The 115343-nt window shown below is 67.9% G+C and carries 107 protein-coding genes (2 of these 107 cut by a window edge); 74 read left to right on the top strand and 33 right to left on the bottom strand.

Annotated elements, in window-relative coordinates; all coding sequences use genetic code 11:
* The 8 genes from OD997_RS16290 to glmM form a co-directional block, all read left to right on the top strand.
* Positions 1-198, top strand: the final stretch of a protein-coding gene (locus OD997_RS16290) for an APC family permease (protein ID WP_434332618.1). Its footprint begins 1344 nt before the window's first position; the window shows 198 of its 1542 coding nt (coding positions 1345-1542); its start codon lies beyond the left edge, outside the window; the stop codon is at positions 196-198.
* A gap of 41 nt (positions 199-239) precedes the next feature.
* Complete coding sequence (truA, locus tag OD997_RS16285) at positions 240-1088, top strand: tRNA pseudouridine(38-40) synthase TruA (RefSeq protein ID WP_434332617.1); 849 nt, start codon at positions 240-242, stop codon at positions 1086-1088.
* Positions 1085-2377 carry a hypothetical protein gene (locus tag OD997_RS16280; RefSeq protein ID WP_434332616.1) on the top strand — a complete coding sequence of 431 codons (1293 nt, stop codon included), beginning with the start codon at positions 1085-1087 and terminating at the stop codon, positions 2375-2377. The genes truA and OD997_RS16280 overlap by 4 nt, the downstream gene beginning before the upstream one ends.
* 165 nt (positions 2378-2542) lie before the next feature.
* Positions 2543-3436 carry a hypothetical protein gene (locus tag OD997_RS16275; protein ID WP_434332615.1) on the top strand — a complete coding sequence of 298 codons (894 nt, stop codon included), beginning with the start codon at positions 2543-2545 and terminating at the stop codon, positions 3434-3436.
* Between the two features lie 75 nt (positions 3437-3511).
* Entirely contained in the window at positions 3512-4180 is a 669-nt protein-coding gene (locus tag OD997_RS16270) for an endonuclease/exonuclease/phosphatase family protein (RefSeq protein WP_434332614.1), read from the top strand.
* A 176-nt stretch (positions 4181-4356) separates the two neighbouring features.
* Positions 4357-4803 (top strand): 50S ribosomal protein L13, encoded by a 447-nt coding sequence (gene rplM / locus OD997_RS16265; protein WP_045253410.1) that lies wholly within the window; start codon positions 4357-4359, stop codon positions 4801-4803.
* A gap of 27 nt (positions 4804-4830) precedes the next feature.
* On the top strand, positions 4831-5316 hold the full coding sequence (gene rpsI / locus OD997_RS16260) for a 30S ribosomal protein S9 (protein WP_042539158.1): 486 nt from the start codon (positions 4831-4833) through the stop codon (positions 5314-5316).
* Between the two features lie 14 nt (positions 5317-5330).
* On the top strand, positions 5331-6689 hold the full coding sequence (gene glmM, locus OD997_RS16255; RefSeq protein ID WP_434332613.1) for a phosphoglucosamine mutase: 1359 nt from the start codon (positions 5331-5333) through the stop codon (positions 6687-6689).
* 51 nt (positions 6690-6740) lie between these two features.
* Here glmM and OD997_RS16250 read toward each other — a convergent pair whose 3' ends face one another.
* Complete coding sequence (locus OD997_RS16250; RefSeq protein ID WP_434332612.1) at positions 6741-7685, bottom strand: Ppx/GppA phosphatase family protein; 945 nt, start codon at positions 7683-7685, stop codon at positions 6741-6743.
* A 36-nt stretch (positions 7686-7721) separates the two neighbouring features.
* On the opposite strand from OD997_RS16250, the gene coaA reads away from it, so the two are divergent.
* The 11 genes from coaA to OD997_RS16195 all read left to right on the top strand — a co-directional run bounded on the left by coaA (position 7722) and on the right by OD997_RS16195 (position 17563).
* Positions 7722-8666 (top strand): type I pantothenate kinase, encoded by a 945-nt coding sequence (gene coaA, locus OD997_RS16245; RefSeq protein ID WP_434332611.1) that lies wholly within the window; start codon positions 7722-7724, stop codon positions 8664-8666.
* Between the two features lie 57 nt (positions 8667-8723).
* Positions 8724-10571: a glutamine--fructose-6-phosphate transaminase (isomerizing) gene (gene glmS, locus OD997_RS16240; protein ID WP_434332610.1), complete on the top strand. Its 1848-nt coding sequence runs from the start codon at positions 8724-8726 to the stop codon at positions 10569-10571.
* 73 nt (positions 10572-10644) lie between these two features.
* Complete coding sequence (locus OD997_RS16235; protein WP_434332609.1) at positions 10645-11004, top strand: holo-ACP synthase; 360 nt, start codon at positions 10645-10647, stop codon at positions 11002-11004.
* Complete coding sequence (gene alr, locus OD997_RS16230) at positions 11001-12107, top strand: alanine racemase (protein ID WP_434332608.1); 1107 nt, start codon at positions 11001-11003, stop codon at positions 12105-12107. The genes OD997_RS16235 and alr overlap by 4 nt, the downstream gene beginning before the upstream one ends.
* A complete protein-coding gene (gene tsaE / locus OD997_RS16225; protein WP_434332607.1) occupies positions 12104-12601 on the top strand; it encodes a tRNA (adenosine(37)-N6)-threonylcarbamoyltransferase complex ATPase subunit type 1 TsaE in 498 nt (165 codons plus the stop codon). Before alr ends, tsaE begins: the two co-directional genes overlap by 4 nt.
* 20 nt (positions 12602-12621) lie before the next feature.
* Entirely contained in the window at positions 12622-13245 is a 624-nt protein-coding gene (gene tsaB / locus OD997_RS16220; RefSeq protein WP_434332606.1) for a tRNA (adenosine(37)-N6)-threonylcarbamoyltransferase complex dimerization subunit type 1 TsaB, read from the top strand.
* Positions 13242-13748 (top strand): ribosomal protein S18-alanine N-acetyltransferase, encoded by a 507-nt coding sequence (gene rimI / locus OD997_RS16215; RefSeq protein WP_434332605.1) that lies wholly within the window; start codon positions 13242-13244, stop codon positions 13746-13748. Before tsaB ends, rimI begins: the two co-directional genes overlap by 4 nt.
* Positions 13745-14815 carry a tRNA (adenosine(37)-N6)-threonylcarbamoyltransferase complex transferase subunit TsaD gene (gene tsaD / locus OD997_RS16210; RefSeq protein WP_434332604.1) on the top strand — a complete coding sequence of 357 codons (1071 nt, stop codon included), beginning with the start codon at positions 13745-13747 and terminating at the stop codon, positions 14813-14815. Before rimI ends, tsaD begins: the two co-directional genes overlap by 4 nt.
* Positions 14815-15327, top strand: a complete 513-nt coding sequence (locus tag OD997_RS16205) for a hypothetical protein (protein WP_434332603.1) — start codon at positions 14815-14817, stop codon at positions 15325-15327. Before tsaD ends, OD997_RS16205 begins: the two co-directional genes overlap by 1 nt.
* Positions 15328-15330: 3 nt before the next feature.
* Complete coding sequence (locus tag OD997_RS16200) at positions 15331-16395, top strand: hypothetical protein (RefSeq protein ID WP_434332602.1); 1065 nt, start codon at positions 15331-15333, stop codon at positions 16393-16395.
* Positions 16370-17563: a hypothetical protein gene (locus OD997_RS16195; RefSeq protein ID WP_434332601.1), complete on the top strand. Its 1194-nt coding sequence runs from the start codon at positions 16370-16372 to the stop codon at positions 17561-17563. Before OD997_RS16200 ends, OD997_RS16195 begins: the two co-directional genes overlap by 26 nt.
* 4 nt (positions 17564-17567) lie before the next feature.
* Here the strand turns inward: OD997_RS16195 and OD997_RS16190 are convergent, their stop codons facing one another.
* Positions 17568-18776 (bottom strand): THUMP-like domain-containing protein, encoded by a 1209-nt coding sequence (locus OD997_RS16190; protein WP_434332600.1) that lies wholly within the window; start codon positions 18774-18776, stop codon positions 17568-17570.
* Between the two features lie 143 nt (positions 18777-18919).
* On the opposite strand from OD997_RS16190, the gene groES reads away from it, so the two are divergent.
* From groES to OD997_RS16175, 3 genes are all read left to right on the top strand, one after another.
* Positions 18920-19216 carry a co-chaperone GroES gene (gene groES / locus OD997_RS16185; protein ID WP_017203655.1) on the top strand — a complete coding sequence of 99 codons (297 nt, stop codon included), beginning with the start codon at positions 18920-18922 and terminating at the stop codon, positions 19214-19216.
* 149 nt (positions 19217-19365) lie between these two features.
* Complete coding sequence (gene rarD, locus OD997_RS16180) at positions 19366-20298, top strand: EamA family transporter RarD (protein ID WP_434332946.1); 933 nt, start codon at positions 19366-19368, stop codon at positions 20296-20298.
* A gap of 144 nt (positions 20299-20442) precedes the next feature.
* Positions 20443-21711: an ABC transporter substrate-binding protein gene (locus tag OD997_RS16175; protein ID WP_434332599.1), complete on the top strand. Its 1269-nt coding sequence runs from the start codon at positions 20443-20445 to the stop codon at positions 21709-21711.
* A gap of 135 nt (positions 21712-21846) precedes the next feature.
* Here the strand turns inward: OD997_RS16175 and OD997_RS16170 are convergent, their stop codons facing one another.
* The 4 genes from OD997_RS16170 to OD997_RS16155 are packed head-to-tail and all read right to left on the bottom strand — an operon-like array spanning position 21847 to position 25928.
* Positions 21847-22602, bottom strand: coding sequence for an ABC transporter ATP-binding protein (locus tag OD997_RS16170; protein ID WP_434332598.1), 756 nt, complete (start codon positions 22600-22602; stop codon positions 21847-21849).
* Positions 22599-23552 carry an ABC transporter ATP-binding protein gene (locus OD997_RS16165; RefSeq protein ID WP_434332945.1) on the bottom strand — a complete coding sequence of 318 codons (954 nt, stop codon included), beginning with the start codon at positions 23550-23552 and terminating at the stop codon, positions 22599-22601. The genes OD997_RS16170 and OD997_RS16165 overlap by 4 nt, the downstream gene beginning before the upstream one ends.
* A 46-nt stretch (positions 23553-23598) precedes the next feature.
* Positions 23599-24576 carry a branched-chain amino acid ABC transporter permease gene (locus OD997_RS16160; RefSeq protein ID WP_434332597.1) on the bottom strand — a complete coding sequence of 326 codons (978 nt, stop codon included), beginning with the start codon at positions 24574-24576 and terminating at the stop codon, positions 23599-23601.
* Between the two features lie 2 nt (positions 24577-24578).
* Positions 24579-25928: an ABC transporter permease subunit gene (locus OD997_RS16155; RefSeq protein WP_434332596.1), complete on the bottom strand. Its 1350-nt coding sequence runs from the start codon at positions 25926-25928 to the stop codon at positions 24579-24581.
* Between the two features lie 267 nt (positions 25929-26195).
* Between OD997_RS16155 and guaB the strand changes: the two genes are divergently transcribed.
* Positions 26196-27698 carry an IMP dehydrogenase gene (gene guaB / locus OD997_RS16150; RefSeq protein WP_056508342.1) on the top strand — a complete coding sequence of 501 codons (1503 nt, stop codon included), beginning with the start codon at positions 26196-26198 and terminating at the stop codon, positions 27696-27698.
* Between the two features lie 55 nt (positions 27699-27753).
* Here the strand turns inward: guaB and OD997_RS16145 are convergent, their stop codons facing one another.
* On the bottom strand, positions 27754-28170 hold the full coding sequence (locus tag OD997_RS16145; protein ID WP_434332595.1) for a DUF4190 domain-containing protein: 417 nt from the start codon (positions 28168-28170) through the stop codon (positions 27754-27756).
* A 131-nt stretch (positions 28171-28301) separates the two neighbouring features.
* On the opposite strand from OD997_RS16145, the gene OD997_RS16140 reads away from it, so the two are divergent.
* From OD997_RS16140 to OD997_RS16100, 9 genes are all read left to right on the top strand, one after another.
* On the top strand, positions 28302-28616 hold the full coding sequence (locus OD997_RS16140) for a DUF2277 domain-containing protein (RefSeq protein WP_056508347.1): 315 nt from the start codon (positions 28302-28304) through the stop codon (positions 28614-28616).
* Between the two features lie 164 nt (positions 28617-28780).
* On the top strand, positions 28781-29824 hold the full coding sequence (locus tag OD997_RS16135) for a response regulator (RefSeq protein ID WP_056508349.1): 1044 nt from the start codon (positions 28781-28783) through the stop codon (positions 29822-29824).
* A complete protein-coding gene (locus tag OD997_RS16130) occupies positions 29824-30813 on the top strand; it encodes an ATP-grasp domain-containing protein (protein ID WP_434332594.1) in 990 nt (329 codons plus the stop codon). The genes OD997_RS16135 and OD997_RS16130 overlap by 1 nt, the downstream gene beginning before the upstream one ends.
* A complete protein-coding gene (locus tag OD997_RS16125) occupies positions 30810-31526 on the top strand; it encodes a PHP domain-containing protein (RefSeq protein WP_434332593.1) in 717 nt (238 codons plus the stop codon). Before OD997_RS16130 ends, OD997_RS16125 begins: the two co-directional genes overlap by 4 nt.
* The gene (locus tag OD997_RS16120) at positions 31526-33013 is read left to right on the top strand and encodes a glycosyltransferase family 2 protein (RefSeq protein ID WP_434332592.1); all 1488 of its coding nucleotides are present in this window, start codon (positions 31526-31528) and stop codon (positions 33011-33013) included. The genes OD997_RS16125 and OD997_RS16120 overlap by 1 nt, the downstream gene beginning before the upstream one ends.
* The gene (locus OD997_RS16115) at positions 33010-33153 is read left to right on the top strand and encodes a hypothetical protein (protein ID WP_434332591.1); all 144 of its coding nucleotides are present in this window, start codon (positions 33010-33012) and stop codon (positions 33151-33153) included. Before OD997_RS16120 ends, OD997_RS16115 begins: the two co-directional genes overlap by 4 nt.
* Positions 33150-33497, top strand: coding sequence for a response regulator transcription factor (locus OD997_RS16110; RefSeq protein WP_434332590.1), 348 nt, complete (start codon positions 33150-33152; stop codon positions 33495-33497). The genes OD997_RS16115 and OD997_RS16110 overlap by 4 nt, the downstream gene beginning before the upstream one ends.
* A complete protein-coding gene (locus tag OD997_RS16105) occupies positions 33494-35269 on the top strand; it encodes a sensor histidine kinase (RefSeq protein ID WP_434332589.1) in 1776 nt (591 codons plus the stop codon). Before OD997_RS16110 ends, OD997_RS16105 begins: the two co-directional genes overlap by 4 nt.
* A gap of 74 nt (positions 35270-35343) precedes the next feature.
* Positions 35344-37032 carry an ABC-F family ATP-binding cassette domain-containing protein gene (locus OD997_RS16100; protein ID WP_434332588.1) on the top strand — a complete coding sequence of 563 codons (1689 nt, stop codon included), beginning with the start codon at positions 35344-35346 and terminating at the stop codon, positions 37030-37032.
* Between the two features lie 10 nt (positions 37033-37042).
* Here OD997_RS16100 and OD997_RS16095 read toward each other — a convergent pair whose 3' ends face one another.
* On the bottom strand, positions 37043-38125 hold the full coding sequence (locus OD997_RS16095) for an FAD-dependent oxidoreductase (RefSeq protein ID WP_434332587.1): 1083 nt from the start codon (positions 38123-38125) through the stop codon (positions 37043-37045).
* 76 nt (positions 38126-38201) lie between these two features.
* Here OD997_RS16095 and OD997_RS16090 point away from each other — a divergent pair, with 76 nt between their 5' ends.
* The 3 genes from OD997_RS16090 (at position 38202) to OD997_RS16080 (ending at position 44995) form a co-directional block, all read left to right on the top strand.
* The gene (locus OD997_RS16090; RefSeq protein WP_056309199.1) at positions 38202-39317 is read left to right on the top strand and encodes a GuaB3 family IMP dehydrogenase-related protein; all 1116 of its coding nucleotides are present in this window, start codon (positions 38202-38204) and stop codon (positions 39315-39317) included.
* A 58-nt stretch (positions 39318-39375) separates the two neighbouring features.
* Complete coding sequence (locus OD997_RS16085; RefSeq protein ID WP_434332944.1) at positions 39376-40128, top strand: SURF1 family protein; 753 nt, start codon at positions 39376-39378, stop codon at positions 40126-40128.
* Positions 40129-40363: 235 nt separating this feature from the next.
* The gene (locus tag OD997_RS16080) at positions 40364-44995 is read left to right on the top strand and encodes an ExeM/NucH family extracellular endonuclease (protein WP_434332586.1); all 4632 of its coding nucleotides are present in this window, start codon (positions 40364-40366) and stop codon (positions 44993-44995) included.
* Between the two features lie 91 nt (positions 44996-45086).
* On the opposite strand, the gene OD997_RS16075 is transcribed toward OD997_RS16080, so the two are convergent.
* Complete coding sequence (locus tag OD997_RS16075) at positions 45087-45890, bottom strand: DeoR/GlpR family DNA-binding transcription regulator (protein ID WP_434332585.1); 804 nt, start codon at positions 45888-45890, stop codon at positions 45087-45089.
* Positions 45891-46140: 250 nt separating this feature from the next.
* Between OD997_RS16075 and OD997_RS16070 the strand changes: the two genes are divergently transcribed.
* From OD997_RS16070 to OD997_RS16020, 11 genes are all read left to right on the top strand, one after another.
* Positions 46141-47436, top strand: a complete 1296-nt coding sequence (locus OD997_RS16070) for an ABC transporter substrate-binding protein (RefSeq protein WP_434332584.1) — start codon at positions 46141-46143, stop codon at positions 47434-47436.
* An 82-nt stretch (positions 47437-47518) separates the two neighbouring features.
* Positions 47519-48442, top strand: coding sequence for a carbohydrate ABC transporter permease (locus tag OD997_RS16065; protein ID WP_434332583.1), 924 nt, complete (start codon positions 47519-47521; stop codon positions 48440-48442).
* A 2-nt stretch (positions 48443-48444) separates the two neighbouring features.
* Positions 48445-49290, top strand: coding sequence for a carbohydrate ABC transporter permease (locus tag OD997_RS16060; protein WP_434332582.1), 846 nt, complete (start codon positions 48445-48447; stop codon positions 49288-49290).
* Between the two features lie 45 nt (positions 49291-49335).
* The gene (locus OD997_RS16055; protein ID WP_210097225.1) at positions 49336-50199 is read left to right on the top strand and encodes a ketose-bisphosphate aldolase; all 864 of its coding nucleotides are present in this window, start codon (positions 49336-49338) and stop codon (positions 50197-50199) included.
* A 31-nt stretch (positions 50200-50230) separates the two neighbouring features.
* A complete protein-coding gene (locus OD997_RS16050) occupies positions 50231-51427 on the top strand; it encodes an ADP-dependent glucokinase/phosphofructokinase (protein WP_434332581.1) in 1197 nt (398 codons plus the stop codon).
* Entirely contained in the window at positions 51424-52404 is a 981-nt protein-coding gene (locus tag OD997_RS16045; protein WP_434332580.1) for a class I mannose-6-phosphate isomerase, read from the top strand. The genes OD997_RS16050 and OD997_RS16045 overlap by 4 nt, the downstream gene beginning before the upstream one ends.
* 41 nt (positions 52405-52445) lie before the next feature.
* Entirely contained in the window at positions 52446-52916 is a 471-nt protein-coding gene (locus OD997_RS16040; protein WP_434332579.1) for a DUF3817 domain-containing protein, read from the top strand.
* On the top strand, positions 52913-54499 hold the full coding sequence (guaA, locus tag OD997_RS16035; protein WP_434332578.1) for a glutamine-hydrolyzing GMP synthase: 1587 nt from the start codon (positions 52913-52915) through the stop codon (positions 54497-54499). Before OD997_RS16040 ends, guaA begins: the two co-directional genes overlap by 4 nt.
* 86 nt (positions 54500-54585) lie before the next feature.
* Complete coding sequence (locus tag OD997_RS16030) at positions 54586-55524, top strand: L-lactate dehydrogenase (RefSeq protein WP_434332577.1); 939 nt, start codon at positions 54586-54588, stop codon at positions 55522-55524.
* A gap of 116 nt (positions 55525-55640) precedes the next feature.
* A complete protein-coding gene (locus OD997_RS16025) occupies positions 55641-56069 on the top strand; it encodes a YciI family protein (protein WP_056309173.1) in 429 nt (142 codons plus the stop codon).
* A 1-nt stretch (position 56070) separates the two neighbouring features.
* Complete coding sequence (locus OD997_RS16020; protein ID WP_434332576.1) at positions 56071-57357, top strand: RNA polymerase sigma factor; 1287 nt, start codon at positions 56071-56073, stop codon at positions 57355-57357.
* Between the two features lie 102 nt (positions 57358-57459).
* Here the strand turns inward: OD997_RS16020 and OD997_RS16015 are convergent, their stop codons facing one another.
* Together OD997_RS16015 and OD997_RS16010 are read right to left on the bottom strand one after the other, a co-directional pair.
* Complete coding sequence (locus tag OD997_RS16015) at positions 57460-57732, bottom strand: GlsB/YeaQ/YmgE family stress response membrane protein (RefSeq protein WP_056309169.1); 273 nt, start codon at positions 57730-57732, stop codon at positions 57460-57462.
* 157 nt (positions 57733-57889) lie between these two features.
* Positions 57890-58819: a Bax inhibitor-1/YccA family protein gene (locus tag OD997_RS16010; RefSeq protein ID WP_434332575.1), complete on the bottom strand. Its 930-nt coding sequence runs from the start codon at positions 58817-58819 to the stop codon at positions 57890-57892.
* Positions 58820-58906: 87 nt separating this feature from the next.
* On the opposite strand from OD997_RS16010, the gene OD997_RS16005 reads away from it, so the two are divergent.
* Positions 58907-59893, top strand: a complete 987-nt coding sequence (locus OD997_RS16005) for a glycerophosphodiester phosphodiesterase family protein (RefSeq protein ID WP_434332574.1) — start codon at positions 58907-58909, stop codon at positions 59891-59893.
* Between the two features lie 7 nt (positions 59894-59900).
* Here OD997_RS16005 and OD997_RS16000 read toward each other — a convergent pair whose 3' ends face one another.
* Both OD997_RS16000 and OD997_RS15995 read right to left on the bottom strand, forming a co-directional pair.
* The gene (locus OD997_RS16000) at positions 59901-60362 is read right to left on the bottom strand and encodes a hemerythrin domain-containing protein (RefSeq protein WP_434332573.1); all 462 of its coding nucleotides are present in this window, start codon (positions 60360-60362) and stop codon (positions 59901-59903) included.
* A 32-nt stretch (positions 60363-60394) separates the two neighbouring features.
* Positions 60395-60790: a YccF domain-containing protein gene (locus OD997_RS15995; RefSeq protein ID WP_434332572.1), complete on the bottom strand. Its 396-nt coding sequence runs from the start codon at positions 60788-60790 to the stop codon at positions 60395-60397.
* Between the two features lie 156 nt (positions 60791-60946).
* On the opposite strand from OD997_RS15995, the gene OD997_RS15990 reads away from it, so the two are divergent.
* Entirely contained in the window at positions 60947-64024 is a 3078-nt protein-coding gene (locus OD997_RS15990; protein WP_434332571.1) for a lamin tail domain-containing protein, read from the top strand.
* A 136-nt stretch (positions 64025-64160) separates the two neighbouring features.
* Here the strand turns inward: OD997_RS15990 and OD997_RS15985 are convergent, their stop codons facing one another.
* Genes OD997_RS15985 through OD997_RS15965 form a run of 5 tightly spaced genes read right to left on the bottom strand, consistent with a single transcriptional unit; the run spans position 64161 to position 67042 of the window.
* Positions 64161-64451, bottom strand: coding sequence for a WXG100 family type VII secretion target (locus OD997_RS15985; RefSeq protein WP_056309157.1), 291 nt, complete (start codon positions 64449-64451; stop codon positions 64161-64163).
* A gap of 1 nt (position 64452) precedes the next feature.
* The gene (locus tag OD997_RS15980; protein ID WP_434332570.1) at positions 64453-64854 is read right to left on the bottom strand and encodes a YbaB/EbfC family nucleoid-associated protein; all 402 of its coding nucleotides are present in this window, start codon (positions 64852-64854) and stop codon (positions 64453-64455) included.
* 11 nt (positions 64855-64865) lie between these two features.
* Positions 64866-65432, bottom strand: coding sequence for a hypothetical protein (locus OD997_RS15975; RefSeq protein WP_434332569.1), 567 nt, complete (start codon positions 65430-65432; stop codon positions 64866-64868).
* Complete coding sequence (locus OD997_RS15970) at positions 65422-66732, bottom strand: hypothetical protein (protein ID WP_434332568.1); 1311 nt, start codon at positions 66730-66732, stop codon at positions 65422-65424. The genes OD997_RS15975 and OD997_RS15970 overlap by 11 nt, the downstream gene beginning before the upstream one ends.
* A 1-nt stretch (position 66733) precedes the next feature.
* Positions 66734-67042 carry a hypothetical protein gene (locus OD997_RS15965; RefSeq protein WP_434332567.1) on the bottom strand — a complete coding sequence of 103 codons (309 nt, stop codon included), beginning with the start codon at positions 67040-67042 and terminating at the stop codon, positions 66734-66736.
* Positions 67043-67200: 158 nt separating this feature from the next.
* Here OD997_RS15965 and OD997_RS15960 point away from each other — a divergent pair, with 158 nt between their 5' ends.
* The 3 genes from OD997_RS15960 to ligD are packed head-to-tail and all read left to right on the top strand — an operon-like array spanning position 67201 to position 71923.
* Complete coding sequence (locus OD997_RS15960) at positions 67201-69666, top strand: ATP-dependent helicase (protein WP_434332566.1); 2466 nt, start codon at positions 67201-67203, stop codon at positions 69664-69666.
* A 27-nt stretch (positions 69667-69693) separates the two neighbouring features.
* Positions 69694-70830, top strand: a complete 1137-nt coding sequence (locus OD997_RS15955) for an SseB family protein (RefSeq protein WP_434332565.1) — start codon at positions 69694-69696, stop codon at positions 70828-70830.
* Between the two features lie 40 nt (positions 70831-70870).
* Positions 70871-71923, top strand: coding sequence for a non-homologous end-joining DNA ligase (ligD, locus tag OD997_RS15950; protein ID WP_434332564.1), 1053 nt, complete (start codon positions 70871-70873; stop codon positions 71921-71923).
* A 3-nt stretch (positions 71924-71926) separates the two neighbouring features.
* Here the strand turns inward: ligD and OD997_RS15945 are convergent, their stop codons facing one another.
* Positions 71927-72970, bottom strand: coding sequence for an ATP-dependent DNA ligase (locus OD997_RS15945; protein ID WP_434332563.1), 1044 nt, complete (start codon positions 72968-72970; stop codon positions 71927-71929).
* 57 nt (positions 72971-73027) lie between these two features.
* Positions 73028-74479, bottom strand: a complete 1452-nt coding sequence (locus tag OD997_RS15940; protein ID WP_434332562.1) for a phytoene desaturase family protein — start codon at positions 74477-74479, stop codon at positions 73028-73030.
* Positions 74480-74520: 41 nt separating this feature from the next.
* Here OD997_RS15940 and OD997_RS15935 point away from each other — a divergent pair, with 41 nt between their 5' ends.
* Positions 74521-75006, top strand: a complete 486-nt coding sequence (locus OD997_RS15935; protein ID WP_434332561.1) for a hypothetical protein — start codon at positions 74521-74523, stop codon at positions 75004-75006.
* Here the strand turns inward: OD997_RS15935 and OD997_RS15930 are convergent, their stop codons facing one another.
* Complete coding sequence (locus OD997_RS15930) at positions 75007-75951, bottom strand: SDR family oxidoreductase (protein WP_434332560.1); 945 nt, start codon at positions 75949-75951, stop codon at positions 75007-75009.
* A gap of 125 nt (positions 75952-76076) precedes the next feature.
* Between OD997_RS15930 and OD997_RS15925 the strand changes: the two genes are divergently transcribed.
* Complete coding sequence (locus OD997_RS15925) at positions 76077-76964, top strand: helix-turn-helix transcriptional regulator (RefSeq protein WP_434332559.1); 888 nt, start codon at positions 76077-76079, stop codon at positions 76962-76964.
* A gap of 21 nt (positions 76965-76985) precedes the next feature.
* Here the strand turns inward: OD997_RS15925 and OD997_RS15920 are convergent, their stop codons facing one another.
* Entirely contained in the window at positions 76986-78221 is a 1236-nt protein-coding gene (locus OD997_RS15920) for an acyl-CoA dehydrogenase family protein (RefSeq protein WP_434332558.1), read from the bottom strand.
* 129 nt (positions 78222-78350) lie between these two features.
* On the bottom strand, positions 78351-79013 hold the full coding sequence (locus tag OD997_RS15915) for a TetR/AcrR family transcriptional regulator (RefSeq protein WP_056508423.1): 663 nt from the start codon (positions 79011-79013) through the stop codon (positions 78351-78353).
* 81 nt (positions 79014-79094) lie between these two features.
* On the opposite strand from OD997_RS15915, the gene OD997_RS15910 reads away from it, so the two are divergent.
* The 12 genes from OD997_RS15910 to OD997_RS15855 all read left to right on the top strand — a co-directional run bounded on the left by OD997_RS15910 (position 79095) and on the right by OD997_RS15855 (position 89215).
* Complete coding sequence (locus tag OD997_RS15910; RefSeq protein WP_434332557.1) at positions 79095-80333, top strand: S8 family peptidase; 1239 nt, start codon at positions 79095-79097, stop codon at positions 80331-80333.
* 103 nt (positions 80334-80436) lie between these two features.
* A complete protein-coding gene (locus tag OD997_RS15905) occupies positions 80437-81585 on the top strand; it encodes a S8 family peptidase (RefSeq protein WP_434332556.1) in 1149 nt (382 codons plus the stop codon).
* A gap of 63 nt (positions 81586-81648) precedes the next feature.
* Complete coding sequence (locus tag OD997_RS15900; RefSeq protein ID WP_434332555.1) at positions 81649-82056, top strand: hypothetical protein; 408 nt, start codon at positions 81649-81651, stop codon at positions 82054-82056.
* A gap of 125 nt (positions 82057-82181) precedes the next feature.
* Positions 82182-83261 (top strand): S8 family peptidase, encoded by a 1080-nt coding sequence (locus tag OD997_RS15895; protein WP_434332554.1) that lies wholly within the window; start codon positions 82182-82184, stop codon positions 83259-83261.
* A 55-nt stretch (positions 83262-83316) separates the two neighbouring features.
* The gene (locus OD997_RS15890) at positions 83317-84591 is read left to right on the top strand and encodes a hypothetical protein (protein WP_434332553.1); all 1275 of its coding nucleotides are present in this window, start codon (positions 83317-83319) and stop codon (positions 84589-84591) included.
* A gap of 139 nt (positions 84592-84730) precedes the next feature.
* The gene (sucC, locus tag OD997_RS15885; RefSeq protein ID WP_434332552.1) at positions 84731-85897 is read left to right on the top strand and encodes an ADP-forming succinate--CoA ligase subunit beta; all 1167 of its coding nucleotides are present in this window, start codon (positions 84731-84733) and stop codon (positions 85895-85897) included.
* An 18-nt stretch (positions 85898-85915) separates the two neighbouring features.
* Entirely contained in the window at positions 85916-86818 is a 903-nt protein-coding gene (gene sucD / locus OD997_RS15880; protein ID WP_056309120.1) for a succinate--CoA ligase subunit alpha, read from the top strand.
* Positions 86819-86925: 107 nt separating this feature from the next.
* On the top strand, positions 86926-87222 hold the full coding sequence (locus OD997_RS15875; protein WP_434332551.1) for a WXG100 family type VII secretion target: 297 nt from the start codon (positions 86926-86928) through the stop codon (positions 87220-87222).
* Positions 87223-87236: 14 nt separating this feature from the next.
* Positions 87237-87791 (top strand): hypothetical protein, encoded by a 555-nt coding sequence (locus OD997_RS15870; RefSeq protein WP_434332550.1) that lies wholly within the window; start codon positions 87237-87239, stop codon positions 87789-87791.
* Positions 87784-88095, top strand: a complete 312-nt coding sequence (locus OD997_RS15865) for a hypothetical protein (RefSeq protein WP_434332549.1) — start codon at positions 87784-87786, stop codon at positions 88093-88095. The genes OD997_RS15870 and OD997_RS15865 overlap by 8 nt, the downstream gene beginning before the upstream one ends.
* The gene (locus OD997_RS15860) at positions 88095-88844 is read left to right on the top strand and encodes a hypothetical protein (RefSeq protein ID WP_434332548.1); all 750 of its coding nucleotides are present in this window, start codon (positions 88095-88097) and stop codon (positions 88842-88844) included. The genes OD997_RS15865 and OD997_RS15860 overlap by 1 nt, the downstream gene beginning before the upstream one ends.
* Complete coding sequence (locus OD997_RS15855; protein WP_434332547.1) at positions 88838-89215, top strand: DUF2510 domain-containing protein; 378 nt, start codon at positions 88838-88840, stop codon at positions 89213-89215. The genes OD997_RS15860 and OD997_RS15855 overlap by 7 nt, the downstream gene beginning before the upstream one ends.
* Positions 89216-89235: 20 nt before the next feature.
* On the opposite strand, the gene OD997_RS15850 is transcribed toward OD997_RS15855, so the two are convergent.
* Entirely contained in the window at positions 89236-90153 is a 918-nt protein-coding gene (locus OD997_RS15850; RefSeq protein WP_434332546.1) for a homocysteine S-methyltransferase family protein, read from the bottom strand.
* Positions 90154-90275: 122 nt separating this feature from the next.
* Entirely contained in the window at positions 90276-91694 is a 1419-nt protein-coding gene (locus OD997_RS15845; protein ID WP_434332545.1) for an NCS2 family permease, read from the bottom strand.
* A 91-nt stretch (positions 91695-91785) separates the two neighbouring features.
* Here OD997_RS15845 and OD997_RS15840 point away from each other — a divergent pair, with 91 nt between their 5' ends.
* The 8 genes from OD997_RS15840 to OD997_RS15805 all read left to right on the top strand — a co-directional run bounded on the left by OD997_RS15840 (position 91786) and on the right by OD997_RS15805 (position 102606).
* A complete protein-coding gene (locus tag OD997_RS15840; protein ID WP_434332544.1) occupies positions 91786-93180 on the top strand; it encodes a cell division protein PerM in 1395 nt (464 codons plus the stop codon).
* 43 nt (positions 93181-93223) lie between these two features.
* Positions 93224-93811 (top strand): phosphoribosylglycinamide formyltransferase, encoded by a 588-nt coding sequence (purN, locus tag OD997_RS15835; RefSeq protein WP_434332543.1) that lies wholly within the window; start codon positions 93224-93226, stop codon positions 93809-93811.
* 40 nt (positions 93812-93851) lie between these two features.
* Entirely contained in the window at positions 93852-95459 is a 1608-nt protein-coding gene (gene purH / locus OD997_RS15830) for a bifunctional phosphoribosylaminoimidazolecarboxamide formyltransferase/IMP cyclohydrolase (protein WP_434332542.1), read from the top strand.
* A 166-nt stretch (positions 95460-95625) separates the two neighbouring features.
* Entirely contained in the window at positions 95626-97137 is a 1512-nt protein-coding gene (locus OD997_RS15825; RefSeq protein WP_434332541.1) for a DNA-3-methyladenine glycosylase 2 family protein, read from the top strand.
* Positions 97134-97631 carry a methylated-DNA--[protein]-cysteine S-methyltransferase gene (locus tag OD997_RS15820; protein WP_434332540.1) on the top strand — a complete coding sequence of 166 codons (498 nt, stop codon included), beginning with the start codon at positions 97134-97136 and terminating at the stop codon, positions 97629-97631. The genes OD997_RS15825 and OD997_RS15820 overlap by 4 nt, the downstream gene beginning before the upstream one ends.
* 269 nt (positions 97632-97900) lie before the next feature.
* Positions 97901-99841, top strand: a complete 1941-nt coding sequence (locus OD997_RS15815; protein WP_434332539.1) for an ABC transporter ATP-binding protein — start codon at positions 97901-97903, stop codon at positions 99839-99841.
* On the top strand, positions 99838-101652 hold the full coding sequence (locus OD997_RS15810; protein ID WP_434332538.1) for an ABC transporter ATP-binding protein: 1815 nt from the start codon (positions 99838-99840) through the stop codon (positions 101650-101652). The genes OD997_RS15815 and OD997_RS15810 overlap by 4 nt, the downstream gene beginning before the upstream one ends.
* A 150-nt stretch (positions 101653-101802) precedes the next feature.
* The gene (locus OD997_RS15805) at positions 101803-102606 is read left to right on the top strand and encodes a hypothetical protein (RefSeq protein WP_434332537.1); all 804 of its coding nucleotides are present in this window, start codon (positions 101803-101805) and stop codon (positions 102604-102606) included.
* 49 nt (positions 102607-102655) lie between these two features.
* Here the strand turns inward: OD997_RS15805 and OD997_RS15800 are convergent, their stop codons facing one another.
* The 7 genes from OD997_RS15800 to OD997_RS15770 form a co-directional block, all read right to left on the bottom strand.
* The gene (locus OD997_RS15800; RefSeq protein WP_434332536.1) at positions 102656-104089 is read right to left on the bottom strand and encodes a GH1 family beta-glucosidase; all 1434 of its coding nucleotides are present in this window, start codon (positions 104087-104089) and stop codon (positions 102656-102658) included.
* On the bottom strand, positions 104086-106320 hold the full coding sequence (gene yicI, locus OD997_RS15795) for an alpha-xylosidase (RefSeq protein ID WP_434332535.1): 2235 nt from the start codon (positions 106318-106320) through the stop codon (positions 104086-104088). Before yicI ends, OD997_RS15800 begins: the two co-directional genes overlap by 4 nt.
* Positions 106320-107207, bottom strand: coding sequence for a carbohydrate ABC transporter permease (locus OD997_RS15790; RefSeq protein ID WP_434332534.1), 888 nt, complete (start codon positions 107205-107207; stop codon positions 106320-106322). Before OD997_RS15790 ends, yicI begins: the two co-directional genes overlap by 1 nt.
* Positions 107207-108172 carry a carbohydrate ABC transporter permease gene (locus OD997_RS15785; RefSeq protein ID WP_434332533.1) on the bottom strand — a complete coding sequence of 322 codons (966 nt, stop codon included), beginning with the start codon at positions 108170-108172 and terminating at the stop codon, positions 107207-107209. The genes OD997_RS15790 and OD997_RS15785 overlap by 1 nt, the downstream gene beginning before the upstream one ends.
* 58 nt (positions 108173-108230) lie before the next feature.
* Positions 108231-109538, bottom strand: a complete 1308-nt coding sequence (locus tag OD997_RS15780) for an ABC transporter substrate-binding protein (RefSeq protein WP_434332532.1) — start codon at positions 109536-109538, stop codon at positions 108231-108233.
* 124 nt (positions 109539-109662) lie between these two features.
* Positions 109663-110676, bottom strand: coding sequence for a LacI family DNA-binding transcriptional regulator (locus OD997_RS15775; RefSeq protein WP_434332531.1), 1014 nt, complete (start codon positions 110674-110676; stop codon positions 109663-109665).
* 209 nt (positions 110677-110885) lie between these two features.
* Positions 110886-111344 carry a GNAT family N-acetyltransferase gene (locus OD997_RS15770; RefSeq protein WP_056309050.1) on the bottom strand — a complete coding sequence of 153 codons (459 nt, stop codon included), beginning with the start codon at positions 111342-111344 and terminating at the stop codon, positions 110886-110888.
* 181 nt (positions 111345-111525) lie between these two features.
* Here OD997_RS15770 and OD997_RS15765 point away from each other — a divergent pair, with 181 nt between their 5' ends.
* Positions 111526-113745 carry an NADP-dependent isocitrate dehydrogenase gene (locus OD997_RS15765; RefSeq protein WP_434332943.1) on the top strand — a complete coding sequence of 740 codons (2220 nt, stop codon included), beginning with the start codon at positions 111526-111528 and terminating at the stop codon, positions 113743-113745.
* 102 nt (positions 113746-113847) lie between these two features.
* Here OD997_RS15765 and OD997_RS15760 read toward each other — a convergent pair whose 3' ends face one another.
* A protein-coding gene (locus OD997_RS15760; RefSeq protein WP_434332942.1) for a L,D-transpeptidase family protein crosses the window boundary here: on the bottom strand, positions 113848-115343 show its 3' portion. The gene runs 28 nt beyond the window's last position; the window shows 1496 of its 1524 coding nt (coding positions 29-1524); the start codon falls outside the window, past its right edge; its stop codon occupies positions 113848-113850.

Raw genomic sequence — 115343 nt, 5'->3', positions numbered from 1 at the left:
ACCGTGCTCTTCGGCATCGGCGGCACGTTCGTGATCGGCATCGGCTCGCTCGCCTTCGGGCTGGTGCTCATGTTCCTCTGGTACCTCTTCCCGCGATCCAAGAGGTTCTTCCGCGGCGAGAGCCTGAACCGCGACACCCAGGTCATGGTGCCGGACGAGCCGGGCGACACGATCCGCTCGATCGACGGCGGCATCTGATCGCTTGCAGGCGGCGCGCGGGTACGCCCTAGGCTTTATCCGTGCGCATCCGGCTCGACATCGCCTACGACGGCACCCACTTCCGCGGGTGGGCCAAGCAGCCGACCCTGCGCACGGTGCAGGGGACTCTCGAAGCGGCGCTTGCTCGCATCGTCGGCTCCGACGTGCAGTTCGTCGTCGCCGGGCGCACCGATGCGGGCGTGCACGCGCAGGGGCAGGTCGCGCACGTCGATCTCACCGATGAGCAGTGGGCCCGCATCCAATCACGTCAGGGACGCACTCCGCAGGATCCGGCGGCGTCGATCGCCCGCCGCATGCGCGGGGTCCTGGGTGCCTACCCCGATGCGACCGTGACGCGCAGCTCGATCGCGCCGGAGGGGTTCGACGCCCGCTTCTCCGCCGTCTGGCGCCGTTACCGCTACCGACTCGCAGACGAGGCCTCGGGGTTCGACCCGCTCCGTCGGCATGACACCACCTCGCATCGGGGCGTGCTCGACGGCGACGCGATGGATGCCGCGGCGCGAACGCTGATCGGACTCCACGACTTCGCCGCCTACTGCAAGCCGCGCGAGGAGGCCACGACCATCCGGACCCTGTTGGATTACCGGTGGACCCGAGATGCCGAGGGCGTGCTCGTCGCCGAGGTCAAGGCCGACGCCTTCTGCCACAGCATGGTGCGGGCGCTCGTCGGCGCGTGCGCCGCGGTCGGCGAAGGTCGCCTCGACGTCGCCGACCTGGTCGTGCTGCGCGACGAGCTCACGAGGACCAGCGAGTTCAAGGTGCTTGCGGCCAGAGGGCTGACGCTCACCGAGGTCGGGTACCCCGCCGACGATCTGCTCTCGGCCAGGGCCGAGCAGACGCGCGCCCGCCGCGACAGCACGAGCGCGTGAAGAGGCACGGCGCGGAGTTCGTCGAGGTCTCCTCGCGCGCGTGGTCGTTCTGGCGGGCTGTAGTCGACACCTGCATCGGGCTGATCGCCGGCACGCTCTACACATTCGTCGGCATCATCGTGGTGGGCATCGTGGGGGAGGAGGCGCTGTCGTCGCTGTATTGGCAGATCGACCTCGATCCGCTGTTCAGGGCGAGCATGGGAGTGTTCCTTCTGGTGGCCGCCGTCCTGGCGATCGTCGTGCCCCTGGCCGTCGTCGCGGAACGCTTCGCCGCCCTGCGCGCCGTCGAGGCGGCAGCGCGTGAGAACCCGGATGCCGTGCCGCAGCGTTCCCTGCGTCTCGCGCTGCAGGCACCGCCCGCGGGCCTTCTGCAGACCACCGGAACGGTGCTGTTCTGGTGCCTGGCGGGGCTCGGCGGCATCTTCGCGCTGGGGGTGTTCTTCACCGAGGATCTCCGCGAGGACTGGGAGAGCTGGGTCGCTCTCCTCGTCATCGTCGTGCTCGCCACCGGCGCCGCAGCGGTGCGGAGGCTCGGTAGACGCCTCCTCGAGCGCGACGTGGCGCGGATGGACGAGCAGTGGGGCCAGTGGAAACGGCTCGTCCCCGCCGCGGAGAAGGGTGATGCGGACCGCAGGGATGCGGCGATGCGCGCCGTCGCGCCCCGCTGGCTGTCGGCCCCGAGCGCGCGGACGATCGTTCGGATCGGGAACGTCCTGCTGACCGCGACGCTCGTCTCGCTCGGGGCCTTCATGCTCTCGGTCTTCATGAGGCAGCAGTGCCGCACCTGCGACCCGGTCTACTGGAACGAGCCGATCGAGAACGGCATCGACGTGCTGAGCCTGACCAGTGGTGCGGCGATCGCGGTGTGCGCCGCCCTCGGCATCCTCGCGTGGGTCGGAGGGGTCATCCTGCAGTTCGCTCGGGAGCGCGCGCTGTCAGCGTGGGTCGCGGATGGAGCGCCTCGCCGTGTCGATGTGAGTCTGGTCGCGCCCCTGCTCTCGGGCAACCGGTCGATGGTCCGCCTGCAGCTCGGGCTGTCGGCCGTCGGTGCGGGGGCGCTGGTCGTGGGCACGGGTGCCGTGTGGGCGGACTGGACCACCATGGACGCGCGTGCGGTCCTGCTCGTCGCTGTCGTCCTGATCGCCGTCGGCTTCATCATCGGCTGGGCGGATGCGCGACGCAGTCGCAGGGAGCGCCAGCTGGCGCGCGACGCCCTGTTCCCCGGCGACGTCGGGCGCGGCGGTGACGAGACGCGCAAGATCGCGCGGGAGCGCCGACGGCGCCGATGACCGATTCGTGGCCGCCTTCCCCCGAAGGCGGCCACGATGCGGGAGCGCCGCGGCGGGCCCCAGTCCGTTCGCGGCGGTGACGACTCGTGCAGCCCGAGGGGTGTGGCGCTGCTGAACCGTATGCTGATATTACGGACGGCGAATTCACACTGCGGCGGGGGAACTGTGACGGAGCGGATCGACGATCAGGGCGGCGCATTCGCTGCTGCGCTCCGTGCGGCCATCTCCGAGCGGGGCATGACCCTCGCGCGTCTGCGCAGTCAGCTGATCGACGACGGCAACCCGGTCTCGATGGCGACGCTGAGCTACTGGCGCTCCGGCGATCGTCAGCCCGAGGGAGCGCAGTCGCTGAGCGTGGTCGACGGCATCGAGGACCGCCTCGGTCTGGATCGCGGTCACCTGGGCGCTCTGCTGCGCGCGCCGACTCGCCTAGGGACCGTCGCGCCACCACGGCTGCCGTTCGACGAGGAGCGGGAACGGCGCGAGACCGAGGAGACGCTGCACGCACTGCGCGCCGCGCCACAGGATGCGCTCCGCGACCTCTCCACCCACGTCACCGTGTTCGTGGGGGCCTCGGGGGCCGTCGAGACAGTGATCACGCGCTGTCTCGTCCAGTCGACGAAGGGGAGGATCTCCGAGGTGCCTCTGATCGACGTCGCCCCGATCGAGACCGATGTGATGTCGGTGATCTCGGACGTCGTCGGCGGACGCGTGGACCGCGAGTACCTGCACCCCGGCCGCCTGCTCTCGGGTGTGGTGATCGCGCTCGACGAGCCGATCGCGGCGGGGGCGACCACCCTGTTCGAGTTCACCGAGACATTCCCCGCCGGGTACCCGCCGAGGCAGTCCGCGTGGCACGCCACCTCGAGACCGGCTCGAGAGAGTCTCGTCTGGGTGCACTTCCACCCCGATGCGCCGCCGAGCTGGTGCGAGGAGTACATCGAGACGGATGAGAAGTACTCGTCATCGATGCGGCCGGTGCGCAACGGTGCCGTTCATCTCGTGCGGCACGGGTTCGGGCCGGGCGTGCTCGGGATCCGCTGGGGCTATGACGGGTGACGCGCAGCGGACATTCATGCGAAGGATCGGGTATTGCCACCGGAATCCAAGCCTGACGGACTACCGTGAGGTGCGATGAAGGTCATCTCGTACAACCTGCAGAAGCACCGCGCCGCCGGAGAACTCGCCGCGCTGGCTTCGGAGCACGACCCCGATATCCTCTGCCTCCAGGAGTGCGATGTCGCTGATCTGCCCGAGACCGTCGGCGACCTCGCGCTCGCGGATGCGACGCAGGGGAACCGACTCGGCCTCGCGATGTTCTACCGTGCGAGCGAGTTCCACCTCCAGGGCATCCGGACGATCGAGCTGAAGAAATCACTGCACGATCGGATCGCGAAGCCCGCGCACGAGCGTGTGCTCGGCGCGAGGCTCCGGGACATCGACGCGGGACGCGACTTCATCGCGGCATCGTTCCACGCGGCGCCGCTCACCGCGCTGAACTCGCTCAGACGCCATCAGATCCGCGCCGCTCTCACGGAGCTCGCGACCCTCGGCGAGGGGCTGCCGCAGCTGATGGTCGGCGATTACAACTATCCGGTGTTCAAGGAGAACCTCGGCAAGACGGTGCGCGAGCACGGCTACGCGCTCACGATGAGCGACGACCACACCTACACGCGCTACCGGGTCTTCCGCGGTCACTACGACTTCGCGACGTCGGTCGGCTTCGAGATCCAACGCGTCACGACGCTTCCCCAGGGGTTGAGTGACCACCGCCCGATCCTGGTGACCACGCGGTTCGACTGACGGCGGCCGCTCGGATTGGGAATCCTGCTCCGAATGACGTAAGCTGTCACTTTGGTACTCGACTGCCGAGTGCCGCGAACGTGAGCCCTCCACTGGCGTGTTCCTCCCTGTAGGGAAGAACCACCCCGGAGTGGGATTCACGAACTTCTCCGTTCGAACAAGAAAGCAGCACTATCGTGACGCGCACTTACACTCCGAAGGCCGGCGAGGTCCAGCGTGACTGGGTCGTCATCGACGCCACTGACGTCGTTCTCGGCCGCCTGGCTTCGCACGCCGCTACGCTCCTGCGTGGCAAGCACAAGCCCACCTTCGCCAACCACATCGACTCGGGTGACTTCGTCATCATCGTGAACGCAGACAAGGTCGCGCTCACCGGTCAGAAGCTCCAGAAGAAGCTGGCTTACCGCCACTCGGGTTACCCGGGCGGCCTCAAGTCGGTCACCTACGCCGAGCTCATGGAGAAGAACCCGGTCCGCGCTGTCGAGAAGGCCATCCGTGGCATGCTCCCCAAGAACAGCATCGGCCGTCAGCAGCTGTCGAAGCTCAAGGTCTACGTCGGTGGAGAGCACCCGCACGCCGCTCAGCAGCCGAAGACGTACACCCTCGACCAGGTCGCCCAGTAAGCGCCGTAAAGACTTAAGGACATACTCGTGGCTGACATCCAGGACACCACCGAAAACCCCCAGAACTTCTCGACGTCGACTCCCGAGACCGACGCAGTCGAGGCGGCTCCCCGCCCCGTGCTGAGCGTCCCGGGTGCCGCTGTCGGCCGTCGCAAGCAGGCCATCGCCCGCGTGCGTCTCGTCCCCGGCTCGGGAACGATCACGGTCAACGGCCGCACGCTCGAGGACTACTTCCCGAACAAGCTGCACCAGCAGCTGATCAACGACCCGTTCACGATCCTCAACCTCGCCGGTGGCTACGACGTCATCGCGCGCATCTCCGGTGGTGGCCCCTCGGGCCAGGCCGGCGCACTGCGCCTCGGCATCGCTCGCTCCCTCAACGGGATCGACGAGGAGAACAACCGTCCGACCCTGAAGAAGGCCGGCTTCCTCTCGCGCGACGCTCGCGTCAAGGAGCGCAAGAAGGCCGGACTCAAGAAGGCCCGTAAGGCGCCTCAGTACTCGAAGCGTTAAGGTCCACCGCTCCGATGCCGATCTTTGGCACGGACGGCGTGCGCGGGCTTGCCAATGGCATCCTCACCGCCGACCTCGCGCTCACCCTGGCCCAGGCGACTGCTGTCGTCCTGGGCCAGGGCCGTACTGCGGAGGCTCGCAAAGCCGAAGGCAAGCGACTCACCGCAGTGGTGGCCCGCGACCCTCGGGTCTCCGGTCACTTCCTGACTGCCGCGGTCTCGGCAGGGCTCGCGTCCTCGGGTGTCGACGTGCTCGAGGCCGGAGTCATCCCGACGCCGGCCCTCGCCTTCCTCGTCGCCGACCGTGACGCCGACTTCGGTGTGATGATCTCGGCGTCGCACAACGCCGCGCCCGACAACGGCATCAAGATCTTCGCCCGTGGCGGCGTGAAGCTCCCTGACGTGGTCGAGCAGCGCATCGAAGACGCGATGGCAGGAGAGAAGCTCCGCCCGACCGGCGCCGGCGTGGGCCGGATCGATCGGTTCTCCGACGCGGAGGACCGCTACGTCGTGCACCTCCTCGGCTCGCTGCCGAACCGTCTCAACGGCATCAAGGTCGTCCTCGACTGCGCGCACGGCGCAGCATCCGGCGTGTCTCCTGAGACCTTCCGCGATGCGGGTGCCGAAGTGACCGTCATCGGCGCAGACCCCGACGGCTGGAACATCAACGACGGCGTCGGCTCCACGCACCTCGACAACCTCGCCGAGGCTGTCGTGCGCCTCGGAGCCGACATCGGCATCGCCCACGACGGCGACGCCGATCGCTGCCTGGCCGTCGATGCGCAGGGACACGTCATCGACGGCGATCAGATCATGGCGATCCTCGCCGTGTCGATGAAGGACCGCGGTCACCTCACCGACGACACCCTCGTCGCCACCGTGATGAGCAACCTCGGCCTGCACGTCGCGATGCGCGAGCAGGGCATCACCGTTCGCCAGACCTCGGTCGGCGACCGCTACGTCCTCGAGGACATGAACGCGGGCGGCTACGCCCTCGGCGGTGAGCAGTCGGGTCACGTGATCATGAGCGAGTTCGCCACGACCGGCGACGGGCTGTTGACGGGGCTCCACCTGGTCGCCGAGATGGCGCGTCAGAACAAGACCATCGCCGAGCTCGCGAGCGTGATGACGGTCTACCCGCAGGTCCTCATCAATGTCCGTGACGTCGACAAGGACGCCGTCGACTCCGACGAGGTCGTGCAGGCGGCGGTCCGCGAGGTCGTGGCGGAGCTCGGCGAGACCGGTCGGGTGCTGCTGCGCAAGTCCGGCACCGAGCCGCTCGTCCGCGTCATGGTCGAGGCGGCGGATGCCGATTCGGCTCAGGCGTATGCCGATCGTCTGGTCGACGTCGTGCGGGAGCGCCTCTCGCTCTGAAGCACCACTCTCTCTGAACAGTCGAGCGCGTCACGTGGCACCGTTGATCGGTCAGCCGCGTGGCGCGTTCCAGTTCAGCTGCTCGATGTAACGCAGCAGCACGCCCTCTCGGAGTGCCCAGGGCGAGACCTCGAGTTCGTCGACGTCCAGCGCGGTCATCGCAGTGTGCAGCGAGACCGCCGCGGCGACGATCTGGAACGTGCGGTCTGCGGTGATACCGGGAAGCTCCTGCCGCGCCGATGCGGGGAGGCGAGCGAGGCGAGGGATCCACGATCCCAGAGAGGCGCGCGGCAGCACCATGCGCTGGATGCCCGACCAGCCGGGAACCGGGTAGCCGGCGAGTCTCGCCAGCGAGCGGATCGCCTTCGAGGAGCCCACGACATGATCCGGGCGGGGGAGCGCCGTGAACCGGGGGAGGACCTCGGCGAGCGTCGCGGTCGCGTGCTCGCGGAGGCGTTCGACATCGTCCTCGCCAGGAGGGTCGTGCGGGAGGAACTGCACGGTCATGCGCCCCGCACCCAGAGGCACGGATGCCGCGGCATCCGGCATCTCGTCGCCTCCGGCCGCGACCTCGAGAGAACCGCCGCCGATGTCGAGGAGCAGCAGCTGGCCGGCAGACCAGCCGAACCAGCGGCGGACCGCGAGGAACGTCAGCTCCGCCTCGGTCTCGCCGTCGAGAACCTGCAGCGGCTGCCCGAGGGCCGCCTCGATCCGGGCGATCACCTCGGCCCCGTTGCGGGCGTCGCGCACCGCACTCGTGGCGGTGGCGAGCAGCTCGTCCACCCGCTCGGCTTCGGCGACCTGCCGTGCCTGCACGACAGCGGACTCGAGCGCGGCCACGCCCTCTTCGGAGATGGCCCCCTCGTCGGTGAGGTATCTCATCAGACGCAGAACCGTGCGGTCGCTGGTCTTCGCCAGAGGCCTGCCGCCGGGGCGGACGTCGGCGGCGAGCATATGGACGGTGTTGGAACCGATGTCGAGGACTCCGAGGCGCACGGATAGAGACTACTCGCGCGCCGTTACGATGTATGCGTGACCACCGCCGACCCCACGCTGCCGCTGTCTCCGTATCGAGAGATCGGACGTGACGAATGGGCGCGATTGGCAGCGGGACTCGACCAGCCGCTCACCGAGACCGAAGTCGTGGAGCTCCGCGGCATCGGCGACCGGCTCGACCTCGCCGAGGTCCGGGAGGTCTACCTGCCGTTGAGCCGCTTGCTGAGCCTCTATGCGACGGCGACGAAGCGTCTGGGCGCCGCGACGAGCTCCTTCCTGCAGGAAGACGACTCGACCACGCCGTTCGTGGTCGGCGTCGCCGGCTCCGTCGCGGTCGGCAAGTCGACGATCGCCCGTCTCCTGCGCGAACTGATGAGCCGGTGGCCTGGCACGCCGCGGGTCGAACTCGTGACCACCGACGGCTTTCTCTACCCGAATGCCGAGCTCGAGCGTCGGGGCTTGATGGAGCGCAAGGGCTTCCCCGAGTCATACGACCGCCGGGCGCTGCTCGAATTCCTCACCGAGGTGAAGAGCGGGGCGGCCGAGGTGCGGGCCCCCTTCTACTCGCACATGCGTTACGACATCGTGCGCGACGCGCATGTCGTCGTCCGCCGACCGGATGTCGTGATCGTCGAGGGCTTGAACGTGCTGCAGCCGCCGCCCGCCCCCAACGATGTCGCCGTCAGCGACCTCTTCGACTTCTCGATCTTCGTGGACGCCGATACCTCCCACATCGAGAAGTGGTACGTCGATCGCTTCCTCGCGCTGCGGCAGGGAGCGTTCTCGAACCCCTCGTCGTACTTCAACGTCTTCGCGCACCTCACCGACGACGAGGCCATCACCACAGCGCTCGGGTACTGGAACGAGATCAACATGCCGAACCTGGTCGAGAACGTCATGCCGACCAAGCACCGAGCCCGACTGGTGCTCAACAAGGGTGTCGATCACAGCGTCGAGAGCGTGCTGCTCCGCAAGCTCTGATCGGTCAGAGGGTTTCGTTGGGAACCTTCGCAAAAAGCCCGGCTTACTCTTGACCACATGTGTGGAATCGTCGGATACGTGGGCCCGCGGCCCAGCCAGGACATCCTGCTCGCCGGCCTCGCCCGCCTCGAGTACCGCGGCTATGACTCCGCTGGTGTCGCCGTCATCGACGGCGATGGAGCGCTCGGCATGCGCAAGAAGGCGGGAAAGCTCGCCGTGCTGCGTGATTCGCTCGCCGACTCGTCGCTTCCGGACGGCAACACCGGCATCGGGCACACGCGGTGGGCCACCCACGGCGGCCCCACCGACGAGAACGCGCACCCGCACCTCGCGGATGACGATCGCCTCGCTCTGATCCACAACGGCATCATCGAGAACTTCGCCGCGCTGCGTGACGAGCTGCTCGCCGACGGGGTCAGCTTCCGCAGCGAGACCGACACCGAGGTCGCCGCAGCGCTCCTCGGTCGGGAGTACCGCAACAACGGCGGTGACCTGCAGCTGGCGTTCCGCGGCGTGGTCAACCGCCTCGAGGGTGCGTTCACCCTTCTCGCGATGCACCAGGACCACCCGGGGCTCGTCGTCGGCGCCCGCCGCAACTCGCCTCTGGTCATCGGCCTCGGTGAGGGAGAGAACTTCCTCGGCTCCGACGTCGCCGCCTTCATCGAGCACACCCGCAAGGCGCTCGCGATCGGCCAGGACCAGATCGTCTCGATCACCCCGGATGCCGTCACCGTCACCGACTTCGCCGGCACCCCGGTCGAGGCCGAGCCGTTCGACGTCTCGTGGGACGCCGCCGCCGCCGAGAAGGGCGGATGGTCGAGCTTCATGGCCAAGGAGGTCTCCGAGCAGCCCGAGGCCGTCGCCAACACGATCCGCGGCCGCATCCAGGGCGACAAGGTCGTCATCCCCGAGCTCGAGGGGCTCGACGAGCTGTTCCTCGGCATCAACCGCATCATCATCACCGCGTGCGGCACCGCAGCGTACTCCGCGCTCGTCGGCAAGTACGCGATCGAGCAGTGGGCCCGCATTCCGGTCGATGTCGAGCTCGCACATGAGTTCCGCTACCGCGACCCGGTGATCGGCGAAGACACCCTCGTGGTCTCTATCAGCCAGTCCGGCGAGACCATGGACACCCTGATGGCCGTCAAGTACGCGAGCGAGCGCGGTGCGCGCACGCTCTCGATCTGCAACACCCAGGGTGCCACGATTCCGCGCGAGTCGGATGCCGTGGTCTACACGCACGCCGGTCCCGAGGTCGCGGTCGCCTCGACCAAGGCATTCTCGGCGCAGATCACCGCTCTGCTTCTGCTCGGCCTGCACATGGGCCGCGTACGCGGAGCCGTCGAGGATGCCTCCGTCGACGTCGCCGAGCTCACGGCCCTTCCCGAGAAGATCGCGAAGGTGCTCTCGAGCGAGCAGGAGCACGTCACCCAGCTCGCCGGCTGGATGGCAGACACCCGCTCTGTGCTCTTCCTCGGTCGCCACGTGGGCTTCCCGATCGCGCTCGAAGGCGCGCTCAAGCTCAAGGAGATCTCGTACATCCATGCCGAGGGCTTCGCCGCGGGCGAGCTCAAGCACGGTCCGATCGCGCTGATCGAGCCGGGACAGCCCGTCTTCGTCCTCGTGCCCTCGCCGCGTCACTCGGCAGTGGTGCACTCGAAGGTCGTCTCCAACATCCAGGAGATCCGCGCGCGCGGTGCTCGCGTGATCGTGGTGGCCGAAGAGGGCGACGCGGCGGTTCTGCCGTTCGCCGACGAGGTCATCCGCATCCCGCTCGCGGGGGCGATGTTCGAGCCGCTTCTCGCTGTGGTGCCGCTGCAGATCTTCGCCATGGCGCTCGCCACGGCGAAGGGACTCGACGTCGACCAGCCCCGCAACCTCGCGAAGTCCGTCACCGTCGAGTAGTCCTCGTCGACTCCGGCTCGGTCAGCAGACCGGGCCGACGGCCGACAGGGGATGCCGCGACTAGGCTGAACTGGTGATCATCGGGACCGGCATCGACCTCGTGGACATCCCGCGGTTCGAGCGCACACTCGAGCGCACGCCACGTCTTCTGGAGCGACTCTTCGCACCGGGGGAGCGGGCGCTGCGGCTTCCGTCCCTCGCTGCGCGGTACGCCGCGAAAGAGGCCCTGATCAAGACCCTCGGTGGCTCTGACGGGGTCCACTGGATCGAGATCGAGATCGCCTCCGAGGCCTCAGGACGCCCGCAGTTCGTGTTGACGGGAACCACGGCCGAGGTGGTCGCCGAGCGCGGCATCACCCGACTGCATCTGACCCTCACTCATGACGCGGGGCTCGCCGCCGCATTCGTCGTCGCCGAAGGAGAGCCGCTGTGACCGTTCCGTTCCGCGAAGCGCGCATCGACCTGGACGCCATCACCGACAACGTCCGCCACTTCCGTCGGCTCACCGGCGTACAGGTCATCGCCGTCGTCAAGGCGAACGCCTACGGCCACGGTGCGGCCGCCGCGGCCGTCGCGGCGCTCGCCGGCGGTGCGACGCGTCTCGGCGTCGCCGAGATCCCTGAGGCGCTCGAGCTGCGACGACAGGGCATCACCGCCCCGATCGTGGCGTGGTTGCACGCGCCGGGCGAGCGGTTCGAGCAGGCCGCCGAGCAGGACATCGAGGTCGGCATCTCGTCGTTCGACCAGCTCGAGGCCGCGGGGGCTGTGGCATCCGTCGACCGTCCGGTAGGCGTGCATCTCAAGTTCGAGACGGGGCTGTCGCGCAACGGCATCGCGCCCGCCGACTGGCGTCGGGTGCTCGCGGAGGCGGCTCGTCTCGAGCGCATCGGACGACTTCGCATCATCGGGCTGTTCAGCCATCTGTCGAACACCTCCGCGCAGGACGACCGTGACGCCCTGGCGAAGTTCGAGGAGGGCGTCGCGGTCGCGGCATCCTTCGGCATCCGTCCGGAGATCCGCCACATCGCGGCGACGGCTGCCGCGATCGACCTGCCGGAGATGCGTCTGGATGCGGTGCGCATCGGCGTCGGCATCTACGGACTCTCTCCGTTCGAGGACCGTTCGTCCGCGGAGCTCGGCCTCCGCCCCGCCATGACACTGCGTGGTGCGATCGCCGCTGTGCGCAGGGTGCCGGCCGGTGCGGGCGTCTCGTACGGCTACGACCACCGGGCGCCCCATGACACCACCCTCGTGCTCGTTCCCCTGGGCTATGCCGATGGAGTGCCGCGACACGCATCCGGTCGGCTGCCCGTCTCGATCGGCGGGCGCCGGTACGTCAATGTCGGCCGCATCGCGATGGATCAGTTCGTGGTCGACGTCGGAGACGCACCCGTGTCGATCGGCGACGAGGTCGTGCTGTTCGGCGACCCGACCCTCGGCGTCCCCTCGGCGGCCGAGTGGGCCAACGTCGCCTCGACCATCAACTACGAGATCGTGACCCGGATCGGCGCTCGCGTCGCACGGCGGTCGGCATGAGCGTCGATCCCTCCTTCATCGGGCGCCGTGAGATCGAGACCTCTGAGGCGATGGAGCACCTCGGTCTCCGCATCGGCGAGCAGCTCGAAGCGGGAGACCTGCTGATCCTCACCGGCCCCCTCGGCGCCGGCAAGACGACATTCACGCGAGGGCTCGCCGAGGGTCTCGGCGTGCGCGGTCCGGTGCAGAGCCCGACCTTCGTGATCGCGCGAACGCACCCCTCGCTCGTCGGACGTGCACCTCTCGTGCACGTGGACGCATACCGTCTCGGCTCCGGGGCGGAGCTCGACGACCTCGATCTCGACCTCGCGCGCTCGGTCGTCGTGATCGAATGGGGGCGCGGGCTGGCCGAGGACCTCGCCGACACCTGGTGGGACATCGAGCTCGAGCGCCCCGTCGGCGGCGACGACGATCTGGACCCGTCCGAGCTCGATGCGGACGCCCCGCGGCACGTGACGATCACGCGCGGCGGACGCTCAGCGATCACCGGCTGATCGCCGACTACCCTGGAGAGGTGATCCTCGCCGTCGACACCTCCCTGGGCACCGCCGTCGCCCTCATCGACGACGACGGCACCCGTCGCTCCGACGCCTCCGCTGCAGATCCGCTCGGGCACGCCGAGGTCATCGGAGATCTGCTGGTCCGAGCGATCAGCGAGACCGGGAGCGGTGAGATCGGCCAGGTGGTCGCAGGCATGGGGCCCGGTCCCTTCACCGGACTGCGCATCGGCATCGCGGCCGCGCGAGCCTTCGCACTGGGGCGGGGCATTCCCGTCATCCCTGTGCCGAGCCATCTCGCCGCAGCACTCACCGCGATCGAACGGGATGCCGTCACGGGGCCGTTCGCCATCGTGACCGACGCGCGTCGTCGTGAGGTGGCCATCACGGTGTTCGACGGGACGGATGCCGACGGCATCCCGCTCACGACCGTCGACACGCGGCTGGTGCCGAGCGCGGAGGCGGAAGAGCACCTCGGCGGCGTCCGTCGCATCGATGTCGACACCCTCTCGGCCGTGGACCTCGCCCGTGTGGGCGCCAGGGCCGTGGCCGCTGGGCGCACCCTCGCCGGTGACGAGCCGCTCTATCTGCGACACCCTGACGTGACCGTGCCCGGCGCCCCGAAGAAGGTGGGCCGGTGACTCTGCGCGAAGCGACCCCGGACGACCTCGACGCCATCATGGCGATAGAGCACCGTTCCTTCCCGACCGATGCGTGGAGCTCGCAGGCCATGGCGCTGGAGCTCGCGAGTCCGCATGGGCGCTACCTGGTCGACGAGCTCGACGGTGCGATCATCGGCTACGGCGGAGTCCGCGCCCTCGAGGGCTCTCGGGATGCCGACATCCAGACCATCGCCTTCGACGCCGAGCACCGAGGCGCGGGTCGAGGCCGTGCGCTGCTGCGCGCGTTGCTCGACGCTGCGGGGCAGAGAGGGGCCCGTGAGGTGTTCCTCGAAGTCCGCGCGGACAATCCGGGCGCCGAAGGGCTGTACCTGTCCGAGGGGTTCGAGGAGATCGGCCGCCGTCCGCGGTACTACCAGCCCGATGACGTCGACGCGATCGTGATGCGCCTCGCTCTGCAGCATCCGCGCTCCGCACATCACGACGAGCCGATCACGGATGCCGCGAAGGAGGCCACCGCATGACCGAGCCGCTGGTGCTGGGGATCGAGACGAGCTGTGACGAGACCGGCATCGGGATCGTCCGCGGGCGCACCCTGCTGTCGAACACGATCGCCTCGAGCATGGACGAGCATGCCCGTTACGGAGGGGTCGTGCCCGAGGTCGCGGCGCGCGCCCACCTCGAGGCGCTGCAGCCGTCGATCGATGCGGCTCTCGCCGAGGCAGGCGTGCGACTCGACGACCTCGATGCGGTGGCCGTGACGAGCGGCCCCGGCCTCGCCGGCGCGCTCATGGTCGGAGTGGGGGCGGCCAAGGGCCTCGCCGTCGCGCTCGACAAGCCCCTGTACGCGGTGAACCATCTCGTGGGCCACATCGCGGCCGACATCCTCACCCCGGACTCCGAGCCGCTGGAGTATCCGACGATCGCGCTGCTCGTCTCGGGCGGGCACACGTCGTTGCTCCACGTGCGCGATCTGACGACCGACGTCGAGATGCTCGGCGAGACCATGGACGACGCGGCGGGCGAGGCGTTCGACAAGGTCGCCCGCCTGCTGTCGCTGCCGTATCCGGGAGGGCCCGAGATCGATCGGGCTGCGCTCGACGGCGATCCGAAGGCCATCCGATTCCCGCGCGGTCTCTCCCGGGCGTCGGACCTCGCGAAGCACCGTTACGACTTCTCGTTCTCGGGGCTCAAGACGGCCGTCGCGCGCTGGGTGGAGCGATGCGAGGCAGACGGTGTGCCCGTGCCGATCGCCGACGTGGCTGCGAGCTTTCGCGAGGCCGTGGTGGATGTGCTGGTCACCAAGGCGCTCGCCGCCTGCGCCGACCTCGGCGTCCCTCGTCTGCTGCTCGGTGGTGGTGTCATCGCCAACCGTCGACTGCGCGAGGTCGCTCTCACCCGCGCAGAGGCGGTCGGAGTCACGGTCCGCATCCCGCCGCTGTCTCTGTGCACCGACAACGGGGCGATGATCGCCGCTCTCGCGGCCGAGCTGATCGCGTCGGGTCGTCGCCCGTCGACTTTCGCGTTCGGCGCGGACTCGACCCTTCCCGTCACCGAGATCCAGGTCGATGAGCGCGTCGCGGTGATGTGATGAGCGACCTTCCCCGCACCCCCGGCCCACACGGAGCAGAACCTGCACCCGTGTCGGATGCCGCCCTCCCTCGCCCCAGGATCGAGGGGCCCAGCGGAGAGGTCGAGCACCCGGCCGGATCGGCGCGGATCCCGGGCGCGCGGCGTGACGGCTACACCAAGCTGCCCACGGGACCGGTCGGTATCGAGCCGGTGGTGGTGAGCGGACCGGTGGCCGACGACGTGGGTTCCGAATCCGAGTGGGAGCCCTCGACCGCGGATGCAGCCGTCGATGACACCAGGCTCGCGCCGTGGGCGCTGATGGCGGCGATCGTCGCTCTGGCAGCGTCGTTCTTCGTGGGCTGGGGCGTCCCGATCGCGGTCGTCGCGGTGATCGCGGCGATCATGTCTCTGCGGAGACCGGTCGAGAGCCGCGCCATCGCGCGATGGGCTCTCGTCCTCGGCCTGTGTGCGACCGTGTACAGCCTCGGATGGCTCGTGTGGGCAGGCATGCAGTTCGAGAGGCTCGGCTAGCGGATGCTCGACGCCGAGGACGCCGTCGAGCTGCGTGCCCTGCAGGCACGCGCCTACGGTCGTGCCGGTGCGCTGAGTGAAGCCGAAGTGACGCGCCTGCGCGAGCTGGAGGCGGCGCGAACATCGGAGACGGGGCCGCAGGCGCCCGCGCACGCGGTCACCGCGACGGCATCCCCGGCCGCGGCGCGCATCGTCGAGGTCGACACCGCGGTGCAGTCGGGTCAGGATGCCCGGCCGATCGTAGACACGCAGGGCGAGTCCCTCGCCGGGACCCTGCGACGGCATTGGCGTCTCGCGCTCGCCATCACCGTCGGCTTCGCCGTCATCGGAATCGCGCTCGGATGGCTGCTGTTCGCCGATCGAGGTGCTGCCGCCGTCCAGCTGACGGCCGAGCAGCAGCAGTGGCAGAGCGCGATCGTCGCGTCGGGCGATTTCGACTCGGGCTCGCTCCGCGCGATGGCGGAGGAGGAGGGCGTCGTGATCTCCTTCGCGACCAAGAACGACGGGGCTGATGTGTGCCTCGTGCTCGCCAGCGCCGATGCGACGGCTCCCGCCTGCGCGACCCGTGAGCAGGCGACGATCCAGGGTGTGAACGCCACGCTCACCAAGGCCGTGGATGCCTCTCAGAGCTACGACATCCAGGCGCAGATGTTCCTCACGCCGGACGGTCGACCGGCGGTCATCGCCCGCAGCTACATCACGTCACCTCAGTCGACCTCGATGTTCGCCAGCCAGGCCGAGGCGGAGGCGGCGGCGACCCTCGCCGAGAAGACCGGTCTCGATAGCCGCAGCATCACGGTGGTCGGTTATGACGACGACGTACCGATCTGGACCGGGGTCGACATGTCGACGCAGCGGTACTGCCTCGTCTACGACGGATCGATGCCGGATCCTCCGATGGTGTGCGACGACAGTCTGATGCTCGCCGATGCCGACCGCACGCTGGCGCTCGATGTCGCGGGCACCGATGACGGCGACATCACCCGCTACGAGTACCGATTCGGCTACGGTCAGCAGTACCTCACCGTGACGAAGGGTCCGGGTGCCGACGATGCTGCAGGAGAGTGACGCCGCGGAGCTCCGCGCCCTGCAGCTGAAGGCCTACGGTCGCGATGGCGGTCTGACGGATGCGGATGCCGCGCGGCTGCACGAACTCGAGGCGACCAGGGCGCCCGAGCCGGCCGCCGCAGCGGCGTCGGATGCGACCGCACCGGAGATGACCGTCGTGGAATCGACCGACAGGCCCGTCTCCGAGGAGGTCGCCGACGCGGAGTCGGCGGACACGAGCGCACCCCCCGGCGAAGCGGAGCCTCACACGACGCCGGCGCTGCGCCCCGCCCTTCGGCAGCACTGGAAGGCGATCGCCGCCGCCTCAGCGCTGCTCCTCGTAGTCGGTCTCGCGGCCGGGTGGGCTCTGTTCGGTCGGGCGGGGGGAGTCGAGCTCACCGCGGAGCAACAGGAGCGTCGTGCAGAACTCCAGGCTGACGGTGGGTACGACGCCGGAAGCCTGCGGGCGATCGGACAGGAGGAGGACGTCCTGGTCTGGCACGCGACCAAGGAGGACGGCGAGATGGTCTGCCTCATCCTCGACACCCCGCAGGACTCCGCGACGCAGTGCCAGCGGAGCGAGGACGTCCAGAACGGCAACGCTGTCGGTGTCTCAGTGAGCGTCGATTCCGGAGAGGGCGAGGGGGAGGATGCCGAGCAGGTCTGGGCGTCTGCCGTGCGGACGACCGACGGTGAACTCGTGGCGATCATCCAGCGGTGGCCGAGCTCGCAGAACGACTGGCTGTCGCAGTTCCCGGGTGACGAGCGCGTGCGCGCGGAAGAGCTCCTGCAGCAGGGCTTCCAGGAGTACTCCCTCTCGGTCGTGGGCTATTTCCGGGACGCGCCCATCTGGTACGGCCAGCGTCTCGAGGGAGCGACGGCCGAGGACTGCCTGGTGGTCGACGCGATAGGAGGGATCGCGTGCGGGCCATTGGGCGAAGCACAGTCCTCCGGTCTCAGCATCGGCAGCGCCACGGCAGATGTCTCGGGGAACGTCGAGGAGTCCTGGAGGATCACATTGGCCTTCACGTCGAACCAGACTCCGTACCTCGTGATCGCGGGAGACGCGCCGTCAGTCGACACCGTGAGCCCCGGCGCGTCGGTGAAGCCCGGCGAGACGCTGGAGCTGGGTGGGGAGTACCAGGATCCGATCCAGGTCGAGGTCCCGTCAGACGGCACCGACGGGTGAGCGGTCAGTCCGCCGCGGGCACTCGGTCGGCGAGGATCGCGCGCCGCTGATCGCCGATCCTGGTGAGGATCAACGTCGCCGTCTGGTTCCCCTTGAGGGTGAGCTTCTTTCGGAAGGCCGCAGGATCGACGTCCATGCCGCGCTTCTTGATCTCGAGGGTCCCGACGTCGTGGGCCTTGAGGACGGCGCTGATCGCCTTCGGGTTCGCCGGCATCGTCTCGCGCACCCGGAAGGACTGCACGAACGGGCTCGTCAGCGCGGCGTCCGAGGTGAGGTAGGCGATGCGCTCATCGAGCATGCCCGCATCGAGGCTCCGCCCGACGTCTCCGATCAGCCGTGCGCGGATCACCGCTCCGTCCGGCTCGTGCAGGAAGGCCCCGAGTTCGTGCACGGCAACGTCCTCGGCATCCGCTCCCGCTGTGAGCTCGTGGGAGCGCTCGCCGCGGATCACGAGTGCCGCGCGGCGGACGCCCTCGCGCGCGAGTGCTCCGGTCCACAGCACCAGCTCGACGACGCTGCCGTCGGCGCTCACCCACTGCGCCTCGGCGTCGACGGGAAGGGCGTCACGATCGTGTCCCGGGCCGAGTTTGATGCCCGTGGGGCGACGGGATGCAAGGTCGAAGGCCCAGTCGAGCGGAGGCGAGTAGTCGTCGGACGACACCCGTCGCGTCTCGCTGTGCCCCGAGGTGCGCCGTGCGGGATCCATCCAGATCGCGCCGGTGTCACTCGCCTCGGACGGTACGTTCTCCTCGGCCGTGCCGTGCCTCACGATCGCGCTGTCACCGAAGGGTGCGAGGTTGTACGCCGCGATGGCGGCCGTCACCTCGTCGGCATCCACCGCGTGCACGTCGAGGCCGGCACCGGCGAAGGCGAGGGAGTCTCCGCCGATCCCGCAGCCGAGGTCGGCGACGCTCGTGATCCCGGCTCGACGCATCCGCTGCGCGTGGCGGGCGGCGACGCCGAGACGCGTCGCCTGCTCGAGTCCCGCACGGGTGAACAGCATCCTCGCCGCGAAGTCTCCGAACTTGGCTTTAGCCTTGACGCGCAGACGCGCCTGCCCGACAACGGCCGAGACGAGATCGGGCGAGTGTCCGGCCGCCCGTAGGCGCGACACCGCACGGGCGACGTCGGCGGCCTGATCGACCGGGCCGAGCGCATCCAGCAGTTCGAGGCCCTCGGGCGTGAGCAGGGCGCGCAGCTCGGAGATCTCCACCTGCCCAGCTTAGGCGGCGGTCCGATCGGCGCATTGGCACTCGCATTGCGTGAGTGCCAGCGAAACGCCTAGACTGGATTAGCACTCTCGGGTTGAGAGTGCGAAAAGTCTTCCTGTCAGCGTCAAGAAAGAAGAGGTAGACCGTGTCGGTTTCCATCAAGCCGCTCGAGGACCGCATCGTCATCAAGCAGGTCGAGGCCGAGCAGACCACCGCGAGTGGCCTGGTCATCCCCGACACCGCCAAGGAGAAGCCCCAGGAGGGCGAGGTCGTGGCCGTGGGCCCCGGCCGCATCGATGACAACGGCAACCGCGTTCCGCTCGACGTCGCCGTCGGCGACCGTGTCCTGTACAGCAAGTACGGCGGCACCGAGGTGAAGTTCGGCGCAGACGAGTTCCTCGTCCTGTCGGCGCGCGACGTGCTCGCAGTCGTCGTCCGCTGAGACAACGTCTTCGAAAGGGCTCGGATGCTTCTCGCATCCGGGCCCTTTCTGCATCCCGCCACGTGACCGCTGATTCCTGCCATTCTCCGACCGCGGCGTTCGCCGGGCGGGGAGCAACTTCGCGTCGGGAATAGGGTTGTGCGGTGCCCTTGACGAACACCGCCACAGCCAGATCGACGCAGACCGCGGGTGTCGCTTATGCCGGCGGGGCGTACCTGCTGTGGGGTGTCCTTCCGCTCTACTTCCTGCTGCTCGCGCCGACAGGGCCGTGGGAGGTCGTGGCCTGGCGGGTCCTGCTGTCGTTCGTCTTCTGCCTCCTCCTTCTCACGGTGACACGCGGCTGGACGGCGATCGGCGCGATCATCCGGCAGCCGAAGCTGCTGGGATGGACGGCGCTTGCCGGGGTGCTGATCTACGTCAACTGGCAGGTGTTCCTGCTCGGCACGCTCAACGGTCACGTCATCGAGACGAGTCTCGGATACTTCATCAATCCGATCGCCACCGTGCTGCTCGGCGTGTTCGTGCTGAAGGAACGCATCCGCAGGCTCCAGTGGGTGGCGATCGGCATCGCCGCCGTCGCCGTGATCGTGATCGTGCTGTTCTACCGGTCGTTCCCCTGGATCGCGCTGTCGCTCACCGCGTCGTTCGGCGTCTATGGGCTCATCAAGAAGAAGATCGGTCCTGCGGTGGACGCGATCAGCGGACTCACCCTCGAGTCGTTCTGGTTGATCCCGATCGCGGTGGTGCAGCTGATCGTCGTGGCCACGACGACCGGGATCACCATGGGAGCCCACGGCGCCTGGCATGCCGTGCTGCTCGCGTTCGCCGGTGTCGCCACCGCCGTGCCGCTCCTGCTCTTCGCCGCCGGTACGAGGCGCATCAACCTCACGGTCATCGGGATGATCCAGTTCGTCACTCCCGTGATGCAGTTCGTCATCGGCGCAGCGGTGCTGGGCGAGCCCATGCCGCTCGAGCGCTGGCTCGGCTTCGTGATCGTCTGGATCGCGATCGCCGTGTTCATCGTCGACCTGCTTCTGGCCGCCCGCCGAGGGCGGAGGAGCGTGCAACCCGAGCTCGTCTGAACCGGCGGCTCAGCACGTGCGGAACCCGGTGTCGGATCGTTAACGCACCGAAACATCGGCGACCCCTACGCGAGACCTTTCAGTCCTAGTGTTAGAGCACCCGACCGTGGTCACAATCCACGGCCAGTCACGCAAGGGAGCATCATGACCGCATTCACGCGCTCGCGCAGCGCCAAGATCCTCGCCGGAGTCGCGCTGCTGAGCGTCTCGGCGATGGTCGTCGCAGGCTGCAGCAGCACGCCTTCGGACGAGCCGTCCGAAGGTGGCGGATCGTCCGCCGACCTCACCCTCAAGCTCGGTTCGCTGCTGCCGCAGACCGGATCGCTGTCGTTCCTGGGCCCGCCCATGGAATCCGGCGTCGGACTCGCGGTCAAGGAGGTCAACGACGCTGCAGCAGGCGTCACGATCGACCTGACCGCAGAAGACGAGGGCGACACCGACACGAAGGCCTACGAGACCTCGATCACCAAGCTCCAGGGTGCAGGAGTGACCGCGATCGTCGGCGCCGCCGCATCCGGTGTCTCGCGCCTGATCCTCGACGGCAACGTCTCCGCAGGCATCCTGCAGATCTCCGCCTCCAACACGGGCCCCGACTTCACCGACTGGGACGACAACGGACTCTACTTCCGCACTGCTCCCAGCGACCTGCTGCAGGGCGAGGTCCTCGGCAACCTGATCGCCGAGGACGGCCACAAGACGCTGGGTGTCATCTACCAGAACGACGCCTACGGCACCGGTCTGTTCGAGAACATCAAGTCGACGTTCGAGGGCGCCGGTGGCGAGGTCGTCGCAGACGCGTCGTACAACGTCGGCGACGGTCAGTTCGACGCGCAGGTCGAGACCATCAAGGCTCAGAACCCCGACGCCGTCGCGATCGTGTCGTTCGACCAGTTCAAGACCATCGCCCCGCTGCTGGTGAACGCGGGCATCTCGCCCGACAAGTTCTACCTGGTCGACGGAAACCTGTCGGACTACGGCTCGTCGCCCGACACGAACTTCCCGTTCTCGCTCGAGGGCGCTCAGGGCACCAAGCCGGGACCTGCGCTCGAGGACGACTTCACCGACCGTCTGCAGACGTTCTGGACGGGTGAGGGCAACCCCGAGGTCAACGACTTCACGTACGCGGCCGAGGCATACGACGCTGTCGTGCTCGTCGCACTCGCCTCTCTCGCGGCAGGTTCGACCGAGGGCGCGGACATCGCGGCCAAGATGGCCGAGGTCTCGGGCGGCACCGGAGACGGCGAGAAGTGCACGAGCTTCGCCGACTGCGCGAAGATCATCAACGACGGAGGCACCGCCGACTACGACGGCTACTCCGGCGAGATCACGTTCGACGAGAACGGCGACCCGCAGGGCGCCTCGATCGGCACGTACGTCTACGGCGCGGACAACCTGATCTCCCGCACCAACTGATCACGAGCGAAGGCCCCGGATGCACAGCATCCGGGGCCTTCGTCGTTCCCGGTGCAGTGTGCGCATGCAGAAGAGGGGACGGATACGGAAGAGGGACGGATGCCGAAGCATCCGTCCCTCTGTCGTGGTGAGCGCTCAGGCCGCGTCGGTGCCGAGCGTTCCGAGGTACAGGCCGATGACCTTCGGATCGTTCAGCAGATCGCGTCCGGTGCCCTCGTAGGCGTCTTTGCCCTGGTCGAGGACGTACCCGCGGTCGCAGATCTGCAGGCAGCGCCGCGCGTTCTGCTCGACCATGATCGTGGTGACACCCGCCTTGTTGATGTCGGAGACGCGGATGAACGCGTCGTCCTGGCGCACGGGGGAGAGCCCGGCGGAGGGCTCGTCGAGCAGCAGCACCGAGGGGTCCATCATGAGAGCCCGCGACATCGCCACCATCTGGCGCTCACCGCCGGAGAGCGAGCCCGCGCGCTGCTTGAGGCGCTTGCCCAGCTCGGCGAAGATGCCGGTCACGAACTCGAGACGCTCCGCATAGATCTTGGGGTTCTGGTAGAGCCCCATCTGCAGGTTCTCCTCGATCGAGAGCGACGGGAAGACGTTGTTCGTCTGCGGCACGAAGGCCACGCCGCGCTTGACGAGCTTGTCGGCCTTGAGCCCGACGATGCTCTCGCCATTCACGGTGATGTCGCCGCTGCGGACGTTCACCATGCCGAAGATCGACTTCAGCAGCGTCGACTTGCCCGCTCCGTTGGGCCCGATGATGCCGATCAGTTCGCCCTGGCGCGCGACGAGGTTGGCGCCGTTCAGGATGTTCACCCCAGGCAGGTAGCCGGCGTGCACGTCTTTGAGTTCGACGACGATGTCGTCGTTCTTCACAGATGCGTCATCGATCATGCGCGTCCCTCCTGGGTGTCTTCGGCGGCGAGCTCTGCCTCTGCCTCTGCCTCGATCTGCTCGCGCAGCTTCACGGCGGCCGTATCGGCGAGCACCGGAATGCGCCCGGTCACGGCGCCGAGATCGACGTCCTGGTGGGCGCCGAGGTAGGCGTCGACCACTGCCGGGTCCTCCATGACCTCGTCAGGCGGCCCCTCCGCGACCACGCGTCCCTCTGCCATCACGACGACCCAGTCGGCGATGTGGCGGACCATGTGCATGTCGTGCTCGACGAACAGCACCGTCATCCCGAGTCCCTTGAGATCGAGGATGTGGTCCAGGAGCGACTGCGTGAGAGCAGGGTTGACGCCGGCCATCGGCTCATCGAGCATCACCAGGGTCGGGTCGCTCATGAGCGCTCTGGCCATCTCGAGGAGTTTGCGCTGACCGCCCGAGAGCGAGGCGGCGAAGTCCTTCTCCTTGGCTTCGAGCTTGAAGCGGGCGAGCAGTTCGCGCGCTTTCACCTCGATCTCCTGATCCTGCTTGCGCCATAGGAACGGGAAGAGGCTCGACCAGAAGCCCTCGCCGCGCTGACCGGGGGCTCCGAGCTTCATGTTCTCGAGCACCGTGAGCAGAGACAGCGACTTGGTCAGCTGGAACGTGCGCACCTGCCCCATGCGCGCCACCTTGAAGGAGGGGACGCCGGAGAGGTTCTTGCCGTCGAACGACCAGGTGCCGCTGTTGGGCTTGTCGAATCCGCAGAGCAGGTTGAACAGCGTGGTCTTGCCCGCACCGTTCGGGCCGATCAGTGCGGTGATCGCACCGCGCGGGATCTCGACGTGGTCGACGTCGACGGCGGTCAGACCGCCGAAACGTCGCTGGACGGCGTCGGCCACGAGGATCGGGTCGACCTTGGGCACTCCGGGGGCCGCAGGGCCCTTCGCGAGCCCCGTGGTCTTGGGGCGACGGATGCTCCCGGTCTGGGGCGCCGCGTCGACGTTGTCGTCGGGGGTGGGTTCAATTGACAAAGGTCATCTCCCTCTTGTCTCCGAGGATGCCCTGAGGACGGAAGATCACGAGCAGCATCAGGGCGATGCCGACGAAGATGAACACCAGCGTCGAGGCCTGGCTGTCGGACATCGGAAGGACGCCCGCCTTGGCCAGTGCCGGAAGCAGGTTCGCCATGAACGCGAACACGACCCAGAAGAGGATCGCGCCGAGAGTGGGGCCGAAGACGGTCGCCGCGCCGCCGAGAAGCAGCACGGTCCACAGGAAGAACGTGAGCGACGTGGTGTAGCTGCCGGGGACCACGGCGGAAGGGAGGACGAACACGATCCCACCCGCTGCCCCGATCATTCCACCGACCACGAGCGCCTGCATCTTGTAGGCGAAGACGTTCTTGCCGAGCGAGCGCACGGCGTCCTCGTCTTCACGGATGCCCTTGAGTACCCGTCCCCACGGGCTGCGCATCAGCGCCCACACGAGGAGGATCGCGATGGCGAGGACGATGATCCCGAACACGCGGTTCCACAGGTCGTTCGCGCTGAACGTCCACGGACCGAAGCCGTAGGTGCCAGGGGGGAACGGGTTCGCGTCGCGGAATCCGCCGTTGAACTGCGCGAGTCCGTCGGCCGAGTTCGTGTACTCGTCGAAGATCTGCGTCGTGAAGAGCAGACGCACGATCTCACCGGCCGCGATGGTCGCGATGGCGAGGTAGTCGGCACGCAGTCGCAGCGTCGGGATGCCGAGGAGCACGGCGAAGAACGCGCCACCCAGGAGCCCGATCAGCATGCCGATCCACCAGGGGAGACCGAAGGTCAGCACCGAGATGGCGTAGCCGTAGCCGCCGATGGCCATGAACGCGGCCATACCGAAGTTCAGGAGTCCCGCATAGCCGAAGTGCACGGCGAGGCCCGTCGCCGCCAGGGCGTAGGCGATCGTGACCGGGCTGAGCAGATAGACCGCGGTGTTGGAGAGGATGCTTCCGAAGTCCATGGTCAGCCCAACCTTTCCTTGCGTCCGAGCAGGCCTTGCGGCCTCACCAGGAGGATCACGATGAGCACGACGAGCGCGCTCGCGTACTTGAGGTCGGACGGGATCCACAGCGTCGAGACCTCGACCGCGATCCCGACGATGAGCGAGCCGACGAGGGCGCCGAACGCGGTGCCGAGTCCGCCGAGCGTGATCGCGGCGAAGATGAGCAGCAGCATCTGCATGCCCATGTCCCACTTCACGCCGGGGCGGAAGTACGCCCACAGGATGCCCGAGATCGCCGCCAGCGTGCCGGCGAGGATCCAGACGTACCGGACCACCTTGTCGACGTCGATACCCGATGCTGCGGCGAGCTGCGGGTTATCGGAGATCGCACGAGTGGCCTTGCCGATGCGGGTGCGCGTGAGGAAGAACGCGACGCCGATGATCACGACGATGCTCACGACGATGCCGATCAGGTCGATGTACGACAGCGAGATCGGCCCGAATCGGAACGGCTCGGGGCTGGCTCCGGGGAGCTGCCTGGTGCCGCCGCCGATCAAGTACTGGAAGGCGTACCGCAGAGCGAGCGACAGGCCGATGCTCACGATCATCAGCTGTACGACCCCGAGCCCTCGTCGCCTCAGCGGGCGCCAGATGCCGGCATCGAGTGCCCAGCCGAAGAGACCGCCGCCGACCACGGCGGCGATGATGCCGAGCCACAGGGGGAGGTGCCAGAAGCTCGTCGTGACGAGGGCGACCAGGCCGCCCCACGTCACCATCTCGGCGTGCGCGAAGTTCGACAGACGCGTCGTGCCGTAGATCAGTGCCGCACCCATCGAAGCGAGGGCGAGCAGGAGGCCGAAGTTGAGTCCGCCCACGAGTCGGGAGGCCAGCTGATCGATGAACGATGTCGTCAGGCGCTCTCCCTCACCGAGGAAGAGATTCATGATCTTGGTGCCGGTCAGCCCGAACTCGACCTCGAACGAGGCGGTCGTGCCCGCGATCGGCTGGGTGCCCTCGGGCAATTGGGCGGCATCGACGATCACGCCGTCGGGGAGGGTCTCCTCGTCGACGGTGAGCGTGTACGTCTCCTTCTCGGGGACGTACAGGCGCCACTTGCCGTCGGCGTCGGTCTCGGTCTCACCCTCGAATCCGTTGCCCTTGATCGTCATCACGACGCCCTCGACAGGGTCGTCGTCGAAGGTGATGACGCCGGCGAAGTAGAAGTCGGTGATCTCCTGCCCGTCGTCCGTCTCTTCGGCAGATGCCGATGCGGGAGGCTGCAGCCACAGGAAAGCGATGGCGAGAAGTGACGCGATCAGGGTGATGACCCATCGCGTTCCACTTCGCTTCGCCGAGATCGTCGGACTCACGGAACCTCCAGTCCAGTACACAGACCATGACGGAGTTGTTCATCGGCCTTGATGTACGACGGTATGAGCGTAATGTGTCGGCTCTGTTTCAACCAAGGCACGATCTGCTCACGGTGAGAACGATCCCATCACGAAGTTGCGAAATATCGGACGCGACGCGCGCTCGTGCTGAGGGCGGCGCCCAGGTGGGCCCGGGAATTTCCTCAGCCTCCTCGCGCTTAGAATTGGTACACCCTCGCCCAGATCGCGCCCGCAGGAGGACAATCCATGGACCAGCACGACCCCTTCGGCTTCGTCGGACTCACGTACGACGATGTGCTGCTCCTCCCGGGGCACACCGACGTCATCCCCAGCGAGGCAGACACCTCGTCGCGGATCACTCGCCGTATCTCGGTCGCGACTCCGCTGCTCTCCAGCGCGATGGACACCGTGACCGAGTCGCGCATGGCCATCGCGATGGCACGTGAGGGCGGCATCGGCATCCTTCACCGCAACCTGTCGATCGCCGATCAGGCCGCCCACGTCGACCGCGTCAAGCGCAGCGAGTCGGGCATGATCACCGACCCGATCACGACGACGCCGGACGCGACCGTCGAAGAGGTCGACGCGCTCTGCGCCAAGTACCGCATCTCGGGGCTCCCGGTCGTCGACGCCGACGGACGCCTCGTGGGAATCATCACGAACCGCGACATGCGCTTCGTCTCGGGCTTCGAGCGTCAGACCACGTTCGTGAAGGACGTCATGACCTCCGAGGGACTCGTCACCGCACCGGTGGGCGTCGCCGCAGGCGAGGTCATCGCCCTCTTCGCCCACCACCGCGTCGAGAAGCTGCCGCTCATCGATGAGGACGGCAAGCTCGCGGGTCTCATCACCATCAAGGACTTCGACAAGAGCGAGAAGTACCCGCTGGCCACGAAGGACGACCAGGGGCGTCTGCGCGTCGGTGCGGCGATCGGCTTCTTCGGCGACGCCTGGGAGCGCGCGGAGGCGCTGCGCGACGCAGGCGTCGACGTGCTCGTGGTCGACACCGCGAACGGTCAGTCCCAGGGCGTCATCGAGTTGGTCAAGCGCATCAAGGCCGACGAGAGCTTCGCGCACATCGACGTCATCGGCGGCAACGTCGCGACCCGCGAGGGTGCTCAGGCGCTCGTCGATGCAGGCGTCGACGCCGTCAAGGTCGGCGTGGGCCCCGGCTCGATCTGCACGACGCGCGTCGTCGCCGGAGTCGGTGTGCCGCAGGTCACCGCCGTGTATGAGGCATCGCTCGCCGCCCGTCCCGCCGGGGTGCCGGTGATCGCCGACGGTGGTCTGCAGTACTCGGGTGACATCGCCAAGGCGCTCGTCGCCGGTGCGGATGCCGTCATGCTCGGCTCGCTGCTCGCCGGCACCGACGAGTCGCCGGGCGAGATCGTCTTCCAGTCGGGCAAGCAGTTCAAGCAGTACCGCGGCATGGGCTCGCTCGGAGCCATGCAGACGCGCGGAAAGCAGACCTCCTACTCGAAGGACCGCTACTTCCAGGCCGACGTCCCCAGCGACGACAAGCTGATCCCCGAGGGCATCGAGGGCCAGGTGCCCTATCGCGGCCCCGTGGCGGCTGTCGCATACCAGCTGGTCGGCGGGCTGCGACAGTCGATGTTCTACGTCGGCGCTCGCACCATCGAAGAGCTCAAGCAGCGCGGCAGGTTCGTGCGCATCACGGCTGCGGGGCTCAAGGAGTCGCACCCGCACGACGTGCAGATCGTGGTCGAGGCGCCGAACTACAAGCGCTGAGACGAATGAGAGGGGGCCGGATGCGACAGCATCCGGCCCCCTCTTCTGCGTGCGGTCAGCTGCAGGTGTAGGTGACTCCGTCGACCTGCCAGACGCCGGGGCCGAGGTCGGCGCACATCGAGAACAGGTTCGCGAACACCGTCACGAGCAGCACGATGCCGATGATCCACAGGATCGTGATCACCGCGCCGACGATGATGCCCGCGACGGCGAGTCCCTTCGAAGCTCCGGCCTTGCCGAGCTTGACGGCGGCGACGATGCTGAGGATGAGACCGAGCGGGGCGAGCACGAACGCGAGGACGAGTCCGGCGATCGCGAGTCCGTTCCCGGCCGGTGCGGGCGGCGGGGTCGCATAGCCGGGGCCGGCGACCGGGTACGCGGCGGGGTTGGTGGCCGGGTTCGCCGCGGGAGCGGCGCCGTCCCATGCCGGCGGGGTGTACTGCGAGTCTCCGGGCGGTGGCGGGTTCGTCATGGTCGCTCCGATCTGCGTGGGCGGTCGCTGGGGTGGCCGCGCTCGTAGCCGAGCGTACTGAGGGGCGCACCGCGCGCGCCATCCCCGCCCGAGGCCTTCCGCAGGTCCGCGCTGCGGCGTACGGTGCCGGTATGTGCCGCAACATCGTCCCCCTGAACAATCTCGAGCCCGCCGCCACAGACCATGAGTGCCACGACGCCGCGCTGCAGTTCGTGCGCAAGATCGCCGGAACCACCACCCCGTCCCGGGTGAACCAGGATGTGTTCGACCGTGCCGTCGAGGAGATCGCGCGCGCCACCAGAGAGCTCGTCGATGGTCTGACGACCACGGCGCCGCGCAAGAACCGAGAGGACGAGGCGACCAAACGACGTGCGCGTTCCGCGGAGCGGTACGAAGCGATCCGGGTGTTCCAGGAAGAGAAGCGGGCTGCGCGCACCGCATCCTGACGCAACCGGATGCCCGCGGAATCCTGCCGCACCGGGTGGGTATTCGATATGCCAGTATTTAGAGACACCCGCTCGATTTTCCTCGGGCTCCAGACGCGAAGGGCGTCGCGAGCCGCTTGCCGGAGCATGACCGGCAGGGAACCTCCCCATTGAGAGCTGCAGATATGCCTCAGGATGCACCCCGCGTCCTGGTCGTCGACGACGACCCTGACGTCGCCCTGCTCGTCAAGACCGTGCTCGAAAGGCGGGCCGGCTGCGAGGTGGTGGTGGCCGAGGACGGCCTCTCCGCCGTCGAACGCCTCGCACGCTTCACCCCTGACGTGGTCGTCACCGACATCGAGATGCCCGGTCTCGACGGCCTCGAGCTCCTGGCGGAACTCCGTCGGAAGGATCCGCTCGTCCCGGTCATCGTGATGACCGCGCACGTCTCGGTCGAGTATGCGGTCTCGGCTCTGCGAGCGCAGGCTGACGAGTTCCTGACCAAGCCGCTCGACAACGCGCGCCTGGTCGAGGCCGTCTCGCGACTCGCCGCCGAGGGGCGCGCCCGACGAGAGGCGAACCGCTCGCCGGAGGTGATCCTCGCCATCGGGGCTCATCCGGATGACGTCGAGATCGGGGTCGGTGGCATCCTCGCCGCTCACGCGCGCGCAGGCGACTCGATCACCGTGCTGACACTCTCTCGCGGGTCACGCGGGGGAGACGCCGAGAGCCGTCAGCATGAGTCGCTGGCCTCGGCCGACATGCTGGGGGCGCGCCTCTTCCTCAAAGACCTCGTCGACACCGAGATCTCCGGAGGCGGCGCGACGGTGCGGCTGATCGAGGAGGTCGTCCAAGAGGTGCGCCCGACGATCGTCTACACGCACTCCAGCCACGACCGTCATCAGGACCACCGGGCAGTGAGCGAGGCGACGATCGCCGCCACCAGACGGGTGGGCACGGTCGCGTGCTATCAGAGCCCTTCGTCGACGATCGACTTCCGCCCGACCCGGTTCGTCCGGATCGATCAGGACCTCCCTCAGAAGCTCCGACTGCTCGAGTGCTTCGCCTCGCAGACCGCGATGCGCGACTACCTCGAGCCCGATTTCGTGACCGCCACCGCTCGATACTGGTCGCGTTTCGGCGGGGGAGTGGCTGTGGAGCCGCTCGAAGTCGTCCGCGAGACCGCCGAGTTCATCGGTGCCCACGAACTCGCCCGGCGGGAGAGCTGATGTCTGCACGCGTACTGGTGACCGGTGCGGGAGGGCCCGCCGGAGTCGCCGTGATCCGCTCTCTCCTGCGCCGCTCGGACCTCGAGGTCTTCGCCGCCGACATGGACGGCTGGGCGAGCGGCATCTACCTGGTGCCCCCGACGCATCGTCGTCTCGTGCCGCCGGGACGAGATGAGGACTTCGTGCCGGCGATCTCGCGGATGGTGGCCGAGGACCGTCTCGACCTCGTGATCTCGACCGTCGACGTCGAGCTGATCGCGCTGGCCGGCCGCCGCGATGAACTCGCTCCCGCCGTGCTCGCCGCACCTTCTCAGGACACGCTCTCGGTCGCGCTCGACAAGCTTCTGCTCGCCGAGCGCTGCGAGGCCACAGGGCGTGCTCCGCGCACGGTGCTCGCCGGGGTCGACGCCGAGTCGATCGACTGGGAGTTCCCGGTCTTCGCCAAGCCCCGTCAGGGCGCGGGCAGCCGAGGCATCCGCCTGGTGCCCGATCGTGCGGCGCTCGAGGCCCTGCCGCTGGACGAAGGACTCATCGTCCAGGACTACCTTCCGGGCGAGGAGTACTCGGTCGACGTGATCGCGGATGCCGCCGGCACCGTCGTCGCCGCTGTGCCCCGCACCCGCGCCAGGGTCGATTCGGGTGTGGCCATCGCCGGCCGCACCGTGCACGACGCTGAGCTCGAGGAGACTGCCGCCGCCGTCGCGCAGGCGATCGGTCTCGTCGGCGTCGCCAACGTCCAGCTCCGCCGTGACCGGCAGGGTCGGGCCGTGCTGCTCGAGGTCAACCCGCGGTTCCCCGGGGCGCTTCCGCTCACCATCGCGGCGGGCGTCGACATCCCTTCGCTCGTCGCGGATCTCTTCCTCGGGAGGGAGCTGCCCTCCACGATCCCCTTCCGTGAGGTCGCGTCCGTCCGCTTCCTGGAAGACATCATCGTCGAGGTCGACGACGTTCTCGTGTCCGCGCACGCCGGGCACCAGGAGGAGCTGTGACCCACGCCCTGCTACGAGGCGATCACCACGTCCACTCGACGTTCTCGGACGACGCCGTGTCGACGCTGGCCGAGAACGTGACGGCGGCAGCCACCGCGGGCCTTGAGACGCTCCGCCTCGTCGATCACGTCCGCCGCACCACCCCCTGGGTTCCCGAGTACCTCAGCGCGGTGCGCGCCCTGCACGTTCCTGAGGGTCTCACGGTCCTGACCGGCGTGGAGGCGAAGATCCTGGATGCATCGGGCGAGCTCGACATCCCCGTGCTGCCCGTGGGGATCGATCGGATCCTGATCGCCGACCACCAGTTCCCTGGGGCCGACGGGCCGCTCAGCCCGAGCGCCGTGCGAGAACGGATAGCCGCTGGTTGGGGCGCGCAGGATGCACTCGACCAGCTGGTTTCGGCCCTGATCGCCGCCATGCGCCGCCACCCGGGCAATCAGCTGGCGCACTGCTTCTCCCTCCTCCCGAAGATCGGGCTGGCCGAAGGCGACCTCGGCGCGGAACGGGTCGCCGCCTGGGCGAAGGCCGCCGCAGAGACCGACACGATGGTCGAGGTGAACGAGAAATGGGGGTGCCCCGGCATCCCCCTGCTCGATGCCCTGCGTGACGCGGGTGCCGAGATCGTCGCCTCCACCGACAGCCACGAGGCCTCCGAGGTGGGGCGCTATTCACGCGTCGCCGAGCTCCTGCGCGAGCGAGAGGTGCAGCGCTGATGCCGGAGCTCACCTGGGTCGAGACCGTCGTGGTCGTCATACTGCTGATCTGCGTGTTCGTCGGCACTCTGCCCGTCATCAACACGGGCCTGCAGTTCCTCGTGCTGCCCCTGCACGCGTTCCGCAATCACTACGGCAAGGCTGCTCCGCATCACCCCCGCATCGCCGTGCTGATCCCCGCCTGGAACGAGGGCCTGGTGCTCGGCCAGGCGATCGACCGACTGACGCAGCTGGAATATCCGGCGGATCGACTCAGGATCTTCGTGATCGATGATGCGTCGACCGACGACACCCCCGCTGTCGTGGCGGCGAAGGCCCAGGCGTATCCCGGTCGCGTCGTGCATCTGCGCCGCGAGCAGGGTGGACAGGGCAAGGCGCACACTCTGAACCACGGTCTCGAGATCGTCCTCGCGGACGAGTGGACCGAGGCCGTGCTCATCATGGACGCCGACGTGATCTTCGCGCGTGACTCGCTGCGCAAGATGAGCAGGCACCTCGCGGACGAGAAGGTCGGGGCGGTCACCGCGTACATCGCCGAGGGCAGCCGCGACCGCAACTACCTGACGCGCTTCATCGCGATCGAGTACGTGATCGGCCAGCTCTCCGCACGCCGGACCCAGAACGTGGGCGGCGCGATCGCCTGCCTCGCCGGCGGCGCGCAGCTGCACTCGCGGGCGAACCTCGAGGCGATCGGCGGTCGTATCCCCACCGGCACGCTCGCCGAGGACACCATGACCACGTTCGAGGGTCAGCTCGCCGGCCGGCGCATGGTCTTCGAGCCGCACGCGGTGGTGCTCGCCGAGGAGCCCCGCACGATCGACAGCCTCTGGAAGCAGCGACTGCGATGGGCGCGGGGCAATGTGCAGCTCACCTCGATCTATCGCAGCCTCTGGTTCCGCCGCAGCACGGTGCACAACCTGGGGAGCTTCTCGTTCGGGCTCGCCTGGTTCACGATCCTGCTCCTCCCGGCGTTCATGATCCTCGCGGCTGCGGCCCTTCTCACACTGCTGCTCCTGCACAGCGAGATCGCCGAGTTGGTGTTCCGGTTCATGTGGATCGCGGCCGCCTGCATCTACCTCTACTCGATGCTTTACTCTGTGCAGCTCGATCCACGGATCGGTCGCCAGTCGTGGCGTGAGGCACTCATGTTCCCGGGGCTCGGCGCGCTGCTGCTGATGGCGATCGCCCTGTTCCCCTGGCTCTTCGAGGCCGGGTTGAGCGAGCTCGGTCTCGCGCTTACCGATCAGACCCGGTTCACGTGGGCGGTCGTCTTCTACCTCTGGGGCCCGATCTCGATGCTCGGCATCTGGCTCGCGCGCACCGTCGAGCCGCTTCCGGGTGGACGGTTGTTCGCCGGGCTGCTGCTGTACCTGTGCGGGTACGGTTCGCTGCTCTGCGCCATCACCGTCGATTCGTACATCAAGGAATGGCGTCACGCCGACGCCGCATGGATCAAGACCGAGAAGATCGGACGGGTCGACTCATGACCGAAGCACCTTCGCGCAGCACCGAGGAGGAGGAGATCGCGACGGACGCCCGTCGCGAGAAGCGCCTCATCCCGCAGGCGCTCCTCGCTCTCGGCATCGTCGTCGTGATCGTCATCGTGCGAGAGCTGTTCCTGCGATGAGCACGCGGCCGTTGGCCCTCGTCGTCGAGGACAGCGCGGATCAGATGGATCTCCTGCAGCGGTATCTCGACCGTGAGGGATTCGACGTGTTCGCGGCGATGGACGCGGAGACCGCGATCGCCGCCTTCGCGGGGATGAACCCGGCTGTCGCGGTGATCGACCTCCTGCTTCCGGGCATCACCGGCAAGGAGTGCGCCCGCCAGGTGCAGGCGAGATTTCCCGACTGCTTCCTGATCGTGAGCTCGGTGCTCGACATCGCCGACTATCCGGATGCCGATGCGGCGCTGCCGAAGCCCATCGTCGGCGCCGACCTGCGCCAGCTGCTCCGAGGCGTGGCGCGATGACCACGACGAACGTCGTGCAGGCATCGATGGAACGGGGATGGCGGAAGTACTTCGATAATCCGACGCCTCTGATGAAGCAGGGACCCACGGCGATCGCGGTCGGGATCGCGGCGCTCCTGATGTGGGCGATCCCCGGGGTCCCCGTCACCGACGCGGTCGTCGCGATCACCGGCATCCTCGCCGTCGCCGCGGTCACCGCGCTGGCAGCAGTCCTCTCGGCTCGCGGGGTGTACGACGGCTGGGTGGTCATGCTCATCCCGATCGTCAGCATCCTCGGCATCGGCGCGCTGCGCGCAGGCACCGGCGGAGCGACCTCGCTCTTCTCGTCCCTCGTGCTCCTGCCCGTGATCTGGATCGCCGCAGCTCCCGGGCGCAAGCAGGTCTTCATCGTCGGGATGTTCACGTCGATCGCTCTCCTGATGCCGAACATCATCGATCCGCCGGAGGATTCGGCCGCCTGGCTGCGCGGCATCATCGGGCCGCTCGTGTTCGCGACGGTCGGCGCGATCGTGAACGAGCTGTCCAGACTGCAGCGGTTGCGCACGTCGCAGGCCGAGGCGCTCGTCGCCGAGCGGACCGCCGCACTGGTCGCGAACCAGGCGATGCTCGACAAGCTCAGCGCCAGCGAGCAGCAGTACCGCGGGTTGTCGGAATCGTTCGCCAGCCTCTGGAACTCGATCACCGGGCAGGCGGTCATCGCCACCGACAACTGCGGCACGATCACGGCGTGGAACCCGGGAGCCGTGCGGCTGCTGGGCATGCCCGTGCGCGAGGCACTCGCCGCGGTGCGTGTCGACCGGTTCTTCGAGCAGACAGTGCTCGCGCAGTTCGCCCCGAAGGGTGCGGAGCGCACCGAGGACGGGCTGCATCCCGGACTGCGGGCACTCTTCGAGGAAGCCGACTCGGGACTGTCGGTCGACTCGCACATCGACGTCACGACGGTCGGAGGATCCTCCGTGCCCGCGCGTATGACGGTGTCGCCCTACCAGGACTCCGACGGCTCCCGTCACGGCTACCTGCTCGTGATCACCGACGAGACCAGGGCCGTCGAGGTCGCTCGCATGAAGGACGAGTTCGTCGGCATGATCTCGCACGAGCTCCGCACCCCGCTGAGCGCGATCATCGGGTTCCTCGATCTGCTGCAGAACGACCCGGCTCAGCCGCTCACGACCGATCAGCAGGAGTTCGTCGGGATCATCGAGCGCAACGCGCAGAGACTGCTCAATCTCGTGGGTGACCTGCTCTTCACCGCTCAGGTCGAGTCCGGCAGGTTCCCCCTCGAGCGCCGAGAGGCCGACGTCGTCGAGCTCGTGCACAACGCCGTGGAGTCCGCCGGACCCCACGCACAGCGCGAGGGGATCGAGATCGTCGCCGAGGTGCCGACCGCTCCTGTGCGTCTGTCGATCGATTCGGGGCGGATCGGTCAGGCGCTCGACAACCTACTCTCGAACGCGATCAAGTTCACGGGCTCCGGCGGGCGGGTCACGGCGAGCGTGCGCATGCTCGACGGAGCGGTCGAGCTCGCGGTCAGGGACACCGGCGTCGGGATCCCGGAAGACGAGCAGGGAATGCTGTTCACACGTTTCTTCCGCGCATCGACGGCGACGCAGAACGCTGTCCCCGGGGTGGGGCTCGGGCTCACGATCACCCGGGCGATCATGCTCGCCCACGGCGGATCCATGGACGTGACGAGCAAGGAGGGCGTCGGCACCGAGTTCCGGATGCTCCTTCCCGCCGCACCTCGCACGGAAGCCATCCAGGTCGTCCGGTAGGTGCGATCGACCACCGGCCTGCTTCCTGATAGCCTGGTCGGCTCGCCATGCGGGCGGAAGGACGGCCACGCACGGTGGGATATATCGATGTAGCTGGGGTCTCGCTGACCCTCCCCGACGGCAGACCGCTGCTGGACGAAGCGACGTTCCGCGTCGGTTCCGGTTCGACGAGCGCTCTGATCGGACCGAACGGCGCAGGCAAGACGACGTTGCTCCGGATCATCCGCGGCGATCAGGCGGCCGATTCCGGTGTCGTCACGATCGACGGCGGTCTCGGAGTCATGGATCAGTTCGTCGGACACGGCGAAGCGGGCCAGACCGTTCACGAGCTGCTGGTGCGCGTCGCGCCTCGACGGATCCGGCAGGCGGCCGAAGCCCTCGAAGAAGCCGAGAACGCGCTGATCGAGCGGGACGAGCACGACACACAGATGGCGTACGCGACGGCGATCGCCGAGTACGCGGACGCCGGCGGATACGAGCACGAGACGATCTGGGATCAGTGCACGGTGGCAGCCCTCGGGGTGCCCTACGAGCGAGCGCGCTTCCGCGAGCTGACCACGCTCTCGGGAGGTGAGCAGAAGCGTCTCGCGCTGGAGGCGCTACTGCGCGGCCCCGACGAGGTGCTGCTTCTCGACGAGCCCGACAACTACCTCGACGTGCCGACCAAGCGCTGGCTCGAGGAGCAGCTGCGGCAGACCCCGAAGACCGTGCTTCTCGTGTCGCACGACCGCGAGCTCCTCGCACGCGCGGTCGACCGGCTCGTCACTCTCGAACCGGGAGGGGCCGGGGCGTCTGCGTGGGTGCACGGCGGCGGCTTCGCGACGTATCACCAGGCGCGCAGCGACCGGATGGACCGTCTCGACGAGCTGCGTCGGCGATGGGACGAGCAGCACGAGAAGCTGCGCATCCTCGTCGCGAACCTCAAGGTGAAGGCCTCGGCGAACGACGGGTTCGCCTCGAGATACCAGGCGGCCCAGACCCGTCTCCGCAAGTTCGAGGAGGCGGGGCCGCCGGAGGAGCGACCTCCTGCCCAGGAGTTCGACATGCGCCTGCGCGGTTCGCGCACCGGCAAGCGCGCGGTCGTCGCGGAGCGGCTGGAGCTCACGGGACTCATGCGGCCGTTCGACGCGGAGGTCTGGTACGGCGATCGCGTCGCCGTGCTGGGATCCAACGGCTCGGGCAAGTCGCACTTCCTCCGCCTGCTGGCCCGGGGAGGAAGCGACCCGGACTCGACCCTCGGTCACGTCACCTCGACGGGGGAGCAGCTCTCCGAGGTGGCGCACGCCGGCCGAGCGGTCCTGGGTGCACGGGTGGTGCCCGGCTTGTTCGCGCAGACGCACGCGCACCCCGAGTTCGTGGGGCGCACCCTGCTCGAGATCCTGCACCGAGGTGACGAACGGCGAGCGGGGATGCCGCGGGATGCCGCGAGCTCGGCGCTCGACCGCTACGGGCTCGTGCGTCAGGCGCAGCAGACGTTCGAATCCCTGTCGGGTGGGCAGCAGGCGCGCTTCCAGGTGCTGCTTCTCGAGCTCTCCGGGGCGACTCTGCTTCTGCTGGACGAGCCGACCGACAACCTCGACATCGAATCGGCGGAGGCGTTGGAAGACGCGCTGGCGCGCTTCGAGGGCACCGTGCTCGCGGTCACGCACGACCGCTGGTTCGCGCGGTCGTTCGATCGGTTCCTCGTGTTCGGCTCAGAGGGAGAGGTGTACGAGGCGGGCGCACCGGTATGGGACGAGCGCCGCGTCGCACGGGCCCGCTGAGGCCGACCGCTCAGGGCAGGCGGAAAGGCTCGGCCGCGAGTGCGGTCGGGTCGAGCGCCAGGTCGGCGAGGGTGGCCCCCACTCCCGGTGCGAACTTGAACCCGTGCCCCGAGAAGCCCGCGCCGACCACGATCCGTCCCCGTCGATCGAGCACGAAGGCGCTGTCGTCCGTCGAGGTGTAGGTGCAGCTGATCGGGACGGCGGATGCCGGGTCGAGGCCGGGCATCCACTCGCGCACGTAGTCGGCCAGCGCATCGGCGTGGGTGGTCAGGTGCGGGCGCGCATCGGGGTCGACGACATCGCCGACCCGGTGGAACCCGACCTTGACGCCCTCGCCCGGAGTCGGCATTCCGTACACCGTCGCCGGATAGCGGTCGGGGTCGACGTAGTGGTTGAACGACGGCCAGGCCGATCCATCGACGGGCCGGAAGTGGGCGGGCGTCTCCTCGGTGACCTCGAGTCGGGGAAGTCGGAGGCCGGGGAGGATCCTCTCGGTCCAGGCGCCCACCGTGACGACGGCGACCTCGGCGTGGATCCGCCCGTCGGCGAGCACGAGTTCGACACCGGCGTCCGTCTCATCGATCCGGGCGACCGGAGTCTCCCAGCGCACCTCGCCTCCCGCGTCGACGATGCGTCGCTCGAGTTCCCGCAGGGCGGCGGATGCTCGGGCCACGCCCGCGTCTCGGGAGAACAGCACCGGGTCGGCGAACCGCATGCCCGGCCAGCGGGACGATGCCTCGGCGGGGGACAGGATCTCGGAGTGGATGCCCCGCTCGTGGAGGCGGTGCTCGACCGAGGACACATCGAGATCGCCGTGCGTGACCAGGCCGTGCAGGCGCAGCAGAGGCTCGCCGTCGACCAGGCCGAGTGAATCCCAGCCGTTCCGCGCGCGGACGAGCAGATCGAGGTAGTGCTCCTCGTCGTAGGCGTTGTTGAAGTTGCGCGTCGCCCCGTGCGAGGCGCCTTCGCGATGCCCGCGCGCGAAGCGCTCGAACACCACCGGTCGATGGCCGCGTCTTGTGAGCTCCCACGCGGTGGCGAGCCCCATCACACCGCCTCCGACGACGGCGATCTCCACGGCATCCACCGACATACTGCCTCCCGACCTCCCTCCCAGTCTCCCAGCCGTCGGCACGTCCGCGTGCGCCCGGTAGTCTGGAGTGGTGACCATGGAGATCGAGCTCGGCCGAGGCAAGCGCGCGCGACGCGCGTACACGTTCGATGACATCGCGGTGGTGCCGTCGAGGCGCACGCGCAACCCCGAGGATGTGTCGACCGCCTGGACGATCGACGCCTTCGGCTTCGGCATCCCGGTGCTGGGCGCCCCGATGGACTCCGTCGTGAGTCCGCAGACGGCGATCATGCTGGGGCAGCTCGGCGGTCTGGGCGTTCTCGACCTCGAGGGACTCTGGACCCGTTACGAGAACCCTGAGCCGCTGCTCGCCGAGATCGCAGGCCTCGACGAGGGCCAGGCGACCGTGCGGATGCAGGAGCTGTACGCCGAGCCGATCAAGCCCGCGCTCATCACGCAGCGCCTCGCCGAGATCCGCGAGGCCGGTGTGACCGTCGCAGGCTCCCTGACCCCGCAGCGCACACAGGAGTTCTACGACACCGTCGCCGCCGCCGGTGTCGATCTGTTCGTCATCCGCGGCACGACGGTCTCGGCCGAGCACGTGTCGAGCGTCGATGAGCCGCTGAACCTCAAGAAGTTCATCTACGACCTCGATGTGCCGGTGATCGTCGGCGGCGCAGCCACCTACACGGCCGCCCTGCACCTCATGCGCACCGGCGCTGCCGGCGTGCTCGTCGGCTTCGGCGGGGGAGCGGCATCGACCACCCGCGCCACGCTCGGCATCCACGCGCCGATGGCCACGGCCGTCTCCGACGTCGCGGCCGCTCGTCGCGACTACCTCGACGAGTCGGGCGGACGCTACGTGCACGTGATCGCCGACGGCGGGGTCGGCACGTCCGGCGACATCGTCAAGGCGCTCGCGATGGGAGCGGACGCCGTCATGCTCGGTGTCGCCCTCGCCCGCGCCACCGACGCGCCCGGCCGCGGCTTCCACTGGGGCCCCGAGGCTCACCACCCGAAGCTCCCGCGCGGCCGCCGCGTCGAGGTCGGCGGCATCGGCACCCTGGAGGAGATCCTCTACGGTCCCGCTCCCGTCGCCGACGGCACGGCGAACCTGATCGGGGCGCTCCGCAAGTCGATGGCCACCACCGGATACTCCGACCTCAAGGAGTTCCAGCGGGTCGAGGTCGTCCTCGCGCCCTACGAGGCCTGAGGCTCCGCTCGTCACCGTGACTTCCCCCGCACTGTTCCCGCCGACCCTTCGTGAGGTCATGCTCCGGGGACGCTGGATCGGGATGCTCGTGCTGTGCCTGGTCGTCGCCGGCGTGTTCGCCTGGCTCGGTCAGTGGCAGCTGGAGCGCGCGATCGAGACGGACCCGCCGCCCGCCGGAGCGACCGAGCAGGTGCGTCCGCTGACCGATGTGGTCGAGCCGGGCACGTATCTCCCCGAACCGCTCGTCGGGCAGAAGGTCGAGACGTCGGGCACCTGGGTTCCGGACGACTTCCTCGTGGTGTCGAGCCGTTTCAACGACGAGGTCGAGGGGTACTGGGTCACCGGTCAGCTGCGGGTCGCCGACCGCACCTCGATCGCCGTCGCGATCGGATGGACAGCGGACCGCGCCGTCGCCGATGACGCCGTCGAGGAACTGAACGCGGGTGGGGCTGAGGCCTCGATCACCGGGCGCCTCATCTCGGACGAAGGCCCCTCGGTGCCGCCCAAGGACGACCCTCAGCGCATGGACCGCATGTCGACCGCCGCTCTGCTGAGCCACTGGCACGACATCGATCAGCTCGACGTCTATCGCCCGTATCTCGCGTCGACGACGGCTGCGGCGGGCCTGATCGACATCTCCTCGCCGGCTCCGGAGGAGCAGTCCCCGGTCAACTGGCTCAACATCTTCTACGCGGTCGAGTGGGCGATCTTCGCGGGCTTCGCGTTCTACCTCTGGTACCGGCTCGCGAAGGATGCCTGGGAGCGTGAGGTCGAGGAGTTCGAAGACGCCGTGGCGGGCCAGACGGCCTGATCCCGACGCGCGTCTGCGCGGGATCCCGTGCGCATCCGAGCGAGGATGCACGCGATATTCCACCTTCGTCAGGGGTGGTTTCCGACGTTCGGTGAGGGCTTGGTTACCAATCGGAAAACTCCGTTGAGGTTGTCCGAGGGCCTCCGTATGCTCGCTCACATGTGCGTCAGCTGAGAGCGCGCAGCCACGGTTTCACGAGAGCCGTCGCCAGACGATACCCGAGGAGACAACACAGATGATGTCCGCTCCCGACGCCGTGAACCGCGAGGTTCCGGGGTCAGATCGCAGAAGTCGGGGGCGTCTCGGCGTCCTCGCCGCCACCTGCGTCGCAGCTCTCGGCGCCAGCGCCCTGATCGCAGCGCCCGCATCCGCCGATGTCGCAGGGACGGGGGTGGTCATCAACGAGGCGTACCTCTCCGGAGGCAGCGCAGGTGCGGCGTTCACGAACAAGTTCGTCGAGCTCTACAACCCGACCGCGGCACCCGTCACTCTCGACGGACTCTCGCTGCAGTACCGATCGGCGACGGGAACCGGCGCCTCCAACGGTGTCGCGCCGCTGACCGGCGTCATCCCGGCGGGCGGCCACTACCTCGTGCAGGCCGGCAGCAACGGGGCCAACGGTGCCGCTCTGCCGACGGCCGACGCGGTGAGCACGCTCAACCCGAGCGGCACGAACGGGACGCTCGCGCTCGTGAACGGCACCGCCGCGGTCACGCTGACCCCCGGCTCGGTCACGGGCGTCGACGGGGTCATCGATGTCCTCGGCTACGGCACGTCGAACACGTTCGAGACGACGGCGGCGACGCCGCCGACCGGCAACACCGACGTCAAGTCGCTCAACCGCACCGGCGGCAAGGACACCGACGACAACAGAGCGGACTTCAGTCTCTCTGCGACCATCACGCCGCAGAACACAGGCACTGTGCCCGACCCCGACCCCGAGCCCGAGCCGACCGCCGTCTCGATCGCCGAGGTTCAGGGCACGACCGACGTCTCGCCGCTGAACGGCCAGACCGTCACGGTCGAGGGCGTGGTCACGGCCGACTACCGCACGGGCGGCTACAAGGGCATCGTCATCCAGACCCAGGGATCCGGCGGCGAGATCGACGCGACGCCCGGTGCGTCGGATGGTGTCTTCGTCTTCCTCAACGCGCTGGCTCCGACCCTCGAGATCGGAGACCTCGTCTCGGTCACGGGATCGGTCAGCGAGTACTTCGGCCAGACGCAGATCAACCCCGCGGCTCTGTCCGGCATCTCCGTGGTGCAGGCGGGCGTCGGGGTTCCTGCTCTCACGCCGCTTCCCGACTCGGTCGAGGGCGCGGACCGCGAGCAGTACGAGAACATGTATGTCGCACCCGCCGGCACGTACCGCGTCGCATCGAGCCACCAGCTCTACAACTTTGGGGCTCTCTGGCTGAACGCCGGTGCCGACCTCAACGTCAAGAACACCGAGACCGTGCGACCGGGCGATGAGGCGGCGGCTATCGCTGCGGCCAACCGCGCCAACCGCATCCTCCTCGACGACGGCTGGTCGATCCAGGTCACGAACAACGGTCACCCGAATGATCAGCCCTACTTCACCAAGGACCTCGTCGTCCGCAACGGCGACACCGTCGACTTCAGCGACAACGGGTACGTGCTGCAGTACGGCTTCGACGACTGGCGTCTGCAGCCGGTCGTGCCGATCGACAACACATCGTCCGACGAGCTGAAGGTGGGCTTCGCTGCGACGAACCCGCGCTCCGACTCGGCTCCGGCCGTGGGCGGCGACGTCCAGGTCGCGTCCTTCAACGTCTTCAACTACTTCACGACGCTCAAGAGCGAGAACTCGAACGCTCGGGGCGCGGCGAACGCGGCTCAGTTCGAGATCCAGAAGTCCAAGATCGTCGCGGCGATCAACGGCCTCGACGCCGAGATCGTGTCGCTCATGGAGATCGAGAACTCGATCAAGCTCGGTGGCTCGCTCGACGAGGCGCTGGCCGATCTGGTCGACGGACTCAACGACGCACTCGGCAGTGAGGAGTGGGACTACGTCCGCACGCCCGACGAGCTGAACGATTCGGCCACGACGGACTTCATCACCAGCGCGATCATCTACAAGAAGGATGACGTCGAGACGGTGGGCGAGAGCCTGACCGTGACCGACGAGACGGTGTGGGGCAACGCCCGCGAGCCGATCGCTCAGGCGTTCGATATCGACGGCCGCGTCGTCACGGTCGTGGCGAACCACTTCAAGTCGAAGTCGGCCCCCGAGGGCGGTGGTGCAGAGCCGGCCGACGGCCAGGGCTTCTTCAACGCTGATCGCGTGAAGCAGGCGAACTCGCTCAAGGGCTTCACCGAGGAGATCGAGCAGGCTACCGGCAGCAGCGACATCCTGCTGATCGGCGACTTCAACGCCTACGCCAAGGAAGACCCGATCGAGGTCTTCACGACGGCCGGGTGGAGCGACGTCGCTCGCGAGAAGGCTCCCGACCAGCACACCTACACGTTCGACGGCGAGCTCGGCTCGCTCGACCACGTGCTGGCGTCCCCGTCGCTGGCCGCATCGATCACGGGTGCGGGTGTGTGGAGCATCAACTCCCCGGAGTGGAGCGACCGCGGTTACGCGTTCGGCGCCACCGAGGCGGGTACGCCGTTCCGCTCCAGCGACCACGACCCGATCATCGTTGGCGTCTCGTCCGAGATCCCGCCGGTGAGCATCGACATCGTCACGATGAACGACTTCCACGGTCGGATCGAGGCCGACGGCGCTGCCGCAGGCGCGGCTGTCGTCGCGGGAGCCGTGCAGCAGTTCCGCTCGGAGAACCCGAACACGATCTTCGCCGGCGTCGGCGACCTGATTGGCGCGTCGACGTTCACCTCGTTCATCAACGACGACAACCCCACGATCGACGCACTCAACGCGGCCGGCCTCGACGTCAGCGCGGCAGGAAACCACGAGTTCGACCAGGGCTGGGAGGACCTGCGCGACCGCGTGCAGGACCGCGCGGACTGGGAGTACATCTCGTCGAACGTGTTCGTGACCGAGACCGGCGAGCCCGCGCTCGCCCCGGCCTGGGTCAAGGAACTTGACGGTGTGCGCGTCGGCTTCGTCGGAGCGGTGACCGAGGACCTCGATTCGCTCGTGTCCCCTGAGGGCATCGCGGACCTCGAGGTGCGCAGCATCGTGGACTCGGTGAACGCCGTGGCCGACGACCTGCGCGACGGAGACCCCTCCAACGGTGAGGCGGATGTCGTCATCCTCCTCGTCCACGAGGGCGCCTCCAGCGTCGAGCTGTCGAGCATCACCCCGGACTCGCCCCTGGGCGAGATCGTGTACGGGGTCGATGAGGACGTGAACGCCATCGTGTCGGCGCACACCCACCTCGCGTACAACCACGTCATCGACGGGCGCCCGGTCATCTCGGCCGGTCAGTACGGTGAGAACCTCGGCCTCATGAACCTGCAGGTCGATCCGAAGACGAAGGAACTGATCTCGATCACCAATGAGATCAAGCCCCTCACGGCGAACGGGCAGGCGCTTTATCCCGCCGTCCCCGCAGTCGCCGACATCGTCGCGAAGGCCAAGGCCGACGCCGATGTTCTCGGTGCGGTGAAGGTCGGAGACATCACTGCAGACTTCAACCGCGCTCGCCAGACGAACGGGTCGGAGAACCGCGGTGGCGAGTCCACCATCGGCAACTTCGTGGCCGACGTGCAGAAGTGGTCCACCGGCGCGGACATCGCGCTGATGAACCCGGGCGGCATCCGTGCCAACCTGACGTACGCCTCGTCGAACGCGAACGACCCGAACGGCAACGTCACCTACCGCGAGGCGGCGACGGTGCAGCCGTTCGCCAACACGCTGGTGACGCTGACCCTCACCGGCGCTCAGCTGAAGGGCGTGCTCGAGGAGCAGTGGCAGCCTGCCGGCTCCGCCCGTCCGTTCCTCAAGCTCGGCGTCTCGGAGGGGCTCGTCTACACGTACGACCCCGCCGCGGCTGCGGGCTCGAGGGTCACGTCGATCACGCTCAACGGAACCGCGATCGATCCGGCGGCGAACTACACGGTCGCAGCCAACTCGTTCCTCGCCGCGGGTGGAGACAACTTCTTCACCTTCAAGCAGGGCACCGGCAAGCGCGACACCGGGAAGATCGACCTGCAGTCGATGGTCGACTGGTTCGACGCGAACAAGACCGCGACCCCCGACCTCGCACAGCGTGCGGTGGGTGTCTCGGTCAGCGCGCCGGATGCCGACGGCTACAGCGCCGGCGACCAGGTGACGGTCGCCCTCTCGTCGCTGGCGTTCAGCGCGGGGGAGCAGGCACCCGGTGAGGTGACGCTCTCGCTCGGCGGCACGCAGCTCGCTGCAGGGGCCGTCGATCCGACGATCGTCGACACCACCGACGAGGCGGGGCGCGCGTCGCTCAGCTTCACCGTTCCCTCGGGCGTCTTCGGCGAGCAGGTGCTCACCGTCGCCGTCGCCGGCACGGGAACGACGGTGCAGGTGCCGTTCACGATCTCGGGCGAGGAGCCGGCGGAGTTCGCGGGCTCCATCGACCTCGGATCCTCGAAGGTGACCGCAGGCAAGAAGCTGAAGGTCACCGGTGAGGGGTACGAGCCGGGCGAGACCGTGACGGTCGAGCTGCGATCGAAGAAGGGTGCGGCCACCCAGGTCGGCACCGTCCAGGTCAAGGCGGACGGCACCTTCTCGACCTCGGTCACCGTGCCGAAGAGCACGCAGCCGGGCAAGTACACGGTCGCCGTCGCTCAGGCTGACGGAGACGCGGCCACGGCCACCGTCACCGTGAACCGCGCGGGCGGGATCGGCGGCATCATCGGTGACATCCTCGACTGGCTGTGGGACCTCCTGCACGGGTGGTTCTGACGCCTTCGGGCGTGTGACGCAGGCATGACAGAGGCGAAGGCCGTCGGGAGAGATCCCGGCGGCCTTCGTCGTGTGTTCGAGCGTTCGCGTGTCAGGCGGTGATGACCTCGACCTCGGCCTGCGCGAGAGCGGCGGCGAACGCGGACTCCGGGGGAGTGTCGGTCACCAGGTAGTCCGCTCGGTCGAGAGTGGTGACCTGCGCGAACAGGCGGCGACCGAACTTCGACGAGTCGGCGAGGATCGCGGTGCGCTCAGCGCGCTGGATCATCTCGGACATCATGTTCGCGTCACCCATGTTCGACGTCGAGAACCCTGCCTCGTCGATCGCTCCGACGGCGATCAGCGCCAGGTCGCAGCGGATGTCGACCTCGGGCCCCCCGGGCGTCATCGTGAACGTGACGGGCCCCGTCGTCGCCTGCGTGATCGCCCGCACGGCCCCGCCGAAGACATAGAGGTCGCGGAAGGCTGAAGGCGAGATCTCGGCAGGGATCCGCAGGTTGTTCGTGGCGATCGTCAGGTCGCGGTGATTCCGCAGGGCTCGGGCGAGAGCCAGGGTCGTCGTCCCGGCGTTGAGCATGACGACGGCGCCGTCGTCGATCAGGCTCGCGGCGAGGCGCGCGATCTTCTCCTTCTCCTCCGTCTGCATCCGCAGACGCACATCGAGCGCGCGATCCTTCAACTGCCCTTCGGCGCTGACGGCGCCACCGTGCGTCCGGATGACGACGCCTTCGCGATCGAGCTGGTCGAGGTCGCGCCGGATCGTGTCGATGGACACGTGGAAGTGCTCCGCGAGACCGCCCACGGTCACCTCTCCGATCTGCTCGACGTAGGCGGCGAGGTCGGCCTTCCGGCCCGCGGGGAGTCGTCGCTTCGGCGACGGTGCGGTTGCGTCCATGCAGTCATCTCTAGCACATGTGTGCAGAAAAGTCGGCAGACTTCGGCAGATAACGGCATCCAGTATTCCGGTCTGACCCAGGTGGTTTTCGCGGGGAAAACAGGGATACAGTCATGAAATCTGTAGTTACATGTTGGAAGTCATGCAGATAAGCGCTTGACGTTCCTGCAAATGTCGGCATAACATGGCTCAAAACCGCACGAACAAGCATCGAAGCGCGTGTGCGGCACGATCTCGAAGAGGAGAAGTGATGATCACAGTGGGGCGAGGGCGACGCATTCTGAAGCTCGCCGGCGCAGCGACAGCAGCCGTGACAGTCCTGGCCGTGGCAGGTTGCGCGGCCGGCGACAGCGGAACCGATGGATCCGATGGCGGAGACGTCACCATCGAGTTCGCACAGTGGTGGGAGCCCGAGCTCCCCGACGGTGAGTTCCGGGCGCTCATCGACGAGTTCGAAGACGCCAACCCGGGCATCACGGTCAAGCTCGTGAGCGGACCGTACGCATCGACCAAGGAGCAGCTGTTCGCGGGAGCGGCATCCGGCACCATGCCGGACGTCGTCGGCCTCGACGGCGCGTGGGTCAACGACTTCGCCTCGCAGGGCGTCATCGCCGACCTCACCGCTCTGATGAAGGAGAACGACTACGACGACAGCGAGCTGGCGAGCCAGATCCAGGTCGACGGCAGCACGTACATGATCCCGGTCGTGAACTTCGTCTACCCGATGTTCACGAACGACACGCTGCTGGCCGACGCGGGCGTCTCCGCCCCGCCGACCACACGCACGGAGTTCGCGGATGCGGCATCGAAGGTCTCGGCCCTCGGCGGCGACGTCTCGGGCTGGGTGCTCCCGCTCTCGCTCGAAGCACCGAACGGCGTGCAGAACGACGTCATGTCGTGGGTGTGGGCATCGGGAGGATCGATGCTGAAGGACGGTCAGCCCGATCTGACCAACGGCGATGTCACCTCGGCGGTCGAGTTCATCGGCGGCATGTGGGACGACGGCTCGATCGCCTCCGGTTCCTTCACCATGAAGGAGCAGGACAAGGTCGAGGAGTTCACCAACGGCCGCGTCGGCATGATGATCGACTCGCTCGCGCACATCAACCTGATCCGCGAGACGAACCCCGACCTGAAGTTCTCGATCTCGGCGCTCCCTGCCGAGGACGGCTACGACGGCGAACGGGGCATCCCTTACGCATCCTGGGGCATCGGCGTGGCCGAGAACTCGGAGCACAAGGACGCCGCGTTCAAGCTGGTCGAGTTCCTGATGAGCGAGCAGACCAACTCGGAGCTCTCGACGATGGCCAAGGCCTTCCCCGGTAACTCGAAGTCGGTCCCCGACTTCGTGAACGATGACGAGCTGTTCAAGCAGGCGTTCGACATCTACCAGGCGGGATACCCCGCGAACGAGTTCACCGGACTCCCCGTCGCCGAGGAACTGATGCGTCAGCTCGGGGAGCAGCTGCAGTCGGCCTTCGACGGGCAGCAGTCGATCGACGACGCGCTCAAGAAGGCGCAGGAGAGCTGGAAAGCGGAGTTCTGACCGCCCGCTTCCCGAATGAACGGGGTGCCGCATCGCGACCGATGCGATGCGGCACCCGACCAACCAAGGAGCCATGCTTCCCATGAGTCTGAGAACATCCGACGACACCGAGGTGATCGTCACCGGGGTCGCGATGTCGCGTCGCCGGCGGCAGCTGCGCAAGACCACCGAGTCGTACGCCTTCCTCTCGCCGACGATCATCCTGCTCTTCGTCCTGATGATCGTGCCGATCGTCATGGTGATCGGGTACTCGTTCCAGGACAACGTGATCCTGAACAAGTCGCCCGAGTTCGTCGGCATCGGCAACTACGTCGAGATCCTGTCCGATCCTCGCTTCTGGAAGGCGACCGGCAACACGATCCTCTTCACGGTGGCGAGCGTCGTGGCGCACCTGGTGATCGGTCTCGCCTTCGCGATGATGCTGAACAGCCCGCTGCTCGGCCGCTTCTCGCGCTCCTTCTTCCGGGCCCTGTACGTTCTGCCGTGGCTCTTCACGGTCGCGGTGATCGCCGTCCTGTGGCGCATGCTCCTCGCCCCGAACGGCGTCGTGAACTTCCTGCTCAACACCGACATCGAATGGCTCGCCTCGCCGCAGCTCGCGCTCGGGACCATCATCTTCATCAACATCTGGGCCGGGTACCCCTTCTTCATGGTCAGTCTGCTGGCCGGTCTCCAGGGCATCCCCAATGAGTTGAACGAGGCCGCGACCGTCGACGGGGCGGGTGCGGTGCAGCGATTCTGGAACGTCACCATCCCGCAGCTCAGGCCGATCATCATCAGCCTCGTGCTGCTCGATCTCATCTGGACCTCTCAGCAGTTCGCCCTCATCTGGATGACCACCGGCGGCGGACCGATCGACGTGACCGAGGTGCTCAGCACCTTCACCTACAAGCTCGCATTCGCGAAGTACGACTTCTCGCTCGCCGCGACCTCCGCGGTGCTGGTCCTGCTCATGTCGATGGTGCTCGCCGTCTTCTACGTCCGTCACCAGAAAGCGAGGGACTGATCATGGCTCTCACCGTTCAGAACCAGCGTCGCGTCGCCAAGACGGGCGTGATGATCGGCCTCATCCTCGGTGCCGTGTTCGCCGCGGGCCCGGTGCTCTGGATGCTCTCGAGCTCGTTCAAGTCGAACACCCAGATCTTCGAGCTCCCGCCGCGACTGGTCACCGACACGTTCTCGTTCGACGCGTACATCGCGATCTTCACGAATGCCGAGACGATGCGGTTCTTCCTGAACAGCTACGTCGTCGCGGGCTCCGTCACGGTCCTGACGCTGCTCGTCGCCATCCAGGCGGCGTACGCGTTCAGCCGCTTCGACTTCCGGGGCAAGCGCATCCTGAACGTCGTGATCGTCAGCGTGCAGGCCGTGCCGCCGATCACCCTGCTGATCCCGTACTTCGGCCTGATGGTCGCGCTCGGCCTCTACAACTCGTACCTCGGGCTGATCCTCACCTACATGGTGTTCACGCTGCCCTACGCGATCATCATGATGACCGGGTACTTCAACACCCTGCCGAAGGAGCTCGACGAGGCCGTCCGCGTCGACGGCGCAGGTTCTATGACCGCCCTGTGGCGCATCCTGGTGCCGATCTCGATCCCCGGCATCGTGTCGGTCGGCATCTACACCTTCATGATCGCCTGGAACGAGTACCTGTTCGCGCTCACCCTCACCCGCACGATCGACATGCGCACGGTGCCCATCGGCATCCAGCTGCTCATGGGACAGCACTCGTACGAGTGGAACCAGATCATGGCGATGAGCGTGCTCGGATCCATCCCCGTGCTCATCCTCTTCCTCATCTTCCAGCGGTACTTCATCAGCGGTCTCACGGCGGGGTCCGTGAAGAGCTGACGTCGCGCCGACGCATCAACGACCACCACGAAACAGGAGAATCACGTGCTCTACACCGGCAAATCCATCCTCGATGTCGCCAATGAGAACAACTTCGCCATCCCGGCGTTCAACATCAGCGACTGGGCGATGTTCAACGGGATCATGGACATCAGTGAGGAGAAGGCCGCTCCGGTCATCATCGCCATCCACCCCGATGAGGTGTCTCACATCACGACCGACCTGATCGCGGCGATGCACTCCCGCGCGCACCGTTCGAGCGTGCCCGTCGCGATCCACTGGGACCACGGCGGAAGCTACGAGCAGATCATCACGGCCATCAAGGCGGGCTTCACCTCGGTCATGATCGATGCCTCGCTGCTGCCGTTCGACGAGAACGTCGCGCTGACCCGCAAGGTCGTGGACGCTGCTCACGCGGTGGGCATCCAGGTCGAGGGCGAGCTCGGCACGATCGGCGCGAACGACAGCTACGGCGAGTCCGGTGCGGCCGAGATCATCTACACGAACCCCGCAGACGCCGTGCGGTTCGTCGAGGAGACCGGGGTCGACAGCCTCGCGATCGCGATCGGCACCTCGCACGGCCTCTACCCGAGCGACAAGAACCCCGAGCTGCGCCACGACCTGCTCGAGGAGATCAAGGCCGCGATCGGCATCCCGCTCGTGTTGCACGGCGGATCGTCCAACCCGGACGCCGAACTGCGACGCGCTGTCGAGCTCGGCGTCAACAAGATCAACATCTCCAGTGACATCAAGGTCTCGTACCACAACCGCATGCGCGAAGTGCTCGGCACGGATGAGCGCCTGCGCGAGCCGAACGCGATCCAGCCGGCGGCGCTCGAAGCCATGAAAGTCACGGCTGCTGAGAAGATCGACCTGTTCGGAGCAGACGGCAAGGCCTCGCTGTACTGAATCGGCGGATTTCGGAAGGATGATCGGCGACGTGGACAGAACGCTCGTACTCGGACTCGGCGGCACCGTCGACTACGAGCTCCGGTGGGATTCATCGGTGTTCGACAGGCTGGCGCATGCGCACGGCGTGCGGCGCCACGAGCTCACCACCACGGCGCCGATCACCGACGAACGCTCGCTGCTGGTGGCGGTGCTCGCCTTCGTCGCCTCGGGAACCGGGGCGGAGCGATTCGTCGCCTCGTCCGAGGTGATCGAGGAGTTCGTGTCGCACTTCGAGTTCGCGATCACGCTCGGCGGCACCGGGGTGCGGGCGGGGCTCGTGCTCGACGCCCTCGGCATCCCGAGCGTGCAGCACCTGGTGAGCATCGACGACAACGTCCGTCGGCTGCTCCCTGCAGGGATCTCGTACGTCTGCTCGGCGACCGAGGACACCCTCGATCCGCACCTGATCGTGCAGTACCCGGTCGGCGCGCACGTGCGCCTCACGGACGGGGACGTGCTGTCGCCCGCGCCCAATCGGCTGATCTTCGCGAACGACCCGCCCAACCGGCGGATGCTGCTCTCGGCCGATCTGCCGGCATCTCTGTCGGATGCCGGGGTCTTCCTCGTCTCGGGTTTCAACACGATGCAGGATCACGACCTGCTCGAGCAGCGGCTCATCGAGGTGCAGCGCGCGATGCAGAGCCTTCCGGGTGACGCTCTCGTCTACTACGAGGATGCGGGCTTCTACACGCGAGGCTTCGCCGAGACCGTGCGAGCCCGGCTGCTGCCGCAGATCGACGTCTACGGCATGAACGAAGACGAGCTGCAGGAGTACCTCGGCCGGTCCGTGAACCTGCTCGACCCGTCCGACGTCATCCGCGCGCTGCGTGAGGCGCACATGATCATCCCCGCTCGCGCTCTGGTGGTGCACACGCGCCACTGGGCGATCGCCGTGGGACCAGATGCGGCTCGACACCGTGCTGCACTCGACAGTGCCGTCCTCGTCGCCGCCACCCGCTATCGCGTCGGTGACGGCCTGACCGCCGCAGACGTCGACGACACCGCGGACATGCCCAGGCACGGGGGAGGGGAGGCCCTGGTCTCGGCCATCGAGGCGGCGCTGCCCGACTGTGTGGGCGTCGCGGCATTCTCGCTCGACGTCCCCACCCCGACCACCGTGGGCCTCGGAGACACGTTCGTCGGGGGCTTCCTTGCGGGAGCCGTGCGATCGAAGGAGACCGTATGATTCCCATCCTGCTGCCGCCGAACCGGCCCGCCGAGCGCTTCTACCGAGGTGGTGCACGCATCAGCGCCTTCCGAGGCGAAGACGGCGGCGCCGCGCCCCGCGAGCCCGAGGACTGGATCGGCTCGACGACCACCGTCAACGGCGAGCCCGAGCTCGGTCTCACCACGCTCCCGGACGGACGCGTGCTGCGCGACGAGATCGAGCGGGATCCGGTCGCCTGGCTGGGTGACGAACACGTCGCCCGGTGGGGAACGGACACCCGCTTGCTCGTGAAGCTCCTGGATGCCGGGCAGCGGCTGCCCGTGCACGCGCACCCGCATGACGACTTCGCGGCGATGCACCTCGGCCGAGCGCACGGCAAGGCCGAGGCCTGGTACATCCTGCAGGGCGGCACTGTGCACATCGGCCTGCGGCAGGACGTCGAGGCAGCCGATCTGTCCGCTCTCGTCGTACGACAGGACGCGACGACGCTGCTCGGTCTGCTGCATGAGATCGAGGTCGCCGCAGGAGATGTGGTCTGGGTGCCGCCGGGCGAGCTGCACGCGATCGGCGCCGGCGTGCTGCTGCTCGAGCTGCAGCAGCCGGAAGACCTGTCGATCCTTCTCGAGTGGGGAGACTTCGCGATCGACGGGGCGGCGGTCGGCCATCTCGGCCTCGGCTTCGACCTCGCGCTCGCCGCGGTCACGACGACCGCACGATCGGCCGGCGACCTCGCGTCGCTCATCTCCGCAGCCCCCGAGTCCGGGTCCGTCTTTCCCGCGGCTGCCGATGAGTACTTCCGACTCGAGCGGGTTCTTCTGCGAGGAGCAGCGGCCGTCGATCAGGGCTTCTCGATCGTGATCGTGAACGACGGCGATGTCGAGATCGGGGCGCAGCGATTCCGCCGCGGATCGACCCTGCTCGTACCGCACGCGGCCGGAGCGCTCGCGGCTACAGGCACGGGCGAACTGCTCGTGGCGCGCCCACCTGCCCCCTGACGCCGGATTCGACGCGGATTCTCCCCGGCTAGACTGGAGTCATGCCCGAACCGAAAGTCGCCAGCTTTCCGGCGATCCGTGGTGCGCTGAAGTTCTACCAGGTCGCGTCGATCATCACCGGAGTCATGCTGCTCCTGCTGGTCGCCGAGATGGTGCTGAAGTACACGCCGATCCGACTCGAGCTCTTCGCGGGAGGATCCGGCGGTCTGCTCTGGTTCGCTCCCGTCGTCGAGGGCCCTGAGGGTCTCGAGTCGACCGGCGACGGACTCAACATCTCGCTCTCGATCCTCGTCGCGCACGGCTGGTTCTACGTCGTCTACCTCTTCGCGTGCTTCCGGATGTGGAGCCTGATGCGCTGGCCGTTCCTGCGCTTCATCCTGCTCGCGCTCGGCGGCGTCATCCCGCTCCTGTCGTTCTTCATGGAGGCCGTCGTCGCCCGCGACGTCAAGGCCTACCTCGCTTCGAGGGAGGCCGCCTCGGCCTCCGCCCCTGCCACGGAAGGTGTCCGGTGACCGAACAGTCCGAGACCCAGCAGCGCCCCGCGCTCGTCGTCGACTTCGGCGCGCAGTACGCGCAGCTGATCGCCCGCCGAGTGCGTGAGGCCGGTGTCTACAGCGAGATCGTGCCGCACACCGCCACGGCCGCCGAGATCGCCGAGAAGAACCCCGTCGCGATCATCCTCTCGGGTGGTCCGTCGTCGGTCTACGAAGAGGGCGCCCCGCGTCTCGACCCGGCCGTCTTCGAACTCGGCGTGCCGACGCTCGGCATCTGCTACGGCTTCCAGTACATGGCGCAGACCCTCGGTGGTGAGGTCGCGAAAACCGGCCTCCGCGAATACGGTGCGACGGATGCCGTCATCTCGGGTGACGGCGGCACTCTGCTCGGCGGCCAGCCGGCAGAGCAGAACGTCTGGATGAGCCACGGCGACCAGGTCGCGAAGGCCCCCGAGGGCTTCGACGTGCTCGCCACGACCGACGCCACCAAGGTCGCGGCTTTCGCCAACGAGGAGCGCGGCTTCTACGGCGTGCAGTGGCACCCCGAGGTCAAGCACTCCGACCACGGGCAGCAGGTGCTCGAGAACTTCCTGCACAAGGGCGCAGGGCTCGCATCCGACTGGAACAGCGGCAACGTGATCGCCGAGCAGATCGAGCGCATCCGCGAGCAGGTCGGTGACGCTCGCGTCATCTCGGCGCTCTCGGGCGGTGTCGACTCGGCCGTCTCGACGGCTCTCGTGCACAAGGCGATCGGCGACCAGCTCACCGCGGTGTTCGTCGACCACGGGCTCCTCCGCAAGGGCGAGCGCGAGCAGGTCGAGAAGGACTACGTCGAGTCCACCGGCGTGCGACTGATCACGGTCGACGCCGCAGACACCTTCCTCGGTCACCTCCAGGGCGTCACCGACCCCGAGGAGAAGCGCAAGATCATCGGCCGCGAGTTCATCCGCGCGTTCGAGAAGGTGCAGCTCGACCTCGTCGCCGAGGCGAAGGCTTCGGGCGGCGCACCCGTCAAGTTCCTCGTGCAAGGCACGCTGTACCCCGACGTCGTCGAGTCCGGTGGTGGTGCGGGCACGGCCAACATCAAGTCTCACCACAACGTGGGCGGGCTCCCCGATGACCTCGACTTCGAGCTCATCGAGCCTCTGCGCGCCCTGTTCAAGGACGAGGTGCGCGCGATCGGTCGCGAGCTCGGCATCCCCGAGGCGATCGTCGGCCGTCAGCCCTTCCCCGGGCCCGGCCTCGGCATCCGCATCATCGGCGAGGTCACGCAGGACCGCCTCGAGATCCTCCGCGAGGCCGACGCGATCGCTCGCGAGGAGCTCACCAAGGCAGGACTCGACCAGGACATCTGGCAGTGCCCCGTCGTGCTGCTCGCCGACGTCCGCTCTGTCGGCGTCCAGGGCGACGGACGCACCTACGGGCATCCGATCGTGCTGCGCCCCGTCTCGAGTGAAGACGCGATGACCGCCGACTGGACGCGTCTGCCCTACGACGTGCTGTCCAAGATCTCGAACCGCATCACAAACGGCGTCCGCGACGTCAACCGCGTGGTGCTCGACGTGACGTCGAAGCCGCCGGGAACCATCGAGTGGGAGTGACGCAGGAGCTCCCACCGCTGTGACCTCGAACGGGCACTGACCATCAGGTCCGTGCCCGTTCGCGGTATTTCGGGCAGGATGAGCCTATGACCAAGGCGCGGACGAAGATCACGGTTATCGGTGCGGGCAGCGTGGGGGTGAGCGTCGCGTATGCGGCGCTGATCCGAGGGAGTGCGGCCGAGGTCGCGCTCTACGACATCGCCACCGACAAGGTGGATGCCGAGGTGCTCGACCTCGCGCACGGGACGCAGTTCACCTCTGCTGCGGTCAGCGGTGGCTCCGACCTCTCGGTTGTCGACGGCAGCGACGTGATAGTCGTGACGGCCGGCGCGAAGCAGCAGCCGGGGCAGACCCGCATGGAGCTCTCGAGCATCAACGCTCGTCTGCTCGAGAAGCTCATGCCGCAGCTCGTCGAACGCGCGCCGTCCGCCGTGTTCATCATCGTCACCAACCCCGCCGACGTGATGACCGTCGTCGCGCAGCGCGTGTCGGGTCTCCCTCCCCACAGGGTGTTCGGATCCGGCACGGTGCTCGACACCTCGCGTCTGCGCTGGCGCCTCGCTCATCGGGCGAACGTGAGCACGGCGAGTGTCCATGCCGACATCGTGGGCGAGCACGGCGACACGGAGTTCCCGCTGTGGTCGAACGCGACGATCGGGTCCGTGCCGATCCTCGACTGGCCTGCCGACGAGCCGTTCACGGCCGAGGAGCTCGACCGGATCGCGATCGAGGTGCGCGACGCGGCGTACGCCGTCATCCGAGGCAAGGGAGCCACGAACCTCGCGATCGGCGTCAGCTGCGCCCGCATCGCCGAGGCGGTGCTGCATGACGAGCGGGCGGTGCTTCCGGTCGCGACGGTGCTCGACGGCGAGTACGGGCTGCACGGGGTCGCGCTGTCGGTGCCCTCGGTGGTGGGTGCTGCGGGTGCGGTGCCGCTGGCCGAGACGCCGATGAGCGAGCGTGAGCTGAGCCTGCTGCGGGCCTCAGCCGACGCGATCCGGGTGGCGATCGACGAGCTCGGCTGACCCCTTCGGGAAAAGATTCTCGAGAATCTTCGTTGAGCCTGTCGATCTGAGTCGTTCCCGTTCGACGTCTTCAATGAGAGGGTCGAAAGACGGCCCCACCCACCAAGGAGAACATCATGAAGTACATGCTGATCATGCGCTCGAACGACGAAGCGGTCGAGGCGTACAAGGAGATGCCGTTCGAGCAGGTCATCGCAGCCATGGGTGCGTACAACGAGTCGATGATCAAGGCCGGCGTGCTGCTCGCGGGTGAGGGACTCAGCGACGCCTCGGAGGGCTTCGTGGTCGACTTCAGCGCCGAGAAGCCCCTGATCACCGACGGCCCCTACGGGGAGACCAAGGAGCTCTTCAACGGCTTCTGGATCATCGAGGCGTCGACGCGCGAGGAGGCTGCCGAGTGGGCGAGCCGTGCACCTCTCGGCGCAGGCTCCTTTCTCGAGGTGCGACGGGTGACCGACGAGTCCGACTTCCCGGCCGACAACGAGTGGATCGAGAAGGAGAAGGGCTGGCGCGAAGAGGAAGAGGCGCGCCGCGCCCAGCAGTGACATGACCGACGACAGCGAGACGGCGCGCTCAGCCCCCGACACGGGTGCCGCGGAGCGCGCCGTCGCCGCCGTGTGGCGCATCGAGTCCGCGAAGATCGTCGGCACGCTGACGCGGGCGGTCGGCGACTTCGGTCTCGCGGAGGATCTCGCGCAGGAGGCGCTGGTGGATGCTCTGCGGCAGTGGCCGATCGACGGCGTCCCTCGCAACGGCGGAGCGTGGCTCACGGCGGTCGCGAAGCGCAAGGCCGTCGACGGCTGGCGCCGCAGGGAGCGGCTGGACGACCGCATGGCGGTGCTCGCCCACGACCTGGAGCGCGAGCAGGCCGAGGCCGCGGATGCGCCGCCGTGGGACCCGGATGCCGTCGACGACGACGTGCTCCGGCTGATCTTCATCTCGTGCCACCCCGTGCTGTCGCGAGAGGCGCAGGTCGCTCTGACGCTGCGGGTGGTGGGCGGTCTGTCGAGCGAGGAGATCGCCAGGGCGTTCCTCGTTCCCACCGCGACGGTGCAGCAGCGCATCGTCCGCGCGAAGAAGACCCTCGCCGCAGCGCACGTGCCGTTCGAGATGCCTCCCCGCGACGAGCACACGGCTCGACTGGGTGCGATCCTCGGCGTGCTGTACCTCATCTTCAACGAGGGTCATGCGGCCAGCAGCGGCCCCGACTGGATGCGACCGGAGTTGAGCCTCGAGGCGATCCGGCTGACGCGCGTGCTCGCGGCGCTGATGCCGCGGGAGCGCGATGTGCACAGCCTTCTCGCCCTCATGGAGCTGACGGCCGCCCGCTTTCCGGCCAGGGTCGACGCGCACGGCGAACCCGTGCTGCTGGCCGACCAGGACCGGCGTCGCTGGGATCGAGGGCGTATCGCGCGCGGTCGCGCCGCGCTGGCGGCCGCGGATGCGCTCGGCTCGGGTCGCGGCCCGTACGGTCTGCAGGCGGCGATCGCCGAGTGCCACGCGCTCGCGGCGAGCGTCGACGAGACCGACTGGGACCGCATCGTGGTGCTCTACGAGGCTCTCGGCCGTATCGCCCCGTCGCCCGTGGTCGAACTCAACCGTGCGGCCGCCGTGGCGATGGCGACAGGTCCCGCGTCCGCCCTGCAGATCATCGACCGGCTCTCGGCCTCGGGCGCTCTGGCCGGCTACCACCTACTGCCCGCGACGCGTGCCGAGATGCTCCTGCGTCTCGGCCGTGACGAGGAGGCGCGCAGCGAATTCGCCGTCGCCGCCGCGCTCGCGGGAAACGACAGGGAGCGGGCGCTGCTCGAAGCCAGGGCCGCGGAGCGCTGACGCCCACCCGCACGAGGAACGCCTTCATACGAAGAACCGCCCCCGTCCGAAGCGTTGCTTCCGACGGGGGCGGTTCTGTTCACCGCGCGGTGCGCGATGTGGTCAGCTGCGGGCCTTGCTGCCGCGACCGGCGATCAGGCCGTAGATCAGCAGCACGATGATCGAGCCGCCGATGGCGAGGAGCCACGTGCCCAGGTCCCAGAACTCCGTGAGAGGGCGGTTCAGGATGAGGCTGCCGAGCCATCCGCCGAGGAAGGCGCCGACGACGCCGAGCAGAAGGGTGATGAACCATCCGCCGCCCTGCTTGCCGGGAAGGATCAGCTTCGCGATCGCGCCGGCGATGAGGCCGAGAAGAAGGAATCCGAGAAAGCTCATGTTCAGCTCCTATGTATCGTGAGCCCCGGGGTGCCAGGGCTCGTGTGTACCACTGTGCCCTCCCAGCTGATTATCAGCCAACCCCTTGCGCCGAAGCCTCCGGGTATGCGAAGAGGCCCGCCTCCGGAAGGAGACGGGCCTCTTCGAGCGACGAGCGTCAGTTGTTGCCGCGGACGATCGCGATGATCCGCAGGATCTCGACGTAGAGCCAGACGACCGTGACCATGATGCCGAAGGCGCCGAGCCAGCCGTACTTGCGGGGAGCGCCGTTGCGCACGCCCTGCTGGATTTGGTCGAAGTCGAGCACCAGCGAGTACGCGGCCATGATGACGACCAGGACGCCGATGATGAGACCCAGGGGGATGCCGAGGATCTCGACCTTGCTGAGCAGGCCGAAGGCCGCGCCCTCGCCCAGGACGCCGGTCCACGTCAGGACGACGTTGAGGAGCGAGAAGACGAGGTAGCCGATCATGGCGATCATGAAGATCTTGGTGGCCTTCTTCGACGCGCGGATCTTGCCGCTGGCGAAGAGGGCGAGCGTCACGCCGACCACGGAGACCGTGGCGAGTGTGGCCTGGAAGACGATTCCGGGGTAGAGCACCTCGAAGAACGCCGAGATGCCACCGATGAAGAGACCCTCGAACGCGGCGTACGCGAAGATCAGCGCGGGGCGGACCTTCTTGCGCGACGTGAAGGAGATCACCATGGCGAGCACGAAGCCGCCGAGCGCGCCGACGATCCAGGGCAGCATGTTCGGCTGGAACTGGTCGTAGGGGTTCTGCTCGGGGGCCGCGACGCCGCCGAGCGTCACGAACCAGCCGATAGCCGCGGTGACGAGAAGGATGCCGAAGAGCCCGGCGGTCTTCCAGACGGTGTCCTCGACCGACATGCGGTCGGTCTCGATCGCGCCGGCCGGGGGAGCGGCGTACATGCCCTCCAGTTGCGCGTTGGCGGCAGCATCCATCGTGCCGTGCTGGAAAGACGCGGCCTGTGCACCCTGAGCGCCCTGCGGCGCACCCGGGTAGGTCGCGACGTTGCGCGGATCCTGCTGCTGGAACGCCGGGTTGTTGAAGGCGAAGTTGCTCATGTGGGCCTCACTCCAAAGTGGGTTGTGGGTCGCTTTCCTCCACGATACCCGGAATGCCGGGCCATCAGGGTGTCCTACGCTGAGAGCGTGCCCAGGAAATCGCCTCTCGTGATCGGGCACCGCGGTGCGCCCGGTTACCGTCCGGAACACAGTCGCTCCTCGTACGAGCTCGCCCTCGCGATGGGGGTGGATGCGGTCGAACCCGATGTGGTCGCGACGAAGGATGGTGTGCTCATCGTCCGTCACGAGAACGAGATCTCGGGCACGACCGATGTCGCCGAGCATCCGGAGTTCGCCGACCGCAAGACGACGAAGCGGGTCGACGGGCAGGCGCTGACCGGCTGGTTCACCGAGGACTTCACCTGGGACGAGTTGACGACTCTGCGCAGCCGCGAACGCCTCCCAGAGGTGCGGCTCTCGAGCGCCAGCTTCAGCGGCTCGCAGGCCATCCTCCGGCTCACCGACGTGCTCGACATCGTACGAGACGGCTCGGTCGAGCACGGCCGTGAGATCGGGGTCGTGCTCGAGGTCAAGCACGCCACGTACTTCGCGAGCATCGGGCTCGATCTCGCGCCGCTCATCGAGCGCGACCTGCGCGCGGCCGGTTGGGCCGACGGAGAGCTGCCGCTGATCGTCGAGTGCTTCGAGTCGACCATCCTCGGGCAGCTGAAGGAGCGAGGCATCGCCGCCTCGTACATCTACCTGATCGAGGCGTCGGGGCGTCCCTACGACCTGCTCGTCGCGCAGGGCAAGAAGGCGCTGACCTACAGGGCGACCGTCACGCCGACGGGGCTCGACGGTCTGGTGGGGCAGGTCGACGGCATCAGCGTCAACAAGCGGATGCTGCTCGCGGCAGGCAACACGATCGTGCCCGACGCCCATGCCAGAGGGCTCACCGTGTTCACGTGGACCTGTCGTCCTGAGAACGCCTTCCTCTCGGCGGAATTCCGCGGCTCCGGAGGCAAGGGCGCGTACGGCGACTACGAGGCCGAATGGGGCGTCATCGCCCGCACGGGCGTCGACGGAGTGTTCGTGGACCACCCCGACCTCGGGGTCGGCTTCTTCCGCGGCTGACTCCGGTTCAGAGCGGGCCGAGAACGTCCGGCACGGCGCGATCCAGGTGCAGTGCGCGCAGCGGTTCCAGGATCTCGCGCTCCTCGAAGCGGAAGTGCGACTCCATGATCGCCCCCACGCCGTCGAGGTGCCGTCCGATCGTCTCCGCGCTCTCGCCGCTCTCGACCGCGGTGCGCAGCGCGCCGAGCAGGTGCGCGAGCATCGAGTGATCCTGCATGAGCTTGTCGATCACGTCCCCGAGTTCGGGGTGCTCCTCGCGCAGGGCGGGGAACAGGGCGCGGTCCTCGCTCAGATGATGTCCGTCGAGCGCGGAGCAGAATCCGATGCAGAACAGCGCGAGATCCGAGGCGGCATCCGGGGCGTCGGCGTCCTCCTCGAGCGCTGCCCGTGTCGCCTCCAGTGCCGCGCGGAGGCGGGTGTGCGCCCGGCGGAGCTCGTCGTCCCAGGCGATCAGGCGGTCGGCATCCATCCTGGTCAGTCTAGGCCGGTCGTACCGATCCGTCAGAGGGTGCGATCGAACGCACCCTTGCGCGACACGATCTCCTTGCCGAGCGGCATCAGCGACACCGGCACCATCTTGAAGTCGGCGATGCCCATCGGGATGCCGATGATCGTGATGCACAGTGCGAGACCCGAGACGATGTGTCCGATGGCGAGCCACCAGCCCGCGAGGATCACCCAGAGCACGTTGCCGAGGAACGACCCGACGCCCGACGTGGGCTTGCTGATGATCTCGCGTCCGAACGGCCAGATCGCGTACCGGGCGATCCGGAATGAGGCGATCGCCCAGGGGATCGTCACGATCGGGATGCACAGCAGGATGCCGGCGAGCATGTAACCGAGGAACAGGGCGAGCCCGGCGAAGATCAGCCAGATGATGTTGAGGATGGTGCGCACGACACGATCCTCGCACCGGCTCCTGAGCGTCCGCCCTTCTCCGGCGCCGGGCCAATGGCCACCGGCCGTTCACCATCCGTGCACCTGCGGGTCGCCGGTCAGCCATGCGGTGTCGGTGATGTGGGGTGATACCCGTCTGCCTTCCTCAGGAGTCCCATGTCCCGCCTGCACTCCGCGGCTGCGGTCACGACGGTCTGCGCACTCAGCGCCGCCGCCCTGCTCGCCGTTCCGCTCGCCGCCACCGGCGCAGAATCCGGTGTCCGCATCAACGAAGTCGAATCCAGCGGGGGAGTACCCGGCGACTGGATCGAGTTCTACAACGCGTCCGCCATCGCCGTCGATCTGAGCGGCTACGTCGTCAAGGACAACGGCGAGGACGAGTTCTACACGTTCCCGGAGGGGACGATCGTCGAGCCGGGCGCCTACCTCGTGATCGACGAGGTGGCTGCGGGCGTCGGCGACTTCACCTTCGGACTCGGCAAGGACGACCAGGTGCGCCTGTTCGACCCGAGCGCCGTGCTCGTCGACCAGGCGTCGTGGTCGTCTCACGCGGCAGCGACTTGGGGAGCGCGCGACGTCGCGGGCGCCGTGGAATGGGCGGACACCTCCGAGCCCACGAAGGGATCGGCCAACGTCTTCGCAGCCGACAACCCCGTGGGCGGCAGCATCGTCATCAACGAGGTCGACTCGCAGCCGGCTGACTGGGTGGAGTTCTACAACGCGGGCGATGCCCCTCTCGACATCTCGGGTTATGAGATCCGCGACAACTCCGACGACCACCGGTGGCAGTTCCTGCCGGGTACGGAGATCGCCGCGGGCGAGTTCCTCGTCGTCGCGGAGGGCTCGATCGGCCTCGTCGACGGCGTCGAGACAGCATTCCGCGATCCGATCGGCATCGGCAGCGCCGACCGCATCCGCCTCTTCGACGCGACAGGCGTCCTGATCGACGACACGCTTCCGTGGAACGGTCACGCCGCGATCGACGGCGACGTCATCGCCGCGACCCTCGCGCGCTGCCCCGACGGCCAGGGAGATTTCGTGCTCGCGTACTCGACCCCGGGGGCGGCGAACTCGTGCGTCATGCCCGACGTCGTGATCAACGAGATCGAGTCCAACGCTGACGCGACCGACTGGGTCGAGGTCGTCAACACGGGCGGCACCCCGGTCGACCTCTCGGGCTGGACGGTGATGGACGGCGACCCGGTCGGTCACGCCGCCGAGGCCACGCCGCTCCCCGCGGGCACGGTGCTCGCACCGGGCGCCTACTTCGTCTTCGACCAGCCGACGGACTTCGTGTTCGGTCTGGGCAACGGCGACACGGTCACGCTTCGCGACGCCAACATCAACGTCGTCGACGAGCACGTGTACGCGACGCATGCGGCCGGTGTGCTCGCCCGCTGTGCGGACGGCAGCGGAGACTTCGTCGACATCGCGGTCTCGACCAAGGGCCTCCGCAACGCATGCGGCAACCCGGTGCGCATCAACGAGGTCGAGTCCGACGGCGGAATGCCCGGTGACTGGATCGAACTCGTCAACCCGACGGCATCCGCCCTCGATGTCTCGGGCATCGTCGTGAAGGACGACGACGACACCCACTCGTATGCCATCCCGGCCTCGACCACGATCGCCGCGGGCGGATACCTCGTCATCGAGGGTGCAGACCTCGGATTCGGCCTCGGCGACGGCGACTCGGTGCGCGCCTTCGACGGCGACCTCCTCATCGACTCCACCACCTGGGGTGCAGGGCACGCGGCGACCACGTGGGGCCGTTGCCCCGACGTCACCGGCGCCTTCGCCGTCACCGCGGAGAGCACGAAGGGAGCGGCGAACGTCTGCGCCGGCGAGATCGCCGTCTCGCCGTGGCCCGGTTCCGCCGACGTCCGCGTGCTCGACACCGTTCCGACGTTCCTCGAGGACAGCTCCGGCCTCGACGTGCAGGAGACCGCCGACGGCGCGTTCCTCTGGGCCGTCGACAACGGCGAGGGGCGCATCTGGAAGCTCGAGGCCCACGCCGACGGCTCGTTCACGCAGATCGACGGCTGGGAATCGGGCAAGCGCGTGCGATTCCAGAAGGATGCCGCGAACCCTGGTGCTGCGGGTCCTGACACCGAGGGCATCACGGTCGACGGCGCGGGCTCGGTCTACGTCGCCTCGGAGCGCGACAACAGCGCGAAGGGCGTGAATCAGAACACCGTGCTGAAGGTCGACCCCGAGGCCGCCCCCGGCGACCTCATCGCCCAGCAGGAGTGGGACCTCACCTCGTTGCTGCCGGCCGTGGGCGCGAACCTCGGCATGGAGGCCGTGCAGTGGGTGCCCGACAGTGCGCTCGACGGTGCGCTCTTCGACACCAACACCGGTGCTGCCTACGACTCGACGGACTACGCCGGTCACGGCGATGGCCTGTTCTTCGTCGCCGTCGAGGACAACGGCCACGTCTACGCCTTCGCGCTCGGCGCCGACGGCACGGCGACGCTGGTGTCGGAGATCGCACCGGGTCTCGCAGGGGTGATGGCGCTCGACTACGACAGCGTCCTCGATGTGCTGTGGGCCGTCTGCGACGACGGATGCCACGGGCAGTCGGCGCAGATCACGCTGAACGGCACCGCACAGCCCGGGATCGCGCACTTCGCGCGCCCGACGGGCATGCCCGACATCAACAACGAGGGCTTCGCCACCGCTCCCGCCTCGCTATCGGTCGACGGCCAGCGCCCCGTGTGGTGGTTCGCCGACGGCTTCGCCTCCGAGGCGCTGCGAGTCGGGACGCTTCCTGGCGCGACGGAGGAGAACCCGGGTGAGAACCCCGGTGGTACCCCCGGTGCGCAGAACCCTCCGCTCCCCGGCACGGCTCTCACCGATGCCAACCGCAACGGCGTCACGGTGAACCCGGCGGTCGCGGCACGCGGCTCGCAGGTGACGGTGACGGCGGGCGGCGACGCCGCCGGCGACCGGATCTCGGTGTGGATGTACTCCGACCCCGTGCAGCTGGCCTCGGGCGCCGCATCCGCGTCCGGTGCGCTCACGGTGACGATTCCGACGGATGCCGCCCTCGGCGCCCACCGGATCGCGGTCTACTCGGCGGACGGCGAGCTGATCGGATGGGCGGACATCCGCATCACCGACCCGAGCGGACTCGCCGCGACGGGCGCCGAGGTGCCTGTCGCCGTGATCGCGCTGGCTCTGATGCTGATCGTCGCCGGTGCGCTGATCGTCCGTCGGCGCCGGAGCACCGTCTGACGCCGTCGCGTCGCGCATGACGACGGGGAGGGCACGCGGGACGACCGCGTGTCCTCCCCGTCCGATGTCCTTCGTCGGGCCGGATGTCCTGCAGCAGGTCGTGTGTCCTGGGCGGCAGATGCGACGGAAGACCCCGTCAGAGACCCAGCACGGCGCGGGCGCCGTCGGAGTCCGCCTGGCGGTACTCCTCGGCGAGGCGTGCGGCACGCTCGGCGGAGAGACGCAGCGTGCCCGCGTGCAGGCGCCACTGCGAGTCGAGCGCCGACGAACGCCGCGTGTAGGCGTTCTGGGCCTCACCCTCCCAGCGGCTGCGGAGGTCCTGCGAAGTGCCTGCGAGGGAGTCGAGCGACTCGACGATCGAGGCGGCGGAGGCTGCGCCGCTCGCGGCCGCTTCGGCGAGCCGGTCGGGGTCGACCTTGAGATCCATGTCAGCGCTCCAGTCCGGGGGACGGATAGCCGCGTCGCGCATCCGACTTCAGGCTCGTCGCGATGTCGGACTCCTCGCCGAAGAGCTCCGCGCTGCGATCGGCGAGCGTCGACATCGCGTTGTGCTGCGCCTGCGCGATCGTCTCGAGCGTCACCTGGGCCAGAGCCTGCAGCGTGAGCGCCTCGGCGGCGGGGCCGAACTCGAGTCCGGCGAGCTTTCCGCCGACCTTGGCGTGAACGGTGACCTCGCCTCGGGGGCTGCGCGCCGATTCGACGAGCGTCTCGACATCGGTCGCCAGCGCCTGCGCGCGTGCCTGGTTCTGCTGCGCCTGCCGGTTGATGTCGTCGAGCTGCTTGCGGGCTGCGGCGAATCCCTCGTCGATCCCGAATGTGTTGTCGCTCATGTCGTCCTCCGTCATTCCTGCACTGTCACGCCTGTGGGGACCTCGGGCACGTCTCCGGGCCAAGACCCGAGCCGCTCGCGGTTGCTGGCGCCCTGATCCTTGTCCTCCATCAGGTCGATGGCGGCCGTGCTGTATGGCTTCGGCGACGAGCTGGAGTCGCGCACCCACCCTGCCTGCGCCGCGGCGGCACCCACATCGAAGCCCCCGCTCGACGAGGTCCGCACCCTGATGTCGATGCGCGCATTCGGCATGTAGCCCTCGCGCACCGACCAGACCGAAGACACCACGAAATCGACCAGCGCTGCTCCGTCGGCGATCGCGAAGCCGGGCTCGACCTCGAGCCCGATCGCGTACCCGGTGTTGCCCTTCACGTTGGGCTTGTCGCCACCGGCGATATCGGAGACGGTGATGCCGGGGATCGACTCGAAGGACTCGCGCAGCTCGGCCAGGGTCTGCCCGCCCGAGGCGGCGTCGTGCGGAATCCCGCTGTCAGAGCCGCCACCCCCGAACGCGCATCCCGTGAGCGCGAGCACGCCCACGGCGACGACGGAAAGCGCGGACCAGCGCCTAGCGGCCATAGTTCATCATGTCCTCGAGTCGGTACTGCATATCGGACCAGATGCTGACATCCGAGATACCTGCGTATGCGGGGTTGGTGTTGCCGGAGAATCCCATGCTCTCGAGGATCGTCTCGTTGTAGGCCCCGGTGACCTCGAAGACTCCGCGGCCGTCGACGTTGCGCAGGCGGAAGGCGACCTCGCCCGGGTACTCGGGATGCCCGGGCTGGGCGGCGATCACGAAACCGTCGTCGGTGATCTGCTGAACCGAGATGTCTCCCGCGGTGACGCCGGGGATGCCCATGCCGAACAGAGAGGTCTGGATGGTCTGCCCCTCTCCGGTGAGCTGCATGTTGAGTTGCGAGTTGTCGCCCTCGCGAGAGGGGAGGAAGACGTGGCCGAACTCCTGCTGCAGCATCTGATTGAGCTGCTCGGTGGTCATGTCGGTCTCTCCGAGGTCGAACTGGTGCGAATAGCCCAGGTCGTACTCGCCTTCGAACTCGTGATCGGAGCCGGGGTAAGGCGTCGGGCCGGGGTTGTAGGTGTCGCCCATCCCTCCGGGCGGGATCGCTCCGGGCAGACCGCCGAGCGGGCCGAGGAGTTTGCCAGGGGGGAACTGCTCGAGAAGTTCGCCGAGCAGGTCTTCCAGACGCTGGTGGAACGGGATGATCGCGCGGTAGAGGTCGGTGGCCAGGCGAACCATCTCGCGCAGCGCCTGCAGCGCCCGATCGATGTTGGAGGTGACCTCGGCGATGACCTGTGCGCAGTTGTCGGCGAAATCCTGGATCACCTGCGCCTTCTTGTCGAGCTCCCAGGGCCAGCTGCCGAACAGGAGGTCCTTGATGCTGCCGCCGACGGTCGAGAGCAGCTCGAAGCCCGCGCACACCAGGGAACGCATGATCTCGACAGCGCGCACGCACAGCTGGAGGGCCTGGCTCATGACCTTCGACCAGTCGGCGATCGAGTGCGTCGCCGACTGGAGGACTCGCAGCGAGCCCTCCACGACGACCGCGGTGATCCCCTGCACGTGGCCGCTGATCTGGGTCAACGCCTGCTGGTAGAGAGCGGAGGTCGACTGCACGTCGCCGGCGTAGGTCTCCCAGGCATGGGAGGCCTGATAGAGCCCGGCCGGATCTCCTGCCACCTGTTCGAGCAATTGCTCCAGAGGGCGGACGAACTGCATGATCTCGGACGCGAAACCGCTCAGTCCGCCGCCGCAGTCGTCACCGGCTCCTCCGGCCGGAGGGAGCTGGCTGCTCCAGCTTCCGGAGGCGAGCGAGGATGCGGCGGCATCGGCCTCGGGGAGGACGGCAGTGCTCATGTCATCCCTCCGCGGCGATGCGGTCGAGGTCGGCGCGACCGGTGTCGTCGACGGTGCGGAAGCCCTCGACGGCCTTCTGCACGCCGTCGGCGGTGCGCTGGGAGACCGTCCCGACGAATCCGGCTGCGCCCTCGACGACGGCGCCGATCGAGTTGAGGACCGGAGGGATGAATGCCCCGATCGGGCCGAATGCCATGCCTGGAACGGCTGAGGTGATGCTGCCGCGCGACGACGCGAGCTGTGATGCCGCCTCCGTCAGGGCACTGCGTGCAGCCTCGTAGGCATCACTGTGGACTTCGATCTCCGCCATCGGTCGAGCTCCCCCCGAAATCTTCGTGTCCACTCGTCGGAGCGGCGAGCAGACAGGTTCCACGATAGGTCGGGTGCCCGGTGTTGCCAAGCTCCCGCTCCGGGCGGTCGCCCTCGCCCGCGGTCGGTGTCGGTGGCGCGGCTTAGACTCATAAGGCCATGACCGAAGCCCCCCTCATCGTCCCCGGATCCGTCGGCCCTCGCCCCGCAGGGGAGCAGGGGCAGGACGACCTCCTCGCCGGCCTCAACCCTCAGCAGCTCGAGGCCGTGACCTATCGCGGCCCCGCGCTTCTCATCGTCGCGGGAGCAGGGTCGGGCAAGACGAGCGTGCTCACCCGCCGCATCGCCTCGCTGCTGCGGTCGCGAGAGGCCTGGCCGAGCCAGATCCTCGCCATCACCTTCACCAACAAGGCAGCGGGTGAGATGCGCGAGCGCGTCGAGGCGATCATCGGCGACGCGGCCAGGGGAATGTGGATCTCGACTTTCCACTCCGCCTGTGTGCGCATCCTGCGGCGCGAGGCCCAGCAGTTCGGATTCACGAAGTCGTTCACGATCTACGACTCCGGCGACTCGCGCGCGCTCCTCAAGCGCCTCGTCAAGGAGCACGAGGCGGACGCCTACGGTCTGACCCCCGCCTCAGTGCAGTCCCGCATCTCGAAGCTCAAGAACGAGCTGTCGGATGCCGACGCCTATGCGCGCCAGGCCAACATGAGCGACCCGGCGGAGCGGATCTTCGTCGAGCTGTTCGCCGACTACCAGCGACAGCTGCAGAAGGCCAACGCGTTCGACTTCGACGACCTCATCGGGCAGACGGTCTACCTGTTCCGTGCGTTCCCGCAGGTCGCCGACACGTATCGCCGGCGCTTCCGCCACATCCTGGTCGACGAGTACCAGGATACCAACCACGCCCAGTACGCGCTGATCCACGAGCTCACCCGGCCGGTCTCGGGGGACGCCCCTGATCCGTATGCCTCGAACGGCATGATGATCTTCGAACCCGAAACCACCCCCGAGCTCGCGGGTGCGTCGCTCACCGTGGTCGGCGACTCCGATCAGTCGATCTACGCCTTCCGCGGCGCCGACATCCGCAACATCAGCGAGTTCGAGCGGGACTTCCCCGGCGCCCGCGTCGTGCTCCTCGAGCAGAACTACCGTTCGACCCAGAACATCCTGTCGGCCGCGAACTCGGTGATCGGCAACAACTTCGACCGCAAAGACAAGAAGCTCTGGAGCGACAAGGGCGCCGGTGACATGATCGTCGGCTTCACGGGGTACTCGCAGCACGACGAGGCGCAGTTCGTCGCCGACGAAGTCGAGGCGCTGCGTCGTTCCGGCATGCCGTACTCCGAGATGGCCGTCTTCTATCGCACCAACTCGCAGTCCCGCGCGCTGGAGGAGATCTTCATCCGCTCGGCCGTGCCGTACAAGATCATGGGCGGCACCAAGTTCTACGATCGCGCCGAGATCAAGGATGCGCTCGCCTACCTCGTCGCGGTATCGAACCCCGCAGACGAGATGGCCGTGCGGCGCATCCTCAACAAGCCGAAACGCGGTATCGGCGACGTCACCGAGACCACGATCGCGCGCTTCGCCGAGGAGCACGGCATCACGTTCCGCCAGGCGCTGTCCGTGCCAGGACAGCTCGGCTTCGGTCCGAAGATCCAGGCGGGGATCGCTCAACTCGACGCGGTGCTCGCCGAGGCGACCGAGATCATGCTCCCAGCCTCCGGCGAAGTGCCTGCCCCGACGGCGGTCGCCGACGGGCTGAATGTTCTTCTGTCCAAGAGCGGGTACCTCGACGCACTGCGTGCGAGCCGTGATCCTCAGGACGAGGCCAGGGTCGAGAACCTCGACGAGTTCGTCGCCGTCGCGCGCGACTTCGCGCGCAACAACCCCGATGGGACGATCGTCGACTTCCTCACCGAGGTCGCGCTCGTCTCGGACGCCGACGACCTCGACGACGAGTCCGGTTCGGTCTCGATGATGACGATGCACACGGCGAAGGGCCTCGAGTACGACGCCGTCTTCGTCACGGGTGTCGAAGAAGATCTCATCCCGCACCGCATCTCGGCCGGGGAGCCGGGTGGTCCGCAGGAGGAGCGGCGACTCTTCTACGTCGGCATCACGCGTGCGCGCAAGCGCCTGCATCTCTCTCTTGCGATGACCCGCGCGCAGTTCGGCGAGGTCTCGGTCGCGATGCCCAGCCGCTTCCTGCAGGAGATCCCCGCGGGGCTCATCGACTGGCGCCAGTCGCCCGGTGATGTGAACTCGCGCGGCGGAATGCAGTCGCGTGCGCTCAACGCACGTCGGGCCGGCGGCTTCGGCGGTTCGGGCTCCGGCTCCGGTTCGGGCGACCGTTTCGCGGTCAAGCAGCTGCCGGGGCGCGACTCGCTCAAGCCGTTGTCGACCGCGATGGATAAGTTCCCCAACCGGGTGACGGCGAAGATGCGCGACAACGGCGACCTCGAGCTGGCCGCGGGCGATCGCATCCGTCACTCCGACTTCGGCGAGGGACGCGTCGATGCGGTCACGGGTGAGGGCGCGAAGCGCATCGCCCATGTGCGCTTCGATTCGGCCGGACAGAAGAAGCTCCTGATCAAGGTCGCGCCGATCGAGAAGATCTGAGCGGTTTCGCGGGTTAGGCTGGCTGATATGGCCCTGTTCTCCCGCCGCAAGAAGTCCGCTGACGACGTCGTCGCCGACCAGATCGAGACCCAGACAGAGACCGAGGAGTCCTCAGTCGACGCTCCCGAAGAGGCAGGAGAAGCCTCTGAGGTGACCGAGGCCGCCCCGACCATCGGGATCTCCGTGCAGGCGTTCCGCGGCGTGGGAGCCCAGGCAGGCCCCGAGGTCGCGCTCCCCGACCCCGACGCAGCCCCCGCGTCTCCGGCAGTCGGCATCACTCCGGCCCCGGCAGCGCCCGCCGCAGCGCCGGCTCCCGAGCCCGAACGCCGTCTTCCGCTGGCCCCCGCGCTGCCGCCCGAGCAGACCGAGACCGTCGCGGGTATGAAGGACAACGTCCTGCTCCGCGAATCGCTCAAGCAGGTCGAGCAGGGCGCCACGAACGATCAGCTCCTCGGCGTTCTGCGCCAGGCACTGCAGGGGCACCTGTACATCCGCGTGAACGGCGACGCACGTGCCCAGATCAGCGAGGGCAAGCCGCTCGCGGTCGCCGTCGTCCGTGATGGCGACCGTCAGTTCATGCTCGCGTTCAGCTCGGCCGCCGCCGTGCGCGATTCGGTGCAGCTCGAGAAGGACCCGACCGCGACGTCGGCCGTCGCCCAGCCGACGACCTCGGTGCTGCAGCAGGTCGTCTCGGGCGAGTTCGCCGGCCTCATCGTCGACAACGCCTCGGCTCCGCACCGCGTGGTGTTCCCGACCGAGCTGCTGCAGAAGGCGCTCGAGCAGGCGGACGTCGATATGACCGTCAAGTCGATCATCGCCGCGCCGCGCGAGCAGGACACCGCGGCCAAGCTCGGCGAGGCGCTCGCCACGAAGCGCATGTGGGTCGCCGTCAATGAGGGCAACCCCAACGGTCAGGTCGGTATCGCCGAGGCGCAGACCTCCGATGGCAAGCGGTTCCTGCAGCTGTTCTCGCACCCGCTCGAGGTGCTCGCTCTCGGCCGCGGCGACCGCCCCCTGCCGTTCGAGCCCGAGCAGCTCGCCAAGCTCCTGTCGAGCCACATCGACATGGCCGGTGTCCTGGTCGACCCCGCCGGACCCACGATGGTGGTCGAGCGCGACGCGCTCACATCGGTGCTGATTCTGGCCGTCGACCTCGACGCCTGACACTCTTCCGCGCATCTTCCGTGCACCCTAGGGTCGGAGCATGGCTTCAGAACGCGTGACCCTGACCGTCGTCGATCCGGACGGTGAGCGCGAGGTCGTGCTCTCGAGCCCGAACAAGGTCGTGTGGCCTAAGGCCGGCATCACCAAGGCCGAGCTCGCGGAGTACTTCCAGCTCGTCGGCGCGCCCTTCCTCGAGGCCAACGGCAACAGACCGGTCTCTCTCGAGAGGTTCCGCGACGGCATGGGCAGCGAGGGCTTCTTCTCGAAGAACCCGCCTAAGGGCACGCCCGACTACGTCGATGCGGTGACGGTCACGTACAACAGTGGTCGGCGGCATCCGCAGATCGTGCTGAATCGGCCAAGCGCGATCGTCTGGGCGGCGCAGATGAACACGATCGTGTTCCACCCGTGGGCCTCTCTCGCCTCCGACCCCGACAACCCCGTCGAGCTGCGGATCGACCTCGACCCTCAGCCTGGCACCGGGTTCGCCGACGCGATCCCGGCTGCGCACGCACTGCGCGAGGTGCTGCGCGAAGTGGGGCTGAACGCATTCGTGAAGACGAGCGGCAACCGCGGATTGCACGTCTTCGCCCCGATCGAGCCGACTCACGAGTTCCTCGACGTCCGCCACGCGGTGATCGCGGCCGGGCGCGAGCTGGAGAGAAGGATGCCCGAGCAGGTCACGATGAACTGGTGGAAGGAGGAGCGCGGGGAGCGCATCTTCATTGACTTCAACCAGGCGAATCGCGATCGGACGATGGCCGGTGCCTACAGTCCTCGAGCACTCCCCGAGGCGACGGTGTCGACGCCCGTGCACTGGGACGAGCTCGACGGGCTCGACCCCCAGGCGTTCACGGTCCGCAGCATCCCGAAGCGCCTCGCGGAGGTCGGTGACCCGTGGGCGGGGAAGCAGAGTGCGCCGGGCCGCATCGACACCCTGCTCGAATGGTGGGAGCGCGACAAGGAGGCGGGGCTCGGCGAGCTGTCGTTCCCGCCCGAGTTCCCCAAGATGCCGGGCGAGCCGCCGCGCGTGCAGCCCAGCAAGAAGGTCGCCGCGAACTGGGACGAGAACGGCGACCCGGTCGACGAGTGACCGTCAGCCGATGACGTCGGCGAGGTCGTAACCGGCGACGGTGTCGAGCTGGTCATAGGTGCACGAGCGTGCGTCGCGGTCGGGGCGCCAGCGCTCGAACTGCACGGTGTGGCGGAATCGCGCTCCTTCGAGCTGGTCGTAGCGCACCTCGAGCACGAGCTCGGGGCGCAGCCGCACGAATGACACGTCCTTCGAACCGCTGAAGCGTGAGCGTTCTCCCGCACCGGTCACGGCGTCGCCTGCGTCGTCGCGTTCGACGAGCGGAGCGAGCTCGTCGACCAGCTCCCTGCGCCGGACGTCGCTCCATGCCGCGACACCGCCGACCTGGCGCAGCGTGCCGTCGGAGTCGTACAGGCCGACGAGCAGCGATCCGACGCCGGATCCGGACTTGTGGATGCGGTAGCCGAGGGCGACGACGTCGGCGGTGCGCGCGTGCTTGATCTTGATGAGTGTGCGCTTGCCCGGGGCGTACGGCTGGTCGAGGGGCTTCGCGACGACCCCGTCGAGGCCTGCTCCTTCGAACTCCGCGAGCCATCGCACGGCGGCGTCGCGGTCGCGGGTCGTGCGCGTGATGTGCAGCGGATGCCCGACGTCGGCCATCAGCGACTCGAGGCGTTCGCGTCGCTCGGCGAACGGCGCGCTCAGCAGATCCTCGTCGCCGAGGGCGAGCAGGTCGAAGGCGATGAACATCGCCGGGGTCTCGTCGGCGAGCTTGGCCACGCGCGATGCCGCGGGGTGGATGCGCTGGCTCAATGCCTCCCAGTCGAGCCGCTGTGCGCCGTCGGGTCCGGTGGCGACGACGATCTCGCCGTCGAGCAGGCACGGCCCCGGCAGCACCCGCGGGATGGCCTCGACGAGTTCGGGGAAATAGCGGGTCAGGGGCTTCGCGCCGCGCGATCCGATCTCGACGGTGTCTCCGTCCCACGAGATCAGCCCGCGGAAGCCGTCCCACTTCGGCTCGAACAGCAGTCCACCGGACGTCTTCGCGGGGTCAGGCACGGAGGCTGCCGCCTTCGCCAGCATGGGGGAGGGGATCTCGTAGCGCATGGATCCATCCTGGCCGTGGCGGCGCTGCGGCAGAAGGGGTGTCGCTCGCGAACGCGATCAGCCGAACAGATCGTCGAGGGTCACGCGGGTGCCTGCATCCTTCAGAGCGGTGCGGGCGGCGTGCCATCCTGCCATGCCGTTCACACCGGGGCCGGGCGGCGTCGAGGCCGAGGCGAGGTACACGCCGCGCATCGGCGTGCGCCACGGTGCCGGGCCCAGCACCGGCCTGCGCAGGGCCTGCGGGATCGTGAACGCTCCGCCCAGGATGTCGCCGCCGATCTCCGACGGGTTGATCGCCTCGCGCGACGATGCGGGCACCGAGTGGTGCGCCAGGATCAGGTCGCGGAATCCGGGGGCGAAGCGCTCGACCTGACGGGTGATCAGTTCGGTGGCGTCGAGGTCGGAGTTCTGCGGCACGTGGATGTAGGCCCACAGCACAGCCTTGCCCTCCGGCGCCCTGGTCGGGTCGAAGACCGATGGCTGCACGGTGAGTGCATACGGCCGATCGCTGATCCGTCCACGCGCGACCGCGTTCTCGCTCTCCCAGACCTCGGCAGCGGTGCCGCCGATGTGCACGGTCGGCGACTGCGCGACATCCGGGTTCGCCCAGGGGATGGGCCCGGCGAGCGCGAAATCGACCTTGGCGGCGGCCGGACCGTAGCGGTATCCGCGGATGGCTCGCGCGTACGCGGCGGGGATCTCGGGGTGGGTGAGGGTCAGACGCGGTGAGGTGTTCAGCAGCAGCAGGTCGCCTCGGGCGGGGTCGCCCCAGTCGAGCGCACTCAGGTCGGTGACGTGCGCGCCGGACTCGACGGAACCGCCGTGCGACTCGATGTCGGCGACCATGCTGTCGGCGATGCGCTGGGCCCCGCCGCGCGGGTACATCCAGCCTCCGGCATGCGCCTGTGCGGCCAGCAGCAGACCCGCCGCCGCTCCCGCGAGCGAGGGGAGAGGCGTGTTGGCGTGGGCGAGGACGCCCGACATCAGTCCGGCGGCCTCGTCGGTGCGGAACGAGCGGTTTGCGAGCGGTGTGCCCTGGTCGAGCATCCGCAGGGCGAAGCGCAGCGCCGTGACCGGCTCGCTGGGGATCCGCAGCATCTGGTTGCCCGTGAAGTCGACGACTCCGTCGACGTGGGTGCTCAGCGGGCGCAGCAGCGAGAGCCACGCGCGCTCGTCGACTCCGAGGCCTGCGGCAGTGCGCTCGATGTCGCGCCAGGCGATGCCGGCGCGTCCGTCGTCGAGAGGGTGCGCATACGAGATGTCGGGGGTGATCCACTCGATCCGCTCGGCGAGGCCGAAAGCCTGGAAGAACGACGACGACAGCGCAGCCGGATGCACGGCGGCGCAGACGTCGTGCCGGAAACCCGAGAGCGTGGATTCGGCGGTGCGCACACCGCCGCCGATGGTGGCTGCCGCCTCGAGGACCTGCACCTCGTAGCCGGCGCGAGCGAGCGTCACGGCGGCAGCGAGGCCGTTCGGGCCGGAGCCGATGATCGTCGCGCGAGGCATTCGGCCAGTCTTCCATGCTCAGGCGTGAGATCCTTGAAGAAATGAATGAAGTTCAGGGCCCGACCCCCACCGGCAACTCCCGTCCGTACCGAACCCTCGCGGAGGCGCTGCGCGCGCACCGCATCGCCGAAGCGAACCACGAGTTCATCGCGGCGATCACGGATGCCATCGGCATCTCCTCCTACATCGACCGCGGCCGCTACATCGAGGCGATCCGCCGTGGTGAGGGCGCTGCGCTGCACATCGGCAAGACCTACACCAACGGCTTCACGCAAGACGAGGTCGTCGTCATCGGCTCGACGCCCCTGCGTCTGCAGCCGAGCGAAGGCCGCGCACCGTACTTCTATGTGACGCACCCGAGCGAGTTCCGCCCGATCGCGCCGGTCAAGGCCAAGCGGTCGACCACCCCGCGCGCCGCCGCGGCGCCGAAGGTCCAGCGCACCCCCAAGTTCGTCGAGCGCGACTATGGCGTGTGCGACGTCTGCTTCATGGTGAAGACGCCCGCCGGGGGCTGCGGCTGCGACTGATCACGCGAGGCGCGCCGTCACCCCGGTGAGCTCCTCGGAGATCTGCCAGATGCGGGCGGCTGCCGCGTCGTCGCGCAGCCGCGAGTAGGGCTTCTGCGGCCCTGGTCGGCCACCCAGGTGGCCGAGGCCCGACGGGCCGTAGAAGCCTCCGCCGACGGCATCCGCAGCTGTCGCGGCGTACAGAGCCGGCAGGCCCGCGGTCTCGGCCGTCCCGAAGAGGAGGCCTCGGCGTGACAGAGCGTCGATGACACGCCGCGCTGTCGTCTGCGTCGACCGTCCGAGCTCGGGTTGCGCAGCCAGCAGATTCGTCGGCGCGACCCCGGGGTGCGAGAGCAGGCTGCGGATTCCCCACCCCTCGGCCCTGCTCCGCCTGTCGAGTTCGAGCCCGAACAGCCCGAAGGCGATCTTCGACTGGCTGTAGGCGCGCATCCCGTTGTACGAGCGCTCCCATTGCAGATCGTCCCAATTGATCGCGCCGCTGTCGGCAGCGACGCTGATCTGCGAGACGACGCGCGCCTTCCCTTCGATGAGGAGCGGCAGCAGCCCACCCACGAGTGCGAAGTGTCCCAGGTGATTCGCGCCGAACTGCAGCTCGAATCCGTCCGAAGTCGTGCGCCTGGTGGGCGGCGTCATCACTCCCGCATTGTTGATGAGGATGCCGATCGGCGTGCCCTCCTCGCGCAGGTTCGCAGCGAGGGAGGCGACGGACTCGAGGGATGCGAGGTCGAGATCACGCAGCGACAGGGACGCGTCCGGCACCGTACGGCGGATCCGTGCGATCGCCGCGTCGCCCTTCTCTCGGTTGCGCACCGGCAGGATGACCTCCGCGCCCGCAGCGGCGAGCCGGCTCGCGATGCCGAGGCCTATGCCGTCGCTGGCGCCGGTGACCACCGCTCTGGCACCGTGCTGCGCGGGGATGACCAGGTCTGTGTTCTTTCGCGGCATGTCCGCCCTCTTCTCTGTCGACGTCGATGCTCTCGCGACGCACGGGTGGGCATCCAGGGATCGTCGATCCATGGATCGATCACCGGGTCCACTGGTACAACGGATACGACGAGGGGAGGCGGCGCATGGCGATAGACAGACGGGGGCTCGCGGAGTTCTTGCGCGCACGCCGCGAGGCGCTGCAACCAGAGGATGTCGGGCTGCCGCGTGGGGAGCGCCGTCGCACGAGCGGGCTTCGTCGGGAGGAGGCGGCTGCGCTCAGCCATATGTCGACCGACTACTACGCGCGGATCGAGCAGGAGCGAGGCCCTCAACCCTCCGAGCAGATGGTCGCCTCGATCGCTCAGGGGCTCCACCTCTCGCTGGCCGAGCGCGACCACCTCTTCGCCCTGGCCGGCCACACGCCGCCACCGCGAGGTGCCGAGAGCGAGCATGTGAGCCCCGGGATGCTGCGGATCTTCGACAGGCTGCAGGACGACACACCTGCCGAGGTGGTCACCGAACTCGGGGAGACGCTGCGCCAAAGCGCGCTCGGCGTCGCTCTCGTCGGGGATCTGACCCGTCTGCAGGGGCCCGCCCGCAGCATCGGGTACCGCTGGTTCACCGACCCGACGGCACGGCAGGGATACGACCCCGACGACCATGAGTTCCTCTCACGACTGTGGGTGTCTGGACTGCGAGAGATCGCCACCCTTCGGGGGCCGGGTTCACGTGCCGCGCGCTACGTCGAGCTCCTGCTGTCCCGCAGCGAGGAGTTCGAGCTTCTCTGGGAGCGACACGAGGTCGGGCTCCGTCCGCCGGGCACCAAGCGGTTCATCCACCCCGAGCTCGGGCGTCTCGATCTCTCGTGTCAGACGCTCGTCGACCCGGAGCAGTCGCACGCGCTTCTCGTCTACACGGCTGCGCCGGGAAGCGAGAGCCAGGAGAAGCTGAGGCTCCTCTCGGTGATCGGCGCCCAGAGGTTCACGCCCGAGTCCGATGCGGTCGGGGTCGCCGAGCACCCCGACACCTGATGGTCGGATCCGCCCAGCCGGTCAGGCGAAGGCGCTCATCCCGGTGATGTCGCGTCCGAGCAGCAGAGCCTGCACGCTCTCGGTGCCCTCATAGGTGTGGATCGCTTCGATGTCGGCCATGTGCTGCATCACGCCGTTCTCGAGCAGGATGCCGTTGCCGCCGAGCAGATCGCGGGCGACGGACGCTACGCGCCGTGCGGCACGCGTGTTGTGGAACTTCGCCAGGGACGCCTGCGTGGGGCGCAGTTCGCCCGCGGTCTCGAGGTCGGCGAGGCGGCGGCAGTAGAGCTGCATCGCGGTGAGGTCCTCGAGCATGTGGGTGAGTCGCTCCTGCACCATCTGGAATTTCGCCAGCGGCTTGCCGAACTGGATGCGCTCCTTCGAGTAGGCGAGGGCGGCCTCGTAGCAGGCGGTCGCGTGTCCGAGCGCTGACCAGGCCACGCCCGAGCGGGTCGCGTACAGCACGATCGACGCGTCCTTGAAGCTCTTCGTCCCCGGCAGCACGGAGTCCAGCGGCACGCGCACGTCGTCGAAGACGATGTGCGCCTGGTGGATGGCGCGCAGCGACGCCTTGCCGCGGATCGGCGTCCCCGTGTATCCGGGTGTCTCCTGCTCGACGAGGAAGCAGCGCACGGCGCCGTGCTCTACCGCGGTCTCATCGTCGACGCGGGCCCACACGAAGGTGATGCCGCCCGAGGCACCGTTGCCGATCCACTTCTTCGCGCCGCGGATGACCCATTCGTCGCCGTCGCGCCTGGCCACGGTCTCGAGCGAGACGGAGTCCGACCCATGGTCGGGCTCGGTGAGGGCGAAGGAACCGAAGACCGACCCGTCGGCGAGAGAGGTCAGCCACTTGTCCTGCTGCTCATCCGAACCGAAGAGCGCGAGGGTGCGCAGCGCCAGACCGCCCTGTACGGCGAGCACGGTGCCGAGCGACCCGTCGCCGCGCGAGATCTCCATGTTCACGAGGCCGGCGGCGAGGGGCGAGAGTCGGGTGAGTGACGGATGCTCGATGCCGTCGACGACGAGATCCATCTCGCCCATGCGGCGGGCGGCGTCGAGAGGGTACTCGGCGCGGTCCCAGGCATCCGCCATCTGCGGCCCGACCTCGTCGATGTACGCCTTCGCGCGGTCCCAGGCGGAGCGGTCGGCGTCGGGGATGTCGGCGAAGACGGCGTAGTAGTCGCTGTCCTGTCGTCCGGTGATGTCGTACGACGAGACGCGCTCGCCGGGGAAGGGGGAGGCTGCGGTGCTCATGGTGACTCCTTCGTGGCACCAAGTATCGTACCCCTCGATACTCGGTTCCACGACTCCGGATGCGGCGGAGCCCGCGCGGAGTCGGAGAGGCTGCGCCTCAGTCCGGTTGCGAGTCTGCCCGGTGGCGACTCAGTCGAGCTGCGTGCGCAGACGCCGGGTGACCTCGGCGATCGGCATCGAACGAGGGAACACGGCGACGACGACGTCATCCGGCGCCTCGGCGACAGCTTCCGAGGGCACGCCGTATCGGCGGCGGACGTCGGCGAGAGCAGTCTGCAGCGTCGAGAGCGGCACCTTCTTCTTGCCGCGCAGCAGCTGGCGCAGAACATGGTTGTGCACGGCGGTGACGAGGGCCGAGAACCCGACCGCGTCCAGAGGATCGATGCCGGGAAGCGAGCTGCGCAGATAGTCGTCGAACAGCCGCTCGTAGCGGAACACCGTGATGATCTCGCGCTCGCGGAGCACCGGCACCTGACGGACGATCTGATAGCGGCGACGCGCGAGCTCGGGGTCGTGAGCGAAGTGGGCGAAGACCGACTCGGATGCCGCGCACACCGCGCCCCAGGGGTCGTCGTGCCCCTCGGCGAGGAATGACCGCAGCTGCTCGAGGAGCACCTCGTGGTCGGCGAAGACGACATCCTCCTTGCCGCCGAACTGGCGGAAGAACGTCGAACGCGAGACCCCCGCGGCCTTCGCGATCTGCTCGACGGAGGTCTGGTCGAAGCCCTGCGATGCGAAGAGCTCGAGTGCAGCGGCCACGACGCCGGTGCGCAGTTCTGCGGATTCGTGCATGGGACGAGCCTAGACCTCGGCTTCGAGCACCGCAGACGCTGCGTCTACGATGAGCGGGTATGCGTCCAGGGGGGATGAGTGATGATGGTGCTGCGTAGATGGACGGCTCGGGTTGCCGCGGTGGTGTGTGCGCTGGGAGTCGTGCTGGTGCCGAGTGCGGCGGCGGCGCAGGACTTCTCGGGCGGTGGGCCGCTCTGGTACATGGATGCGATGAAGATTCAGGCGATCCACGACGCGGGGATCACGGGGGAGGGCGTGACGATCGCGGTGCTCGATGCCGGTCTCAGCCCGGATGTCGCGACACTGCAGGGTGCCGACATTGAGGTGCGGCAGCTTGAGCAGTGCCCTGATCCGGCCGCATCGGTGCCGACGGCGTTCGAGACGTCAAGCCACGGCACTTCCGTCACGTCACTGATCGTCGGGAACGGAACATCGGATAGTGGCGCTGGACCTGCGGGGATCGCCCCCGACGCACGGATCCTCTACTACGGGGCGCTCCAGGATTCCTGCGACGGCAACGCCTTCCCGGCTGCGGTCGCCGACGCTGTCGCGCAGGGTGCTGACATCGTCTCGATGTCAGGAGGATCCTCGCGTCTGGCGGACGAGCTGGCACAGCCCACCGCCGAGGCGGCGGCTGACGCCCTGCGAGCGGGGGTGTTGATCGTGGGCGCGCTTCCGAATGCCGACTCCGCGTGGGAGGTCGAGCTCGGCAAGGTCAACGGCGTCGTGAACGTCGCTTCGGTGGACGCCGCGGCGCACGCGGCCCCACGACGTGACGGCTCACCCATGACGAACGATGATGTCGACATCGTCGCTCCGGGGGTCGATATGGCGGGACTCGGGTGGGACGGCACCTGGGGGATGTCAGTGTGGTCGGGGAACTCGGCCGCCACCCCCATCGTCGCGGGACTACTGGCGCTCGCGAAAGAGAAGTGGCCGGACGCCACCGCATCCCAGCTCTTGCAGTCGTTGATCCGGAACACGGGATCGACTCCGCATGAGCTCGAATGGACCAGCACCTTCGGCCACGGGATCGCGAATGCGACCCGGTTGGTGCAGGAGGACCCGTCCCAGTACCCCGACGAGAATCCTCTGTTCACCGACGGTCAGGCGCCGACGTTCGACGAGGTCTATTCGGTGCCGGTGCCGGAGCCGGATGCGTCCGAGGTTGCGGATGCGCAGGCCGGCGCCGGGCCGGGAGTGCTGCCGTGGGTGCTTGCAGGTGGTGGGGCGGTCGTGGTCGTCGTGGCGGTGACGCTCATCGTCGTCTTCCGGAGAGGGCGTGGACGTGGGGACGGGGGTGGCGATGGTGCTGCGTAGATGGTCTGCTCGGGTTGCCGCGGTGGTGTGTGCGCTGGGTGTCGTGTTGGTGCCGAGTGCGGCGGCGGCGCAGGACTTTTCGGGCGGTGGGCCGCTCTGGTACATGGATGCGATGAAGATCCAGGCGATCCACGACGCGGGGATCACGGGGGAGGGTGTGACGATCGCGGTGTTCGACGGCGCGCTTGATCTCGATGTACCCACTCTCGCGGACGCGGATATCGAGGTTCACCAAGCCGAGGGTTGCCCGGACCCACTTGCGGCGGAGGGAAGTGATTTTGAGTCGCTGAAGCACGGCACGTCGGTCGCGTCGCTGATCGTCGGAAATGGCACGTCTGACAGTGGGGAGGGGCCCGTCGGAATCGCGCCTGCAGCCCGCATCCTCTACTACGGAGTGCTGCAGGAGTCGTGCGAGGGAAATCCGTTCCCTGCAGCGCTTGACGACGCGGTCGCTCAGGGAGCAGACATCGTGACCATGTCGGGAGGGCCGAATCGACTGGCCGACGAACTTGCGCAGGCCTCTGTCGACAGCGTGGCCGCCGCCCTGCGAGCGGGAGTGATAGTCGTCGCGGGACTTCCGAACCGGGACACAGCGTGGCAATTCGAATTGGCCACGATCAACGGCGTGTTGAATGTTGCGTCCGTCGACGCCACCGCCCAACCGGCGGAGGAGACGGACGGGTCGGATATGCGCAACGACGATGTCGATGTCGTCGCACCCGGAATAGACGTCGCAGGTGTCGGATTCGACGCCTCGTGGGGCATGTCGGCGTGGTCCGGAAATTCAGCGGCGACCCCGATCGTGGCCGGTGTACTCGCCCTTGCCAAGGAGAGGTGGCCGGAGGCAACCGCTTCACAGCTCCTGCAATCCGTGATCCACAACACGGGTTCCAAGCCGCACGAGCTGCAGTGGTCAGATCGATTGGGATACGGCATTGTGAATGCAACCCGCATGATCACGGAGGATGTGTCGCAGTATCCGGACGAGAATCCGCTGTTCACAGACGGGCAGGCGCCGACGTTCGACGAGGTCTACTCGGCACCGGAGTCGTCTGCGCCCGACGCAGCGGACGCGCAGAACGGCACGAGGCCGGGGGTGCTGCCGTGGGTGCTCGCAGGTGGTGGGGCGGTCGTGGGCCTCGTTGTGGTGACGCTCATCGTCGTCATCGGCAGAAGACGCGGAGGTGCTGTCGACGCAGGAGACCGGGAGAAGAACGCTTCGGTGCCAACGAGTTCTGTGCACCGTCGATGACGTCGTCTATCATGGGTCGTCGGAGGGTGGGACGCGCTGGCGTCCCTGACGGAGGGGAAGATCATGGCAGCGCAGATCGGTGCTGACTTCGAGCAGATGCTCGAGAACATCCACACGCTCGTCAAGAGCATTGAGGGTGCAGGCGTAGGTACTCGGGCGACCGAGATCGATGGTCTTCGCACCAATACGACCACGTCCTATCTTGATTCCGCGGCGGCGTACACCGCTGAGGCCGAGCGCATGATCGGCCTGCTAGCGGCTGACACCGCGGCTTTTCGCGACGCACTGAGCGCGTTGCTCGACGAAAAGCAGCAGTCCGAGGAGAACCTCTCTTCGACTCTCTCTCAGATCGCCGCGATCGTCGATGACCCCACTCTGACATCGACAACGCAGTTGCAGGAGACATCGGTACCTGCTGAAACAGCCGACTCGACGTCAGAAGGAGACGACTCCGAGTCGGGTGGTTATTGATGCATCGGAGGATATCCGCTTCGATTGCGTTCGCGGCCGTGCTCGTGACAGTCACACTGCCGGGAGCGGCTGCAGCGCAGGACTTTTCGTCGGCCGGTCCGCTCTGGTATCTGGACGCAATGCGAGTGCCCGCCATCCACGATGCGGGCATCACCGGGGACGGCTTGACTATTGCTGTCTTCGACAACAAGCTGAACCTCGATACAGCGACCCTTGAGGACGCGGACATTGAAGTTCGGCCGGTCGCCGAGTGCCCCGATCCCACCGCGTTCGATCAGCATGATCTCGATTCCGTCGCTCATGGGACTTCGGTGACGTCTCTCATCGTCGGGAACGGTCGGTCGGACACCGGAGTGGGCCCAGTCGGTATCGCTCCGGGAGCGCGGATCCTCTACTACGGGCTGCTCCAGGACGGGTGCACGGGAAACAACTACGCCGAGGCGTTGGACGACGCCGTGGCTCAGGGCGCCGACATCGTGACGATGTCCGGGGCCGTATCCCGACTGGCCGATGAGTTGTCGGAACCCACGGTCGATAGCGTGACTGCGGCGCTTCGGGCCGGCGTAATCATCGTCACCGCTCTCCCCAACGGAGACTCGTCGACCATCCCGGAGCTGATGACGACTAACGGCGTGATCAACGTGGCGTCGGTGGATGCGTCGGCCCAGCCGGCAAAGAACAAGGCCGGGGGCGAAATGATCAACGACGACGTCGATCTTGTGGCGCCTGGCATCGACATCGCAGGCGTGGGCTGGGACGGGACATGGGGCATGTCCGCCTGGTCGGGAAGCTCCGCCGCGACTCCGGTTGTCGCCGGACTGCTCGCCCTCGCCTCGCAGAAGTGGCCCGAGGCGACGGCGCCTCAGCTACTGCAGTCGCTGATTCGCAACACCGGATCGAATCCTCACGAGCTCCAGTGGTCGAACAGACTCGGCCACGGTGTGGTAAATGCGACAAGGCTGCTCGAGGAGAACCCGTCGCAGTATCCGGATGAGAACCCATTATTCAAGGACGGACAAGAGCCGACGTTTGACGAGGTTTACTCGACGCCGGAGCCATCGGATACTCCTTCAGCAGTGGAACCGGACGGGCCTTCAGCTCTGCCGTGGGCGATCGGCGGAGTCGTGGTCGTAATCGTCGCCGCGGGTCTGGCGATCATCTTGATATCGAACAAGAGAAAGGCCCGAGGGCTTCGAGATGTATAACCCCAACATTTGCACGCCGACGATGTTCGAGGACGAGCTTCGGGCTCTCACCTCAATGCCTGCTTTCACGGATCCGCAACTCGAGGCGCGGGTGCTCGCTGTTCAGGAACTGCGCAGGGCGATCGCGTCAGTCAGGGCGATCCCCGGGTGGAGCGGTGACTCCGCAGGCGCCGCTGACAACTTGCTTGATCGGATGGAGGAGAACGCGGGCACCATCGAGACCACGCTCGAGAAGCTCCGAACCTCTCTCAGGACATCGACCGAGACGGCATCGGGTGAGGCCTCTGATGCGCTACGGAACTTGCCGTCCGCGTCCGCTGACGGATTCCTCGCAGACACAGGCCGTAATCTTTCTGGCATCACCGACGGTTGGGGTGTGCTCGACACTGGTGAGGCCGTTGCCCGCGAGGAGGCGCGTCTCGCCGCCGAGCGCGAGACCGCAGCAATGAAGGAGTTGCAGAGAATACGTTCATCCTTGGTCACAGAAGCTCAGGTGTTCGCAACAGTCCCCGACTTCAACGACAGGCCGGGCTCGATACCGCCGCCCGTCATCGACGTCGATGGGATCGATTCCCGCGTCCCTCCCGTCGGCAGCAACGGACCCTCGGGCGGTCCCGGCACGTCGCCGGGCGGAACCGGCGTCGGCAGCGTGGCTCCGCCACAGGTCGGCACGTGGGTTCCCGGCGGTGGCGGCGACGGCGGCTGGGTCAACGGTGGCAACGGCGGCTCGGGTGGCGGTAACACCGGCACCATCGGGGACAACGGCTGGGACAACGGTGACAACGGTGGTTCGGGCGGCAACGGCGGCTCCGACCCCACCGTCGACTCGCCGAACGGCGGCACCCTGCCCGGATACCCCGGCATCGGAATCGGTGGTGGCGGTGGCGGCGGAGGTCTGCTCGCCGGCGGTTCGGGCACGCTCGGCGCGGCGGTCGTGGGCGGCGCAGGAGCCGCGGCGCTCATGGGTGCACGCTCGGCGTCGCTCAATGGTGCGGGCGGCGCAGGTCTGTTCGGCGGTGGCGGAAGCGGTGCAGGTGCGGCCACGGCCGGTCGCGGACTGCTCGGCATGGGCGGTGCAACCGGCCCCGGCGGGCTCGGAGCAGCAGGCTCGGCATCCGGCTCGGCGACCGGTGCTGCCGGGGGAACGACGGCAGGTGCAGGTGGCCGCTCGATGGCGCCGGGCATGATGGGCGGAGCAGCCGGAGACGACGAGAAGCGCCGCGACCGCTCCGGTCTCGGCGGCCCGATCGCCCCCAAGCTCGAAGACGACGAGGAAGCCGGGCCCCGGTCGCGATCCGCCCAGGCGGGCAGCCGCGACACGCTCGGCTGACCCCGTCTCCATACCGATATGCGCTCCCGGCGGCCCTTGCGCCGCCGGGAGCGTTCAGTTCGAGGTAGTAGGCTGGGCGACTGGTCGATGTCTCGACATCGAGAGAATTACCAGACAGCAGCCCAGTGAAGGAACCACAGTGGATCTGTACGAGTACCAGGCACGAGACGTTTTCGAGAAGTACGGAGTGCCGGTCCTCGCCGGCATCGTCGCCGACACCCCTGAGGAGGTGAAGGCAGCCGCTGAGAAGATCGGCGGCGTCGTCGTCGTCAAGGCCCAGGTCAAGACCGGCGGTCGCGGCAAGGCGGGCGGCGTCAAGGTCGCGAAGACCCCCGAAGAGGCATACGAGGCCGCGAAGACGATCCTCGGTCTCGACATCAAGGGCCACATCGTCAAGCGCGTCATGGTCGCGCAGGGCGCGCGCATCGCCGAGGAGTTCTACTTCTCCGTGCTGCTCGATCGCGCCAACCGTTCGTACCTGAGCCTCTGCTCGGTCGAGGGCGGTATGGAGATCGAAGAGCTCGCGGTCGAGCGTCCCGAGGCGCTCGCGCGCGTCGAGGTCAACCCGCTGACGGGCATCGACAAGCAGAAGGCGGTCGAGATCGCTCGCGCCGCGAACTTCCCCGAAGACCTGATCGAGAAGGTCTCCGACGTCTTCGTCAAGCTCTTCGACGTCTACAAGGGCGAAGACGCGACTCTCGTCGAGGTCAACCCGCTGGTCCGCACCGAAGAGGGCGACATCATCGCCCTCGACGGCAAGGTCACGCTCGACGACAACGCCTCCGAGATCCGTCACCCGGAGCACGAGGCGCTCGAAGACAAGGACGCAGCCGACCCGCTCGAGGCCAAGGCCAAGAAGAGCGGCCTGAATTACGTCAAGCTCGACGGCGAGGTCGGAATCATCGGCAACGGTGCAGGACTCGTCATGTCGACGCTCGATGTCGTCGCCTACGCCGGTGAGAACCACAATGGCGTCAAGCCCGCCAACTTCCTCGACATCGGCGGCGGCGCCTCGGCTGAGGTCATGGCCGCAGGCCTCGACGTCATCCTCGGCGACCCGCAGGTCAAGAGCGTGTTCGTCAACGTCTTCGGAGGCATCACGGCGTGCGACGCCGTCGCCAACGGAATCAAGGGCGCTCTCGAGACCCTCGGCAGCGCGGCCTCCAAGCCGCTCGTCGTGCGCCTCGACGGCAACCGCGTCGACGAGGGTCGCGCGATCCTCGCCGAGTACGCGCACCCGCTCGTCACGCTCGCCAGCACCATGGACGAGGGCGCCGACAAGGCCGCCGAGCTCGCAAACGCCTGAGACACAAGGACTAGAGAAATGTCGATCTACCTCAACAAGGACTCCAAGGTCATCGTCCAGGGCATCACCGGCGGCGAGGGCACCAAGCACACGGCACTCATGCTGAAGGCCGGCACCCAGGTCGTCGGTGGCGTGAACGCCCGCAAGGCCGGCACCACGGTCTCGCACACCGACAAGGACGGCAACGCCGTCGAGCTCCCCGTCTTCGCCTCGGTCGCCGAGGCCATGAAGGAGACCGGCGCAGACGTGTCGATCGCCTTCGTGCCGGGTGCGTTCACGAAGGACGCGATGATCGAGGCCATCGACGCCGAGATCCCGCTGCTCGTCGTCATCACCGAGGGTGTGCCCGTGGGCGACTCGGCCGAGGCGTGGGCCTACGCGCAGAGCAAGGGCAACACGACCCGCATCATCGGGCCGAACTGCCCTGGCATCATCACCCCCGGTGAGGCGCTCGTCGGCATCACGCCGGCGAACATCACCGGCAAGGGCCCGATCGGCCTCGTGTCGAAGTCGGGCACCCTGACGTACCAGATGATGTTCGAGCTGCGCGACCTGGGCTTCTCGACCGCCATCGGCATCGGCGGCGACCCCGTCATCGGCACGACGCACATCGACGCGCTCGCCGCATTCGAGGCCGACCCCGAGACCAAGGCGATCGTGATGATCGGTGAGATCGGTGGCGACGCCGAAGAGCGCGCGGCCGACTACATCAAGGCGCACGTCACCAAGCCGGTCGTCGGCTACGTCGCGGGCTTCACGGCCCCCGAGGGTAAGACCATGGGTCACGCCGGTGCGATCGTCTCCGGCTCCGCCGGTACCGCTCAGGCGAAGAAGGAGGCCCTCGAGGCCGCCGGTGTCAAGGTCGGCAAGACGCCGTCCGAGACCGCCGCTCTGATGCGTGAGATCGTCGAGTCGCTCTAAGCGCTATGATTGAAGAGAAGGCCCTGGACTCCACTCCGGGGCCTTCTTTCATGCCCGGGCGGGATCGATTTGATCCATACGATGGACGATCTGCTACCGTCGATCACGTGGCGGGGACAATCGAGGTCGACTTCGACGGTATTCAGCTTGCGATCGACGGCCTCATCACGGACCTCTCCGATCTGAATCTCTCGCTCCAGACCTTTGACACCGAGTCGCAGTATCTGCTTCAGCTGTGGGAGGGCGACGCCGCCGAGGCGTTCCGGATCGCTCAGCAGGCGTGGGCAGAGGACGGCGAGGTGCGTCGAGAGGAGCTCGAACGCATGATCGCCGCGTTGGGGGACGTCCTGGAGATCTACATATCCACGGAGCAGCGGCTCCGAGACCTCTGCGGGGTGGAATGAGCGAGGGGCCGTCGGTGGGGGATGCGAACGCGTCGTCGCGACGTGAGCGACTCGAAGCGCTGCAGCGTCGCTACACGGATTCGATCGTCGACTATCGCGCTGCCATGGCGGACATCGAGAGTCAGGTGATCAAGGGGCTCTCGCAGGTGAGCACGGCGACCGTCGAGGTATCGTCAGCCGACGGCTCCAGGATCTCCACGATCCGCATCGCATCGGGGCTGACAGCTCCCGGTGTCTTCGAACTCGCAGCCTCGGTCACCCACGCCATCCAGACCGCGATCGACCGGACCCCGCGGTCAGCAGCCGTCGAGGGCACACCGGAGATGCTGAGCCGGTACCGCGAAGGTCAGAGCCCCGTGCAGATCGCGAAGGACCTGCACATCGCTGACCTCTTCGGGGACGTACGGACCTATCCTGCTCCGGACGTGGCGGTCAGTATGCGGCTCGGTCGTCTCGACGCCGTCCACTTCGATGCGGGATGGTATGCGACGGCGACTCTGGACGAGATGGAAGCAGCGGTGAAGTCGCGGGTGAACGCGGCATTCGACAGGGAGGACGCTGATGGGTGACGGATTCGCGGTCGATGTCAGCGCGCTGCGTTCTGACGTGGCCAGATGGATGGATTGGTCGTCAAGACTCACCGCGGAAGACGGCGGCCTCGCGTCGACTCTCGATCCCTGGGCCTTCTCTGACCAGCCCGGCTTCGAGCAGGTGCGCGCCGACTACATCGCCAAGCTGGGGCATCTCCGCCGAGAGGTGAGCGCCGGGTCCAGGGCGATGCAGGCGATCGCGGATCGACTCGATGAGGTCGCCTCCGCGTACGAGGAGGCCGAGGCGCAGACCGAGGCCATCGTCGAGAGAGCGGGGTCCTGATGCATCCCGAAGCCCTCGGACGCGAGATCATCCGCGTCCTCGACGACACGCTCTCCGGCATCGCGGACCTCGAGCGGATCCTGCCCGGAGTGCTTCGCGATGCCGCCGATCGGCTCGAGTTCATGGGCGTTCCCTACCCGGACTGGGCGAAGGATGCCGCATACGAAGCCGCACTCACCACGGTGACGATCCAGCTCACGGTCCTCCGCGAGTCGGTGAACTTCATGCGTGACGAGGTCGCGAAGTGGGGGATGCCGACGCAGCTGCGCGAAGAGGCGACTCGTCTCGAAGCCGGAGTCCGTGCCGCTTTCTCAGGACTCGAGGACGACGCCGACATCTCCGAGATGGACGGACTGAAGGACGCCGCATGGGATTCGCCCATCGTCGACCGTTACTCGGAGGCCTTCTACGAGCAGCGCGACCAGGTGTCCGACCTCGTCGCGCCGATCGATGCGCTCATCCGCGTGCTGCGAGACAGCGCCTCGTCGCAGGACTCCTGGTACTCCGAGAACCTTCTCGCGACCGTCGGATACTGCGTCTCGGTCGCGGGTGTCGCTGTCACGCTGGCGACAGGTGTGACCGGCGTCGGAGCGATCGTCGGACTCGTGATCGGCGTCATCGGCGTCATCGTGTCGGCGATCGGCATGCTGCTCACCTCGCCGGCGTCGCAATCACGAGCCGACACCCTCACGGGCGTTCTGAGCGGAGCAGAGATCACCGAGTGGCCCAATTCGCGGTTCGCATGGTGATCCCCTCTCCGGCTCCTTCCGTGGGCTGGTACGCGATCTCGCTCACCCCGTCGATCCTCCGATGGTGGAATGGCATCGGATGGACGGACGATCTCGTTGTGCGCGCGTCGTCGGGCACGGATTCACGCCAGACCGGCACGACGTTCCTTCGCCGGGGCCGACTGTTCGCGTCCGCCTTCTGGGTTCTGGCCGGCCTGTGGGTGGCGGTGACCGTGGTCATGAGCCTGACAGGCGGCTACGGTCTCATCTGGTTCCTCGCGCCGCTGCCGTTCATCGTGGTCAGCATCGTCTTCGAGGCACGGCTCTCGCGATACCGCCGGCTCCTCGCCCCGGACGCGCCGCCGCCATTCGGGTTGAACCCGATCCGCTGAGGCGGCACCAGGCGTGGTCATCACTGCGGGGCGAGTCGCTCCCACATCGCCGCGACGTGCCGTGAGTCGGTTCCGCAGCATCCTCCGATGACCCGTACCGACGGCATCCGCTCGAGGAGCGCGGTCACACGCTCGGCCAGCTCGACGGGGTCGCCGTCGTCGAGGGTCTCGGACTCGTCGAGTTCGGCGTGCGAGAGGCGGGACGCATTGGGGCGGATGCCGATGATACGTCGAGCCGTCTCGGCATCCAGAGCCCGGTCGAAGTGGTCGGGGTGCGCGCAGTTGAGGAAGTAGCCGTCCGGGGCCTCCGCCGCGTCGACCTCGGCGACCGTCGCGGCGAGAGTGCGACCCGACGCGAGCAGCCCATCGGTCTCGACGGTGAACGAGATCTCGACATCCACGCCGGCCTCGCGCGCCGCGCGGATGATGCCGCGCGCTTCGGCGGCATCGGTGAGCGTGTAGGCCGCGATCCCATCCACGCCGGCGTCGGCGAGAGCGCGGACCTGGTCACGGTGATAGCGATAGGCGTCGTCGGGCCCGGTGATCGGGTCCCACGCTCCCGAACGATATCCGTCGCCCCGCGGACCGAGCATCCCCACGATCCGTACTGCCGCCAGATCCGATTCCGCGGCGATCTGCTGCAGCAACCTCACCGCGTCGACGTTGATCCGGCGCAGCGCGTCGGCGTCGTACCCGAGCCGAGCACCCCAGTCGGCGCTCGCTCGCCAGGTGGCCGTCTCGAGGCGCAGCGCGGCGTCGTGAATGCGGGCGATCTCGACATAGCCGAGGTAGTACTCCCTCAGCGTTCGTCGGCCATCGTCATCATCGAGAAGCACGAAAGCGGCGAAGTCGGGAAGATCGATGCCGTGGTGGAAGATCAGATCGGTCTCCAGCCCGCCGTCGGTGACGTGTCGGACGGGAACGGTGGACGCGGACATCGGTGCCTGCTCTCCTCGGGTGCTTCCGGTCTAGCACTGCGCGAGGGGCGGCGCCACGGGTCCGGCAGACGACAGAGGGGCGGATGCGAGTCGCATCCGCCCCTCTGATGTTCTCTCGTCGTTCAGGCGACGCCGAACAGTGCTTCGATCGGCCCGCGGGCGAAGAAGATCACGAAGCCGACACCGACCGCCCACAGCAGCGGGTGAATGGTCTTGGCCCGGCCGGAGAACGCGTTCACGACGATCCAGCTGATGAAGCCCGCGCCGATGCCGTTGGCGATCGAGTACGTCATCGGCATCACGGTCGCGGTCAGGAACACCGGCAGCAGCACCCGGAAGTCGCTCAGATCGATGTTCTTGATCTGGGCGAGCATGAGCGCACCGACCAGCACGAGAGCGGCGGCCGCGACCGCACCGGGTACGAGCGAGGTGAGCGGCGTGAAGAACATCGCGACGAGGAACATCGCACCCGTGATGACGGTGGCGAAACCGGTGCGTGCGCCCTCGCCGATGCCGGCGCCGGACTCGACGAACACGGTGGCCGACGACGACGAGGTGCCACCACCGGCGATCGCGCCGATGCCCTCGACGATCAGAGCCGACTTGATCCGGGGGAAGTCGCCCTTCTCGTCGGCCAGGTCGGCCTCCTTCGCCAGGCCCGTCATCGTGCCCATCGCGTCGAAGAAGTTCGAGAACAGCAGGGTGAAGACGAACATCACGAGGGCGACGACGCTGACCTTCTGCAGGTCGAATCCGAAGTCGACCTGACCGATGAGGCTGAGGTCGGGAAGCCCGACGATCGCGCCGGTGAAGCCGAAGTCGAGACCGAACGGCCAGATCAGGTTGGCGATCGCGCCGAGCACGGTTCCGCCGACGAGCGCGATGAGGATCGCGCCCTTCACGTGCAGCGCGGTGAGCACGCCGCCGAGCAGGAGCGTGATCACGAAGAGTAGGGTCGGGATCGATGCGACAGAGCCGCCGATGCCGAGGTCGACCGGCGGCGAGGCGTTGCCGGTGGCGGTGACGAAGCCGGCGTTCACGAAGCCGATGAAGGCGATGAACAGACCGATGCCGACGGTGATCGCGAGCTTGAGCTGCACGGGGACGGCGTCGAAGATCATCTTCCGCAGCCCGGTGGCCGCGAGGAGGACGATGATCACACCGTTGATCATCACGAGGGCCATGGCCTCGGGCCAGGTCACCGTGCCGACCACCGAGAAGGCGATGAACGCGTTGATGCCGAGGCCGGCGGCGAAGGCGAACGGCAGACGGGTGATCAGACCGAACAGGATCGTCATCACACCGGCGGTCAGAGCGGTGGCGGCGGCCACGGCGGTGCCGGCGAGGGTGTTGCCGTCGACGTCGGGCGTCGACAGGATGATCGGATTGAGGATCACGATGTAGGCCATCGTGACGAAGGTCACCAGACCCCCTCGGATCTCGGTGCCGATCGTGGATCCGCGCTTGCTGATCTCGAAGAAGCGGTCCAAGGCGCTCGTGGGTTCGGCCTTGGACGGGGTGGGGGATGGGGCAGTTGTCATCGGGAAACCTCCGCTGGAGACGATATCGTGTCGCCCGAGTCGCGCGCGCCCCCAGGCGACGACAGGGTTCTCGTCGTAGTCTCGATTCGATATGCAACGCCTCCTCGTCGCGCTCCTCGCCGCCTTCGATGCCGCCATCGCCGCGGCGGTCGGTCTCGTGGTCCTGCTGGCGCCGCTCACGCTGCTCTGGACGCTCGCGTTCGGCGTCACGGCCGACTGGGGCGCCCTCTGGCCGCTCACGGGGACCCTGTGGCAGTTCGGTCACGGCGTGCCCCTGGACGTCGACGTCACAGCCGACGTCCTGCGTGCGACGGGCATCGCTCCGGACGCCGCCGCCTTCACTCTCTCGGTCACCCCGCTCGCCTTCCTGCTCTTCACTCTGCTGTTCGCGGCACGGTCAGGAGCGCGTGCGGCGCGCGCGGGCGCGTGGCTGCTCGGCGCACTCTCGGGTGCGCTGACCTTCGGGATCATCGCGACCGGCGTGGCGCTGACCTCGACCCTCTCGGCCGCCCAGACCGCTCTGGTGCCGGCGATCCTCCTGCCGACCGCCGTCTACCTCGTGGGCGCGGTCTGCGGTGCCGTGCGCATCGCGTGGGAGGACGGCGACGGCGGGTTCCTCGATCGGGTGCACGACGTGGTCGACTCCTGGGCAGACTGGGGCCCTGTGCCGAGTGCTGCGGTGCGCGGAGCGGCCTTCGCCCTCGTCGGAGTGACCGCCGTCTCCGCTCTCGCGGTGGCCCTCATGACGCTGACCCGCGGCGGCGAGGTCGTCGCGCTGTTCCAGGCCGCGCGTGTCGACGCCCTCGGGGCGGGAGTCATCACGCTGGGACACCTTGCGTATCTGCCGACGATCATCGTCTGGGCGGCATCCTGGCTCGCCGGGCCGGGGTTCGCGGTGGGTGTCGGCACAGCCGTGTCTCCGGCCGGCACGCAGCTCGGGGTCGTGCCGGGCATCCCGGTGCTCGGGCTGCTGCCCGAGAGCACATCGATGTGGATGCTGATCGTGATCCTCCTCCCGATCGGCGCCGGAGCCTTCGCCGGATGGGCCGTGCGGTCCCGCCTCGTGTGGGAGGGCACCCCTCTCGGCACCGGACCGCGGGCGGCGATCGCCGGCGGCATCGGGGTGCTGACGGCCGTGGTCGCCGCGCTGGCGGCCCTGCTGGCGGGCGGATCGATGGGCCCGGGGCGGCTCGCCGACGCAGGACCCGCGGTGCTGCCGTTCGCTCTCGCACTGGGCGGTGAGGTGCTGCTCGGCGCAGCGATCCTGTTGCTCTCGCCGCGACACCGCGACGAGCTCGCCGAAGAGCGCACCGATCGATGGGTCGCCGAGATGACCGCATCCGACCTCGCCTTCGACGACTCGACGGATCGCGTGCCCGCCGCGACGACGTGGCCGGGTTCGCCCTCCGCATTCGACACCGCACCGCTCGGCGACGACGGTGGCTTCCGGCTGCCGAAGCGCGACCCCGACGATCCGCTGCGCTGACACGCAGGTCGGGGCGTCGCCCCCGCCCCGGTAGACTGGGCGCGTGCTCACGGTCGCCGTTCTCATCTCGGGCGCCGGCTCGAACCTTCGCGCCCTCCTCGAGGCCGCTCGTCACCCCGATTTTCCTGCGCGGGTGGTGGTCGTCGGTGCCGATCGCGAAGCCGACGGACTCGCTCACGCCGAGGAGTTCGGCATCCCGAGCTTCACGGTTCCGTGGCATGAGCACGAGTCGCGCGACGCGTGGGGTGAAGAGCTCGGACGACAGCTCGCCGTCTGGAACGCCGACCTCGTCGTCCTCAGCGGCCTGATGCGACTGCTGCCGGCATCACTGGTCGCGAGCCTCGCGCCGCGCCTGATCAACACGCATCCCGCGTACCTGCCCGAGTTCCCCGGAGCTCACGGCGTGCGCGACGCGCTCGCCGCGGGCGTCTCCGAGACGGGCGCCAGCGTGATCGTCGTCGACGACGGCGTCGACACCGGCCCGATCCTGGCGCAGGAGCGGGTGGCGGTCCTCGACGGCGACACCGAGCACACCCTGCACGAGCGCATCAAGCCCGTCGAACGCCGACTGCTCATCGACGTGGTGCGCCGCATCGCGACCGGCGAGCTCTCGCTGTCCTCAGCCACCTGAACCGAACCACGCACGCCACCCTCGCACGAAGGAGCCCATCATGGCCGGCCCCCGCCACGACCACTCGCTGTACCGCGATCGCGACACCGTCCCGGTGCGCCGCGCACTCGTCTCGGTCAGCGACAAGACCGATCTGCTCGTGCTCGCCAATTCCCTGTCCGACGCCGGCGTGCAGATCGTCTCGACCGGCTCGACCGCGTCGACCATCCGCGAGGCCGGGTTCGAGGTGACCGACGTCGCCGCCGTCACCGGTGTCGCCGAGATGCTCGACGGCCGCGTGAAGACGCTGCACCCGAAGATCCACGGCGGTCTGCTCGCCGACCTTCGTCTCGAGGACCACGAGCGCCAGCTCGCCGACCTCGACATCGAGCCGTTCGAGCTCGTCGTCGTGAACCTCTACCCGTTCGTCGAGACTGTGGCCTCAGGCGCCGAGGGCGACGACGTCGTCGAGCAGATCGACATCGGCGGCCCTGCCATGGTGCGTGCCGCGGCGAAGAACCACGCGAACGTCGCGATCGTCGTCTCGCCGCAGTCGTACCCCGGGATCATCAGCGCCATCGAGAGCGGTGGCACGACGCTCACCCAGCGCCGCGAGCTCGCAGCGCGCGCGTTCGCGCACACGGCCGCCTACGACACGGCGGTCGCCGCCTGGTTCGCCGAGGGCACGCTCGGTGAGGGGGAGGACCTGCCGACCCACCTGACGATCCAGGCCGAGCGCCTCGCGACGCTGCGCTACGGCGAGAACTCGCACCAGCGCGGCGCGATCTACACGCGCGTCGGCGGTCACGGCATCGCCCAGGCCACGCAGCTCCAGGGCAAGGAGATGTCGTACAACAACTACGTCGACGCGGATGCCGCGCTGCGCGCCGCCTACGACATGGTCAAGCCCGCCGTCGCGATCATCAAGCATGCGAACCCCTGCGGCATCGCGACCACCGCTCCCAACGCCCTCGACCCGATCGCGAGCGCGCACATCCGCGCCCACGAGTGCGACCCGGTGTCGGCGTACGGCGGAGTCATCGCCGCGAACGGCACCGTGACGCTCAAGATGGCCGAGAACCTGAAGGACATCTTCACCGAGGTCATCGTCGCGCCGTCGTTCGAGCCGGCAGCCCTCGAGGTCTTCAAGGCGAAGAAGAACCTGCGTCTGCTGCAGCTTCCCGAGGACTGGCAGCAGGAGCGCATGGATGTGCGCCTCGTCTCCGGCGGCCTGCTGCTGCAGGATGCCGACCGGTTCCCCGACGACATCGTCTCGGTCGCGAAGAACTGGGAGCTCGTCTCGGGTGAGCGTCCGAGCGACGAGGAGATGGAGAACCTCATCTTCGCGTGGAAGGCCTGCCGCGCCGTGAAGTCGAACGCGATCGTCCTCGCGAAGGACAACGCCACGGTCGGCGTCGGCATGGGCCAGGTCAACCGCGTCGACTCGTGCCGCCTCGCGGTCGAGCGTGCAGGTGACCGGGCCGCAGGCTCCGTCGCATCGTCCGACGCGTTCTTCCCGTTCGCCGACGGCGCTCAGGTGCTCATCGATGCGGGCGTCACGGCCATCGTGCAGCCCGGCGGATCGGTGCGCGATGAAGAGGTCGTGGACGCTGCGCGCAAGGCCGGCGTCACGATGTTCTTCACCGGAGAGCGTCACTTCTTCCACTGATCGGCGTTCGGTTCCGAGCCGATCGTCGATGAGGCCCCCTTCTGCTCTACTCAGCGGGAGGGGGCCTCGTCGTTCGAGGACCGGGTGCAGAGTGCGACACGCAGGTGTCCACTGCGATGTCCGATTTCCGCCAGTCGGGGTCTGTGGGGCGTGACAGAGTGGAGGCATGAGCTTCCCCGTGACCGACTTTGACGAGCGGTATCGTGCGATCAGTGCGCGAGACACCCGCTTCGACGGCCAGTTCGTCACGGCCGTGCGATCCACCGGCATCTACTGCCGGCCGAGCTGCCCCGCGCGTACGCCCAAGCCGCAGAACGTCACGTTCTATCCGACCAGCGCCGCGGCCCATGAAGCCGGGTTCCGCGCCTGCAAGCGCTGCCTCCCCGAGGCGGCTCCCGGCTCGCCGGCCTGGGATCTGCGCAGCGACGTCGCCGCCCGCGCGATGCGCCTGATCGCCTCGGGCGTGGTCGAGCGCGAGGGGGTGTCGGGTCTCGCGCAGCGCCTCGGATACTCCACACGCCACCTCACTCGGCTGCTGTCCACCGAGCTCGGCGCGGGTCCTCTCGCCCTCGCCAGGGCGCACCGCGCCCACACCGCGCGGATGCTGCTGGTCGGCACCGACATGCCGGTCTCCGACGTCGCGTTCTCGGCGGGCTTCGCAAGCATCCGGCAGTGCAATGACACGATCCGCGAGGTGTTCGGGCTGACGCCGGGTGAGCTCAGGGCGCGACGGCGGATGCCGGCGTCCGCCGTCCCCGGGGCGATCGACCTCGTCCTGCCCTATCGCGGGCCACTCGACGCATCCGGGATCTTCCAGTGGATGGCTGCGCGCGCCGTGACCGGTGTCGAAGAGGTGACGGACACGTCGTTCTCCCGGCACCTGCGGATGGCCGGAGGTCCTGCCTGGTTCGAGGTGAGTCAGGATGCGACCGCGCGCCTCCACCTGCGCGCACGGGTGACACAGCTCGGCGACCTCGCCCCGCTCGTCTCCACCGCTCGGCGCATCTTCGATCTCGATGCCGACCCGCTCGCGGTCGACGAGGCGCTGAGTGCGCATCCCGAGATCGCTCCTCTCGTGGCCCGCACGCCCGGCATCCGCGTGCCCGGGGCCGCGGATCCGCACGAGATGCTGATCCGGGCGATGATCGGCCAGCAGATCACCGTCGTCGCCGCACGGACCGCGCTGTCGGCACTCGCCGATGCGCTGGGGGAGCGGACCGAGCGCGGTCTGCTGTTTCCCACGATGTCGGCGATCGCCGAGCACGGCGCCGAGGTGCTCCGAGGCCCGGGTGCGCGCATCCGTGCCATCGTCGGGGCAGCATCCGCGCTCGCCGACGGCTCGCTCCCGCTCACGGTCGGCGACGATGGTGCCCAGCAGCGGGCGGCCCTGCTCGCGATGCCCGGCATCGGCCCCTGGACGGCCGACTACGTGCGGATGCGCGTGCTCGGCGACCCCGATATCTTGCTCCCCGGTGATGTTGCGCTGCGCGCGGGGTCCGCAGCCTCCGGGCTGCCCGGCGATCCGGTGCCCCTGGTGGCCTGGGCCGAGCGAGCAGCGCCGTGGCGCAGCTACCTCAGTGCACACCTCTGGCGCGCGGCGCCGCCGCGACCGACGCGAGCATCCACGACCAAGAACGCGACCGCTGTCGCGACTGCCGTTTCGAAGGAGAAGCCATGACCGCTCTGATCCAGACCCTCGACACCCCCGACGGCCCCTTCACGATCCTCGCTGACGACCGGCAGCGGGTTCTCGCCTCCGGATGGAGCGCCGACCAGGAAGCGATCGTCGGGCGTCTCTCGGCCGCCGCGCGTCCGGCGGAGGTCAGCGAGAGCGAGACCGATGCGGCAGCCGCGGTGCGCGCCTTCTACGCAGGAGATGTCTCTGCGATCGATGCGGTCGCGGTGACGCAGACCGGCACGATGCTGCAGCTCGCCGGATGGTCGGCGCTGCGGGAGATCGAGCCGGGGGAGCCGCTGACGTACACGTCTTTCGCCGCACGCCTCGGAAATCCCCGTGCTGTCCGTGCCGCGGCATCGATCTGCGCGCGCAACGCCCCGGCTCTCTTCGTGCCGTGCCATCGTGTGCTGCGCACCGACGGCACCCTCGGAGGCTTCGCCTGGGGCCTCGATGTGAAGGCGAGTCTGCTGGCGCGAGAAGCAGGAGTTCGCTGAATCGGGAATCTCTCTTGCGGTCAGCTGGTTCACAGGAATAGGCTGGTGGGCTGTCGCACCGACCGGACGACATAGCCGAGCCCCTGAGGAGGACACCATGACATCGATCGCCGCTGCGCAGATCGCCGCTCTCGGCTCGACCCCGGTGCGCCCGCTCCGCTAGAGCCTTTCCGCACGCACGACTGCACCGGATGCCGGACTCCGAGAGTCCGTTCGCGCGTCCGCCCCCTTCAGCAACCGCTTCCCCATACGAAACTCGTCTGAGAGACATGTCTTCCTCGCCTTCATCGCAGAACGCCTCACCGTCTTCCACGCTCTCCACTCCCGCCGCATTGTGGCGCCTGAAGCCCTTCGTCAAGCCGGTCATCTGGCGCCTTGCCGGCGGTGCCGCCAGCGCGCTCGTCGCGGCGATCATCGCCCTGATGATCCCGATCGTGCTCGAGCAGATCATCCGCGGACCCGTTCAGGCGGGTGCGCTCGAGGGCATCGCCTGGGGAGCCCTCGCCGTCTTCGGCCTCGCCCTCGGTGAGGCTCTGATGGTGTGGCTGCGTCGGCAGTTCGTGCTCAACCCTGCGACGCAGGTCGAGTACAAGATGCGCACCGAGCTGTACTCGCGCCTGCAGACTCTTCCGGTCTCGTTCCACGACCGCTGGCAGTCTGGTCAGCTGCTGAGTCGCATGATGCAGGACATCGGTCTCATCCGCCGATGGCTCGCTTTCGGCCTCGTGCTGCTGGTGGTCAACATCCTCACGATCGTGATCGGCTCGGTGCTGCTGTTCCGCTGGCACTGGCTGCTGGGTGTCATCTTCATCGTGACCGCGATCCCGCTGTGGATCCGCGGCTACCTGTTCGAGAAGCGCTACGGCGCACTCACGCGTCGCAGCCAGGACCAGGCCGGCGACCTCGCGACCAGCGTCGAGGAGAGCGTGCACGGCATCCGCGTGCTCAAGGCGTTCGGTCGCGGCAAGCACGCGCTCAGCCGCTTCAGCCGCCAGGCCGAGACGCTGCGAGAGACCGAGATGAGCAAGGCCGGCGCGATCGCGTCGATCTGGTTCTGGCTCGACCTCATGCCGCAGATCGCCTTCGGTCTGAGTCTGATGTCGGGCATCTGGCTGATCTCACAGGGCGAGATCGACCAGGCGCAGCTGTTCGCGTTCTTCGCGATGGCCGTCGTGCTGCGGTGGCCGATCGAATCGATCGGATTCCTGTTCTCGTTCATGCTGGACGCGCGCACGGCGACCGACCGCGTGTTCGACATCTACTCGGAGACGAACTCGATCACCGACCCCGAGAACCCCGTGCACATCACGGAGCCGCGTGGCGAGCTCGCGTTCGAGGGAGCGCACTTCCGCTACCAGGATGCGGGAGCGCACGAGCGCGACCTGCTCGACGGCATCGACCTGGTGCTGCGCCCCGGCGAGACCATGGCGCTCGTCGGCCTCACCGGCAGCGGCAAGACCACGCTGACCACCCTGCCCACGCGTCTGTACGACGTCACCGGCGGCCGTGTCACGCTCGACGGCTTCGACGTGCGCGACCTGCCGCTCGCCGAGCTGCGTCAGCACATCGCCATGGCCTTCGAGGACGCGACGCTGTTCTCGGCGACCGTGCGCGAGAATGTGCTGCTCGGACGGGCCGACCTCGACGTGCACAGCGATGAGGCCGAGCGCGTGCTGCGCGAGGCGCTCGACGTCGCCCAGGCAGCGTTCGTGGACTCGCTCCCCGACGGCGTCGAGACGATCATCGGCGAAGAGGGGCTCAGTCTCTCCGGCGGTCAGCGTCAGCGTCTGGCGCTCGCTCGCGCCGTCGCGGCCAACCCCAAGGTGCTCGTCCTCGACGACCCGCTGTCTGCACTCGATGTCGACACCGAAGCTCTCGTCGAAGAGGCGCTGCGTCACGTGCTGGCCGACACCACGGCCCTGATCGTGGCACACCGCCCGTCGACGGTGGCTCTCGCCGACCGCGTGGCGCTGCTCGAAGCGGGCCGTGTCACCGCGGTCGGCACCCACACCGAGCTGCTCCAGACGAGCCGCCACTATCGGCACGTCATCTCGAGCCTCGAGGCGGAGGAGGCCGCGCGTACCGGCGCGATCCCGATCATCCGCGAGGAGGACGACGCGATCGACGAGGTCGCCGCCGCAGTCCGCGACGGAATCCGCGAGGAATCCGCCGACGAAGACATCATCACCGAGAAGGAGGTGCAGCGATGAGCTCCGCCATCACGGGAACACAGGACGAAGACCGCTCCCGCTACACCAAGGAGGAGAGCAGGGCGATCCGTCGCCGGTCCCTGCACCTGCTGGGCTCGCTCGTCCAGCCGCTGAAGCCGAGGATCGCGCTCGCCGCTGTCGTGCTGGTGATCTCCACCGCGCTGCAGGTGGCGGGGCCGATCCTGATCAGCATCGGCCTCGACCGTGCGCTGCCCGCAGTGCTCGAGCGCGCCGACTGGATGCCGACCTTCATGATCGGCGGCGTCTACCTGCTCGCAGGTGCCGTCGCCGCGGCGATGATCGCCTGGTACGTGATCATCGCGGCCAAGCTCACGCAGGCCGTGCTGCTGGACCTGCGCAAGAGGATCTTCCTGCACACCCAGCGGCTGAGCCTGGAGTTCCACGAGTCGTACACCTCCGGGCGCATCATCTCGCGACAGACGAGCGACCTCGACTCGATCAGGGAGCTCCTCGACGGCGGTCTCAACGAGCTCGTCTCCGGCGTGCTGTTCGGACTCTTCACCTTCATCGCCCTGTGCGTGTGGGATTGGCAGTCCGGACTCATCCTCGCGATCGGCGGCGTGCCGCTGTTCTTCCTGATGCGCTGGTTCTACTCGCGTTCGCAGCTCGTCTACCGCGAGTCACGCGTGATCAGCGCGAAGGTCATCGTGCAGTTCGTCGAGACCATGACCGGCATCCGCGCGGTGAAGGCCTTCCGCAAGGAGCCGCGCAACGACGTCGCGTTCCAGAAGATCGCGGGAGACTACCGCGACGTCAACCGTCGCTCGATGCTGCTTTTCGGCACGTTCGAGCCCGGCCTGATGGGCGTCGCCGCTCTCGTGCTCGGCATCGTCGTGCTGTGGGGCGGCATCCGTGTCTCGGAGGGGGCGCTCACGGTCGGTGTGCTGCTGTCGGCGGTGCTGTACGTGCGCAACTTCTTCGCGCCGATGCAGGAGATCGCGATGTTCCTGAACTCCTACCAGTCGGCCAACGCGGCCTTGGAGAAGGTGTCGGGTGTGCTCGAGGAGGTGCCGACGGTTCCGGACCCCGAGAAGCCGGTCGATCTCTGGGAGTCTCGCGGGCACATCGAGTTCGACGAGGTGACGTTCGGATACAACGGCGAGAAGACGATCCTGCCGAACTTCTCGCTCGACATCCCCGCGGGGCAGACGATCGCCCTCGTGGGCACGACGGGGGCGGGCAAGTCGACTCTGGCGAAGCTCATCTCGCGGTTCTACGATCCGTCGATCGGAAAGGTGACGCTCGACGGAGTCGACCTGCGCAACCTGCATCCGAAGGATCTCCGACGCGCCATCGTCATGGTGACGCAGGAGGCGTACCTGTTCAGCGGCACGGTCGCCGACAACATCGCCCTCGGCAAGCCCGACGCCTCGCTCGACGAGATCAGGGCGGCGGCGCGCGCGGTGGGCGCCGACGAGTTCATCTCGTCGCTGCCCGACGGCTACGGCACCGACGTGAACAAGCGCGGTGGTCGCGTCTCGGCGGGGCAGCGTCAGCTGATCTCGTTCGCCCGCGCGTTCCTCGCCGACCCGGCGGTGCTGATCCTCGACGAGGCCACGGCATCGCTCGACATCCCGTCGGAGCGCCTCATTCAGGATGCTCTGCAGACACTGCTGAAGGACCGTACGGCGATCATCATCGCGCACCGCCTGTCGACGGTTGCGATCGCCGATCGGGTGCTGGTCATGGAACACGGGGAGATCATCGAGGACGACACCCCCGAGACGCTGATCAGCGGAACGGGCAAGTTCGCCCAGCTGCACGCCGCCTGGCAGCAGACGCTGGTCTGACCGAGCCTGGCCCCGAGCCCTGCGCCTGACACCGAGGCCACGACCGATCTCCGGTCGTGGCTTCGGTCGTCGTCTCGGCTGTCGTCCCGTCGGCGGTCGTCCTGTCGGGCCGCCGGAGCGCTGACGCGTCGGTCTGGGTAGCATCGGAGTATGGACCCGCTGCTGCTCGCCGTCGAGTTGTGGTGGATCGCGCCCATCGCCGCGGGTGGGGCCGTCGCCGGCGCGGTCGGGTTGCGTCGCCGCAGCACGAAGAGCGGGCGCCGACTCGAGTACGACGCAGCCCGCCACGATCTCAAGGCCGCGCAGCAGGCGGTGGTCGACCGGCGGATGGCCGTGAAGCTGGCCAGAGCCGACGTCGCTCGCATCTCCGCCGAACGCAGTGCGCGCCGCGCGACCCCCGAACAGGTCGCCGGGGCCAAGAGGTTGCTCCGCGCCAAAGAGCACGACGCGAAGGCCGCGAGCGCCGACGTCCGTGCCAAGCAGGTGCGGCTCAGCGCCGCGCGTGCGGCGATCCCCTCGGCATCCGCACCGCGCCCCCTCGAACGGCTGCAGGCGCAGCACGACGCGATCGTCGTGCGTTGGATGCAGTACGAGACCGACGCCGGGCTTCAGATCGCCTACCCGGCCATGACCGATGTCAAACAGCCGGCCACGGCCGAGTATCTCCGCGCTGCACGGAACGCGGTCGAGGCCCGAAGGGCAGCCTCCGGTCGTGTCAGCGCCACGGACTACGCGGCGTATCGCGATGCGGTGGCCGATCTCGAGCGCGCTTTCGAAGCAGCGGAGCATTCGGCGAGAGTCCAGGCGGGCGAGGCGCCGCAACCGTCGTCGGCCTGGCAGGATGCCGCGCAGGACATGATCAGCCGATCCGCCGACGCCATCGACCGTGCGGCGGGCGCCGCGGCATCCGCACTCGCCGCCTGGAACGCCCGCAAGCGCCCCGACAAGCACTGACCGCCGCCTCCGAAGAGAAGACGGCGGTCAGCCCTGCTCGTGACGGGCGTCAGGCCCCGATCGTGCGTGAGGCGATGAGCTCGCGATACCAGTGCCCCGAGTCCTTCACGGTGCGCTCCAGCGAGTCGAAGTCGACGCGCACGATGCCGAAGCGCTTGGCGTAGCCGTATCCCCACTCGAAATTGTCGAGCAGCGACCAGACGAAGTAGCCGCGCAGGTCCACACCGCGTTCGAGCGCACGGTGCGCCGCGGTGAAGTGCCGCCGCAGGTAGTCGGTGCGCTCGGGATCGTGAACCGAGCCGTCGTCGGCGACCTCGTCCTCGAAGGCGGCGCCGTTCTCGGTGACCATCAGCGGCTGCGCGGGGAACTGGTCCGACAGCGAGACGAGCAGCTCCTCAAGCCCCTCGGGGGCGATGTTCCAGCCCATCGCCGTGTACGGCCCAGGCTGCTCGACGAACTCCACGAGCTGATCGCTTCCCGGCCAGGCCGTTCCCCCTGCCGCGCCCTTGTGGCCGTCGTTCTGCTGCTTCTCCGAGACCCCGTCCCACAGTCGCACGGTCGCGGTGGAGTAGTAGTTCACGCCCAGCACGTCGATCGGCTGATGGATCGCGGCGAGGTCGCCGTCGCGGACGAAAGACCAGTCGGTGACGGATGCCGTGTCGTCGAGAAGGTCTGCCGGATACTCGCCGCGGAGCATGGGGTGCGTGAACGCCCGATTCGCCAGGGCGTCGATGCGCCTCACGGCCTCGTCGGACCCGTCGCCGCGACCCCGGAGCACGTGGAAGTTGAGCGTCACCGAGTAGTCGGGATCGCCCGTCGACGTGGCACGGAGCGCCTGCAGAGCGCGCCCGTGAGCGAGGTTGAGGTGATGGACCGCGGAGAGAGCGGATGCCGGTTCGTGGCGCCCCGGCGCGTGGCCCCCCTGCCCATAACCCAGGTAGGCCGAGCACCACGGCTCATTGAGCGTCGTCCAGGTCTGCACACGGTCGCCGAGCGCCGCCCCCATGGCCTCGGCGTACCGCTCGAAGGCGTCGGTGGTGGCGCGGGAGGTCCACCCGCCGGCATCCTCGAGGTACTGCGGAAGATCCCAGTGGTACAGGGTGGCCACCGGGCGGATCCCGCGTTCGAGCAGCCCGTCGACGAGGCGTGAGTAGAAGTCGATCCCCGCCTGGTTCACCACCCCATCGGCCGCCGGCACGATCCGCGGCCAGGCGATGGAGAAACGGTAGGCCTCGAGGCCCAGGTCCGCCATGAGATCGAGATCGTCATCGACGCGGTGGTAGTGGTCGCACGCCACATCGCCGGTGTCGCCGTTCCACACCTTTCCGGGCGTGCGGCTGAAGGTGTCCCAGATCGACGGCGTCCGGCCGTCCTCACCTGCTGCTCCCTCGATCTGATACGACGCGGTCGCCGAGCCCAGGAGGAATCCCTCAGGGAGCACGAGGCCGGTGCCGCGGTAGTCGTCGGCGTGGGGGAGTGTCATCCCGTCACCTCCGACAGATCGGCCGAATACGTCCTCGACTCGCCGTCCGGACCGGTGACGGTCACGGTTGCCCTGCCCTCGCCGCCGCGGAAGACGCGGAGCCGCAGTCCGTCGTGATAGTCGTAGTCGGGTTTATCGGCGCGCGCACCCCACGGGAGAACGGTGCCGGGGCGCACATACAGCGGCAAGGAGTCGAAGCCGTGGGTCTCACGACGCCATCCGCCGCCCGTCACGGTCTCGCCGGTGAGGAGCGACGTCCATTCGCCTTCCGGCAGGTAGAACTCGACCTCCCCACTCTCGCTGAAGACCGGTGCGACGAGCAGGCTCGACCCGAGCATGTACTGCCGATCGAGGTATCCGACTGCGGGGTCGTGGGGGAATTCCAGCTGCATCGGGCGCATCAGCGGGATGCCCGTGCGCGAGGCATGGATGCCCTGCTGATAGAGGTACGGCATCAGCTGCATCTTGAGGTGCGTGAACCGGCGAGTGACGTCGACGGCCTCCTCATCGAAAGCCCAGGGGACTCGGTACGAGCTCGACCCGTGGAACCGCGAGTGCGAGCCGAGCAGGCCGAAGGCCGTCCAGCGCTTGAACACGCCGGCATCCGGTGTTCCCTCGAATCCGCCGATGTCGTGACTCCAGAACGCGAAGCCGCTCAATGCGAGCGAGAGGCCGCCTCGCAGCGTCTCGGCCATCGAGGTGTACGTCGAGGTGGAGTCGCCACCCCAGTGCACCGGCATGCTCTGACCGCCGGCCGTCGCCGAGCGGGCGAAGAGCACGGCGTCGTCCGCTCCGCGTGCGTCGGTCAGCACGTCGTGCACCGCGCGGTTGTACAGGTCGGTGTACAGGTTGTGCATCCGCTCCGGATCCGAGCCGTCGGCCCAGACGACGTCCGTGGGGATGCGCTCGCCGAAGTCGGTCTTGAAGCAGTCGACGCCCTGGTCGAGCAGCCGGCGCAGGTGCCCCTGGTACCACGCGGTGGCATCCGGGTTCGTGAAGTCGACGAGTCCCATGCCCGCCTGCCAGAGGTCCCATTGCCAGATGGTGCCGTCGGGTCGCAGGACGAGGAATCCCTGGTCGGCCGCCTCACGGAACAGGGGCGAGCGCTGGGCGATGTACGGATTTATCCACACGCACACCCGCAGATCCTTCTCGTGCAGCCGAGACAGCATGCCCTCCGCGTCGGGGAACACCCGCGGGTCCCATTCGAAGTCGCACCATTGGAACTCGCGCATCCAGAAGCAGTCGAAGTGGAACACCGACACCGGCAGCTCACGCGCGGCCATCTCGTCGATGAACGAGTTCACGGTCTGCTCGTCGTAGTCGGTCGTGAAGCTCGTCGAGAGCCACAGGCCGTAGGACCAGGCGGGCACGACCGGCGGGCGTCCGGTGAGCGCCGTGTAGCGTCCGAGCACGTCCTTGGGTGTGGGTCCGGCGATCACGAAGTACTCGAGAACCTCGCCCGCGACCGAGAACTGCACGCGCTCGACGGACTCCGACCCGATCTCGTAAGAGACATGACCGGGGTCGTTGACGAGGACGCCGTAGCCGCGGTTCGACAGATGGAACGGGATGCTCTTGTACGCCTGCTCGCTGGAGGTCCCGCCGTCGGCGTTCCAGATGTCGACGGACTGCCCGTTCTTCACCAGAGGTCCGAAGCGCTCGCCGAGGCCGTATACGAGCTCGCCGACTCCGAGGTCGAGCTGCTCGTGCACGAACGTCGACCGGGTCGGTGCGGTGCCGCCCTGTCGTGCGTTGTCGAGGATCCCTGCATCCACCTGGGCATCGGACGCGAGCCGGATGTACCCCTGTGCCTTGTGGCCGCTTCCGGTGACGCGTCGCCCGTCGACCTCGAAGGCGAGATCCCAGGGTGCCCCGGGGGCGATCCGTGCGACGAGAGATCCGGCGTCGAGGACGCCGCCGGATTCTGCGATCGACACGGTCGGTGCCCCAGAACCAGAACCGGGAAGATCGAAGCCTCCGTGCCAGCGGCCGCCCTCATGATGGGCGACCCGCACGCGGATGATGCCTTCGGCGGGGGAGGAGAGCGTGGTCGTCAGCACCGGGCGGTTCAGCGTGTCGCCGCGTTTGGCGATGGCCATGGTCGGAGCCGTGATGACGATGCCGGGCCCGTCGGGGGTGTCGCTGGTCTCGGCGATGTCGTAGGCCTCCTGCGCGTACAGCGCGGTGACGCCTGGTCGCAGTTGCCAGAACCCGTCGGTGAACTTCATTACTTGACTGCTCCTGCCGTGATGCCGCGTGTGAGGGTGCGCTGGAAGATGAGGAAGAAGATGAGCGTGGGAATGATGCCGAGGAGCGCCGAGGCGCTCGTGGTGGTGACGTCCATCAATCGGTCGCCCTGCAGCACGCTGATCGCGACCGGGACCGTCTGGTTCGCGTTCGAGGCGAGAAAAGTCAGGGGGATCAGGAACTCGTTCCACGTCCAGATGAAGAAGAAGATGAGCAGCACCGACAGCGTCGGGCGGCTGATCGGGAAGACCACGCGCCAGAGGATCTGCCAGCGGGTCGCCCCATCGAGCGAAGCGGCCTCGAGGATCTCCTTCGGGAACGTGCCGTAGACCGACGACAGCAGGTAGGTGCCGAACGCCGCCTGGATGACGGTGAAGACGATGATGACCGACCACACGTTGTCGTACAGTCCGACGGACTTGAACATGTAGTACAGGGGGTAGAGCAGCGCCTCCTGCGGCAGCAGGTTCGCAAGCAGGAACAGCAGCACGATCCAGCTGCGCCCGCGGACTCGGCCGATCCCGATCGCGAAGGCGTTCAGCATCGAGATGACGACGGCGAGAACCGAGACGACACCCGCGATGAAGAGTGAGTTCCAGACCTTCTCGGGGAAGTTCACGCGTTCCCAGAACTTGACGATGCCGCCGAAGTCGAGCGTCTCGGGGAACGCCAGAGGGCCGGACGTCGCATAGTCGACGGGCGACTTGAAGGAGTTCACCAGCACGAGGTAGAACGGAGCGATCACGAGGAGTGCGCCGATCACGACGAGCGCGAGCAGCAGCCAATCGATCGGGCGCTTCTTGGTCATGCCGCCGCGTGGGCGGACCTTCTGCGGCTTGCCGGTGACGATGGCGGTGGTCGCGTGCATCACAGACCCGCCCTTTCCTTGCGCTCGAGGGAGTTCTGGACGCGGATGAAGATGATCGACACGATCACCACGACGATCGTGAGCACGGTCGCGATGGTCGCGCCGTAGCCCACGTTCCGCTTGGTGAAGAACTCCTGGTACGCGTAGTACGCCGGGACGAGCGTCGCCCCTGCGGGGCCACCGCGCGTGATGATGTAGACCGGACCGAAGACCTTCAGTGCGGCGATCGTGCAGGTCAGCGTGACGACGAAGATCTCGGGGCGGATGATGCTCATCGTGATCGACGAGAACCGCTGGAACCAGTTCGCACCGTCGAGCTCGGCGGCCTCGTAGAGCTCGGGGTCCACCCGCTGGAGCGCCGCCATGAAGACGACCACGGGGTAGCCGAGCTGCACCCACACCATGACGACCATCAGCACGATGAGCGCTGAAGGCATCTGGCCGAGCCAGTCGTAGGCGGGCAGGCCGAACCACGCGAGGATCTGGTTGAGCGCTCCGTCGCCGCCGGGCCGCACGATCCAGCCGATCACGATGCCGGCGACCGCGATGGGGAGGATCTGCGGGAGGTAGTACGTGGCACGGAGGAAGCTGCCGACCTTGCCGCCGAACTTGCGTCCGACGACGTCGAAGAGGAGAGCGGCGACGATCAGGCCCACGATGGTCGGGACGACGACCATCGCGAGGATCATCCACACCGAGTTCGTGAACGACGTCCAGAAGTCGCTGTCGGTGAGGATCTTCTGCCAGTTCTCGAGCCCGATGAACTCCGGCGTGCGCACGCCCTTCCATTTGGTGAAGGTCAGGTACACGTTCCAGATCAGTGGCACGATGACGACGACGAGCAGAAGAACGAAGCCAGGAAGCAGGTACATCCAGTAGGCCCCGGTCCCGCCACTGCGCTGCGGGATCGACGGCTCTTCGGGCGGCAGCTTCGTGCGGCCCTCGCGGCGTGTGATGAGTGACATCTTCATCTCCAGGAGGATGCGGGGGCGGAGCCGTGCGGCCGCCGCCCCCGCGAGTGGATCAACGGAATTCCGAGGTGCCCTCGTCGTACTGCTCGCCGAGGTTCTTGTTGGTGGTCTCAGCGTCCTGCGAACCGGTGATCAGACCCTGCAGCTGCTGCACGATCACGTCGTAGAAGCCGGGGGCGGGCCAGTCCGGGTAGAACGAGAGCCCGTCGGCGTCGAGGACGCCGTTGAACGTCTCGATCAGGGCCGCGCTCTTCTCATCGGTGATGTCCGCGGTCTCCGCGGCGACGGGCAGACCGCCGTTGTTGCCGATGATCGCCTGGATCTCGGGGCGCATCGTGATGTCGATGAACTTGTACGCGAGATCCTTGTTCGCGGCGTTCTCGGGGACGACCCAGAGGTTGCCGGACGACCCGAGCGACAGGTCTGCGCCAGGGAAGGCCGTCATGGTCCAGTCGAAGCCGGTGGCCTCCGAGACGAAGCGGCCGAACCACCAGGAACCCGACACGAAGATCGGCGAGGTGCCGTTGATGAACGAGACGCCGGCGTCCTCGGCCTTGACGGAGGACACATCCGAGGCGATGTACCCCTTGTCCATGTACTCCTGAAGAGTCTCGGTCGCCGAGGTGACCTCGGGGCCCTGCCAATCGACCTCTCCGTCATAGAGCTGGTACGAATCCACGAAGCTGCGGTCGCCCTCGAGCAGCGCGAGCTGGTACCAGAGCTGACCGAGCGGGTACTCGGCGCCGGCCTCGGCGAGCGGCGTGACGCCCTGCGCCACGAACGCGTCGAGAACGTCGACGAACTCCTCGTAGGTGGTGGGGATCTCGAGTCCCGCCGCCGCGAAGGCATCCTGGTTGTAGTAGACGCCGACGAACTCGCCGTAGTTCGGGATGCCGAACCACGTGTCGCCGCCCATGACGCCGTCTTCCGAGTACTTCGCGGTGGTCTGCAGCGACGGTGCGAGCTTCTCGTCCCAGCCGTACTCCTCGACCGCATCCGAGATGTCGGAGATCAGCCCGGTGGAGGCGAGGAAGCCGGCTGTCGCATTGCCCTTGTTGAACTCCATGAGGTCGGGTGCGGCGTCGGTGTCGAGCACCTGGCTGGCGGTCTTCTGGATCTGCTCGAACGACTTCTCCTCGAACTCGACGGTCGCGCCGGTCTCCTCTTCGAAGATGGTGATCGCTTCGGCCCAGGCCTTGCCCATGGCGCTGTCGGCGCCCTCGTAGTGCCAGAGCTTCAGAGTCTGCCCGTCGCCGCCATCGTCGGATGATCCTGCGGTGCAGCCGCTCAGCGCGATGCCGGTCACGGTGAGAGCGGCGAGAGCCGCCAACGTCTTCGTCCTGCGGATATTGCGTGCCATCGTCGGCACTCCTTTCTCGGTGGCCCTGAGGCCGGACACATCGGTGGGTCGGGTTTTCAGTTGTGAGGAAGCCATCGTCGAAGCGTTTCGATGACGGCGATGCGGAAGTCTGTTCCGCCCGTGGTCACTCGCGTGCGCGAGCCACGGAACCGGCGGAGTGGTACTCGGGAGGGATGAGGTGGATCTGAGCGCGCATGCCCGGCTCCTCCAGGTGCCGCACGGCGAGATCCACGGCGAGCTCGCACGACTGCTGCGGCACGAGGGGGATCGTGTCGATCGGGACGGGGAGAGCGGAGGTGTCGAAGGATGCTGCGGCAGAGATCACCGAGACGTCCTCGCCGACGCGCAGTCCCCGCGCGGAGAGGGTCTCGAGGAGAGCTTCGTGCACGTCGCCGACGGCATGCACGATGAACGCGCGGTCACCTCGGTCGAGAGCCTTCTCGACGGCGGCGCGGACGGCGGAGGCGTCCGTGGTCGTCACTCCGGTCGTCGCCCACTCGAGAGTGAGGCCCCGCTCCCTCGTGCGGCTCTGCACTCCGCGCAGCAGTCGACGGGGGAAGTTCGACTTGCGGTAGGAGACCTCGGTCTGCCCGAGCATCGTGACTGCGGTGTGGCCCGCATCCGCGAGCCGATCCACGGCGAGGTGACCTGCGGCCTCGAAGTCGAGGTCGACGCACGTGAGACCGGCTGCCTCGTCAGGGATTCCGATGAAGACCGTGGGAGAGCGCAGCGAGCGGGCGATGTCGGCCCGCTCGTCATCCGGGGCGACGTCGAGCACGAGGATGGCGTCGACGAGGTTGCTCGCGGCCACGCGATTCATGCCCTCCGACGCCTGCTCGTCCGTGAGCAGGAGGATGTCGTACCCGCGGCGCCGAGCGGCGACGGCGGTCGCGAGGACGAAGGCCATGTGCGTCGGTGCGTGCGTGTCGGCGCGCAGCGGCTCGGTCAGGCCGAAGATGCTCGTGCGGCGTCCGGCGAGCATCCGTGCTCCCGCATCCGGCTCGTAGCCCAGTGTCTGCACGGCGTCTTCGATGCGGCGTCGGGTCTTCTCTGATACGGGGCGCTTGCCGCTCAGCGCGTAGGAGACCGTGCTGATCGATACGCCGGCGGCCTCGGCCACCTGGTGGATCGTCGTCATCAGGACTCCATCGTCGCTCGTGTGTGATCGTCGAAGCGCTTCGCTTGCGCCTCTGGAGCGATGATAGGCACGCGGGGGAGTCGAGCGCAAGCCTTTTGTGGTCACTCGCAACAAATTAGTTCACGCACTCGCGGGAGCGTTCCCACGAAGAGACCGGACAGGGCGACGGGGCCTCGATGGGGGAGGGGATTCGAAACCCCGCCGCCGGTCTATGAAGTGATGCGGATCTGCGCGATGACTTCCGAGTACTCGGTCTCGCCGACCGGAGTGAACCCGACGCGGAGGAAGAACGCCTCCGGGCCGTCTTCTCCGGCTTCATAGATGACGTTGACGTGATCGAAGTCGCGCGCACGCGCCTCTTCGAGAAGGCTCTCGACCGCGAAGCGTCCGACACCCTTGCCCTGGCCCTCGGCATCGACGTTGATGCGCCACAGGACCGAGCGGAAGTGCTCCTCTGGAGCCTCGGCATCGAAGTTGGCGCTGACGAACCCGACGACGTGATCGCCGTCCAGGACGACCCGCTGCCAGGAGGTCTGCGGATTGATGACGGTCGCAGCGATGCCGTAGGACACCGGAGCGAGGAACTGCTCCTGTCCGGGTTTGAGCGACAGGTTGTTCACGGCGACGATCGTCGCAGCGGAGAGTTCGACCATGCGCAGTTCGGACATAGTCACAGGCTAACCCCTTCGGTGGTCACCTGTGCGGAAACGTCGACTTTCGTCAGGGGTGGGCGAGTGTGCGACGTCGGAAGTCGATGCGCGCCCCGACCGGTCGGCGGACATGCGTCGGGAGCGCCTCAGGTATCTTGGTATCGAGACAAATATGCCCTCGCGAACGGAGAACCTCCTGGTGACCGACGACGCCATCATCTACACCTACACGGACGAGGCTCCGGCTCTCGCCACCGCCTCCTTCCTGCCGATCATCAAGGCCTACACGGGTCAGGCGGGCATCGAGGTCGAGACCCGCGACATCTCGCTCGGCGGCCGCATCCTCGCGGCGTTCCCGCAGAAGCTCACGCCCGAGCAGCAGGTCGGCGATTCGCTCGCCGAACTCGGTGGCCTCGCCACGCTGCCCGAGGCGAACATCATCAAGCTCCCGAACATCTCGGCCTCGATCCCGCAGCTCAAGGGCGCGATCGCCGAGCTGCAGTCGCAGGGATACGACATCCCGGACTTCCCGGACGAGCCGTCCTCGCTCGAGGAGAAGGACGTCCGCGCACGTTACGACCGCATCAAGGGATCCGCGGTCAACCCGGTGCTCCGCGAGGGCAACAGCGACCGCCGTGCGCCTCTGGCGGTGAAGAACTACGCCAAGAAGCACCCGCACCGCAACAAGCCCTTCGCCGAGGGCTCGAAGACGCGCGTCGCCACACTCGGCCACGACGACTTCAAGCACAACGAGCGCTCGTGGGTCGCCGCTCATGACGACGTGCTGAGCTTCCGCCACACCGCCGCAGACGGCACCGTGACGGTCCTCAAGGAGGGGCTCAAGGTCCTGCCGCGCGAGATCATCGACGCCACGTTCCTGTCTGCCGAGCACCTCGACGCCTTCCTCGCCGAGACGTTGGAGACGGCCAAGAACGACGACGTCCTCTACTCGGTGCACCTCAAGGCCACGATGATGAAGGTCAGTGACCCGATCATCTTCGGTCACGTCGTTCGCGCCTTCTTCAAGGACGTGTTCGCGCAGTACGGCGACAAGCTCGCCGCTGCGGGTCTGAACGCCAACGACGGCCTCGGCTCGATCCTCGCGGGCCTCGGAGACATCGCCGGCGGCGACGAGATCGCGGCCGCGTTCGACAAGGCCATCGCCGAGGGGCCGCGTCTGTCGTACGTGAACTCCGACAAGGGCACCACGAACCTGCACGTCCCGAGCGACGTGATCGTCGACGCCTCGATGCCCGCGCTCGTGCGCAACGGCGGCAAGCTGTGGGGCAAGGACGGCGGCGAGGCGGACACGCTCGCAGTCATCCCCGACTCCTCGTACGCGAGCGTCTACCAGGCGGTCATCGACGACGTGATCGCGAACGGCCCGCTCGACCCCGCCACCATCGGAACGGTCCCGAATGTGGGGCTGATGGCGCAGGCGGCCGAGGAGTACGGCAGCCACGACAAGACGTTCGAGATCCCTGCGGCAGGCACCGTCCAGGTCCTCGACAGCGAGGGCACCGTGCTGATCGAGCACGAGGTCGGCGCCGGCGACATCTGGCGAGCCACCCAGACCAAGCACATCCCGGTCATGGACTGGGTCAGGCTTGCCGTCTCCCGTGCTCGTGCGACCGGCGACCCGGCCGTGTTCTGGCTCGACGCCAACCGTTCGCACGACGCGCAGATCATCGCCAAGGTGCACCAGGGACTCGCCACGCTCGACATCAAGGGCCTGACGATCACGATCCTCGCCCCCGAGGAGGCCACTCGCTACACGCTCGCGCGTATGCGTCACGGCCTCGACACCATCTCGGTGACGGGCAACGTGCTGCGCGACTACCTGACCGACCTGTTCCCGATCCTCGAGGTCGGCACGAGTGCCAAGATGCTCTCGATCGTGCCGCTGCTCGCGGGCGGCGGCCTGTTCGAGACCGGTGCCGGAGGCTCCGCTCCCAAGCACGTGCAGCAGCTCGTCGAGGAGAACTACCTGCGCTGGGACTCGCTGGGCGAGTTCTTCGCTCTCGCCGCGTCGCTCGAGCACTTCGCCGACCGCACCGGCAACGAGAAGGCGCGCGTTCTCGCGGAGACGCTGGATGCGGCGACCGGGATCTTCCTCGAAGAGGACCGTTCACCCGGCCGCGCACTCGGCACGATCGACAACCGCGGAAGCCACTTCTACCTCGGCCTCTACTGGGCGCAGGAGCTGGCGAAGCAGACGAAGGACGCCGAGCTCGCAGCGGCGTTCGCTCCGATCGCCGCCACGCTCACCGAGAACGAGGAGACGATCGTCTCCGAGCTCAACGCCGTGCAGGGCAAGGCTGTCGAGATCGGCGGCTACTACCGCCCCGACGACGCGCTCGTCACGGCCGTCATGCGCCCCTCCGCGACGCTGAACGGCATCGTCGACGCCCTGAACTGAGGGACAGCAGAAAGGGCCGGATGCGTGAGCATCCGGCCCTTTCTCGCGTCCTCTCGGAGACGATGCGCGCCCGTGGCTGCCCCGCTCAGCGGAGCTCGGAGGTCAGTTGTGGACCGAGACCTCGAGGCCGACCGGCGACCACTCGTACACGAACTTGGCGACGTCGATCGGCATGTTCACGCACCCGTGGCTGCGAGGGGATCCGAAGGCATTGTGCCAGTAGGTGCCGTGGAAGCCCTCGTCGCCGTTGAAGTACGTGACCCACGGGACGTTCGGCGTCTCGGTGATCGAGCCGTCAGGTTCACGGCTCTTCATAGTCTGCATCCGCACGTGCGCGTAGACCTTGAAGTTTCCGGTGTCGGTGGGCGTCGCGCTCTTTCCCGAGGAGATCTTCCAGGAGCGCACGACGGCGCCGTTCTCGATGAGAGTCGCCGTCTGCGAACCCAGATCGACATCGATCTTGCGAACCAGGTTGACGGACTCGAAAGGGGTCTCGGAGACCGTGATCGGAATGACGCCGTCTCCGGCTTCCAGCTTCGACGCGACCTCGGAGGCGAGGTTCGACGTATCGCCGATCGCGCGACCGTTGATGCCCTCGGACTCGGTGCGGAGGATCTTGCCCGAGGAGTCGACGATGTTCGTCGCGTTGACGGGCGCGCGGTCGACCGCGGCGGGGAGCCCGGCGATCGTGGCCTGGATCGCCGTCTCGTCGGCGACGATGCGGAGCTCGCCGTCTTCGTCGACGACCGAGAACCAGGTCGAGGCGGTCGCGGCATCCACCGGAACGGTGCGCTCTTCACCGATGTAGAAGCCGATCGTGCCGAGCATGGTGTTCAGCGACGTCGCGACGGTCGTGGCGTCCTCATCGGTGACAGCCGGAGCGGCCTCGGCGGGATCGCCTGGGAACTCGAGGCTGCTGCCGCCGTCGGCGATGGTGTCCACCATGGCGGCGGCGAGTGCGTCGACGTCGACGGCGGTGCCGGTGGCGGACGGCGTGATGACGTAGGCACCTGTCGCCGCGTCGAACACGACGCCGGCGTCCAGGGGGTCTTCGAAGCTCGACGGCACAGCCTCACGGAGTGCGGAGTCCGCCTTCGCCGGGTCGAGGGTGATCTCGGCGGGGACGGGGTCACCCATCCACATGCTCACGTTCCAGAGCGGTCGCTCGGCGAACGCCTGGTCGGCGAGAGCTGTCGCGTCGATCGTGGCGCCGAGGTCCGCCCCGGTGAGCACGGCGTCGTCGCCTGCGCCGGTCAGCGTGATCTCGGTCTGGGAGACGTGCGCCTGGATGGTGTCCGCCGCGGCGCCGGGCGTGAGCCAGCCCACGGGAATCCCGGCGACGGTCGTGCCCGGTGCGATGAGGATCATCGACGCAGCGCCTGCGCCGAGAGCCAGGACGCCGACCCCGAGGCCGATCCAGAGGCCGAGGCGCTTCTTCTTGGGAGCGGGTTCGATGGGTGCCCAGGCGAGTTCCGGGTCGCCGCCGTTCGGCGGCACCGAGTCGGTGGGCGTATCGCCGGCGGAGTGTGTGGGCGCGACAACGGTGGGCCGGTCGCCGGAGGCGGTCGCCTCGGTCAGCTTCTCGGTCTTCGCATCCT

Source organism: Microbacterium sp. CGR1 (assembly GCF_051062835.1).
Lineage (GTDB): Bacteria > Actinomycetota > Actinomycetes > Actinomycetales > Microbacteriaceae > Microbacterium.
Note: the sequence above shows the minus strand (reverse complement) of the source record. Positions and strands in the feature narration are given on the sequence as shown.

What these genes read in the sequence shown, in the direction of transcription:
- OD997_RS16135 (WP_056508349.1), top strand. Translation starts at nt 28,781, where the DNA reads ATGCCTCAGGATGCACCCCGCGTCCTGGTCGTCGACGACGACCCTGAC.
- OD997_RS15935 (WP_434332561.1), top strand. Translation starts at nt 74,521, where the DNA reads ATGAATGAAGTTCAGGGCCCGACCCCCACCGGCAACTCCCGTCCGTAC.
- OD997_RS16090 (WP_056309199.1), top strand. Translation starts at nt 38,202, where the DNA reads ATGGAGATCGAGCTCGGCCGAGGCAAGCGCGCGCGACGCGCGTACACG.
- guaB (WP_056508342.1), top strand. Translation starts at nt 26,196, where the DNA reads ATGGACCAGCACGACCCCTTCGGCTTCGTCGGACTCACGTACGACGAT.
- OD997_RS16075 (WP_434332585.1), bottom strand. Translation starts at nt 45,890, where the DNA reads ATGGACGCAACCGCACCGTCGCCGAAGCGACGACTCCCCGCGGGCCGG.
- OD997_RS15975 (WP_434332569.1), bottom strand. Translation starts at nt 65,432, where the DNA reads ATGGCCGCTAGGCGCTGGTCCGCGCTTTCCGTCGTCGCCGTGGGCGTG.
- OD997_RS15905 (WP_434332556.1), top strand. Translation starts at nt 80,437, where the DNA reads ATGGATGCGATGAAGATCCAGGCGATCCACGACGCGGGGATCACGGGG.
- OD997_RS15785 (WP_434332533.1), bottom strand. Translation starts at nt 108,172, where the DNA reads ATGTCACTCATCACACGCCGCGAGGGCCGCACGAAGCTGCCGCCCGAA.
- OD997_RS16205 (WP_434332603.1), top strand. Translation starts at nt 14,815, where the DNA reads ATGAGCGACCTTCCCCGCACCCCCGGCCCACACGGAGCAGAACCTGCA.
- OD997_RS16085 (WP_434332944.1), top strand. Translation starts at nt 39,376, where the DNA reads ATGCTCCGGGGACGCTGGATCGGGATGCTCGTGCTGTGCCTGGTCGTC.
- OD997_RS16060 (WP_434332582.1), top strand. Translation starts at nt 48,445, where the DNA reads ATGGCTCTCACCGTTCAGAACCAGCGTCGCGTCGCCAAGACGGGCGTG.
- OD997_RS15780 (WP_434332532.1), bottom strand. Translation starts at nt 109,538, where the DNA reads ATGGCACGCAATATCCGCAGGACGAAGACGTTGGCGGCTCTCGCCGCT.
- OD997_RS15820 (WP_434332540.1), top strand. Translation starts at nt 97,134, where the DNA reads ATGACCGCTCTGATCCAGACCCTCGACACCCCCGACGGCCCCTTCACG.
- OD997_RS15990 (WP_434332571.1), top strand. Translation starts at nt 60,947, where the DNA reads ATGTCCCGCCTGCACTCCGCGGCTGCGGTCACGACGGTCTGCGCACTC.
- OD997_RS16170 (WP_434332598.1), bottom strand. Translation starts at nt 22,602, where the DNA reads ATGATCGATGACGCATCTGTGAAGAACGACGACATCGTCGTCGAACTC.
- tsaE (WP_434332607.1), top strand. Translation starts at nt 12,104, where the DNA reads ATGAGCGTCGATCCCTCCTTCATCGGGCGCCGTGAGATCGAGACCTCT.
- purH (WP_434332542.1), top strand. Translation starts at nt 93,852, where the DNA reads ATGGCCGGCCCCCGCCACGACCACTCGCTGTACCGCGATCGCGACACC.
- OD997_RS15840 (WP_434332544.1), top strand. Translation starts at nt 91,786, where the DNA reads ATGCAACGCCTCCTCGTCGCGCTCCTCGCCGCCTTCGATGCCGCCATC.
- OD997_RS15930 (WP_434332560.1), bottom strand. Translation starts at nt 75,951, where the DNA reads ATGCCGCGAAAGAACACAGACCTGGTCATCCCCGCGCAGCACGGTGCC.
- OD997_RS15845 (WP_434332545.1), bottom strand. Translation starts at nt 91,694, where the DNA reads ATGACAACTGCCCCATCCCCCACCCCGTCCAAGGCCGAACCCACGAGC.
- OD997_RS15770 (WP_056309050.1), bottom strand. Translation starts at nt 111,344, where the DNA reads ATGTCCGAACTGCGCATGGTCGAACTCTCCGCTGCGACGATCGTCGCC.
- glmS (WP_434332610.1), top strand. Translation starts at nt 8,724, where the DNA reads ATGTGTGGAATCGTCGGATACGTGGGCCCGCGGCCCAGCCAGGACATC.
- OD997_RS15865 (WP_434332549.1), top strand. Translation starts at nt 87,784, where the DNA reads ATGGGTGACGGATTCGCGGTCGATGTCAGCGCGCTGCGTTCTGACGTG.
- OD997_RS15945 (WP_434332563.1), bottom strand. Translation starts at nt 72,970, where the DNA reads ATGCGCTACGAGATCCCCTCCCCCATGCTGGCGAAGGCGGCAGCCTCC.
- ligD (WP_434332564.1), top strand. Translation starts at nt 70,871, where the DNA reads ATGGCTTCAGAACGCGTGACCCTGACCGTCGTCGATCCGGACGGTGAG.
- glmM (WP_434332613.1), top strand. Translation starts at nt 5,331, where the DNA reads ATGCCGATCTTTGGCACGGACGGCGTGCGCGGGCTTGCCAATGGCATC.
- tsaD (WP_434332604.1), top strand. Translation starts at nt 13,745, where the DNA reads ATGACCGAGCCGCTGGTGCTGGGGATCGAGACGAGCTGTGACGAGACC.
- OD997_RS15800 (WP_434332536.1), bottom strand. Translation starts at nt 104,089, where the DNA reads ATGACACTCCCCCACGCCGACGACTACCGCGGCACCGGCCTCGTGCTC.
- OD997_RS16000 (WP_434332573.1), bottom strand. Translation starts at nt 60,362, where the DNA reads ATGGATGCCGACCGCCTGATCGCCTGGGACGACGAGCTCCGCCGGGCG.
- OD997_RS15825 (WP_434332541.1), top strand. Translation starts at nt 95,626, where the DNA reads ATGAGCTTCCCCGTGACCGACTTTGACGAGCGGTATCGTGCGATCAGT.
- sucD (WP_056309120.1), top strand. Translation starts at nt 85,916, where the DNA reads ATGTCGATCTACCTCAACAAGGACTCCAAGGTCATCGTCCAGGGCATC.
- OD997_RS15955 (WP_434332565.1), top strand. Translation starts at nt 69,694, where the DNA reads ATGGCCCTGTTCTCCCGCCGCAAGAAGTCCGCTGACGACGTCGTCGCC.
- OD997_RS15940 (WP_434332562.1), bottom strand. Translation starts at nt 74,479, where the DNA reads ATGCCTCGCGCGACGATCATCGGCTCCGGCCCGAACGGCCTCGCTGCC.
- OD997_RS15980 (WP_434332570.1), bottom strand. Translation starts at nt 64,854, where the DNA reads ATGAGCGACAACACATTCGGGATCGACGAGGGATTCGCCGCAGCCCGC.
- OD997_RS15910 (WP_434332557.1), top strand. Translation starts at nt 79,095, where the DNA reads ATGATGGTGCTGCGTAGATGGACGGCTCGGGTTGCCGCGGTGGTGTGT.
- OD997_RS16030 (WP_434332577.1), top strand. Translation starts at nt 54,586, where the DNA reads ATGACCAAGGCGCGGACGAAGATCACGGTTATCGGTGCGGGCAGCGTG.
- OD997_RS16010 (WP_434332575.1), bottom strand. Translation starts at nt 58,819, where the DNA reads ATGAGCAACTTCGCCTTCAACAACCCGGCGTTCCAGCAGCAGGATCCG.
- OD997_RS15775 (WP_434332531.1), bottom strand. Translation starts at nt 110,676, where the DNA reads ATGACGACGATCCACCAGGTGGCCGAGGCCGCCGGCGTATCGATCAGC.
- OD997_RS15915 (WP_056508423.1), bottom strand. Translation starts at nt 79,013, where the DNA reads ATGCACGAATCCGCAGAACTGCGCACCGGCGTCGTGGCCGCTGCACTC.
- OD997_RS16145 (WP_434332595.1), bottom strand. Translation starts at nt 28,170, where the DNA reads ATGACGAACCCGCCACCGCCCGGAGACTCGCAGTACACCCCGCCGGCA.
- OD997_RS15965 (WP_434332567.1), bottom strand. Translation starts at nt 67,042, where the DNA reads ATGGCGGAGATCGAAGTCCACAGTGATGCCTACGAGGCTGCACGCAGT.
- OD997_RS16095 (WP_434332587.1), bottom strand. Translation starts at nt 38,125, where the DNA reads ATGTCGGTGGATGCCGTGGAGATCGCCGTCGTCGGAGGCGGTGTGATG.
- OD997_RS16045 (WP_434332580.1), top strand. Translation starts at nt 51,424, where the DNA reads ATGATTCCCATCCTGCTGCCGCCGAACCGGCCCGCCGAGCGCTTCTAC.
- yicI (WP_434332535.1), bottom strand. Translation starts at nt 106,320, where the DNA reads ATGAAGTTCACCGACGGGTTCTGGCAACTGCGACCAGGCGTCACCGCG.
- OD997_RS16040 (WP_434332579.1), top strand. Translation starts at nt 52,446, where the DNA reads ATGCCCGAACCGAAAGTCGCCAGCTTTCCGGCGATCCGTGGTGCGCTG.
- OD997_RS16070 (WP_434332584.1), top strand. Translation starts at nt 46,141, where the DNA reads ATGATCACAGTGGGGCGAGGGCGACGCATTCTGAAGCTCGCCGGCGCA.
- OD997_RS16175 (WP_434332599.1), top strand. Translation starts at nt 20,443, where the DNA reads ATGACCGCATTCACGCGCTCGCGCAGCGCCAAGATCCTCGCCGGAGTC.
- OD997_RS16115 (WP_434332591.1), top strand. Translation starts at nt 33,010, where the DNA reads ATGACCGAAGCACCTTCGCGCAGCACCGAGGAGGAGGAGATCGCGACG.
- OD997_RS16015 (WP_056309169.1), bottom strand. Translation starts at nt 57,732, where the DNA reads ATGAGCTTTCTCGGATTCCTTCTTCTCGGCCTCATCGCCGGCGCGATC.
- OD997_RS16140 (WP_056508347.1), top strand. Translation starts at nt 28,302, where the DNA reads ATGTGCCGCAACATCGTCCCCCTGAACAATCTCGAGCCCGCCGCCACA.
- OD997_RS15860 (WP_434332548.1), top strand. Translation starts at nt 88,095, where the DNA reads ATGCATCCCGAAGCCCTCGGACGCGAGATCATCCGCGTCCTCGACGAC.
- OD997_RS15805 (WP_434332537.1), top strand. Translation starts at nt 101,803, where the DNA reads ATGGACCCGCTGCTGCTCGCCGTCGAGTTGTGGTGGATCGCGCCCATC.
- OD997_RS15970 (WP_434332568.1), bottom strand. Translation starts at nt 66,732, where the DNA reads ATGAGCACTGCCGTCCTCCCCGAGGCCGATGCCGCCGCATCCTCGCTC.
- OD997_RS15925 (WP_434332559.1), top strand. Translation starts at nt 76,077, where the DNA reads ATGGCGATAGACAGACGGGGGCTCGCGGAGTTCTTGCGCGCACGCCGC.
- OD997_RS15790 (WP_434332534.1), bottom strand. Translation starts at nt 107,207, where the DNA reads ATGCACGCGACCACCGCCATCGTCACCGGCAAGCCGCAGAAGGTCCGC.
- OD997_RS16025 (WP_056309173.1), top strand. Translation starts at nt 55,641, where the DNA reads ATGAAGTACATGCTGATCATGCGCTCGAACGACGAAGCGGTCGAGGCG.
- OD997_RS15855 (WP_434332547.1), top strand. Translation starts at nt 88,838, where the DNA reads ATGGTGATCCCCTCTCCGGCTCCTTCCGTGGGCTGGTACGCGATCTCG.
- OD997_RS16020 (WP_434332576.1), top strand. Translation starts at nt 56,071, where the DNA reads ATGACCGACGACAGCGAGACGGCGCGCTCAGCCCCCGACACGGGTGCC.
- OD997_RS16200 (WP_434332602.1), top strand. Translation starts at nt 15,331, where the DNA reads ATGCTCGACGCCGAGGACGCCGTCGAGCTGCGTGCCCTGCAGGCACGC.
- OD997_RS15815 (WP_434332539.1), top strand. Translation starts at nt 97,901, where the DNA reads ATGTCTTCCTCGCCTTCATCGCAGAACGCCTCACCGTCTTCCACGCTC.
- OD997_RS16130 (WP_434332594.1), top strand. Translation starts at nt 29,824, where the DNA reads ATGTCTGCACGCGTACTGGTGACCGGTGCGGGAGGGCCCGCCGGAGTC.
- OD997_RS15985 (WP_056309157.1), bottom strand. Translation starts at nt 64,451, where the DNA reads ATGGATCTCAAGGTCGACCCCGACCGGCTCGCCGAAGCGGCCGCGAGC.
- OD997_RS16110 (WP_434332590.1), top strand. Translation starts at nt 33,150, where the DNA reads ATGAGCACGCGGCCGTTGGCCCTCGTCGTCGAGGACAGCGCGGATCAG.
- OD997_RS16080 (WP_434332586.1), top strand. Translation starts at nt 40,364, where the DNA reads ATGATGTCCGCTCCCGACGCCGTGAACCGCGAGGTTCCGGGGTCAGAT.
- OD997_RS15920 (WP_434332558.1), bottom strand. Translation starts at nt 78,221, where the DNA reads ATGAGCACCGCAGCCTCCCCCTTCCCCGGCGAGCGCGTCTCGTCGTAC.
- OD997_RS15810 (WP_434332538.1), top strand. Translation starts at nt 99,838, where the DNA reads ATGAGCTCCGCCATCACGGGAACACAGGACGAAGACCGCTCCCGCTAC.
- OD997_RS16065 (WP_434332583.1), top strand. Translation starts at nt 47,519, where the DNA reads ATGAGTCTGAGAACATCCGACGACACCGAGGTGATCGTCACCGGGGTC.
- OD997_RS16120 (WP_434332592.1), top strand. Translation starts at nt 31,526, where the DNA reads ATGCCGGAGCTCACCTGGGTCGAGACCGTCGTGGTCGTCATACTGCTG.
- OD997_RS16270 (WP_434332614.1), top strand. Translation starts at nt 3,512, where the DNA reads ATGAAGGTCATCTCGTACAACCTGCAGAAGCACCGCGCCGCCGGAGAA.
- OD997_RS15960 (WP_434332566.1), top strand. Translation starts at nt 67,201, where the DNA reads ATGACCGAAGCCCCCCTCATCGTCCCCGGATCCGTCGGCCCTCGCCCC.
- OD997_RS16160 (WP_434332597.1), bottom strand. Translation starts at nt 24,576, where the DNA reads ATGGACTTCGGAAGCATCCTCTCCAACACCGCGGTCTATCTGCTCAGC.
- OD997_RS15850 (WP_434332546.1), bottom strand. Translation starts at nt 90,153, where the DNA reads ATGTCCGCGTCCACCGTTCCCGTCCGACACGTCACCGACGGCGGGCTG.
- OD997_RS16105 (WP_434332589.1), top strand. Translation starts at nt 33,494, where the DNA reads ATGACCACGACGAACGTCGTGCAGGCATCGATGGAACGGGGATGGCGG.
- OD997_RS15900 (WP_434332555.1), top strand. Translation starts at nt 81,649, where the DNA reads ATGGCAGCGCAGATCGGTGCTGACTTCGAGCAGATGCTCGAGAACATC.
- OD997_RS15890 (WP_434332553.1), top strand. Translation starts at nt 83,317, where the DNA reads ATGCCTGCTTTCACGGATCCGCAACTCGAGGCGCGGGTGCTCGCTGTT.